Genomic DNA, 113,013 nt, shown 5'->3' with positions numbered 1-113,013 from the left:
CACCTCGGCCGACCGCCTGCACACGCTGGCGCCGGTGCTGGCCGAATGTCCGGACCTGGACGTGGTGGTGGTCACCGGCGACGCATCGGGTGAGCTGCCGGAGCTGCCCGCTGGCGTGGCAGTGCTGGCGTGGGCCGCGCTGATGGCCGCGCCGCAGTCGCCCCCGATGCCGCACCGGGTGATCGACACCGACATGGCGGCGATCCTGTACACCTCGGGCAGCACCGGCCGCCCGAAGGGCGTGGTGCTGTCGCACCGTAACATGGTGGCCGGCGCCAACAGCGTGTCGACCTACCTGGAGAACGTCCCGCAGGACCGCATCCTGGCCGTGCTGCCGCTCAGCTTCGACTATGGCCTCAGCCAGCTGACCACCTCCTTCAAGGCCGGCGCCACCGCGGTGCTGATCAACCACCTGCTGGCGCGCGACGTCGTGCGCGCGGTGGAAGCCGAGCGCATCACCGGCCTGGCGGCGGTGCCGCCGCTGTGGATCCAGCTGGCCGGCCTGGCCTGGCCGGAAAACTGCACGCTGCGCTACCTGACCAATTCCGGCGGCGCCATGCAGCGTCCGACGCTCGACGCCCTGCGCCGCGCGCTGCCGGGCGCGCGCCCGTTCCTGATGTACGGACTGACCGAGGCCTTCCGCTCGACCTACCTGCCGCCGGATGAACTCGACCGCCGCCCCGATTCGATGGGCAAGGCGATCCCGAACGCCGAAGTCATGGTGCTGCGCCCCGACGGCACCGAGTGCGACGCCAACGAGCCGGGCGAACTGGTGCATCGCGGCGCGCTGGTATCGCTGGGCTACTGGAACGACCCGGCCAAGACTGCCGAGCGCTTCAAGCCGTTCACCTCGAAGCAGCACGGCCTGGTGCTGACCGAAATGGCGGTGTGGTCGGGCGACACCGTGCGCCGCGACGAGGAAGGCTTCCTGTACTTCCTGAGCCGCGCCGACGAAATGATCAAGACCTCCGGCTACCGGGTCAGCCCGAGTGAAGTCGAGGAAGTCGTGTACGCGCGCGAACACGTGGGCGAGGCCGCCGCGATCGGCGTGTCGCACCCGAGCCTGGGCCAGGCCATCATCGTGATCGCGTGGCCGCGCGAAGGCAGCGGCATGACCGCTGCCTCGCTGCTCAGCGCCTGCAAGCCGCACCTGCCGGCCTACATGTGGCCGGCCAAGATCGTGATCGCCCAGGAACGCCTGCCGCGCAACCCGAACGGCAAGATCGACCGCAAGCTCCTGAGCCAGCAATACGAACACACTTTTATGGGTAACACAGAATGAACCCGACACGCCCACAGCATGCGCCAATGATCCAGTTCGCCGTCGACAACGGGTCACTGGTGGTCGGCGGCGTGCCGCTTCCCCGGCTGGCCGAACGCATCGGGGCGACGCCGTTTTACGCGTATGACCGCAGCAAGCTGACCGCACGCGTGGGCGAACTGCGCCGCCACCTGCCGCCGGAAATCCACCTGCACTACGCGATGAAGGCGAACCCGATGCCGGCCGTGGTGCAGCACATGGCCGGCCTGGTCGACGGCCTCGACATCGCCTCCGGCGGCGAGATGCAGGTCGCGCTGGACACGCCCTTCGCGCCGGGCGAGATCAGCTTTGCCGGCCCGGGCAAGAGCGACACCGACCTGACCACCGCGATCGCCGCCGGCGTCGTGCTGAACATGGAGTCGGCCTTCGAGATGGAACGCATCGCCGTGTTCGGCCGCCGCCTTGGCATCGTGCCGAAAGTCGCGATCCGCGTGAACCCGGACTTCGAACTGAAATCGTCGGGCATGAAGATGGGCGGGGGGCCGAAGCAGTTCGGCGTCGACGCCGAAATGGTGCCGGAGATGCTGGCGCGCCTGGCCGAACTGGGCCTCGCGTTCCAGGGCTTCCACATTTACAGCGGCTCGCAGAACCTGAAGGCGGAATCGCTGCAGGACGCGCACGAAAAGACCTTCGCGCTGGCGATCCGGCTGGCCGCGCATGCGCGCACGCCGGTGCTGTCGCTGAACATCGGTGGCGGTTTCGGCATTCCCTACTTCCCCGGCGAAGGACGGCTCGACCTGGAAGCGGTGGGCGCCAACCTGAAGCGCCTGGTGCCGGACGTGAAGCGCGCCCTGCCGGAAGCGAAGATCGTGATCGAGCTGGGGCGCTACCTGGTGGCCGAGGCCGGCGTGTATGTGTGCCGCGTGATCGAGCGCAAGGTCTCGCGCGGGCAGGTGTTCCTCGTCACCGATGGCGGCCTGCACCATCACCTGGCGGCCTCGGGCAACTTCGGCCAGGTGATCCGCAAGAATTACCCGGTCGCGGTCGGCAACAAGATGAATGCCGCGCGGCGCGAGACGGTCTCGGTGGTCGGCCCGCTGTGCACGCCGCTCGACCTGCTGGCCGATCAGATGGAACTGGCGGCCGCCGAACCGGGCGACCTGGTGGTGGTGTTCCAGTCCGGCGCCTATGGCATGACCGCCAGTCCGGCGGCCTTCCTCAGCCATCCGGGCGCGCGCGAAGCCCTGGTCTGAGTTGCCCCTATTGAATACAGCTGGCGGCCTACCCTGCAAGAGGACAAGACATGATTGATGCGACCGGAGCGGGACGATGAGTGGTATATGCGGTTGGATGGGCTATGGCGGCGGCGCCGCGGAAAACCGCCGGTTGGCCGAAGAGATGGGCGCACCACTGGCGCGTTTCGACCGGGCGCCGCTGGCGTCGATCCAGCGCGGCCGCAGCGCGGTGGCGGTGGCGGCTGCCGCCGACCAGGCGCTGCTGTACCAGCAGGACAAGCTGCTGCTCGCGGTCTGGGGCGAAGTCAAGCTGCGCGACCCGGAACTGGCCGAACAGGCGCGCATCCACGGCGCCGGCCAGGTGCTGGCGGCGCGCTGGCGCGAAGGCGCGCAGCAGGTCTGCGCCGCGCTGTCGGGCGGGTTCGCGCTGTGCATCATCGACGAGGACGCGGGCGAAACGCTGCTGGCGTGCGACCGCATGGGCACCGTTCCCGTGCTCTACCAGGTGGCGGGGGAGGCGCTGGTGTTCGGTTCGTCGGCCGACGTGATCCTGCGCCATCCGCTGACCCCGGCCCGGCTCGACCACCAGGGCCTGTACAACTACACCTTCTTCCATATGGTGCCGGGTCCGGACACCGTGTACCAGAACCAGCAGCGCCTGCTGCCGGGAGAATACCTGCACTTCAAGCGCGGCAAGGCGGCCACCGCCGCTTACTGGCGCGCCCAGTTCGATGAAGACGGCAAGCGCTCGATGGCCGACCTGCGCCAGGAATTCCGCGCGGTCCTGCGCAGCAGCGTCAAGGACAGCATGGGCGGGCGCAAGGTCGGCGCCTTCCTCAGCGGCGGCACCGACAGCTCCACCATCGCCGGCGTCATGTGCGAAGTGGCGGGCAAGGGCGCCGACACCTATTCGATCGGGTTCGAAGCCCAGGGCTACGACGAAATGGCGTTCGCGCGCATCGCATCGCGCCATTTCGGTACCACCCACCATGAATACTATGTGACGCCGGACGACGTGGTCGCCGCGATCCCGCAGATCGCCAGCGTGTTCGACCAGCCGTTCGGCAATGCCTCCGCGGTCCCGGCGTTCTATTGCGCGCGCATGGCCAAGGCGGACGGCATCGGCCGCATCTTCGGAGGCGACGGCGGCGATGAACTGTTCGGCGGTAATGAACGCTACTCGAAGCAGCATATCTTCGCGCTGTACGGACGGGTACCGAGCCTGGTGCGCAAGGCCCTGCTCGAACCGGCAGTGTTCAACATGCCGGGCGGGCACCTGATCAATGTGGTGCGCAAGGCGCGCAGCTACATCCAGCAGGCCTCTGTGCCAATGCCGGCGCGCCTGGAGACCTACAACCTGCTCGAGCGCTATGGCGCGAAGGAAGTGTTCACTGCCGACTTCCTGGCGACCACCAACAGCGCCGCGCCGCTGGCCGGTCTGGTGGAAACCTACGGCCGCAGCGAGGCGAAGAGCCTGATCAACCGCATGCTGGAGCTCGACCTGAAGGTGACGCTGGCCGATAACGACCTGCCGAAGGTATCGAAGGCGTGCGAGCTGGCCGGCATCGAAGTCGCTTTCCCGTTCCTCAATGACGAGATGGTGGCCTTCGCTTCGCGGCTGACTCCGCAGCAGAAGCTCAACGGCACCAAGCTGCGCTACTTCTTCAAGGAGTCGCTGCGCGGCTTCCTGCCGGACGAAATCATCAACAAGCAAAAGCATGGCTTCGGCCTGCCGTTCGGGGTCTGGCTGCAGCACCACAAGCCGCTCCAGCAACTGGCGATCGACAGCCTGACCGACCTGAAAGCGCGTAACATCGTGCGTCCCGAGTTCATCGACCAGCTGGTCGGTCACCACCTGAAGGAGCACGCGGGCTATCACGGCACCATGGTGTGGGTGTTGATGATGATGGAACAGTGGTTCCAGCAGCGGCGCGCGGCAGCATAAGCTAGCCCATGCCCATGCTTCGCTATATTTTTCGACGGAATAGTTTTTGGGGGCTTGCATGCTTCCACTGCGGGCAGCGCGCGGACTGGCGGATCTTGCATGCGCGCTTGCGCCTGAATTCCTGCGCCGCCGTGGCCCATTGCCGCGCGTGCGGCGGGGTCCAGTTCCTGAAGCGCTACTATCGTTCGGGCGCGGCCTCGCAGCGCACCTGCGTGAATGAATTCGCCACGCTGGAACGGATATTCCTGACAACCGACAAGCCGCCCGCATTGCGGATGCCGCGGCCGTACCTGTATTGCGCCGGCAAGCGCGCGTTCTCGATGCAGTACCTGGCAGGCGACACGCTCGACGCGAAAATGCAGCAGTGCGGCGACGCGGCGCTGGTCGAACAATGTATCGCCGAGTCGGCAAAGTGGCTGCGCGCACTGCACGACTTGCCGGTAACAGGGCTGTCGGCCGGCCGCGACTACCCCGCCATGTTCGCGCGGATCGAGGCCGACTGCAGCGCATGGCGCAGTGAAAGCGCGCTGGTGGCGCAGGCCCTCGACGCCATGCGCGCCGCGCTGCCGCTGGTTTCCGAGTCGGGTATCCAGCCTGCGCCGCTGCACGGCGACTTCAAGCCGGCCAACCTGATCTGGACCGAGGCAGGCGTGTACGGCATCGACGCCAGCATCCGCAACGTCAATCCTGGCGCGATGGACATTGCCCAGTACCTGTCCGACCTGCTGCTGACATTGCGCCGCTATCCGGCCCATGCGACAAGCCTCGACCGCCTGCTGGATGTGTTCCTGGCCGCTTACGGAGACACCAGCGAAGCGCAGCGCCGCGCAGTCATGTGGTGGATGTCGTATTCGGTACTGGCCGCCGTTGCCGGCAAGCGGCGCCGCTTCGGGCGCGGCGCCGCGCTCGACCCGAAATTCGGCTGCGCGCTGGGCGCACTGGCTGATCCGGCTCGGGATGCCACATGGTGAATGTGTTCATCACGGTGGACGTCGAGCTGTGGTGCGACGGCTGGACCGATATCGACCGCAGGTTCGCGCAGGCGATGCGCAAGTACATCTACGGCGACACGGCGCAGGGCGGCTTCGGCATCCCCTACCAGCTGAACGTGCTCAACGAGCATGGGCTCGACGCGGTGTTCTTTGTCGAGCCCTTGTTCTCGGCGCGTTTCGGCCCCCAGCCGCTGGCCGATATCGTCGGCTTGATCCAGTCCGCCGGCCAGGAAGTCCAGCTGCACCTGCACACCGAATGGGTGGACGAGGCGCGCACACCGCTGCTGCCGGACGTGACATCGAAGCGCCAGCACCTGCGCTATTACACCCTGGCCGAACAAACCAGCCTGATAGCGCAGGGAGCCGGCATGCTGGAGCGCGCCGGGGCGAGGCGCCCTGACGCTTTCCGCGCCGGCAGCTTCGGTTTCAACCGCGACACCATCGGCGCGCTGGCGGCCAACGGCATTCCGTTCGACAGCAGCTACAACGCCACCCTGTTCGGCCCGGACAGCGGCGTGCTGCCGGGCGAACTCGCCACCGCGCCTTTCGCCTGCGGCGGCGTGCATGAATACCCGATGACGGTGTTCATGGACGGTACCCGCAAGCTGCGCCACGTCCAGCTGACGGCCTGCTCGCATGGTGAAATCGAAGGCCTGCTGCTGCAGGCGGCGGAGCGTGGCGATACCGATTTCGTGATCCTGTCGCACGGCTTCGAACTGCTGAACAAGCGCAAGGACCGCGCCGACAAGGTCGTGCTGAAGCGCTTCCATCAACTGTGCAAGTTCCTCGACCGGCGGCGCGACGCCTTCACCACGCGCGGCTTCACTGGCCTCGCTGCCGCTGCCGCGCAACCGCAACCGCCGCTGCTGTCGTCGTCGCTGTGGCAGACCGGCACGCGCATCGCCGAACAAGCCCTGCGCAGGAGGTACCGATGACCGTTTGGGAGCGCCGCGATGTACCGTTCAAGTTCCAGCTCAGCGACATGACGCTGTTCAGCGTGCGGATCCCGCTGCAGGTGCGGTCGGAACGGCTGGTGGCGGACACGCCGCCGACGCACGAGCTGCGCGTGCCGGCCGACGCGCTGCTGGCGGGCAGCCAGGGCTACGTCGTGCGCGGCCTGCCCGTGGAGGGTGAACCCAGGGTGCTGAGCAAGGTGGGCGATTTCATCTGTTACGTGCCGCAGCAGTACCACCATTGCTACATCGACCTGTCGCAGACCTTCGAGCAGTACCAGAAGAAGTTCTCGTCCAAGACCCGCTCGACCATCAGCCGCAAGATCAAGAAATTCGCCGACCATTGCGGCGGCCAGGTCAAGTGGAAGCTGTACCGCGAGCCGGGCGAGATGAAGGAATACTTCGCGCTGGCGCGCGCCGTGTCGAAACTGACTTACCAGGAACGCCTGCTCGACGCCGGCCTGCCGGAGTCGGACGAGTTCCAGCGCGAGGCGGAGCAGCTGGCGGCCGCAGGAAGGATCCGCGCCTGGATCCTGTTCGACGGCGAGCGCCCGGTCTCCTACCTGTATTGTCCCGTGGCCGACGGCGTGCTGAGTTATTCCTACGTCGGCTACGATCCGGCGTACATGGACAAGTCGGTCGGCCTGGTTCTGCAATGGATCGCGGTGGAACAGCTGTTCAGCGAGGGCATCTTCAAGTATTTCGATTTCACGGAAGGCCAGTCGGATCACAAGCGCCTGTTTTCGACGCACCAGCGCCGGTGCGCCAATGTCTTCTTCATCCGCGACAGCCTGCGCAGCAGGGCCATTGTGTTCGCACACCGCAAGGTCGACAGCCTGTCGGTGTGGGCGGGCGAGATGCTCGAGCGCCACGGCCTGAAGGCGAAACTGAAACGGCTGCTGCGTGGTGCGGGATAAGGACGGCGCGATGAAATCGATCGTCAAGAAAATACTGCGCCTGTTGCTCGGCGATTACTCCGCGTACCACGTATACCGGAACGGTGCGATTGCGCCGGCGCCGGGCAACGGCTTGGTGGTGCGCCAGCTTGACGCGGACGACCTGCGGCGATCGCCTGACGCGGAAATTGGCGAGCAGGCCTTCTACCTGGGCGAAGGCGCGCACGGTTTTGGCTGTTTCGACGGCGATGTGCTGGCGGGGGTGTGCTTCTACTGGCACGGCCAGCGCTACCTGAAGCGTAATTTCTGGCCGCTGGCGCGAGGCGAAGCGAAGCTGGTGCAGATCCTCACGCTGCCGCGCATGCGCGGGCGCTCGGTGGCTCCCACGCTGATCCAGGAATCGGCCCGGGCGATGCAGGCGCTGGGATTCGCCCATACCTATGCGCGCATCTGGCATTCGAACACGCCGTCACTGCGCGCATTCGCGCGCGCAGGCTGGACGAGGGTGGCCACGGTGATTGAAGTGCATCCGTTCTCGATGGCGCGTGCGTTCAGGCTGCGGTTGCGGCGCTAGCCGGGCTTGCGCATCCGTTTCAGCAGGCTGTCGACGCTTTCGGTGACCGGGACGCCGTCGCGGCGAAGGCGCTGGACATTGAGCACCAGGTTTTCAAGCACCAGCTTGGCCGACACTGCGAGTAGCGTCATCAGCTTGTCGTCGGTGCTGAAGTTTTCCATGGCGCCAGCGAGTTCGCACAGGTGCAGCGCGACCAGCTTGCGCAGCTCTTCTTCCTCGAAGGGCAGGTCGCCGAAATCGATCGGATCTTCTGCTTCAACCTCGCGCATCAGCGCTGCGAGTTGGTCGGGTTTGATCGGCATGCCTGGTCTCCGTGGATGGTCCCGGCTTCATTGTAGACCCGCCCGGAGAATGGCGACAACGGGATCGGTTGCAGCTACAATCGGATGACATCCCTGTCGTCTTTTAAATTGCATCGAACGAATCATGGCGCGACTTGTTTTCACCCAGCAACTGGCACGCTTTGTCGCGGCACCACAGTTTGACACCGGCGCGGTCCAGCTGCGTACCGCGCTCGAGGAAGCGTTCGACAACAATCCCTTGCTGCGAGGCTATGTGCTGGACGACCAGGGCGGCCTGCGCGAGAATGTGGTGATCTTTATCGACGGCCGCCGCTGCACCGACCGGCGGCGGCTGGACGACCCCTTACAACCGGCCAGCATGGTCTACGTCCTGCAGGCACTTTCCGGAGGCTGACAATGAACCAGCGCGCGCTGCTTTCGACCCGCAAGGGCCTGTTCGAACTGCACCGCAACGGCGCTGGATGGGACATCGGGCCGGTGCATTTCCTGGGCGAGCCGGTGTCGATCGCGCTGGCCGATCCGCGCGATGGCAGCGTGTATGCGGCGCTCAACCTTGGCCACTTCGGCGTCAAGCTGCACCGTAAGGATGCGCGCAGCGATGCCTGGACCGAGATCGCCGCGCCGGCCTATCCGCCCAAGCCGGACGGCAGCACCGACAGCGTCGAGTGGAACAACAAAATGATCTGGGCGCTGGAGACCGGTGGCGCCGACGAGCCGGGCGTGCTGTGGGCCGGCACGCTGCCGGGGGGGCTGTTCAAGTCGGCCGACCGCGGCGACTCGTGGCAGCTGGTGCGTTCGCTGTGGGACGTGCCGGAGCGCGCCAGCTGGTTCGGCGGCGGTTACGACGTGCCGGGCATTCACAGCATCTGCGTCGATCCGCGCGACAGCAAAACTATCCTGGTTGGCGTGTCCTGCGGCGGCGCATGGCGCAGCCTTGACGGCGGCGCGACCTGGACGGTGTCATCGACCGGCATGCGCGCCGATTACATGCCGCCCGAGATGAACGAGAACGAGGCCGTGCAGGACCCGCACAGGCTGGCGCGCTGCGAGGGCAGCCCGGACGTGGTGTGGTGCCAGCACCATAACGGCATGTGGCGCTCGGAGAACGGCGGCCGCAACTGGCGCGAGCTTACCGGTGTGCCGGTGTCGAATTTCGGCTTCGCGGTCGCGGCCCATCCGCATGACCGCGATACCGCGTGGTATGCGCCGGCCGAGGCCGACCAGCGCCGCGTGCCGGTCGGCGCCGCGATGTCGGTGACGCGTACCCGTGATGGCGGCAAGACCTTCGAGGTGCTGCGCAACGGCCTCCCGCAGCAGCACTGCTACGACCTGGTGTACCGCCATGGGCTGGCGGTGCATGAAAATGGCAGCAGCCTGCTGATGGCGTCCACCAGCGGCAACGTGTGGAGTTCGAACGATGCGGGCGACAGCTGGCAGGCCCTGGCAGGGAACCTGCCGCCGGCCTGCGCGGTGCGGTTCGGATAAGCGCGCCTTACATATTGCGCCGGTACTGGCCGCCAACCTCGAACAGCGCGGTGGTGATCTGTCCCAGCGAGCAGACGCGAACCGCATCCATCAGCTTCTCGAACACGTTGGCGTTGTCGATCGCCGCCTGCTGCAGCGCCGCCAGTGCCGTCGGGGCTTCCGCCGCGTGACGCTGGTGGAACTCCTCCAGGCGGGTCAGCTGCGACTGCTTTTCGTCGTCGGTTGAACGCGCCAGCTCGATGGTCGCCGGCGTTTCCGCCTGCTTCGGATTGCGGAAGGTGTTCACGCCGATGATCGGCAGCGAGCCGTCGTGCTTCTTGTGCTCGTACAGCATCGACTCTTCCTGGATCTTGCCGCGCTGGTAGCCGGTTTCCATCGCGCCCAGCACGCCGCCACGTTCGGCGATGCGCTCGAATTCCTGCAGCACCGCTTCTTCGACCATGTCGGTCAGTTCGTCGATGATGAACGAGCCCTGGTTAGGGTTCTCGTTCTTGGCCAGGCCCCATTCGCGGTTGATGATCAATTGAATTGCCAATGCCCTGCGCACCGATTCGTCGGTCGGCGTGGTGATCGCCTCGTCGTACGCATTGGTGTGCAGGCTGTTGCAGTTGTCGTAGATCGCGATCAGCGCCTGCAGCGTGGTGCGGATGTCGTTGAAGTCGATTTCCTGCGCGTGCAGCGAGCGGCCCGAGGTCTGGATGTGGTACTTCAGCTTCTGGCTGCGGTCGTTCGCGCCGTACTTGTCGCGCATCGTGATCGCCCAGATGCGGCGCGCCACGCGGCCCAGCACCGTGTATTCAGGGTCCATGCCGTTACTGAAGAAGAACGACAGGTTCGGTGCGAAGTCGTCGATGTGCATGCCGCGCGCGAGGTAGGCTTCGACGAACGTGAAGCCGTTCGACAGCGTGAACGCCAGCTGCGAGATCGGGTTCGCGCCCGCTTCGGCGATGTGGTATCCGGAGATCGACACCGAGTAGAAATTGCGCACCTGGTGATGTACGAAGTACTCCTGGATGTCGCCCATGACTTTCAGCGAGAACTCGGTCGAGAAGATGCAGGTGTTCTGGCCCTGGTCTTCCTTCAGGATGTCGGCCTGCACGGTGCCGCGCACGTTCGCCAGCACCCACTCTTTGATCTTGGCCGCTTCGTCGTCGGTCGGGTGGCGCTTGTTCTCGGCGAAGAACTTGTCCATCTGCTGGTCGATCGCGGTGTTCATGAACATCGCGAGGATCGTCGGGGCAGGGCCGTTGATGGTCATTGACACGCTGGTCGACGGGCTGCACAGGTTGAAGCCGTCGTACAGCACCTTCATGTCGTCCAGGGTCGCGATCGACACGCCCGAGTTACCGACTTTGCCGTAGATGTCAGGACGGATCGCAGGGTCGGCGCCGTACAGCGTGACCGAGTCGAACGCGGTCGACAGGCGCTTGGCGTCCATGCCGGTCGAGACAAGTTTGAACCTGCGGTTGGTGCGGAAAGCGTCGCCTTCTCCTGCGAACATGCGGGTCGGGTCTTCGCCTTCGCGCTTGAACGCAAACACGCCCGCGGTGTACGGGAACGAGCCCGGCACGTTTTCCAGCATCAGGAAGCGCAGCACTTCGCCGTGGTCTTCGAACTTCGGCAGCGCGACCTTGCGGATTACGGTGCCCGAGAGCGTGTGCTGGACCAGCTGGGTGCGGATTTCCTTGTCGCGGATCTTCACCACGTAGTCGTCGCCCGAGTACGCGGCCTGCATGTCAGGCCACATCGCCAGCAGTTTCTTGGCCGGCGCATCGAGTGCGTGGTCACGCTCGGTGATCAGGTCGTCGAAGTCGGCGCCCTTGCCGGCGGCAGCCAGCATGCGCTTGGTCTCGGTGAGCTGCTGGCGTTCGCGCGCCAGCTTGACTTGCTTTGCGGTGTTCTTGTGGTAGCCGCGGACGGTGTCCGAGATTTCAGCGAGGTAGCGTGCGCGGGCTGGCGGCACGATCACGTGCTTGCTGCTCGAGTGGCGCAGCGCGACCTGCGGCAGCTTGCCCGGCTTGACCGGCAGGCCGAACTCGCCCAGCTTCGGCAGCAGGCCCTGGAACAGCGCGGTGACGCCATCGTCGTTGAAACGCGACGCCTGGGTGCCGTAGACCGGCATCTCGTCCGGGCTCTTGCTCCACATTTCGCGGTTGCGCTGGTACTGCTTGGCGACGTCGCGCAGCGCGTCGAGCGCACCTTTGCGGTCGAATTTGTTGATGGCGATGATGTCGGCAAAATCGAGCATGTCGATTTTTTCGAGCTGCGAGGCGGCCCCGAATTCCGGCGTCATCACGTACATCGATGCGTCGACGTGCGGCACGATGGCGGCGTCGCCCTGGCCGATGCCGGAGGTCTCGACGATCACCAGGTCGAAGCCGGCGACTTTGCACGCTGCGATCACGTCAGGCAGCGCGTGCGAGATTTCGGAACCTGCTTCGCGGGTCGCCAGCGAACGCATGAACACGCGCGCCTGGCCGTTCCACGGGTTGATCGCGTTCATGCGGATGCGGTCGCCCAGCAGCGCGCCGCCGGATTTGCGGCGCGACGGGTCGATCGAGATCACGGCGATGTTGAGCGAATCGCCCTGGTCCATGCGGATGCGGCGGATCAGTTCATCGGTCAGCGAGGACTTGCCGGCGCCGCCGGTGCCGGTGATGCCGAGGGTCGGCACGCGCAGGTTTTCGGCTGCGTTGTGCAGTTCCTTGCGCAGCGTGTCGGCGGCCTTGCCGTTTTCCAGCGCGGTGATCAGCTGGGCCAGCGGGCGGTGGCGCTCGGCCATCGCGCCGGTTTGCAGCGGCGCCAGCGAGGTAGGGGAGTACGTGGACAGGTCGATGTCGCAGGCCTGCACCATCGACTGGATCATGCCGACGAGGCCCATGCGCTGGCCGTCTTCCGGGCTGAAGATGCGGGTGACGCCATAGGCGTGCAGCTCGGCGATCTCGGACGGGACGATCACGCCGCCACCGCCGCCGAACACCTTGATGTGGGCGCCGCCGCGCTGCTTGAGCAGGTCGATCATGTACTTGAAGTATTCGACGTGGCCACCCTGGTAGCTGGAGATGGCGATGCCCTGCACGTCTTCGGCCAGCGCTGCGGTGACGACGTCGTCGACCGAGCGGTTGTGGCCCAGGTGGACCACCTCGACGCCGTTCGACTGGAGGATGCGGCGCATGATGTTGATCGATGCGTCGTGGCCGTCGAACAGCGAAGCCGCCGTGACGAAGCGCACTTTGTTGGCTAGTTTCGGATGCTCCGGATTGTGGAGCTTGGCGGCAGGGGTCGAGTCGTTCATGATGTTCCTTGCGATATCGTTCTGGTACGGTATATGACGTTTACGTTAACGTCAAGCGCGGGGCGCGGTGGTGCTCGCCCGCAACCTAAAAACCGTCGTTCCCGCTTTCGCGGGAACGACGGCAGTGGTGGCTTATGCTGCTTTTGCGGTCGAGTTGCCAGCCAGCAAACGCGCCTTTTCGGTACGGAAGGTAGCAACATTTGCCTCCTTCACATGCCCGAAGCCGCGAATCTGTTCCGGCAGGTTCGCCAGGGCAACTGCAGTCGTGTGGTTGTCGGCGTTCAGGCTGGCGACCAGACCCTCAATCATCTCACGGTATTCCACAATCAGCGCGCGTTCCATCTTGCGTTCTTCAGTGTAGCCAAAGATGTCGAACGCGCCACCGCGCAGGCACTTGAACCTGGCCAGCAGCTTGAACGCACTCCACATCCACGAGCCGAACTGCGCCTTGACCAGGTGGCCCTTACCGTCCTTCTTCGCCAGCAGCGGCGGCGCCAGGTGGAACTTGAGCGAGAAGTCGCCTTCGAACTGGGTCTTGAGCTGCTCGACGAAGCGGCCGTCGGTGTACAGGCGCGCGACTTCGTATTCGTCCTTGTACGCCATCAGTTTGAAGTAGTACTTGGCGACGGCGGTCGACAGCTTGTTGCCGAGGCCCGCCGCCGTTTCGGCCGCACGCACCTTCGCTACCAGCTGCTCGTACTGGCCGGCGTAGCCACTGTCCTGGTAACCGGTCAGGAAGTCGATGCGCTTCTTGATCACGTTCTCGAGGCTTTGCGGCATCTGCACGACGATCGATTGCGCAGGCGTGGCGATGCGTTCTACCTTCTTCAGGTCGACGGCGGCGCGGCGGCCCCACAGGAAGCTGCGCTTGTTCGATTCGGCGGCGACGCCGTTCAGTTCAATCGCGCGCAGCAGCGACGCTTCGGTCAGCGGGATGCGGCCTTTCTGCCATGCGTAGCCGAGCATGAACAGGTTGGCGGCGATCGAGTCGCCCATCAGCGCGGTGGCCAGCTTGGTGGCGTCGATGAAGTCGGCCGCGTCGATATCAGGCGCGCCTACCGATTCGTTGATCAGCGCGCGGACCTGGTCGGTCGGGTACTGCCAGTCGGCGTTTTGCGCGAAGGTGCCAGGCGGCTGTTCGTGCAGGTTGATGACGGCCATCGTGCGGCCAGGACGCATCTTCGAGATCGCGTCCTGCGCGCCGGCGGTCAGCATGTCGCAGCCGAGGATCAGGTCCGCTTCGCCGGTAGCGATACGCTGCGCACGCAGGTGGGCAGGGGACTTGGCGATCTTGACGTGCGAGGTGACCGAGCCGTTTTTCTGCGACATGCCGGTCATGTCCAGCACCGATGCGCCCTTGCTTTCCAGGTGCGCGGCCATGCCCATCAGCGCGCCGACGGTGATCACGCCGGTGCCGCCGATGCCGTTGATCAGGATGTTGTACGGCTGCTCGACCGATGGCAGGACCGGCAGCGGCAGCGCGCCGAAGCCGTCGTCTTCGTTCTTTTTCGCGACGCCGGTCTTCGACTTCTTCAGCGTGCCGCCTTCGACCGTGACGAAGCTCGGGCAGAAGCCCTTGGTGCACGAGAAGTCCTTGTTGCAGGACGACTGGTCGATCGCGCGCTTGCGTCCGAATTCGGTTTCCTTCGGCAGGATCGACACGCAGTTCGACTGCACGCCGCAGTCGCCGCAGCCTTCGCATACCGCTTCGTTGATGACGACGCGCTGCTTAGGGTCGGGGAATTCGCCCTTCTTGCGGCGGCGGCGCTTCTCGGCGGCGCAGGTCTGGTCGTAGATGATGACCGAAACGCCCGATACGTCGCGCAGCTCGCGCTGGATCGCGTCCATCTCCTTGCGGTCGTGAAGGGTGACGAGGGCAGGCAGGTTGGAACGGTCGGCGTAGCGCGACAGGTCTTCGGTGACCAGCGCGATGCGCTTGATGCCTTCAGCGGCCATCTGCTGGGCGATCAGCGGCACCGAGGTGGTGCCGTCGACCGGCTGGCCGCCGGTCATCGCGACCGCGTCGTTGTACAGGATCTTGTAGGTGATGTTGACGTTGGCCGCAACAGCTGCGCGGATCGCCAGGTAACCCGAGTGGAAGTAAGTGCCGTCGCCGAGGTTCTGGAACACGTGCGGGATCGTCGAGAACGCGGCCTGGCCGATCCACGGCGCGCCTTCGCCGCCCATGTGGGTGGTCAGCTTGTTCATCTCAGGGTAGATCGAGGTCGCCATCACGTGGCAGCCGATGCCGGCCAGCGCCAGGCTGCCTTCCGGGACCTTGGTCGAGGTGTTGTGCGGGCAGCCCGAGCAGTAGAACGCCGGGCGGAACGGGGTGTTGTTGGCCTTTTTCAGGACCGCGTCCTTGGCGTCGAGGAAGGCGAGGCGGTCGCGGATCTGGTCGCAGGTTTTCTCGTCCGAGATCAGGCGCGAGACGCGCGAAGCGATCACGCGCGCCACTTGAGAGACCGAGAAGTCGGCCTTGGAAGTGAGCAGCCATTCGCCGCGCGGCGCAACCCATTCGCCTTTTTCGTCGAACTTGCCGATCACGCGCGGACGCACGTCGTCGCGCCAGTTGTACAGCTGTTCCTTGAGCTGGTATTCGACGATCTGGCGCTTTTCTTCGACCACCAAAATCTCGTCGAGACCCTGCGCGAATTCGCGCACGCTGTCCGGCTCGAGCGGCCATGGCATGGCGACCTTGAACAGGCGCAGGCCGACTTCCTGGGCCATCTTCTCGTCGATGCCCAGGTCTTCGAGCGCTTCGAGCACGTCGAGGTAGGACTTGCCGGAGGCAATGATGCCGAGCTTGGCGTTCGGGCTGTCGATGGTGGTGTGATTAAGCTTGTTCTCGCGCGCATAGGCCAGCGCGGCGTAGATTTTGTAGTCCTGCATCAGCGCTTCCTGGTTGCGCGCCTGCTGGCCCAGCGGGATGCTGGACAGGCGTGCATTCAGGCCGCCTTCCGGCATCTGGAAGTCTTGCGGGATCTTGACGGTGACGCGGAACGGGTCGGCGTCGATCGAGGCCGACGATTCAACCGTGTCCGCCAGCGCCTTGAAGGCGACGGTGCAGCCGGAGAAGCGCGACATCGCCCAGCCGTGGATGCCGAGGTCGAGGTATTCCTGCACGTTGCATGGATACAGGACCGGGATCATCGAGGCCGAGAACAGGTGGTCGGACTGGTGCGGCAGGGTCGAGGAGTAGGCGCCGTGGTCGTCGCCGGCCACCAGCAGCACGCCGCCGTGCTTCGAGGTGCCCGCGTGGTTCATGTGCTTGAAGACGTCGCCGCAGCGGTCGACACCCGGGCCCTTGCCGTACCACATGGCGAACACGCCGTCGTACCTGGCCGGGCCGATCAGGTCGACCTGCTGCGAGCCCCACACCGCGGTCGCGGCCAGGTCTTCGTTGACGCCGGGGACGAACTGCACGTGGTGGGCTTCGAGGTGCTTCTTGGCCTTCCACAGGTTTTCATCGAGGCCGCCGAGCGGGGAGCCACGGTAGCCGGAGACGAAACCAGCGGTGTTCAGGCCTTCGGCGGCGTCGCGCACGCGCTGCATCATCGGCAGGCGCACCAGCGCCTGGATGCCGGACAGGAAGATGTTGCCGGTGGTTGCAGTGTACTTGTCGTCGAGGGTGACCGTGGTCAGGCGCGAGGGAGCGTCCTGCGGGCCGGCAGGCATGATCGTATCAGGCATGTGAAGCTCCAAAATGGTAATTCGGTGGCGCCCGGCAGCGGGTGGCGCCGGGTGGGCGCCGGTCACGGCCGGGGTGGGCGTCGCTGTAAGCGACTAGTCTGGGCGCGAGTGTATGGCCTTACCCGCAATAGGGGAAATAGGCTTTTGGGATGGGGGTATAAGAATTTGTGATGGCAGGCGGGAGCTGCCTGTTATTTGTGCAGATTGACGCGGGCGCCGCGCCAGCCGCCGCTGTCGCACAAGTCGCGCGCGACCTGGTGGACCAGCTTGCCGACGGCGGCGGCGGCGTTGGTCAGCGGGATGTTTTTAGAGGCGCACAGCGTCACGCTGCGGGTCAGCGCCGGGTCATGCAGCGCGCGCGCCACCAGCGCGCCGCTGTCGACCTGGTCCTGCAGCGGCGCGGCCGGCAGCAAGGTCGCGCCCATGTCGGCCAGCAGGGCCGACTTGAGGATGGCGATGGAATTGATTTCGATGACGTTGGCCAGCGCGAGACCGGCGCCATGGGCGGCGTTTTCGATGCGCGGGCGCACGCCTTGCTGCTGGGCGGGCAGGATCAGGGGCTGCTTGAGCGCGTCGGCGAACGCCACGCTGGCGCCGCCCGGGTCGAAGGCCGAGCCGGCGCGGCAGATGAACATCAGGTCCTCCTCGATCAGCGGGGTGCTGGTGAAGGCGCCCAACTGGCCGTCGTCGAACAGCACGGCCAGGTTGATGCGGCCGGACTTGAGCTGCTCCAGCAGGCTGCCGGACAGCTCTTCCGTGAGCTGGAGGGTGATTTCGGGGTAGCTGGCGCGGGTCGCCATCAGCAGCGGCAGGGCGAGCGCGCCCGAAATGCTGTGCGGCAGGCCGAGGGTGACGCTGCCGGAGGGGCGGGTGGTCGACTGGATCACCGCCGAGCGGGCGTCGGCCACCTGTTTCAGGATCGCCTGGGCGTGCTCGTAGAACACCTTGCCGGCGTCGGTGCACAGCACGCCCTGCGCGGAGCGGTGCAGCAGCTGGGCGCCGAGCTCGTCCTCAAGCTGGCGCAGCTGCTGGGTCAGGGCGGGCTGGGCGACGTGCAGCACCAGCGCCGCGCGCGACAGCGAGCCGTGGTCGACAATCGCAACGTAATAACGAAGCTGGCGTAATTCCATGTTGCTTATTGGCTTAAAAATTGCATTATTGCAAAAAACAGTAACGAAAAGAAATGCTTTAGGGTAATGGAGCAGGTATACTCGGTGCGTGACCGGTCCCGATCGCGCGACGATTAAAACACAGCACCACATCCTATGCTAAAAAATATCGATGCATCCCAGCTGAAGGTTGGCATGTATATCCACAATCTCAGCTGCGACTGGATGAGCCATCCGTTCGTGCGCAACCGCCTGTTGCTCAAGACAGAAGGCGAGATTCGCAAGATCATCGATGCCGGCATTCACGATGTGGTGATCGACTGTTCGCGCGGCCTGGATGCGGACCATGCGCCGACCGTCGAGGAAGTGCGCGTGCAGAACGAAGCGGCGATCATCCAGATCGCCGAAACGCCGGTGGTGGCCGCGCGCGCGTCGATGGCTGAGGAGCTCAAGCGCGCCACGCAGATCCGCCACCAGGCCGTCGGGCTGGTGCGCACCGTGATGCAGGATGCGCGGCTGGGCAAGGTCATCGAGCTCGACCGCGTGGGGCCGGTGGTGGAAGACATCACCGCCTCGATCCTGCGCAATCCGGGCGCGCTGCTCGGCCTGTTGCGCATCAAGACCAAGGATGACTACACCTTCCTCCATTCCGTCAGCGTGTGCACCTTGCTGGTGGCGTTCTGCAACGCGCGCCGGATCGACTCGAGTACCACCTACCAGGCCGGCCTCGGCGGACTGGTGCACGACACCGGCAAGGCGCTGGTGCCGGACGAAATCCTGAACAAACCGGGCCGCCTGACCGAGGAAGAGTTCGCCATCATCCGCAAGCACCCGCAGGACGGCTACGACATCCTGAAGCAGTCGCCCGGCATTGGCGCGATTCCGCTCGACATCACCTTGCACCACCATGAGCGCTTCGACGGCAGCGGCTATCCCGGCAAGCAGGCCGCCAGCGGCATCAGCGAGCTGGCCCAGATGGCGGCGATCGTCGACGTCTACGACGCGATCACCGCCGACCGCTGCTACCACAAGGGCATGGCCGCGGCCGACGCGCTGCGCAAGCTGTACGAGTGGAGCAAGTTCCATTTCAACCCGCAGTTCGTGCAGGAATTCATGCGCTGCGTCGGCATCTACCCGGTCGGCACGATGGTGCTGCTGGAGTCGGGACGGCTGGGCGTGGTGGTCGAGGCGCATGCGACCAAGCTGCTGGCGCCGAAGGTGAACGTGTTCTTCCACACCAAGCGCGACACCTACATCAAGCCGGAGACGGTCGACCTGTCGCGCGCGCTCGGTTTCGGCGGCGGCGACAAGATCGTGCGCCACGAGTCGCCCGAGAAGTGGAAAGTCGACCCGATGCGCTTCATGGCGCTGGCGGCGTAAGCGGCCTAGAAGAATTCGGCGGTGTCGTTGGTCGGCACCGCGTGCAGCTGGCCGCCCGAGACCAGCTGGTCGTAGTGGCAGGCCTGGTTGCGGCCATGGCTCTTGGCGTAGTACAGCGCCTGGTCGGCGCGGCCGAGGATGATTACCGGCGATTCGTACGCGCTGATGCTGACAAACCCCACACTCACCGTCACCCGGCCCACCTGCGGGAACTCGTGCGATTCGACATTGGTGCGGAAGCGGTCGATGATCTTCCGGGCGTTTTCCAGCGAGGTCGAACGCAGCAGCACGACAAATTCCTCGCCGCCGAAGCGGAACACGCGGTCCTGCGCACGGAACGATGACTGCAGCAGGTTGGCGATCAGGATCAGCACTTCGTCGCCGTACAGGTGGCCGAACTTGTCGTTGACCAGCTTGAAATGGTCGACGTCGACCACCGCCAGCCACTGTTTTTCGGCGTCCGAATGGTGGCGCCGCTCCGGCTGGCCCGGCAGCGGCGGCAGCGTTTCCAGCTCGTTCGAGGTGAGCAGCATCTTGGCGAGCTGGTCGTCGAAGGTTTTGCGGTTGAGCAGGCCGGTGAGCGAATCGCGTTCGCTGTAGTCGAGCAGGTTCTGGAAGTTGCGGTACACGCTGACGATGCCGCTGATGACGTGGATCGTATCGGTGCTGTACGGCTCGGGGTGGACGATCTCGAGGCAGGTGTCGGCCTGGTCGCCCATCCAGATCGGCAGCCACAGGGTGCGCATGCCGTCGGCGGAAATGACTTCGCGGCTGGCTTCATGGCCCGCGAGGCAGGCGGCCAGTTCGGGAAACTGCGCGAGCGGCTCGCCCGGGCTGCTGCCGTCGACCGGCTCGACCATGCAGGCCGGCGAACCGCGCCCGATCAAGGCGCGCGGGCGGACGAACTCCTGGCCCCGGACGGCGGTGATGGTGAGCACGCGCGTTTGCAGCGCGCCGGCCAGTTCCTGCACTGCCGAGATCACGGAGATGTCGAGCATCGTGTGATCGCGGTGGCCGGTCATGTCCACCATGTGTCTCAGAAGGGAATCCATGTCGTTCTCAGAAGTGTAATCAAGCATCCACGCATAGCCCAGGAACCACGCCCGTCAACGATTTTGCTAAGGCGCACCGAGAAGCCAAGCACAGGGCAATTCCAAAGAACAGTCATGCAGCATAATGGGTTTTTGCATATTTGGCAACTGCAGAGTTGCTTGCCAGTAAGGCCGATTCTACCGTCCTGCATGGCGTTGCGGTTAGCTGGGGAGAAACTTCTCCCAGATCAAGCCACATGCGCGCAAACGGCCTCGGCCGACCACGAAAACCGCAAACAAAAACAGCGAATAAAAATGCCGCATGGAAAACTTGCGCACAGTCAACTTGCCCTGTGGAATCGAAATGTATAGTGAACTCAATGGCGCAGGAATTGAAATCCAGCAAGTTAAGGAAAGCATTTACCGCGATCCGCTGCGCCAGGGCATGTGTTTTTTATTCACTCACAAGGAGTCTGTCATGCACACCCTTTCCACTGCACTGAAACAGTTCGTGAATGACGAAGGTGGCGTTACCGCCATCGAGTACGGCATGATCGCGGCGCTGATTGCCAGTGCGCTGGTGGTTGGCGTCACCGCGGTATCGGGCGGATTGACGAGCGCTTTTAACTACATTGCCGGCAAGATGAATGTTGGTGCTCCGCCCGCCTAAGCGGTAACTTCGCTTTCCGGGCAGGGCCCGGCCCGGAAAGCATTCTTCTACCCCGCCAGTGAGTTTGCCATGATCAACGCACTGTATCTTGATGGGTTCCTGATTGCGCTGGTACTGAGCGCTTGCCTGCACGACCTCGCGGCGCGCAAGATTCCCAACCGGCTGGTCCTGTGCGGACTGTTCAGCGCCGGTGTCCTCCACCTGGTTTCCGCTACCCCTTTGCAGTTTATTTCCGTTGGCCTGGCTGGTTGCGCCGTGGGCCTGCTCATCTTTCTTCCGCTCTACCTGCTGCGCGGCATGGCCGCCGGCGACGTCAAGCTGATGGCGATGGTCGGCGCCTTCACCGGTCCGATGCTGGCGCTGGACATCGCGCTTGCCACGTTTTGCGCCGGCGGCGTGATGGCGCTGGTGATGGTGGCCAGGCAGGGGCGCTGGCGCGCTTTCGTCGCCAACATGTGGATCCTGCTGCGTCCGCTCTGCATGCGCGCGGTCGGCATGCCGTCGGTGCGCGAACCGCTCCCGGCCGGCAGCGTGGGCGGCATGCCGTATGGCCTGGCGATCGCCGCGGCAACTTGCCTGATGCTGTCGATTCGCCACGGCTGATTTCGTCGTATGGCTTTGCTTGCTCTTCGTCAAGCGACCGCTTTCCGTGCTGGATAGAATTAATTGTGACTTACGGAAATGCGCTGGCGCTGAGAAGGGAACATCCATGATCGAAGCCGAACTGACCGCAGCGAGAACCGCCGACGCCAAGCGCGGCCAGGCCGGCCCGGCCGCCGAGCCGGTCGCGACACTGCCGCCGCAGCCCAAGACGGTGCGCGAAACCGGACTCGAGCTTTCGATGCTGCTTGAGCTCGCCGCGAAAGCCATGTATTCGGGGACCAGGACCCCGTTGCCGGTGCTGGCCGGGAAGCTGCGCCTGTCGATCGGCGTCATGCGCGAAGTGCTCGACGCGATGGTGGCCGGGCAGATGGCCGAAGCCGGATGGGGCGGCGACACCGACCTCGACCTGCAATACCATTTGACCGCGGCCGGCAAGCAGTGTGCCGCCGAATACCTGGCGCGCTGCCGCTACGCCGGTCCGGCGCCCGTCACCTTGCCAGCCTACCGCGAAGTCTGCCTGCGCCAGTCGACCCGCCAGGCCGGCGCGCCGCGCATCGGCGCCGCCGAGATGGCCGCCGCCTTTGCCGACGACCACCTGGATGCGGCGGTGTGCGAACAGCTTGGCGCGTCGCTGCAGTCGAGCCGCTCGCTGCTGCTGTACGGCCCTTCCGGCAGCGGCAAGAGCACGCTGGCGCGCAAGCTCGGCCAGCTCCAGCAAGGCCTGGTCGCGGTGCCGTACGCGATCCTGGTCGACCAGGACATCATCCAGTTTTACGATCCGCTGGTGCACCTGCCGCCCACCCTGGCCGCGCGCCAGGGCGAAAACCAGCGCAGCGTCGATGCGCGCTGGTCGCTGTGCCAGCGCCCGGTGGTCCAGGTCGGCGCCGAACTGAGCCAGGAAATGCTGGACCTGCGCTTCGACAGCGCCAATGGCGTCTACCAGGCGCCGCCGCATTTGATGGCCAACGGCGGCATGCTGGTGGTCGACGACCTCGGCCGCCAGCGCGTCGCCCCCGCCGACCTGCTGAACCGCTGGACTACGCCGCTCGAGGCTGGCAACGACCAGCTGACCGTCGATGGCGGCCACAAGATCGGCGTGCCGTTCGACGCCACCCTGGTGTTGGTCACCAATTACGCACCGCCGCGCCTGCTTGACGACGCCTCGATGCGCCGGGTCGGCTACAAGATCCAGGTCGGCGCGCTGACCGAGCAGAATTACCGCGCGCTGTTCCGCCACCAGTGCCGGCTGCTGCGCATCAGCCATGACGACGCGGTCGCCGAGCACTTGCTGACGCGCCTGCACGATCCTGCCGGGCGCCCCTTGCTGGCCAGCTATCCGCGCGAACTGCTGGGACGGATCTGCGACTTCGCCAGCTTTTCCGGCATCGCGCCGCGGCTTACCATCGCCACGCTGGAACAGGCCTGGGTCAGCATGTTTGCCGGCTGCGCCCATGGCCACGCTTCACCTTCCTTGCCACCCGCCCCGTATAACGCCTACGGCTCCGATCCCTTGCTCGAGAGAATCTGATGAAAAACAAGCGCGCGATCATAATGATGGCGGTTGCGATCCTGTTCGGTATCGCCGCCGTGGTGCTGGCCTCGCTCTGGCTGGCCCGGCAATCGGCCAACAGTGCCCAGCGGGTGGTGGTGGCGGTCGCCGATGTCGGCCGCGGACAGAAACTGCTGCCCGAGATGCTGAAGCTGGAAGAAATCAGCCTCAAGAGCCTGCCGAAGAATGCCTTCACCGACTTTTCCAGGCTGGCCGACCGCGTCCTCAAAAGTAACGTGATGCGCGGCGAGGTGCTCAGCGAGGACAAGCTGGCGCCGCCCGGCACGGTGGGCGGGCTGTCGGCCATGATCACCGAGGGCAAGCGTGCGATCACGGTGCGCGTCAACGACGTGATCGGCGTGGCCGGGTTTGCGCTGCCGGGCAATTACGTCGACGTCATCGTGCACCTCGAACGCGAACCAACCGAGGCCGAGCGCAACGCACGCGGCGCGCTGCAAGTGTCGAAAATCGTGCTCGAACGCATCCTGGTGCTGGCGGTCGCCCAGGAAGTCAGCCGCGACGACACCAAGCCGCGCGTGGTCAACGCCGTCACGCTCGAAGTCACGCCGCAGCAAGCCGAACACCTCGACCTGGCGCGCAGCGTCGGCACCCTGTCGCTGGCGCTGCGCAACCAGATCGATCCGAAATCGCCGGCCACCCCCGGCGCCACCAAACGCACCTTGCTCGATGATCTGGCCGCGCCGCCGGCGCTGGCGCAGGCCAAACCGGTCGCGCCGGCCAGGCGTGCCGCGCCCAGGCCGCGCGTGATGACAGTGGCGGCGCCCGTCAAACGCGACTGCGTGGCGGTGATCATCGGCGGACGCAGCGCGCAGGAATGCTTCTGAAGCCGGGACGACGGATTTTTCCTTACGCAAGACTTTTTCAGGATGAGCGATATGGACAAAGGCATCGGGCAGCACACCACGTGCGCAGTGCGGGCAGGCGCAATGGCCGTCATGCTGGCACTGGCGCACGGCGCAGCCGCGGCGCAGGCCCAGTCTGCCGCAGCGGCGAAAGGACAAGCGCCGCGCGCCGAGACCAGCCCGCGTTGCAGCGGCGAAGCCGCGCGTCCGGGCAGCATGGCGCTGCAGGTCGGTAAATCGAACCTGATGCGCTTGCCGGAACCGGTACTGCACCGCAGTGTCGGCAACCCGGGCATCGTGCAGTCGATGCTGGTCGCGCCCGATACCTTGTACCTGGTCGGGGTCGACATCGGCACCACCAACATGATCATCCAGGGCAAGGGCGGCTCGTGCAGCGTGATCGACATCACGGTGTCGATGGACCCGACGGCGCTGCAGGCGACCCTGGCCAGCGTCATGCCCGAGGAAAAGAACATCCGCGTGCAGGCCGCCGCCGATTCGCTGATCCTGACCGGCGACGTGTCCGATGGCGCTGCCGTGGCGCGCGCCAACGACCTCGCGCAGGCCTTCGTGCGGCGTGCCCAGCGCCCCCTGGCACAGAAGAGCGACGACAAGGATGCGGCGCCCGCGCCCGGCGCCGCTGCGGGCTCCGGCGCGCGCATCGTCAACATGCTGTCGGTCAGCGCCCCGCAGCAAGTGATGCTGGAGGTGAAGATCGCCGAGGTGTCGAAGACCTTGCTCGAACGGCTGGAAGCGGGCACCACCCTCAAGTTCAATCATGGCAGCTGGGCGACCACCTTGCTGTCGAATTTCCTGACCGGCACCGCGCGCGGCCTGCTCGACGCCCGCAAGACCAACGGCAACCAGCTGACCCTGGAAGCGCACAAGCAGGATGGCCTGGTGCGCATCCTGGCCGAGCCGACCGTGATGGCAATCAGCGGCCAGGAAGGAAGTTTCCTCGCCGGCGGCAAGATATTCATCCCCGTCGCCCAGGAGAACAACCGGATCACGCTGGAAGAAAAGGAGTTCGGCGTGGGCCTGCGTTTCACGCCGACCGTGTTGTCGGGTGGCCGCATCAACCTGCGGGTGGCGCCGGAGGTATCGGAAATATCCCGCGAAGGCATCGGCATCAGCGCGGCCGGCTTCACCGGCGGCTCGATTCTTCCGCTGATCACGACGCGCCGGGCCAGCACCACCGTCCAGCTGTATGACGGCCAGAGCTTCGCCATCGGCGGCCTGATCAAGAACAACCGGGTGAACAACCTGAAGGGCTTGCCCGCGCTGGGCGAAGTGCCGGTGCTCGGCGCCCTGTTCCGCAGTACCGACTATCAGCAGGACCGCACCGAGCTGGTCTTCGTGGTGACGGCCCACCTGGTCAAGCCGCTGCCGCCTGATTTCACGCTGCCGACCGACAAGCTGATGCCCGCCGGACGCGCCGAGTTCCTTCTCGGCGGGAAGATGGAAGGCCGCGCGCCGGCAACCGACGCCATGCCTGCGGTGCCGGCATCGGCGCCGTCGGCCGAGGCCGCGCGCGGGTTCGAACTTAAATAGGAGGCGCCATGGATACCCGACTTTGCAGCATCTCGCGCAGCTTGCCGCTGCTGGCGCTGGCCGCCACCCTGGCCGCGTGCGCCGAAACCACCCCGCGCTGGGACAGCAGCTTCGGCAACTCGGTGCGCAGCGCTTTCGCGGCCCAGGTGATCAACCCGGCGGCCGCGCGCAACACCAAGCCGGTCGGCGGCATGGATGGCCGCGCCGCGATGACGGCGCACAAGAAGTACGAGAGCGGGGAAGCGTCGCAGGAGCCATCGGCCGCGCCAGCGACCTTGATGATCGGCAGCACGACAAAATGAAAACCGCTCGCCACATGCATCCATCTGTTCGCCGCCGGCGCGGGTCGGTGGCCGTGATGTATGCGGTTTTGCTGATTCCGATCATCGGCTTCACGGGGCTGGCGCTCGACCTGTCGTTCGCCTACACGCGCCGTACCGAGATGCAGAGTGTCGCCGATGCTGCCGCGCTGGCCGCGGCGCGCGCGCTGGATGGCACGATGGCCGGCATCGAGGCGGCCAAAACGCAAGCGCGCACGGTCGCCCAGCGCCACAAATACAGCCTTGGCAGGGCGATCGTATGGACCGACACCGCGCTGCGCTTCAGCGACGATCCAGCTAAGCCGGACGGCGACTGGCTGGCGGCTGGTTCCGTCAACGCCGCCATTGCGGCCAATATGTACTACGCAAAGGTCGATACGCGCGAGCTGGGTGAACAGGGCCAGGTCGATGTTATTTTCGCGCGCGTGCTTGGCAGCGCGATGGAGCAGATGACGATTGCGGCACGCGCGATCGCCGGACGAACCGGGGTCCAGGTGACGCCGCTGGCCGTCTGCGCGGTTAACAATACCCAGGTGTCCACGCGCGATGTTGTAAAGGGCGCAGTGGTTGAAAAGGAGCTGCTGCACTACGGATTCCGGCGTGGCGTCAGCTACAACCTGCTGAACCTGAACCCGCATGGCAGCAACCCTGTCAGCTACCTGGTCAATCCGCTGGATTTTCCGAACCGGCCCGAGGATGCGAATAACCGCTCGCTTGCCGTGGCAAGGCCGTTCGTCTGCAGCGGTTCGATCGCGACAAGTAACCTGCGCAGCGGAGCCATGGTGTATGTCGCCAATCCGTTCCCTCCGGCGCTCGCCACTGAACTCAATTCCCGCTTCTCCGATTACACGGGTTCGAGTTGCAACAGGGTGCCGGCCCCTCCCGACCGCAACATCAAGGAATACCGCGCATGGTATTTCGGATGGTGGATGAATTCCACGGGCGCCATCAACAGCAGCGCGGAGCCGCATGACATCGGGGGGGCGAAGCTGACGATTGCCGACCAGTCCAGTGCGGTCGTCGGGATTACCAAGGCGAGTTACGGGCCGTTGTGGGCGTTTTCCAAGGCCGTCAAGTATGACAGCGGCGCACCTGATGGCGTGGGCGCGCCGTTCCTCATGGCGGACTGGAAGTTCCTGTACCCGGTCGGATCGGGTACGGAAGTGATAAGCACACATGCTGATACGCTGGCCAGTCCATACGCGAGCAACAACGCACCCCACCGTGCAGCACCGCCTGTCGTGTTTCTTCCGCTGCGGCGCGTGCTCAATATCCCTGTGCTGGAATGCCCCGTGGCCGGCAGCTCGGCAAAGGTGCTGGCAATCGGCCGCTTTTTCATGAGCTCGCGGGCCGACGCCAGCGCCTCCGCCGTGTACGGCGAGTTCGGGGGGCTGGCACCCGATGCCGAGCTGGCGGCGACAGTGGGGCTATTCCAATGAACGCATATTTCCAAGGCTTCCAACGCCGCCGGCAGCGCGGAGCGGCTGCGGTCGAACTGGCGCTCATCCTGGTCTTTTCAGGTTTCCTGCTGCCGGTGGTGTTCTTGTTTTCCCGCGTCTTCTACCACTACAGCGTGATCAAGCAAGCCACGCAGGATGCGGCCAATTACATGGCCACAGTGCCGCGCGTCGAGATGATTACGCCGGCAGGAATGGCGCTGGCCCAGGTGCGCGCCAGGGACATCGTCGAAAATGCCATCGCCGAGGCAGGAATCAAACCGCCGGAAGATCTGGTTATTGGCGTTCGTTGCAATAACGGCGGTAATTGCAACGCCGCGATCGCCGTGGAGGACGTGCGCGTTGACGCTGATTTCACGCTGATAGACGCATTCTGGCAAGACACCGGCCCCTGGCTGCCAGACACGTATGCCTCCAGCTGGACCTTCTCCGCAAGCTCGGACGCAATCTACCAGAACTAGGACTGCCGTCATGCCCCGTCCCCGTCCCCGTCCCCGTCCTCGTTTTGTCATGCACGGCGCCCAGCGCGGCTTTGCGGCCGTCGAGTTCGCCATGTTCGTGTTGGTCTTCTTCACGTACATCGTCGCGATCATGGAGCTGTCGCGCGCGCTGTTCCTGTGGAATACGATGACGGAGGTGACACGGCGCGCCGCCCGGGCCGCCGCGGTGAGCGCATTCGATGCCGCATCCATCAATGCCATTCGCAGCCATGCGATGTTCGACTCCACCAGGCTGCCGCTGGCCGGCGACGTCACCGATGCGCACCTGGCGATCGACTACCTCCGCTCCGACGCCGAAACGCCTGTTGCCGCGATGCCGGGAAGCGCAGCCGAGAACCTGGTCAACTGCACCGCCAACCCGAACGGTACGAGCTGCGTTCGCTTCGTCCGGGTCCGCTTGTGCGTTGGCGGAGCGGAAAGCTGCTCGCTGATTCCTTACACCACCATGACCGGCCTGGACAGCTTCGTGCCGGGCTCGATCACGTTCCCCAGATTTACCACCATTTCGCCGATCGGGTCGCTGGGCCGCATGCCAAGCGTCGCCATTTCATCCCCATAAACGGCGTGCGATTTTGAGCAGAGGAATGCCATGAAAGCGTTGATCATCACCCGCGACAGCGATCTGCACGCGGAAATCGCGTCCCAGGGGACGGCGCGCGTGCCGCCTATCAGCCTGGCGGCCAGCCGCGCCAGCCTGCGCGAGGCGCTCGACCGACTGATGCCCGACAATCCCGGCGTGGTCATCATCGACGCCACTGACCCGGACATCCAGGACAGCGACCTGCTCGAGCGCCTGGCCAAGCATTATCAATCCTCCTGCTTCATGCTGCTCACGCGCGACCATCACCAGGACCTGCTGATCCGCGCGATGCGCGCCGGCGTGCGCGAAGTGCTGCAGCTGCCGCTGGTGCACCGCGCCTTCCATGAAGCGATGGACCGGGTCGCGCAAGCGGTCGGCGTCACCGACATGCGCGACGGGAAGGTACTCGCCTTCATCTCGTGCAAAGGCGGCAGCGGCGCGACCTTCATCTCGACCAATTTCGGCTACGCGCTCGCCACGCTGGCGGAAAAAAAAGTGCTGCTGATCGACCTGCACGGCCAGTTCGGCGACGCCACGCTGTACGTCTCGGACCAGAAGCCGGCGATGACGCTGTCGGACGTGTGCAGCCAGATCGCGCGCATCGACGGCCCCTTCCTCGACTCGTGCCTGGTGCACGTCACGCCGGGCTTCGGCATCCTCGCGGCGGCCGACGACCCAACCCACGCGGTCGACCTGAAGCCGGAACATATGGACACCATCCTGCGCGTGGCGCGCCAGCATTACGATTACATCGTGCTCGACGTCGGCCGCCAGATCGACGCCATCTCGCTGCGCGCGCTCGACAACGCGGACACCATCCACCCGGTGCTGCAGCTGGCGCTGCCCGACATCCGCGATGCGCGCCGCCTGCTCGACATCTTCCGCTCGCTCGGCTACCCGGTCGACCAGACCCGCCTGATCGTCAACCGCTACGAGAAGGGCGGCAAGCTGCGCCTGCAGGACCTGCAGAACGCCCTCGGCGCGGACGTCATGCATACCATCCCCAACGACTACGTCGCCGCGACCGACTCGGTGAACCAGGGCGTGCCGGTGCTCGAGCTGTCGCGCTCCAGCGCGGTCGCGCGCAGCCTGGCCGACCTGGTCGAACTGGTCACGGCGCGGCGCGCCCCGGAAGCCAACAAAGGCCTGTTCGACCGCCTGTTCGGCCGCGCCGACACCGACGCCTGAGATTACGGAGACTGTCATGACCCTGCGCGAACGCCTGTCAACAACCGACGAAGCCAAGACACTGGCCGCGCCCCTGGTCGCCGAGCCGGCCAACCACGCATACCAGGACCTGAAGAAGTCGATGCACCAGATGATCCTCGACCGGATCGACCTGGAGCGCCTGAAGCGCCTGACCACCGAGCAGTTCAAACACGAACTGGCGCTGCTTATCCAGCGCATCATCGAGGAAGAGCGGATCGTCCTGAACCAGAACGAGCGCCACAACCTGGTGCTCGACATCCAGCACGAAATGCTCGGCTTCGGCCCGCTCGAACCGCTGCTGAACGACGCGACCATCTCGGACATCCTGGTCAACACGCACGCCAAGGTCTACATCGAACGGCGCGGCAAGCTCGAGCTGACCGAGGTGACCTTCCACGACAACGCCCACCTGATGAAGATCATCGAGAAGATCGTTTCGCGCGTCGGCCGGCGCGTCGACGAGTCGAGTCCGATGGTCGATGCGCGCCTGCCGGACGGCTCGCGCGTCAACGCCATCATTCCTCCCCTGGCTGTGGACGGGCCGATCCTGTCGATCCGGCGCTTTTCGTCGACGCCGCTGTCGGTGCAGAACTTGCTCGACTACAAAAGCCTGACGCCGCCGATGGTGCAGGTGCTCGAGTCGCTCGGCCAGGCCAAGATCAACATCCTGATCTCGGGCGGCACCGGCAGCGGCAAGACCACGCTGCTGAACCTGATCTCCGGCTTCATCCCTGCCAACGAGCGGATCGTGACGATTGAAGACGCCGCCGAACTGCAGCTGCGCCAGCCGCACGTCGTCCGCCTCGAAACGCGTCCGTCGAATATCGAAGGCAAAGGCGAAGTGACGCAGCGCGCGCTGGTGCGCAACGCACTGCGCATGCGTCCGGACCGCATCATCCTGGGCGAGGTGCGCGGCGCCGAAGCGCTCGACATGCTGCAGGCGATGAACACCGGCCACGAAGGTTCGCTCGCCACCATCCACTCGAACACGCCGCGCGACGCGCTGTCGCGGCTGGAGAACATGGTCGGCATGGCTGGCGTCACGCTGACCCCGCGCGCGGTGCGCCAGCAGATTTGTTCGGCGGTGACGGTGGTGCTTCAGGTGACGCGCCTGACCGACGGCGCGCGCAAACTGGTCAGCATGCAGGAGATCACCGGCATGGAAGGAGAGATCCTCGCGATGCAGGAGATCTTCCGCTTCGAGCAGACCGGCGTCGCGGCCGACGGCAAGGTGCTCGGACAGTTCTGCGCCACCGGCGTGCGGCCGCGTTTCGCCGAACGGCTGCGCATGTTCGGCGCGCCGGTGCCCGATTCCGCGTTCGATCCATCGCGCGTCTACGAATAACCGGCGGGAGCCAGCATGGACTCAATCTATTACGGTTTCGCGGTACTGCTGTTCGCCGCAGTGATCCTCCTGGTGGAAGGCGCCTACCTGTGGTGGAACAGCACCCATGGCAGCGAGGCGCAGCGCATCTCGCGCCGGCTGCGCCTGATGTCAGGCGGCGTCGAAGGCGGGCACGGCGACGTGTCGATCCTCAAGCAGCGCCGCTACAGCAAGAACGACGGCGTCGACAAGATGCTGCACAAGATGCGGCTCGCGAATGCGATCGACCGGCTGATCCTGCAGGCCGGCGTGCGCTGGTCGGTTTCGCAGTTCCTGGCCGCGTCGGTCGCCATGACGCTGTCCGGGCTTGTCATGGTGCAGATGTGGGAGGTGCCGCTGTTGGCGAAGCTTGTCATTATTGCGCTCCTGACCAGCATTCCGTACGCGATGCTGCGCCGCGCGCGTCGGCAAAGGCTGATCAAGATCGAGCAGCAGCTTCCGGAAGCCGCTGACTTCATCGCGCGCGCGCTGCGGTCCGGCCACTCGTTCACCAACGTGCTGCAGATGGTCGGCTCGGAGCTTCCGGAGCCGCTGTGCGGCGAGTTCCGCGCGGCGCACGAAGAGATCAACTACGGCGTGCCGCTTAACGAAGCGCTGCACAACCTGGCCGACCGCATTCCGCTGACCGACCTTCGCTATCTCGTCATCGCGGTGCTGATCCAGCGCGAGTCGGGCGGCAACCTGGCCGAAATCCTCCATAACATCAGCCACATCATCCGCGAGCGGCTCAAGCTGATCGCGCAGGTGCGCGTGCTGTCATCCGAAGGCAGGATGTCGGCCTGGATCCTCGGCCTGCTGCCGTTCATCGTCATCATCCTGATGTCGATGACCAGCCCGCACTATGTCAGCCTGCTGTGGACCGACCCGACGGGCATCAAGCTGCTCTGGTACGGCGCTGGAATGATCCTGATCGGGGTCCTGTGGCTGCGCCGCGTGATCCACATCCGCATTTAAGGGGAAGCACATGACCGGCCCGCAAATCATATTCCTGACCATCGTCTTCGGCATCGTCTGCGGCCTGGCGCTGCTGGCCATGGTCATTTTCTCGCCGGGGTATTTGCGCATCCGGCTCGACACCTTCATGGGCAAGACGGAGCCGAGCGCGCTCGAAACCGGCGGCTGGGTCGAGAAGGCGGCCAAGGTGGCGCAGCCATTTTCGAGGCTGTCGCTGCCCGAGGATGGCTGGGAGAAATCGAGCCTGCGCACACGCTTCATGAATGCCGGCTGGCGCAACCCGGCCGCGGCGACCCTGTACTTCGCATCGAAATCGGTGCTGGCGCTGTTGTTCCCCAGTGCGGTTGCGCTGATGCTCGCGATCTCGGGAAGGGCGATGCCGGGGCAGCGCCTGCTGCTCCTGCTTCTCCTGGTGGCGGCGATCGGCTACTACCTGCCCAACGTCATCCTGCGCCAGATCGCATCGCGCCGCCAGCGCGAGATTTTCGAAACGATTCCCGATGCGCTCGACCTGCTGACGGTTTGCGTCGAGGCGGGCCTGAGCCTCGAACGCGCCCTGATCAAGGTCGCCGGCGAGATCCACATTAAAAGCGTCACACTGGCCCAGGAGCTGCAGCTGGTACTGATGGAGATGCGGGCCGGCTTCACCAAGGAGAAAGCGCTGCGCAATTTCGCGCTGCGCAGTGGCGTGGAAGACGTCGATACGCTGGTCGCGATGCTGATCCAGTCGGAGCGCTTCGGCACCAGCATGGGCGACTCGTTGCGCGTCCACTCGGACAACCTGCGCACCAAGCGGCGCATGGTCGCCGAGGAGACGGCCGCCAAGATCGGCCTCAAGCTGCTGTTCCCGCTGATCTTCTTTATCTTTCCCACCTTGCTGATGGTCCTGATCGGGCCCGCCGGAATCCAGATTGCCCGCGCCCTGCCTGCGATGACTGGCGCAGGCCAATGAAGTCGAGAAGGAGAATGCGATGAAAACGAAACTGAAGCGTTTGACGACGGTATGCGCCGGCGCATCCCTGTTTGCCGCGTGCGCCGATCTCGGACATCGTCCGATTCCCAACGAGCAGCGGCCGGCGTCGGCATCGGCTTCGGCCAGCGAGGCCTACGTGCTGGGGCGAAGCCTGCACATGGCGCGCCGCTTCGAGGCAGCGACCGCATCGTACATGACGGCGTTGAAGGCCGATCCGGGCCAAGTCAACGCGCGCAACGGGCTGGCGACGCTGTATGCGGAACAGGGCGAGTTCGCCAAGGCGATCCCGATCTGGCAACGGCTGACGCAAGAAGTGGATGGCAAGGCAGGGCCGGAAACCGCCTTCCTGTTCAGTAACCTCGGCTATGCGTACTTCCTCAACGGCGAATACGACAACGCCCTGTCGGCGCTGGAGAAAGCCTGCGTGCTCGACCCGCTCAATTACCGCGCCTGGAATCACCTCGGCAGCGCGCTGGACAAGCTGGGCCAGCCCGAGCGCGCGCAGCTGATGTACCAGCAGGCGGCCGCGCTGCGCGAGCATGACTTCAAGGCCGACTACGCGCTGGCGCAGCGCGCCGTCGCACCCGCCATCGAAAAGGCTGTCAACGCCAGCCCGCGCGCCGAGGACGCATGGGCGGCGACCGAAGTGCGCCAGCTTGCCAATGGCATGTTCGAGCTGCGCCGGATTCCGGCCGCCACGCTTGCGCGCCCGGAGGACACGCCGGCGCCGCTGCCGGCAAGCGCGGCGCCGGAAAAGGCGCTGCTCGAAATTCGCAACGGCAATGGCGTCAGGGGCATGGCCAAGGCCCTGTCGGCGATGATGGATCCGGACACGCTGCGCGTCGTGCGCCTGTCGAACCAGCGTCCGTTCGACGTGCGCCAGACGCGGGTCGAATACCAGCCACCGTTCCGCGAGGCGGCCGGACGCCTTGCCGAGAGCTTCGGCAACGCGGTTGCTGTCGAGGCGGGCAGCGTCAAACCGGCCAACATGCGGCTGGTGATCGGACGCGACATTGTCAACCGCAACTTCGCGCCCAAGCCGGTTGCCAAAGAGCTGCCTGCCACGTTTGTCCAGCATCAAACGGGCCCTGTCGGCGCGCGCCACAATGAGGAAGACCCCACCCTCGAACCTGGAGCATAGCCATGACACTCGCACGCCGCTTTAGCGCTTTCTTGTCCGCCCTGATGATACTCACACTGCTTGGCTGCGCACCGACCGAAAAACGGGTGGGCACTGGCCAATATATCGATGACACCGTCATTACGGCCAAGGTCAAGGGCGCGCTGGTCGCCGACCCGGAGCTCAAGGCCACCGAGATCCAGGTCGATACCTACAAGGGAACGGTGCAGCTCAGCGGTTTCGTCGCGGTGCCTGAGCATGTGCAGAAAGCGGAACGGCTGGTGCGCGACATTGAGGGTGTGAAGTCAGTCAAGAACGCCATCGCCATCAAAAAGTAAGCCGTCACGAACAACAAAGCCGCCTTCATTGAAGGCGGCTTTTGCGCTTGGGCCTACTGGTTTATTTCCAGGACACATTCCCCAGTCCGCGTGCGGTGGCGTTGCGGCTCGCCGGGTTGCCGTACACGGTCGCCGAGCCCAGTCCGCTCAGGCGCAGGCTTGCCGCGTTCCTGGCGTAGACCGTCGCGCCGCCGAGGCCGGTCATGTCGAGGTCGACGGTGTCCGACTGCAAGCCCTTCGCGTCCAGGCTGCCTACGCCGCCCAGCTTCGCACGCAGCATGCGGCTATTGCCGTTGATGGTGATACTGCCGGCGCCGCGCATGTTCAGGTCGACCAAGTCGCTTGATCCAGCGTTCAGGGTCATGCTGCCAACGCCGCCCAGGCGCGAGCTGATGTTCTTGTAGTTGCTGTTGACTTTGACCGAGCCGGCACCGTCGAGTGCGAGGGAAATCTTCTCGCCGGTAAATCCGGTGACTTCTGTCGTGCCGACACCTTCCGACGTGAATTCGTTCAGGTTCGGCAAGGTTAGTTCGACGCGCACTTCGTGCTTCTCGTTGGTGAATTTCCACCCACCTTCATCGCTGTCGATGCGCAGGGTGTCGCCACTCAAATCGGTTTTCACTTTCGCCAGGTGGCGCTTCTCGCCGTACAAGGTCAGCGATGGCGTGGCGCCTTGCTTCACACGCAGGTTGATAACGCCATCCAGCTTGACCTTCACGATGCGTGCATCGATCGCGCGCGTCTCGCTGACCAGTTCGTCGGCAACAGCAGAGGCGGCTGGAAGGGAAAGGGCTGCAGCGGTGAGCGCCATGCCGAGGAATTTGTTCATATTCGTTATCTCCTTGCGAGTGGTGGTGCTGGCTTAGCCGGCCAGTGCTGCTTTTTCGGCCGCGGTCAGGCGCTTGCCGGTGATGGTGACGACGGTCATGCTGGCGTCGGCAGCAGCCTGGGTCAAGGCTGGCGGATCGATGCGCTGCACCGGCGTCGAAGCCGTTGCGAACGAGGTGGCCGATGCGAGGGCGACTGCGGCGAGGAAGATGGCTTCCATGTTTTTTGCGATGTTCATTTGAGGCTCCTGTGTGTTTAGTTCGTTGCGTTGAGTGAACTATAGACAGGGGGCCTTCCGTCAACCACCGGATTGCGATGAACTGCATTTTTGACGGAATGAAGTGCGCAATTGGGCGCTTTTAGCGGTGGACTCTGCCGCGCATTGTTCACGCGATGAGATCGAATCCATCCCTCGTGTTCCCGCTAACGTTAAGATGCTGGACACTCAGCCAAACGCGCAAAGTCCACCGATGCCAAATATCCCGAAGTACCCGAAAGGCCCCACCAGTATCCGTGCCCACGTTCTCGCGGTGCTGCTTTCATCGGAGGACATGACCGGCTTCGAAAGCATCTTCGCTTATCGCAAGGCGTCCCTGGCCACAGTCATCAGGGCGCTGATAAGAAAATACAACTGGCCGATCGAACGCGAGGATTTCCCGACCAACACAGCAGACGGCCGTGCGGCGTGGGCGACCGTCTACTCGCTACCGCAAGACGACATCGACGCGGCTTTCAGGCGAGGGGCGCAGGACTGGCTCGATGGCGTCAAGGCAGCCCGCAAGGCGAGGAAGTAGTTGTGGAGCAAGTCATTACTTAGGACTAAAAACAAAAAGCCCAGCCGGTGAGGGCTGGGCTAAGTGCTTGATTATACTGGTGCCGACTGCCGGTTTCGAACTGGCCACCTGATGATTACAAATCAACTGCTCTACCAAATGAGCTAAGCCGGCGAAACTTTTACTCGGCGCAGATTATAGCTTATTTGATCCGCGTGAGGGTCGGGCGGCCGCCTTTTTTGGGTGGCTCGTTGTTGTCGTCGGGATTTTGCGACAGCGCGGCGGCCGCAATTTCCGGCACCGCACTCGGCACCGCAGACAATCCCGGACTTGCCTGCGCCGACGATGGCACTGGTCCGGCATCCGGCGCACTGGCGGCTGGCGAATGCGTTTCAGCGCCCGCCGCGGCGACTTCAAACGCCATGCCCTGGCCATTTTCATTGGCGTAAATGGCCAGCACGTTGTGCACAGGCACGTAGATCTCGCGTGACACGCCGCCGAAACGCGCGCGGAACTGGATCGCCTCGTTGTCCATCTTCAGGCTGGAGGTCGCGCCGTAGCTGATGTTGAGGACGATTTCGCCCTTCTTGACGTATTCCATCGGTACCGTGGTGGCCGCGTCGACCTTGACCGCGAGGTAGGGCGTGAAGCCGCTATCGGTGCACCACTCGTAGATGGCGCGCAGCATGTAGGGCTTGGTTGAGATTTCAGGCATGTGATGTGGGAAAGGATACTGGAAGCTACACGCCAGTGTACTGCGATTCGCGGCGAGACGTCGCGAGCTGGCGCGTAGCGGGGTGCTGCAATTAACGGCGCATGACCTTTTCGGACGGCGTCAGCGCTTCAATGTACGCAGGACGCGAGAAGATGCGCTCGGCATATTTCATCAGCGGCGCTGCGGTCTTCGACAGTTCGATGCCGTAGTGATCCAGGCGCCACAGCAGCGGCGCGATCGCCACGTCGAGCATCGAGAACTCGTCGCCCAGCATGTACTTGTTCTTCAGGAACAGCGGCGCGAGCGTGGTCAAGCGGTCGCGGATTTCCGCGCGTGCCTTGTCGTGGCTCTTGTCGTTGGCCTTGGCGCGTTCGCTTTCCAGCACGTGCACGTGGACGAACAGCTCTTTCTCGAAGTTGAACAGCATCAGGCGCGCGCGTGCGCGCATCAGCGGGTCAGCCGGCATCAGCTGCGGATGCGGGAAGCGCTCGTCGATGTATTCGTTGATGATGTTCGATTCGTACAGGATCAGTTCACGTTCGACCAGGATCGGCACCTGGCCGTACGGGTTCATCGTCGAAATATCTTCCGGCTTGTTGAACAGGTCGACATCGCGCACTTCAAAGTCCATGCCTTTTTCGAACAGGACCAGGCGGCAGCGTTGCGAGAATGGGCAGGTAGTGCCCGAGTAGAGAACCATCATGTTTATAGTTCCTTAGAAACAAAGGGGTGAAACGACAAGCGGATCACCCCGGAAAATGATTGCCCGCAAAACTGCGGGCAATGAACGACTTACTTAACTTCTTTCCAGTACGACTTGGACAGCAGCCATGCCAGCAGGGCGAAGGTCGACATGAACAGCAGCACCCAGACGCCGAGGCGCTTGCGGGTGTTCTGTGCAGGTTCGGCCATCCAGCCCAGGTAAGCCACCAGGTCGGCGGTCGCGGTGTCGAACTCGGTCGCGCTCATCGAACCAGGGGTGACCTGCTCAAAACCGGCAAACTTGTGCACAGTCTTGCTTGGATCATGCGGATCTTTCTCATCAACCATCTTGACCGTACGCACGCCTTGCATCTGCCACATTACGTGCGGCATCGCGACGTTCGGCACCACCATGTTATTCCAGCCGGTCGGACGGGTGTCATCCTTGTAGAAGGTGCGCAGGTAAGTGTACAGGTAGTCGCTGCCGGTGCCGGCTGGCGACGCTTTTGCACGGGCGATCACCGACAGGTCAGGCGGTACCACGCCGAACCATGCTTTCGCATCTTCCGGACGCAGCGCCGTCGTCATCAGGGCGCCGACCTTGTCCTGCGAAAACAGCAGGTTGGCCTTGATCTGCTCTTCCGACAGGCCGAGGTCGCGCAGGCGGTTGTAGCGCATCGACGATGCCGAGTGACAGTTCAGGCAGTAGTTGACGAACAGCTTGGCGCCATTCTGCAGCGACGTCAGGCTGGCGCGTTCCGGCGCCTTGTCGAGCGGGTGGCCGCCCGAGGCTGCCAGTGCCAGGCCCGGCAGCAATGCCAGGATAGCGATCAGTTTCTTAGAAAAAATCATGTAATGTCCTTTGCGCTTTCTGTGATGTCGTCAATTAATGCGGATGGAACGTCACACGATTTGGCACGGTCTTGAACGTGCCCATCGAGCTCCACCATGGCATCAGCAGGAAGAAGCTGAAGTACAGTAGCGTGCACACTTGCGAGATCAAGGTGAAGATGTCGGTCGGCAGCTGGGTGCCGAGGTAGCCCAGGGTGACGAACGAGATACCGAACACGATGTACACATACTTGTGCCAGTCAGGACGATAGCGGATCGACTTGACCGGGGAATGATCCAGCCAAGGCAGCGCCGCGATAATCATCACGGACGAACCGAACAGGACAACGCCCCAGAACTTCGCATCCAGCACCGCTGGCAGCATGCCGATGATCGCGACCAGGGCGACCACGGCGATGATGGCCTTGGTCTTGAACGACAGGCGCGATTTCAGCCAGATGAACACGACGTAGGCGGCGACCGCAGCCATCAGCACGTACATGAAGTCGGCGGTGGTGGCGCGCAGTACCGAATAGAACGGCGTGAAGTACCAGGTCGGGGCGATGTGCGCCGGGGTCTTCAGCGAGTCGGCCGGGATGAAGTTGTTGTACTCGAGGAAGTAGCCGCCCATCTCGGGCGCGAAGAACACCACCGCGCTGAAGATCGTCAGGAACACCGATACGCCGAACAGGTCGTGCACCGTGTAGTACGGGTGCGACGGGATGCCGTCGACCGGATGGCCGTCCGGGCCCAGGTTTTCCTTGATTTCGATGCCGTCAGGATTGTTCGAGCCGACTTCGTGCAGCGCGATCAGGTGGGCGGCAACCAGGCCCAGCAGGACCAGCGGGATCGCGATCACGTGGAAGGCGAAGAAGCGGTTCAGGGTAGCGTCGCCGACAACGTAGTCGCCGCGGATCCACAGCGACAGGTCAGGGCCGATCAGCGGAATCGCGCCGAACAGGTTGACGATCACTTGTGCGCCCCAGTACGACATCTGGCCCCATGGCAGCAGGTAGCCGAAGAACGCTTCCGCCATCAGCATCAGGAAGATCGCGAAGCCGAACAGCCAGACCAGCTCGCGTGGCTTGCGGTACGAGCCGTACAGCAGGCCGCGGGTCATGTGCAGGTAGACGATGATGAAGAACGCCGACGCGCCGGTCGAGTGCATGTAGCGCACCAGCCAGCCCCACGGCACTTCGCGCATGATGTACTCGACCGAGCCGAACGCCAGGTTGGCGTCAGGCTTGTAGTGCATGGTCAGGAAGATGCCGGTGACGATCTGCAGCACCAGCACCAGCATCGCCAGCGAGCCGAAGATGTACCAGAAGTTGAAGTTTTTCGGAGCGTAGTACTTGCCCCACTGGTCGTTCCACAGCTTGGTCAGCGGGAAGCGGTCGTCCACCCAGCCCAGCGCTTTTTCAGCGGCCGGTGCGTCGGCAGGGAATTTCGTTTCTTTAAAAGCCATGATTATGCGTCGCCTTTCGCGTCTTTACCGATGATCAGCTTGTCGCCGACAAACATGTGACGTGGCACTTCGAGGTTGTCCGGTGCAGGCTTGTTCTTGAAGACACGGCCGGCCAGGTCGAAGGTCGAACCGTGGCATGGGCACAGGAAACCGCCCGCCCAGTTGTCCGGCAGGTTAGGCTGTGCGCCTTCCGCGAACTTCGAGGTTGGCGAGCAGCCCAGATGCGAGCAGATGCCGACAGCAACCAGGAATTCAGGCTCGATCGAGCGGTGCGGGTTACGTGCATATTCAGGGGTCAGGGCGTCCGGGGTGCGTTCCGAGTTCGGGTCCGCCAGCTCGCCTTCGGTCTTCTTCAGCGATTCCACCATTTCTGGCGAACGCTTCAGGATCCAGACCGGCTTGCCGCGCCATTCCACGGTTTGCATCTGGCCAGGCTGCATGCCGGCCACGTCTACCTCTACCGGCGCGCCGGCGGCTTTCGCACGCTCCGACGGCTGGAATGTGCTTACCAAGGCTCCCGCCGTGGCTAAACCGACAACACCGCCCGCCGCGCACGTAGCGACGAGCACGCCGCGTCGGCCCGGATCGACCTGCTTTTCGTTACTCATACCAACCCCAATCAGTCAAAATTCGAATCTTATAAAAAGCTATTTGGAACTTCTAGCAACCTTAAATTATAAGGGAAGCGGCAAGCGAATTGAAGAAAAAAGCGCGCTGGGCCGGCATAGCGGCCCGTTTAGCGTCGTTTTGGCGGCAAATATGGATAGAAATCCCGTATTTTCGCGTACGCCTGTTGGCCTCGCTGACGGCCGTATCCCTGCTCAGGCATGAGATGTATTATTGATATGTGGATTGCCACGCTAACCAGGGAGCTGAAATGTCGATGATGAGCGAGTTCAAGCTGTTCGCGATGAAGGGCAACGTGGTCGACCTGGCGGTCGGCGTGATTATTGGCGCCGCGTTTGCCAAGATCGTCGATTCGCTGGTGCAGGACATCATCATGCCGCCGATCGGGCGCCTGTTCGGCGGTCTCGACTTCGCCAATTACTATTTGCCGCTGAACAGCCAGAGCATGGACCTGACCCTGGTCGAAGCCAAGAAACTCGGCGCCGTCATCGCCTACGGCAATTTCCTGACCGTGCTGCTGAACTTTGTCATCCTGGCGTTCATCATCTTCCAGATGATCCGCATGATGAACCGCCTGCGCGCGCCGGAACTGGTGGCTGCCGCTGTTGACGTCGAAGAAGTGCTGCTGCTGCGCGAGATTCGCGATTCCTTGAAACCATCGGGCCGCACCATTATCTAAGCGGCAAAGAGGCGGTATCTGATGCGTCGATTCTGGTTGTTGTTTGCGCAGGCTGTCACGATAGCGCTCGCCGTCTATTTCGTGGTGGTCACCATGCGGCCGGGCTGGCTTGGCCGCAGCGGAATCGGCACGCGCGTGCAAACGGTCGCCGATACCGCCTCGGTGCTGCAGGCGCCGGCGCTGCCGGCCTCAGGCAGTTACCGCAGGGCCGCCGAGCGCGCGATGCCGGCGGTGGTCAACATCCTCACCACCAAGGCCCTGCGCCAGAACCATCCGCTGATGCGCGACCCGTTCTTCCGGCGCTTCTTCGGCGACCGCCTGCCGGAGGACGAGCCCCTGAGCAGCCTCGGCTCTGGCGTCATCGTCAGTCCTGACGGCTACATCCTTACCAACAACCACGTCATCGAGGCGGCCGACGAAATCCAGGTGGTGCTGGCGGACGGCCGCAAGGCTGCCGCGCGGGTCATCGGCACCGATCCGGAAACCGACCTGGCCGTCATCCGCATCGAAGCGGAAGACCTGCCGGTGATGGTGCTCGGGCACGCGGAACAGGCCAAGGTTGGCGACGTGGTATTGGCGATCGGCAATCCGTTCGGAGTAGGACAGACCGTCACCATGGGTATCGTTTCGGCGCTCGGCCGCAACAACCTGAACATCAACCAGTTCGAGAATTTCATCCAGACCGACGCCGCCATCAACTTCGGCAACTCGGGCGGCGCGCTGGTCGACACCAACGGCAACCTGCTCGGCATCAACACGGCGATCTACTCGCAGACCGGCGGCTCGGTCGGCATCGGCTTCGCCATTCCGGTCACCACCGCCAAGGACGTGATGGAGTCGATCATCAAGACCGGCCAGGTGGTGCGCGGCTGGATCGGCATCGAATCGCAGGACATCACGCCCGAACTGGCCGCCAGCTTCGGCCTGGCGCGCGACAGCGGCGCCATCATCGCTGGTGTCGTGCGCGGCGGGCCGGCCGACCAGGCTGGCATCAAGCCGGGCGACATCCTGCTGGTGGTCGAAGGACAGAAGGTGGCCACCACCGCCGACATGCTGAACATGATTGCCCGGCTCGCCCCGGGACAGAAGGCTAAAATGACGGTGATGCGCAAGGACCGCGAAGCGACGGTGAACGTAACCGTCGGCAAGCGTCCGCGTGCGCAATAATCCCATTTCACCTTCTACCGGACTGACCGATGCACCTGCGCGACCTGACGCAATTCCTTACCGAACTGAGCGAAAACAACAACCGACCCTGGTTCATCATGAACAAGCCGCGCTACGACATCCTGCGCGCGGAATTCCTCGACGTCGTCACCGAACTGATTCGCGAGCTGGCCAGGTTCGACCCGCTGGTCGCCGACTGCAACCCGAAAAAAGCGATGTTCCGGATCAACCGCGACATCCGCTTCTCGAACGACCGGAGCCCGTACAAGACGCGCTTCTCGGCCGGCATCACGCCCAACGACAAGCGCCGGCCCAGCGCCGGCGGCGGGTCGACCTACTATTTCCACATTGAAGGCGACGGCACCCTGGGGATTGGCGCGGGCGAATACCTGCCCCCGGCCGACCGGCTGCGCGCGATCCGCGAAAACGTGGTCAACGATGCGACAGGTTTTGCCAAATTGCTGAAGAATAAACAACTGCGCGCCACTTACGGCGACCTGCCGGATGAAGACAAGCTGAAACGGCCGCCGAAAGGCTTTGACCCCGGGCACCCGCACATCGAATACCTGAAGCTGAAGAGCTTCTTCGTGTGGACCGAGGTCAAGCTGGAGCTGAATGCACCCGACAAACTGGTGCCCCAGCTGGCGCGCGCATTCAAGGATGCCTCGGCGCTCGTCAACTGGCTGCGCAGCGTGGAGGTCGCGACGGCAACGGACTGACAGGAGCAGACATGGCTTTACAACACGCAGCCTCGGGCGAGTGCATTCCACTGCAGCGGGGCGATGACGATATCGCCCACTTCACCTCGGTGGCGCTGGCCAAGACCGACAACATGGAATTGATCAGGCTGGTGCTGCCGAAAGAGCGAGCGATGCCTGAGCACATGGTCGAGGGTGAAATGACGCTGCAATGCCTGGAAGGCGAGATCGTCTGCAATGCTCACGGAGGCAGTACCGTGCTCCTGCCGGGTGAGATGCTGTTCCTGCTGGGTGGCGTGCCGCACTCGGTGCAGGCGAAAGTGGATTCGGTGGCGTTGCTGACGATTTTGCTGAAGAACGGTTCGACCGAGTCGAAGGTGATCAAACAGTAGCCGACTTTGGGCTGCGCTACGCTACCTCGCCGCGCGGATCGCGCGCCAGCAATTGCGCCAGCGTATCGAGCGGCGTATCGCCATCAAACAGCACGCCCGCCACCGCATTGGTGATCGGCATATCCACGCCCAGCTTGCTCGCCAGTTCGCGCACTGCCTTGGCGCACGGCACGCCTTCCGCCACATGGCCCAGCTCCGCCACGATGGTATCGAGCGCCTTGCCCTGCGCCAGCGCCAGGCCGACCCGACGGTTGCGCGACAGGTCGCCGGTACAGGTGAGGATCAGGTCGCCCATCCCCGTCAGCCCCATGAAGGTCGACGCGTGTCCACCCAAGGCGACGCCAAGACGGGTAATCTCCGCCAGTCCGCGCGTAATCAATGCCGCGCGGGCATTCAGGCCGAGCCCCAGCCCGTCCGCAACGCCAGTAGCAATCGCCAGCACATTCTTGACCGCACCGCCGACTTCCACGCCGACCAGGTCGTCGCAGGAATACACGCGGATACTGCCGCCGTGAACGATCGACACCACGCGCTCGCGCAACTCGCGCGATTCGGACGCCACGGTCAGCGCGCACGGCAAACCGCGCGCCACTTCCTGGGCAAACGATGGGCCCGATAATGCAGCGCCCGCAACACGGTCGCCCAGCACTTCCTGCATCACCTGGTGCGGCAGCAAGCCGGTGCCGCCTTCAAAGCCCTTGCACAGCCAGACGATATTTGGAATCGGATACGGCTTGAGCTGCTCCAGCAGCGGACGCAGGCCCGCCACCGGGCAGGCCGCGATCAGCAGCGGCGCTTCGCCGGCGTCCGGCCCGCCGACGTGGGCCAGCGCGGCATTCAGGTCGGAACTGACATTCAAGCCCGCAGGCAGCGGAAAGCCGGGCAGGTATTCGGTATTTTCACCCGCGGCGCGGGTCGCTTCGGCCATCGCGGGATTGCGCGCCCACAGCAGCACGTCGTGGCGCGCGGCGAGCGCGATGGCAACGGCGGTTCCCCAGGCGCCGGCGCCAAGGATGGTGATTCTGCGGGCAGGTGGAGTTGGATTTTGCATGAGGCCGATTCGGTAGGCGGGGCTCAGATGCCCCAGGCGTCGACCATTTTGATGTAGCCGGTAATGCCGTCGCGGTGACGCACGCGGATCCAGCTTGCGGGCTGCGGGTCGAGCAGTTCGAGGACGACGCCCTTGTCGGCGGTCATCAGGAGGGGCGCGGCGTCATCGGCCGCGGCACGTACTTTGGCGTTCGGGGTGCGGACCACCACGTTGCGCCTGGCGCTGAGCGAACGCTGCTCCAGCCATGCCAAGTCGCCGGTGGCGTCGCGCACCTTGACCCAGTCGCCATAGGTAAGGACAACCTGGACCGGCATGCCGCGCGGCGCCACGAACAGCTTGCCGCCCTTGGTGGAGGGCGCGTCGTACAGGATGGCCACATTCGGGGCAACCGTTTTGAACTCGAACGCGTGCAGCTGTGCCGATGACAGCAACAGCACTGCGCTTGCGATGAAACGGGAGATCGTCATGCTGGCCTTCGCCGGAGGTTGGGAGAGGGCGGCAGCCTGCGCCTTGCCGCGCATCGCGCGGGCACAGGCCGCCTTTCCCGGACTTGCTTGTTGCTTAGTTAGCTGCGCTGGCCGCTGGTGCGGCAGCTGCTGCTTCAGCCAGTGCCTGGCGGCGCTGCTGGTAGAACACTTCGAAGTTGATTTCCGCGAGGTGTACTGGTGGGAAGCCGGCACGGGTGATGATGTCGGCGATGTTGCCACGCAGGTAAGGGTAGACGATGTTCGGGCAACCGATTCCCAGCAGTGGATCCATCTGGTCTTCTGGAATGTTACGCGCTTCGAAGATACCGGCTTGCTTGCCTTCAACCAGGAAAGCGACCTTGTCCTTGACCTTGGCGGTCACGGTGATGGTCACGGTCGATTCGTAGATGCCGTCGGCGATGGCTTCAGCGCCCACGTCCAGCGACACTTCGATCGATGGCGCTTCCTGTTCGAGGAAGATGGCTGGGGAATTCGGCTGTTCCAGCGACATGTCTTTCAGGTAGACGCGTTGGATTTGGAATACAGGTTGCAGGTTTTCGTCAGACATGGAACGCTTTCGTGAGATGAAAAAAGAACGGCAAGCGCCGTTCCGGTTGTGCTGATAGTAAACGCGACGGCAATTGTATCAAAACCGATTAGGTTGTAATAGTTTTACCGCCGCGCGTTTGACGCAGGACTGCGAATGGACGAATCAGGCGCCGGCGAGCAGCGGATCGAGGCGTCCAGCCTGGTCAAGCGCGTACAGGTCGTCGAAGCCGCCGACGTGGGTGTCGCCCACATAGATTTGCGGCACCGAACGGCGGCCGGTTTTTTCCATCATGATGGTGCGCTGGTCCGGGTCGAGGTCGACGCGGATCTTTTCGATGTTGGTCACGCCTTTGGATTCGAGCAGGCGCTCGGCGCGCACGCAGTACGGGCACATTGCGGTATGGTAGAGCACGACACGGGCTGTCATAGGGTTTCCCTCCTTGTTCAGAGATGGCTGTTTATTTGACGGTCGGCAGGCCGGCTGCCGTCCATGCGGTGAGGCCGCCATCGAGGCTGACCACGTCGTCGAATCCGGCTTTCTGCAGCATCTTGACCGCCTTGTCGGCGCGCGCGCCTTGCTGGCACACAACAACGACGGCTTTGGTCTTCTGCTTGTCCAGTTCGCCGATTCGGGATCCCAAGTCTGCCAGCGGGATGTTTTTCGCGTCGCGCAAATGACCGGCGGCGAACTCGTCGGCCGAACGCACGTCCAGGATCGTGGTCTTGGCGCGGTTGATCATCTGGGTCGCCTCGAGGATCGAGGCACGCTTGCCGCGCGGCTGCAGGGCTGGCAACAGCAGTGCGAGGCCCGATGCGGCGGCGATGGAAACGAGAAAAATATGGTCAAGAATGAATTTCACAGGTGTTCCAATGGTTTAAGTCAATCCGAGCATTATAAAATAGAAGCTGGAACTGATTGAATATGCGCCCCATTTCTCACTCTTTAAAGAATCTCTATGTATAAAATCGTCTTCATGCGCCATGGCGAGTCCACCTGGAACCTCGATAACCGTTTCACCGGCTGGACCGACGTCGACCTGACCGAGAAGGGCATGCGCGAAGCGCGCAGCGCCGGCACCGTGCTGAAGGAAGCAGGCTTCACCTTCGACCTCGCCTACACCTCGGTGCTCAAGCGCGCGATCCGCACGCTGTGGCTGACGCTCGACGAAATGGACATGATGTGGCTGCCGGTGAAGAACGACTGGCGCCTGAACGAACGCCACTACGGCGCACTGCAGGGCCTCGACAAGGCCGAGACCGCCGCCAAGTACGGCGACGCCCAGGTGCTGGTATGGCGCCGCAGCTACGACACGCCGCCGCCGCCGCTGGAAGCGAATGACCCGCGCAATTCCTTCGACGATCCGCGCTACGCCGACGTCGCCAGGGAAAGCATTCCGCTGACCGAATGCCTGAAGGACACTGTTGCCCGCGTGATGCCGGCCTGGGATGAAGAAATTGCCCCAGCCATCCGCGCCGGCAAGAAGATCCTGATCTCGGCGCACGGCAACAGCCTGCGCGCGCTGATCAAGATGCTCGACGGTATCAGCGACGAAGCCATCGTCGGCCTCAATATTCCTAACGGCCAGCCGCTGGTGTACGAACTGGACGCCGACCTGAAGCCGATCCGCCACTACTACCTGGGTGACCAGGAGGCGATCGCCGCCGCCGTGGCCGCCGTGGCCAATCAAGGGAAGGCCAGGTAAGTCTTGTTATTTGCTCAGATGTTTTACCGCAGGGCGGTCGCCACGGCCGCCCTGCTGGCCGTGGCCGCAAGCCTGCACGCGGCGCCCAAGCAGCCCACCAACCGCAGCAAGCAAAAGGCTGCGGCGGAGGCGACCCGCGCCGGCATCCAGAAGAAACTGGCCACGCTCAAGCGCGACGTCGTGCGCACCGAGAGCGAGCGCGAGCACGCTGCCGACGAACTGGCGGAGTCCGAGGAAGCCATTTCCGACGCCAACCGCTCGTTGCGCGAACTGGGCGAGGAACAGCAACAGACCAACCAAAAGCTGCAAGAACTCGACGGCAAGCAGGAACGCCTGGCGGCCACCATCGCCAAGCAGAAAACCCAGCTGTCCCGGCTGCTGCGCGAACAGTACGTGGCCGGCAATGAAGACCGGACCAAGCTGCTGCTGTCCGGCGACAACCCGAACCGCATCAGCCGCGACCTGCAACTGATGGCCTACGTGTCGCAGTCGCAAGCGCGCCTGCTCGCCGCGCTGCGCAGCAACCTCGCGACGGTCGAACAGAACCAGCTCGAAGTGCAGAACGCCAAGGATGAACTGGAAGAAATCGCGGACGAAGAAAACCAGCAGAAATCAAAGCTGGAAAAGGAAAAATTGCACCGCAAGGCGCTGCTCGGCAACCTGTCGACGCGGCTGGCCGACCAGCGCAAGCAGATCGGCAACCTGGAACGCGACGAGCAGCGCATGAGCGGGCTGGTCGACCGCCTGTCGGCGCTGATCCAGCAGCAGGCGGAAGCGGCCGCCGCCGAAAAGCGCCGCCGCGAAGCGCTCGCTGCCGCACGGGCGAAAGCCAAGGCCGAGGCCCGCACCGCCGCGCTGGCCAAGGCGCAGGCAGAACGCGAACGGCTGGCGCGCGAAGCGGCCAGGCCGGGCGTCAAGCCCGTCCCGGTCAAGCCGGAACCCGACGAACCCAAGGTCGCCCAGGCGCCGGTCGAGGACAAGCCTGACCCGGACGAAGAAAAGCCCGAGAACATCGCACTGGCCCCGGCCGCGCCGGAAGGCGCATTCGCCAGCATGAAGGGCAAGCTGCGCACGCCAGTCAGCGGTGAACTCACCGCCAGCTTCGGCGCCAAGCGCGGCAGCGGACCGAGCTGGAAGGGCGTGTTCATCAAGGCGCCGGAAGGCAGCGACGTGCGCGCCGTGGCCGCTGGCCGGGTGGTGTTCGCCAGCTGGCTGCGCGGCTTCGGCAACCTGATCATCGTCGACCACGGCAGCCAGTACCTGTCGATCTACGGCAATAACCAGTCGCTGCTCAAACGGGTCGGCGACGCCGTGCGCGGGGGCGACCAGATCGCCGCTGCGGGCAACACCGGTGGCATCGAGGAATCGGGGCTATACTTTGAACTCCGGCACCGGGGCAAGGCATTCAACCCTGCGGGCTGGGTCAATTTCTAGCGGCCACAAGCCGCGCAGGCGGGGAACGCAATGAAAGCAAGGAACATCGGTCTGATCGGTTTCGGCATGGTTGCCGGCTTCGCGGCGTCGCTGCAGGTGACTGCGCTGGCGCAGCGCGGCGGCGACTTGCAGCCGCTGCCGCTTGACGAACTGCGCCAGCTCGCCGACGTCTACGGCCTGATCAAGACCGACTACGTCGAGCCGGTCGAAGACAAGAAGCTGCTGTCGCAAGCCATCACCGGCATGGTCGCCTCGCTCGACCCGCACTCCGCCTACCTCGACAAGAAATCGTACCGCGAAATGCAGGACAGCATGCAGGGCCGCTTCGTCGGCCTCGGCATCGAAGTCGCGATGGAAGACGGCTACGTCAAGATCATCACGCCGATGGAAGACTCGCCGGCGTTTCGCGCCGGCATCAAGGCAGGCGACGTGATCACCCGCATCGACAATGTGCCGGTCAAGGGCATGTCGCTCGACGAAGCCATCAAGCGCATGCGCGGCGACCCGAAAAGCAACGTGGTGTTGACGATCGCCCGCAAAGGCGACGACCAGCCGTGGGTGCTGCCTTTGACACGCGAAGAAATCCGCGTGCACAGCGTCAAGGCCAAGATGGTCGCGCCTGGTTACGCATGGCTGCGCATCAGCCAGTTCCAGGACAATACGCTCACCGACATGGTGAAGCAGGTCAACGCGCTGTACGCGCAGGACCCGAAGCTGAAGGGCCTGGTGCTCGACTTGCGCAACGACCCGGGCGGGCTGCTGCCGGGCGCGATCGGCGTGTCGGCCGCCTTCCTCTCCGGCGAAAAGAAAATCGTGTCGACCTCGGGGCAGCTGCCCGATTCGAATACTGTGTTTTATGGGCGGCGCGAATTCTATGCGGCGCGCGCCTCGGGCGACCCGCTCGCCCAGCTGCCTGCCGCGCTCAAGACGGTGCCGGTGATCGTGCTGGTCAATGGCGGCTCGGCATCGGCGTCCGAGATCGTCGCGGGCGCGCTGCAAGACTACAAGCGCGCCACCATCCTCGGCACCCAGACCTTCGGCAAAGGCTCGGTGCAGACGCTGCGGCCGCTGACTGCCGACACGGCCGTCAAGCTGACCACGGCGCGCTACTTCACGCCGAACGGGCGCGCGATCCAGGCCAAGGGCATCGTTCCCGACGTGATGGTGGACGAAACGGCCGAAGGCGACGGCCTGAACAGCCTGCGGATTCGCGAGTCCGACCTGGTCAAGCACCTTGCCAATGGCAGCGACAAGGAAGCCGCGCCGGCCGCGAAGACGCCTGACGCCGTCGATGCCGAGCATGCGGCCCGTGCAGTTGCCGCGCGCAACCGCAAGCCGCTGGACTTCGGCAGCAAGGACGACTTCCAGCTGCAGCAGGCGTTGAACCGTTTCAAGGGCCTGCCGGTGAAGCTGTCGGCGGCCGAACCGCGTACCGAGAAGCCCGAACCCAAGGCACTGGCCAAGCCGGACACCAAGCCGGCGGAAATCAACAAGGACCTACGCAAGTGACGGCCGCATGAACGACGACCAGCTGTTGCGCTACTCGCGCCACATCCTGCTCGACGACATCGGCATTGAAGGGCAGGAGCGGATTCTCGAGGCCGGCGTCCTCGTGATCGGCGCTGGCGGGCTGGGATCGCCTGCTGCGATGTATCTTGCCTCGGCGGGTGTCGGCCACATCATGCTGGTCGATGATGACGAAGTCGACCTTACCAACCTGCAGCGCCAGGTAATGCACACGACGGCGCGCGTCGGCCGGAAAAAGGCCGAGTCCGGACGCGACGCGCTGCTTCAGATCAATCCCGGCATCGAAGTCACCGCCATCTGCGAGCGCGTCGGCGACGACCGGCTGGCCGAGCTGGTGCGCGGGGCAACGGTGGTTCTCGACTGCACGGACAATTTCAAGACACGCCACGCGGTCAACCGCGCCTGCTTCGCCGCCAAGGTGCCGTTGGTGTCGGGCGCGGTGATCCGGTTTGACGGCCAGATCAGCGTGTACGATCCGCGCAGTGAAACCTCACCGTGCTATTCCTGCCTCTTTCCCCAAGATCAAAATTTCGAAGACGTCGCCTGCAACACGATGGGCGTATTTGCCCCGCTGGCCGGCGTGGTCGGCGCGATGCAGGCCGCGGAAGCGCTGAAGCTCGTCACGGGCATCGGCACCTCGCTGGCCGGACGGCTGCTGCTGCTCGATGGCCGCGCGATGGAGTGGACCAGCATCCGGGTCGACAAGAATCCGGACTGCCAAGTCTGCAATTAGGGCACAATTAACAGCAATAAACATTAACAATCCTGAAGGAGACTTTCTGTATGAACCGCATCCTCGCACTTGCCGTTGCCGCAGCGTTCGGCGTCTCGGCCCACGCGGCCACCACCACCACGCGTTACGACATCCACGTTGAAAACGGCAAGCGCGCCGGCGAGCAGGTCGTCGAACGCGACGACGATGGCACGACCCGGGTGCGCTTCATCTTCAAGGACAATGGCCGCGGCCCCGAACTGACCGAGCAGTTCCGCGTTGGGCAGGACGGCACCATTTCCAATTATTCCGTCAAAGGCAATTCGACCTTTGGCGCGGTTGTCGATGAGCAGTTCGAACGCACCGGCGACCAGGCAAGCTGGCGCTCGACTTCCGAGAAGGGCAACAAAGCGGTGAGTGGAGCGGCGCTCTACGTTCCACTTAACAGCTCGTTCGAAGTGGCGTCCGTGGCAATCACCGCGTTGGCCGCTCGTCCGGGTGCCAGTCTGCCGTTGCTGCCGTCCGGGACGCTGTCGCATCGCAAGCTCGACGAAGTCGATGTCACCGCCGGTGGCAAGACGCAAAAAGTACAGCTGCTGGCGCAAACCGGTATCGGCATGTCGCCGCAGTTCTACTGGGCTACCACCGGCGACAAGCCGCGCCTGTTCGCGGTCGTGATCCCTGGCTATATGACGATGACCGAACAGGGCTGGAGCGAGGTTGGCAAGACGCTGGCCGCGCGCCAGAAACTGTCCGAAAGCAAAATGCTGATCGACCTGGCAAGCCGCCTCCAGCACCCGCTCAAGGGCCTGACCGTCGTTCGCAACGCGCGCGTGTTCGACAGCGCCAAGGCAACGGTGGGCGCACCGTCTGATGTGTACGTGCTGCGCGGACGCATCACCGCGGTGCTGCCCGCTGGTTCGCCTGTGCGCGGCGCGGTCAACGATATCGATGCCGGCGGGCGCATCATGCTGCCGGGCCTGTTCGACATGCACGGCCATGTGGGCCGCTGGGAAGGCGGGCTGAACCTGGCCGCCGGCGTCACCACCGTGCGCGACATGGGCAATGACAACGCCCAGGTCCAGCAGATCATCGACGAGACCGCCAACGGCATGCTGCTCGGTCCACAGATCGTGCCGGCCGGCTTCCTCGAAGGCGAGAGCCCGTTCTCCTCCAACGGCGGCTTCGTCGTGAAAGACCTCCCGGCCGCGAAGAACGCGATCGACTGGTACGCCGAACACGGCTATCCGCAACTGAAGATCTACAACTCCTTCCCGAAGGCGATCCTGAAGGACACCGTCGCATACGCGCACCGCCGCGGCATGCGCGTCGGCGGCCACATCCCGGCCGGCTTGCGCGCGCATGAGGCGCTGGATGCGGGCTACGACGAGATCCAGCACATCAACCAGGTGATGCTGAACTTCCTCGCCACGCCACAGACCGAAACGCGCACCCTCGAGCGTTTCATCCTGCCGTCCGAAAAAGTGGCCGGCCTCAACTTCAATTCGCCAGTCGTCAAGAAATTCGTTGCAACCCTGAAGGCAAAGCAGATCGTGGTCGACCCGACCCTGGCGACCTTCGCCTTCCTTAAGCAGCGCGACGGCGATCTGAACGAGCCGTTCGTCGCCATCGCCGACCACATGCCGCCCGACGTCAAGCGCGGTTTCCATGTCGGTACGATGAAGATCGCCGACGATGCGACCCTGAAGCGCTATGAAAAGTCGTACGCGAAGATGGTCGACTTCGTTGGCATCCTGTATCGCGCCGGCGTGCCGATCGTCGCCGGCACCGACGAGATGGCCGGCTTCACCTTGCAGTCGGAACTGGCGATGCTGGTCAAGGCCGGCCTGACCCCGGCGCAGGCGATCCAGGTGGCAACACGGAACGGCGCGAAGTACACCCGCACCAGCCACGATCGCGGTTCGATCGAGCCGGGCAAGCTGGCCGACCTGGTGCTGGTGGACGGCGACCCGACTACCAACATCGACGATATCCGCAAGGTCGCGGCCGTGATTACGCGCGGCCACGTCATCTACCCGCAGGAAGTCGACAAGGAACTGGGGATCATGCCGTTCGTGAAAGATACCCCTGCGTTGCGCGCACTTCCGCCGGTTTCGTCTAATATCGCGGCGGGTGGCAACGAGGGCGCCTTGCACCAGATCACCGGGACGGCGCGCCATCGCCATTGACCAAACGCGTGGGCGTGGTTTGCCCACCGTGCATACAATGTGGCCCCGCCATGTGGTGGCGCGAGCAAAACCGTCTTATACTCATCCTACGTTGCAATTACTCTGAGACCTGAATCAAATGCATAAAGCTCCATTTCGTCCGCGCCGCCGCGGCCTCGCGCGCGGCTTCACCCTGGTGGAAATCATGGTGGTTGTGGTTATCATCGGCATCCTCGGCGCGCTGGTCGTGCCGAAGCTGATGGGCCGTACCGGCGAGTCGCGCGTGACCGCGGCCAAGGTCGACATCGCGACCCTGATGCAGGCGCTCAAGCTGTACAAGCTCGACAACCAACGCTACCCGTCGACCGAACAGGGCCTGAAATCCCTGATCGAAAAGCCGACCAGCGGCCCGTCGGCCAACGGCTGGAAAGCCGGCGGCTACGTCGAGAAGTTGCCTAAAGACCCTTGGGGCAACCCTTACCAGTACCTGTCGCCCGGCGTCAAAGGCGAAATCGACCTGTTCTCGTATGGCGCCGATGGCCAGCCTGGCGGAACCGGTGAAGACACCGACGTCGGTTCGTGGGATAACTAAACAGGTTGATGCTCATGCAGCGCGCCCGGGGCGCACGCGGCTTTACGCTGGTCGAGATAATGGTCGTCATGGTCATCATCGGGATCACGCTCGGCCTCGTTTCCCTGAACGCGATCCCCAGTCCACGCCAGGACCTGCAAAAGGAAGCGCAGCGCATCGCGCTGCTGCTCCAGTTGGCGCGCGATGAAGCGATCGTGCGCAACCGCCTGATCGCCTTCGAAGCCAACAGCGAGCGTTACCGCTTCCTGGTGCGCAATGAGACCGGCTGGGATCCCGTCACCAAGGATGACCTGCTGCGCGAACGCGCGTTCAAGAGCGCCCCGGTCACCTTGCTGCTCGACCCGCCCGCACAGACTGGCGGCACCACTAACGCCAACCTGCGCATCACGTTCGGCCGCGAACCGGTCGACCGGCCATTCGTGCTGACCCTCGGCAGCGGCGAAGACCGCATCGCGATCCGCGCCGATGGGGTTGGCCATTTCGTGGTTGAGTAATCATGAATAGCCTGCGCCTTCCACGCCGCTCGCGCGGCTTTACCTTGCTCGAAGTGCTGGTGGCGCTGGTCATCGTCGGCACCGCGCTGGGCGCTTCGCTGCGCGCGGTGGGCAGCCTTGCCGCCAACAGTTCGGGCTTGCGCGCCGCCATGATGGCGACCTGGTCGGCCGAGAACCGGCTGGTGCAGGTGCGCCTGTCGAACACCTTCCCCGAAATCGGCAAGGAAACCTTCGAATGTCCCCAGGGCGACCTGCGTCTGATGTGCCAGGAGGAAGTGCTGGCAAGTCCGAATCCGCGGCTGCGCCGCGTCGAGGTCAGCGTCTACGACTCAGCCAATCCCGAGCGCCGCATCATCAAGCTGGTTCAACTGGTGTTGAGGCCATGATGCATCGCACGCGGGGTTTCACGCTCATCGAGTTGCTGGTGGCAATCAGTATCCTGGCCATCGTCGCCGTGCTGGGGTGGCGCGGGCTCGACGGCATCGTCCGCGCGCGGGTCGCGCTGACCGAAAATATGGAAACGACGCGTGGCATGCAGCTTGCCTTTGCACAAATGCAGAGCGATTGCGAACACATGGTCACAACGGTGGAGATACAGGGGCGGCCGAACCTCGCGTCGGATGCGGCTGGCATGACGCTGGTACGTAACTCGCATAATGAAAACGCGCCATCCCAGCTGCAGGTGATTTCCTATCGCATCGTCGACGGCGTCCTGATGCGGCGCGAGTCGCCCGGAACGCGCGACCTGGTGCAACTCGACATGTTCTGGCAAGCGGCCAACAGCAATGCGGACACGACTCCCCCGGTGCTCCTTCAGTCCGGCGTGCTGTCGATGCAGGTGGAAACCTGGGAAAACAACGCGTGGCGCATGGCAGGCGCGCCGCAGCCGCAGGGGACTGCGCTTCCGGCCTCCGGTCTGCGGGTGGCGTTGCAGGTGCAGGGACAGCAGATCCCGATGAGCAAAGCTTTCCTGTTGGGAGGCATGTGATGAGGCTCGACAAGCAGCGCGGGGTGGCGGTGATCACCGCCTTGCTCTTGTGTACGCTCGCGGTTAGCATTGTGGCAAGCCTGTTCTGGCAGCAGCAGGTACAAGTGCGTTCGATGGAAAACCAGCGCCTTCAGCTGCAAACAAAATGGATTCTGCGCGGAGCGCTCGACTGGGCGCGCCTGGTGCTCCAGACAGCTGGTCAACAGAGCAACGGCATCACGACGCTGAACGATGTCTGGAACACGCCGCTGGCGGAAACGCGACTCGACCAATACATCGAGCGTGAGCGGGTTGAAGGGGAAGTGTTTGATGCGACACTGTCCGGACGTGTAATTGATGCAAGCTCACGTTACAATCTGAGGCATCTGTCGGAGGGACGCGGCCCTAATACCAAGCACGAAGAGATTTACGCGAATTTGCTGCGCATCTTGCAGTTAGACCCGGCACTGGCCAAGCGCACTGCGGACTACATCCGGAGCACCGAAGCTGTGGGTCCCGCGCCGCTGGGCCAGAACCAACCGCCAGCGCCGAAGTCGCTTCCGGTGGCGATCAAGCGGGTCGAGGACCTGCTGGCCATTCCGGGCTACACGCCGGAAATCGTGGCCAAGCTGCGCGAGTTCGTTATTGTGCTGCCTAACACGGCTGCGGGGAATAAAACTGGTGTCAATGTGAATACCGCACCGCCGGAAGTGCTGGCAGCAGTTATCGAGAACTTCACGCTGGCGGAGGCGCAGGCGTTGGCGGCCTCCCGGAAACAGGCGTATTTCCGCACGATGGAGGAATTTACAGCACGGCTGAATGGCAAAACGCTGATCGATGCGCCAACGCTGACCGTGGGCAGTGAGTTTTTTTTAGTGCAGAGCAGGATCCGCCTCGATCGCGCGAACCTCGATTCGGAAGCGTTGGTCGAACGCCAGCCCGCCGGGCAAACGACGGTGTTAACCATTCGCCAAAACTAGAACGAAAGCGAGACGGTTTGAGTACTTTATATATCAGGCATCCCGCCCGGGGAGAAGGCGAGTTTGCGCTGGCCCAGTATGCGCTGGTCGCCGATAGCGGCAGCGTGGCGCAGCAGGGCGAGGGCGCGTTGCGCAACATGGCCGACGTGGTGGCGTCCAGCCGCAAGGTGGTCGTCATGCTGGCCGCCTCGGACGTCACCCTGCTCCAGGTAAAAGTTCCACCGCTGTCGACGGCGCGCCTCAAGGCTGCGCTGCCAGGCCTGGTGGAGGAACACGTGCTGGGCGATCCCGCCGACCTCGTGCTGGTCCCAGCCCCGGTATCGGCGCCGGACGGCACCCGCACGGTCGCCGTCGTCCAGCGTTCCTGGCTCGAACCGATCGTCAAACTGCTGCTGGCCCAGGGCGCGCACGGCGTTTCCGCCTTGCCGGCGCAGCTGTGCCTGCCGCTGGAGCCAGGAACGGTATCCGGCGCCATCCGGGGCGGTGAAATCACCCTGCGCTTTGCCCAGTTCCAGGGCCTCGGCCTCGACATGACGGGCGCCGAACCGTTGGTCGCGCTCCAGACCGCGCGTTCGATGGCCGGCGAAGCGCCGCTCACCCTGTACCTGCCTGCTGCGCAACTGGGCGAGTACCAGGCCATCGCCGCCGAGGCCGGTCCCGGTGTCACGCTGGAAACCAACGACTGGGCGCGCTGGATCGACGGCTCCCACACCACCAGCCTCGACCTGGTTCCCGGCCTCGGTTCGGCCGGTTCCCGCGCCGCCGACTGGAAGCGCTGGCGCTGGCCGATTGCGCTGGCGCTACTGGCCTTCGTGGTCAATATCGCCGGCATGAACATCGAATGGCTGCGCATGAAGCGCGAAGCCGAGGCGCTGCGCCAGTCGATGACGCAGACCTTCCGCGCCGCCTACCCGAATGAAACGGTGATCCTCGACCCGGCCGCGCAGATGCGCAAGAATATATCGATGGCGAAAACGGCCCAGGGCGAAGTCAGCGCGGACGAGTTCGTCTATCTGGCCGCCGCCTTCGGCGAGGCCATGCGCAGCGCCGGACGCGAGGCCGCCATCGGCTCGCTCGAGTTCCGTGAACGCGCCTTGAATGTCCGCCTCAAGCCGGAAGCAAACGATCCGGCCCTGGCCAACCAGGTGAAAAGCGCGCTGGCCGCGCGCGGCCTGTCCCTGACCGAAACATCTGCCGGCGTCTGGCAGATCCGCAGCACTGGAGCACAATCATGAAGGCCACGCAATCGATCGGCCGCTGCAAGGAACGCCTTGCCGTCTATTGGCTCGCGCGCACCGAGCAGGAACGCACGTACCTGACCGTGGGCGGCGCCGTGGTGCTGGCCACGCTGATATACATGATCTTCATCGATCCGGCGCTCACCGGCCGTACCGAACTGCGCCAGAAACTGCCCGAGCTGCGCCAGGAGGCGGCGGAGCTGCAGGCATTGGCGCTGGAAGCGAGCCAGCTGGCCGCGCGCCCGGTACCGCAGCCGGCGCCGATGACGCGCGAGTCGCTCAGCGCCGGCCTGGCCGCGCGCAGCATCACGCCGCAGTCGCTGACGATGACCGGCGAATATGCCAAATTGCAGCTGTCCAACGTATCGTTCGCGAACCTCGTCATGTGGCTTGACGCGCAGCGCCGCGAGAACCGGATCTCGGTGCAGGACATGACCGCGACCGCGCAAGGCGCGCCGGGCCAGGTCGATGCGAGCCTGACATTGCACCAGGGTAGCGGGACTGCGGCCCGATGAAGCGGGCCGTGTTATGGCTGCTCGCGATCGCCGTTGCGGTCGGCTTGACCGTGCTGCTGTTTTTCCCCGCCGCCTGGCTGGGACCGATGGTGGAAAAGCAGACCGGTGCACGTTTGACTCTGGGGGATGCCCAAGGTACTCTTTGGCGCGGTTCGGCGTTCATCGGCGGCGCCCCGGGCCAGGGCGGTTCGGTGACGCCGCTGTTGCCAGGGCGTTTCTCGTGGCGCCTGTCGAAGCTGGTGCTGTTCGGACGGGTGGACCTGGAACTGGAGAATCCGCAGGCGCTGACGCAGCCGGTGCAGGTCACCGGAAGCTGGTCGGAGTGGCAGGTGAGTCCGGCGGCAATCCGGGTGCCGGCCGCGGGGCTGGCCGGGCTGGGCGCGCCGCTGAACACGCTGGCGCCAAGCGGCTTGATGCAGTTGTCATGGACCACGCTGTCGCTGGCGCGCGCAGGGAATGCCGTGTCCGTCAATGGTCGCACATTGCTCTCGATGCAGGATATGGGTTCGCGCATGTCGCCCATTAAACCGCTGGGAAGTTATGAACTTGCGTTTGACTGGCGTGGCCAGCAGGCGCAATTGAATTTGAGAACGGTGCGCGGTGCGCTGTTGTTGTCCGGAACGGGAGTCCTGAACAATGGGCGCCTGCAGTTTTCCGGCCAGGCAGAAGCCGGCCCCGGGTATGAAGACACGCTGGGCAACCTCCTGAACTTGCTGGGCCAACGACGTATGGTGGGCGGCAAGAAAATAATCGCGTTAGAGTTCAAATGATGAAAACAATGTCAGGCAGCACCAACCACACCCCGGCACTGCGCCGCATCGTCGCCGGCGCCATGCTGTGCTGCGCGGTCGTCACCAGCGCCGGCCCCGCGTGGGCGCAAACAGAGGACCAGGCCGCGCTCAACTTCGTCGGCGCCGACATCGAGTCGGTGATCAAGGCGGTGGGCCATTACACCGGCATGACCTTCATCATCGATCCGCGCGTCAAGGGCACCTTGACGCTGGTGTCGGAAAAGTCGATCACGAAGTCGCAGGCGTTCGCGCTGCTCACCTCCGCGCTGCGCCTGCAAGGCTACGCGGTCGTTACCGGCGACGGCTACGCCAAGGTGGTGCCGGAAGCGGAAGCCAAGCTGCAGGCGTCGCCGACCCAGGTCGGGGTGCGCGGCGTGCGTGCGCGCGGCGACCAGATCGCCACCCAGATCTACTACCTCAGCTACGAATCGGCGGCCAACCTGACCGCCGTGCTGCGCCCGCTGATCTCGCCGAACAATTCGATCATGGCCAACCCGGGCAACAACAGCCTGGTGATTACCGATTACGCCGACAACCTGCGCCGCTTGTCCAAGATCATCGCCGCGCTCGACGCGCCGGTGGCCGCCGGCGTCGACGTGATCCCGATCCGCAACGGCATCGCCAGCGACATGGCGGCGATGGTCAACAAACTGATGGAACCGGGCCCCGGCGGCGACTCCGGCCGCGTGTCGGTGGTGGCCGACCCGCGCACCAATTCGCTGATCCTGCGCGCGCCGTCCGAGGCGCGTGCGCGCCTGGCGCGTTCGCTGATTTCCAAGCTCGATGCGCCGACCTCGCAGGCCGGCAACGTCCATGTGGTCTACCTGAAGAACGCCGACGCCACCAAGCTGGCGCAGACCCTGCGCGCGGTGGTGTCGGGCGACGTCTCGGCGGCATCGCAGCCAGGACAGGGCACGGCCGGCGGCAGCATACCGAGCGGCGGCGGCGTCGCCGGCGGCGGCTTCGGCGGACAGGGCCAGGGCGGCGGCATGATGGGCAACCAGGTCAGTTCGCTGGGCGCGCAGTCGCCCGGCCAGCAGGTCGGCGAAGCGACCGGCGGCGGCGGGGCCGGCTTCATCCAGGCCGACGCATCGACCAACACCCTGATCATCACCGCGCCGGACGCGGTCTACCGCAACCTGCGCGCCGTGATCGACATGCTCGACGTGCGCCGCGCCCAGGTCTACATCGAATCGCTGATCGTCGAAGTCAACTCGGCCAAGGCCGCGGAATTCGGCGTGCAGTGGCTCGGCCTGTCGGGCAATGAGAACAGCAGCTACCGCGTGGGCGGCCTGCAGGGCTTCACCAGCGGCGCCAACAACATCACGTCGATCGCCGCCGGCGCGCTGGCCAATCCGCCCACGCTGCCGACCGCCAAGGGCCTGACCATCGGCCTGTTCAAGCAGATCAACGGCCAGCTGGGCCTGGGCGCACTGGCGCACGCGCTTGAAACCGACGGCAACGCCAATATCCTGTCGACGCCGAACATGCTCACGCTCGACAACGAACTGTCGACCATCAAGGTCGGCCAGAACGTCCCAATCATCAGCGGCCAGTTCACCACGCCGGCCAGCGGCACCGCCAGCAACCCGTTCCAGACCATCGACCGCCGCGACGTCGGCATCACGCTCAAGGTGCGCCCGCAGATTTCCGAAGGCGGCACCATCAAGATGGCGATCTACAGCGAGAACTCGAACGTCGACCCGACCAGCCTGGCCGCCACCTCGGGCGTGACGACCAACATCCGCATCATCGAGAACAACGTGATCGCCGACGACGGCCAGATCATCGTGCTCGGCGGCCTGATCAAGGACGACACCAGCGACAGCGAAGAAAAAGTGCGCGGCCTGGGCGACATCCCGGTGCTGGGCAACCTGTTCAAGTACCGCAGCCGCCAGCGCACCAAGACCAACCTGATGATTTTCCTGCGCCCGGTCATCGTGCGCAGCAAGGAAGACAGCAACAGCATTGCGACCGATCGCTACGACTTCATGCGTTCGGCAGGCGTGAACTCGCAGCCGGAAACCGGCTCGCTGGTGCTGCCTGACTACGGCACGCCGGTGCTGCCGCCGCTGGTCAAGGGCCAGCCGCCGCTGGGCGGCGCGATGGCGCCAGTGCCGGTGCGTCCGCCTGCGGCGCTGGTCCCGGTCGAGCCGCGCAGCACGCTGGCGCCTGCCACGCCTGGCGCGCCGGATGCGTCCAAATACCGCCCAGTCACCCCGGTACAGAAATAGAGAATTGAGATGAACAATCTTTTGCCTTACGCTTTTGCCCGCGACTTCGGCGTGCTCGCGCGTACGGATGGCGATAACGGCAACCCGGTGGAAGTCTGGATCTCCGGCGCGACCGCGCCGGCGGCCATCGCCGAGGTGTCGCGCCGCTTCGGCCGCATCGCGCTGCGTTCGATGCCGCGCGCCGAACTGGAAGCGGCGATTGCCGGCGCCTACGCCAGCGCGGGCGGCGACGCCTCGCAGGTGGCCGACGAATTCGACGCCGACCTCGACCTGACCAAGCTGCTGCAGGACGTGCCGGCCATCGAAGACCTGCTGGAGTCGTCCGACGATGCGCCGGTCATCCGCATGATCAACGCGCTGCTGACGCAGTCGCTGCGCGAAGGCGCATCCGATATCCACATCGAGCCGTTCGAACAGACCTCGGTGGTGCGCTTCCGCATCGACGGCGCGCTGCGCGACATCGTCCGTCCGCGCAAGGGCATCCACGCCTCGCTGATCTCGCGTATCAAGATCATGGCGCAGCTCGACATCGCCGAAAAACGCCTGCCGCAGGATGGCCGCATCACCCTGCGCGTCGGCGGCAAGCCGGTCGACGTGCGCGTCTCGACGCTGCCGACCGGCCACGGCGAACGCGCGGTGCTGCGCCTGCTGGACAAGGAAGCGGGCCGCCTCGACCTGTCGCACCTGGGCATGAGCGCGGATCTGCTGCCGCAGTTCGACACCCTGATCAAGCAGCCGCACGGCATCGTGCTGGTGACCGGCCCGACCGGTTCCGGCAAAACCACCACGCTGTACGCGGCGCTGTCGCGCCTGAACGCGAGCACCACCAACATCCTGACCGTCGAAGACCCGATCGAGTACGACCTGATCGGCGTCGGCCAGACCCAGGTCAACGCCCGCATCGACATGAGCTTCGCCAAGGCCCTGCGCGCGATTTTGCGCCAGGACCCGGACGTCATCATGATCGGCGAGATCCGCGACCTCGAGACCGCGCAGATCGCAGTGCAGGCCTCGCTGACCGGCCACCTTGTGCTGGCAACCCTGCACACCAACGATTCCGCCGCCGCCGTCACGCGTCTGCTGGACATGGGCATCGAGCCGTTCCTGCTGTCGTCGTCGCTGCTTGGCGTGATGGCGCAGCGCCTGGTGCGCAAGCTGTGCGTGCACTGCAAGGTCCCGGACGGCCAGTTCTACAAGGCGGTCGGCTGCGACAAGTGCGGCCAGACCGGCTACCAGGGCCGGGTCGGCGTGTACGAGCTGCTCGAAACGAACGATGAAATCCGCGCGCAGGTCCACAACCGCGCATCCGAGGCGGACATTCGCACCGCCGCGCAGCGCGCGGGCATGAAGACCATGCGCGAGGATGGCGAACGCTGGCTGCGCGACGGCACCACCACCCAGGCGGAACTCCTGCGCGTGACCAAGGACTAGGCCGACAACGATGCCAGCATTCCGTTACGAAGCCGTCGACGACGCCGGCGCCACCAGGAAGGGCGTGGTCAACGCCGACAGCCCGCGCTCGGCGCGCGCCGACCTGCGGCTGCAGGGACTGACGCCGCTGAACGTCGAAGCCATCACCGCCCAGCTGGACGCCAGCGGGGTGGCGAAAAGCCGCGGCTTCGGCGAGAAGCTGTCGCAGGTCGAACTGGCGCTGTTCACGCGCCAGCTGGCCAGCCTGCTCGAAGCGGGGCTGCCGCTGGAGCAGGCCTTCACTGCCTTGCTTGAGCAGGCCGAACGCCCTTACGTGCGCGACCTGATCGCCTCGATCCGTTCCGAAGTGATGGGCGGCGCGCCGTTTTCCGACGCGCTGTCGCGCCACCCGCGCGACTTCGCCGAGATCTACCGCGCGCTGGTCGCGTCCGGCGAGCAGATCGGCCACCTGGCGCGCGTGCTGTCGCGCCTTGCCGACTACATCGAGCGCCGCAACGCACTGGTGCAGAAGGTGCGGCTGGCCTTCCTGTATCCGGCCATCGTCACCGTGCTGGCGTTCGCGATCGTCATCTTCCTGCTGACCTACGTGGTGCCGCAGATCGTGTCGGTGTTCGCCAACACCAAGCAGAAGCTGCCGCTGCTGACAGTCATGATGCTGGGCGTGTCGAACTTCGTGCGCGGCTACGGCATCTACGTCGCACTGGCGCTGATCGGCGCGTTCTTCATGTGGCGGCGCGCACTGCAGAACCCGGACCTGAAGCGGCGCTGGCATACCTGGCTGCTGACCGCGCCGATTTACGGCAAGTTCGAGCGCAGCCTGAACACGGCGCGCTTCGCCAGCACGCTGGCCATCACCACCGGATCGGGCGTGCCGATCCTGCATGCGCTCGATACCAGCCGCGACACGCTGTCGAACGTGGCGATGAAGGAGCTGGTCGAACAGGCCAGTGCCAGTGTCCGCGAAGGCGTCAGCCTGGCGCGCGCGCTGTCGGCGCAGAAGCACTTCCCGCCGATGCTGATCCACATGATCCGCGCCGGCGAGATCACCGGCGAGCTGCCGGCCATGCTGGACCGCGCCGCCCTTTCACAGCAGGCCGACGTCGAGCGGCGCACCCTGACCATCGCCGGCCTGCTGGAGCCGCTGCTGATCGTCGCGATGGGTATTGTGGTGCTGCTGATCGTGCTCGCGGTGCTGATGCCGATTATTGAAATCAACCAGCTGGTGCAGTAACGAGGAACCTGATGAAGCGCATGCCCTTACTTTTAACCCTGCTGGCCCTCGTGGCGCTGTCGGCCGCGATCGCGTACTGGGTCCTGCAGCTGTACAAGCCGGAACAGCGGCCGCTGGCCGCCGCGCCGCTTGCCGCCGTGCCGGAGCCGGCCGTGGACGCCGCCGCGACACTGTTCGGCGGCCAGGCGATGGCCGCGGTGGCGACCAACTACCAGCTGACCGGCGTAGTCGCCGCGGGCCGCAACAGCGTGGCCATCCTGGTGGCGGACGGGCAGCCGGCCAAGGCCTTCCCGGTTGGGAAAGAGCTGTCGGCGGGCGTGATCGTGAAGGAAGTGCATCCGCGTTACGTGATGCTGTCGGAAGGCGGCATCCTGAAGCGGATCGAACTGGCGGTCGATGCCAAGCCGCCGGCCGCTATGGCTGCGCCGCTGCCGATGGACGCTCCGGCGCCGCCGGCCTATCCGCAGCAGGGGCAGCCAACGCCGCAGCCACGCCCGATGCCGCAGCAGGGCCCGACGCCGGAACAGCAGGAGCAGCAGGAGCAGCAGGAGCAGCAGGCGCCGCCGCAAGGACCTGCGGACGAACCGCCATCGCCAGTTCCGATGGCGCGGCCGGGTGAGGGCGCCACGCCGCCGCCTGCACCGCCGCTGCAGATGCCGCCGGCGACGCGCAGTGTCGGCGTGCCGGGACCGGCGCCGGTATCGCAATAAACCGGCGGCCGGACTTACTCGTCGTCCGGTTTCAGCTTCGCTTTTTCGAGTGCGCGCTTTTCAGCCTGGCGGTGCGCGGATTTACTCTTGGCGTGGGCGCCGGCTGCGCGCTGCTTTGCCAGCGCCGCGAGCGGGTTGCGGGGCTTGCCGAACGTCTGCGACGGTTCGATACGCACGCGCATCTTCTGACGTGTCGCCAGCGCCTTGTTCGCCATGCCTCGCCTCCCTCCGGTTAAAGAACGTAGCGCGACAGGTCTTCGTTGTCGGCCAGCTTGTCGAGCCGCTGGTTGACGTAGGCCGCGTCGATGGTCAGCATTTGCCCGTGGTTGTCGCTGGCGGTGAACGAAATCTCTTCCAGCAGCTTTTCCATCACGGTGTACAGGCGGCGCGCGCCGATGTTTTCGGTACGCTCGTTGACCGAGTACGCGATCTCCGCCAGCCGCGTGATGCCCTCCGGCGAGAAATCGATCGTCACGCCTTCGGTGGCCAGCAGCGCTTCGTACTGTGTGGTCAGGCAGGCGTCGGTGCTGGTCAGGATGCACTCGAAATCGGCGATCGACAGCGACTCGAGTTCGACGCGGATCGGGAAGCGGCCCTGCAGCTCGGGGATCAGGTCCGACGGCTTGGCCAGGTGGAAGGCGCCCGATGCGATGAACAGGATATGGTCGGTGCGGATCATGCCGTACTTGGTGTTCACCGTGGTGCCCTCGACCAGCGGCAGCAGGTCGCGCTGCACGCCGGCGCGCGAGACATCGGCGCCGCCGGTTTCCGAACGCGAGGCGATCTTGTCGATCTCGTCGAGGAACACGATGCCGTTCTGCTCCACGTTGGCGATCGCCTTCTGCTTCATCTCGTCGTCGTTGACCAGCTTGGCCGCTTCTTCCTCGGCCAGCAGTTTCATCGCCTCGGCGATCTTGACCTTGCGCGGCTTCTTGCGCGCCGAACCCATGCCGGAGAACATCGACTTGATCTGCTCGGTCATTTCCTCCATGCCCGGCGGCGCCATGATTTCCATCTGCGGCGCGGCCTCGGCCAGCTCCAGCTCGATCTCGCGGTCGTCCAGCGAGCCTTCGCGCAGGCGCTTGCGGAAGGTCTGGCGCGTGTTGTCGCCTTCCTTCGGCGCGGTGCTTGCTGCGCCGGCATTGAAACCGAAGTCGCGCGGCGGCGGCACCAGGATGTCGAGGATGCGGTCTTCGGCCGCCTCCTCGGCGCGCTGGCGCACCTTCTTCATTTCGCTGGCGCGGGTCTGCTTGACGCCGATGTCGATCAGGTCGCGGATGATGGTGTCGACGTCGCGGCCGACGTAGCCCACCTCGGTGAACTTGGTCGCCTCGATCTTGATGAAAGGCGCATCGGCAAGGCGCGCCAGGCGGCGTGCGATCTCGGTCTTGCCGACGCCGGTAGGGCCGATCATCAGGATGTTCTTCGGCGTGATCTCGTGGCGCAGCGGCTCTGCGACCTGCTGGCGGCGCCAGCGGTTGCGCAGCGCGATCGCGACCGCGCGCTTGGCCTTGCCCTGGCCGACCACGTGCTTGTCCAGTTCCGAGACGATTTCGGGGGGAGTCATGTTCATGATTGAGTTCGGCACGATGTTTAGTCCAGGGTTTCAACGATGTGGTTCAGGTTGGTGTAGATGCACAGCTGGCCGGCGATGGTCAGCGACTTGTGCACGATCTCGGCCGGCGACAGATCGGTGTTTTCCTGCAGCGCCTTGGCGGCCGACTGGGCGTAGCTGCCGCCCGAGCCGATCGCGCCTACGCCGTCCTCGGGTTCGAGCACGTCACCGTTACCGGTGATGACCAGGGTCGATTCGGCGTCGGCCACCAGCAGCATCGCCTCGAGGCGGCGCAGGATGCGGTCGGTGCGCCAGTCCTTGGCCAGTTCAACCGAAGCGCGCAGCAGATTTCCCTGGTGCTTTTCCAGCTTGCCTTCGAAACGGTCGAGCAGGGTGAACGCGTCGGCGGTGCCGCCGGCGAAGCCGCACAGGACTTTGCCCTGGTACAGCTTGCGCACCTTGCGGGCGGTACCCTTCATGATGATGTTGCCGAGAGTCACCTGGCCATCGCCGCCGAGCGCTACTTGCCTGCCGCGCCGTACGCACAGGATGGTGGTGCCGTGATATTGTTCCATGTCAGCCTCTGAGTTATCTAGCCCACAAGAAGTGGGGATGCTCGGGCGAATTGCAAGTTGGTTTAATACTTGTGCGGGAACAGCCGCACGACGCCGGCGTAGCCCAGCAGTTTGAACAAGGCCGCCACCAAATGGTTCATATCGCGCATCTCGATCTTCTTGCCGCTGCCCGCCAGCCCACGCAGGCGCGCCTGCAGCGCCACCGCCGCGCTGTATTCAACCCTTGCCAGCCGTGAACAATCCAGCAGCACGCTGTCGCCTTCCTGTGCGTACGCCTCGATCGCGCCGAACAGTTTCGCGTTATCGCCTTCAATAATCGGTGGCAACATGAACCGTTCCACGCTCGCCGGAGCACTCGTTGCCGTGGCCACCTTGCCGGGCGCTTCGAAGGAGGGCGGCGAGACCTCGAAGGTGACGCAGTAATCCATCGCGGTCTCTTCAAAATCCTTCTCGCGGTTCAGCAGCTGGAGCAGGGCCAGCAGCAACAGCCACGGCGCCGGGCTGCTCTCGCGCTGGCCGATGATCGTGCTTTGCCGCGCCAGCGCCGCCAGTTCCGCCGCGCCGGCGACGACCAGCTCGCTGCCGCGTGCATGCAGGTCGGCCAGCGCGCGCGCCAGCAGGTCGCAGCCGTCGGGCGCGAGCTGCGTGATGCGTCCGAGTTCAAGCCGCAGCGGCTTGCCAGGCGCGGCGAGTTGCGCGAGGCGCTCCAGCTGCGGCGCGATGTGGGTATCGAGGGTGCCTTCCAGCACTTCAGTCGGCGTAACACCGGCATAGGGCTGGCTGCTTGCCGATGCGGCCGGCAGCAGCGGATTCCACGCCGGCGGCGAGGTTTCGAAACTGCTGGCGTAATCGATCGCCAGGTTGTCGAAGTCGTGCGGGCGGTTGCCGGCCTGGTACAGGTCGAACAGCATCCACCAGACGGTGCGGTCAAGCTGGCCGACCTCGCCGAGGCTGTCGCGCAGCATGTGCTCGGCCGCCGCGGCCTGGCCGTTGGCGTACAGGATCGCGCTTTCCTCGACCACCGGCGCGGCCTGGGCCTCGACCGGGGCGTCGGGCAGCACGTCGTCGCCAAGCAGTTCGGTGGTGGGAATTTCGACCATCGGCAAGGTGCCCGGCCCGCCTTGTTCCTGCTGGAAGCTGGTCAGCGGGCGGCGCGGGCCGCTGCCCCAGGCCGGTTCCGGCGTGTTGAAGATGTCGTTGGCCATCGCCGATTCGATGGCGTCGATCTTGGCGGCGGTGGCGCGCGCGATCTCGCGCAGGCGTGCGCGCTCGGCCTCGCTGTCTTGCGGCAGGCGCGACGGTTCGCCAGCCCGCAGCCGTGTATCCGGTGCCGGCGCAATCTCGCCGGCGTCTTCGTTCTTGCGTTTGAACCTGGAGAAAATACCCACGTCATTCCCTGTTACGTCGTTTCACGCTGCGTCAACTACGGTAGCACGGACAGCAGCGCCTTGCTCTGAAAGCAAAAAAGCATGCGACGTGAGGCGCATGCTTTTTTGAGGGAAACGGCTCGATCAGTCGCCGTACAGCTTCTGCTTCAGCTCGCGGCGCTGCTGCGCTTCGAGCGACAGCGTGGCGGTCGGGCGCGCGATCAGGCGCGGGATGCCGATCGGCTCGCCGGTCTCTTCGCACCAGCCGTATTCGCCGGCGTCGATCGACGCGATCGATTGCTGCACTTTCTTCAGCAGCTTGCGCTCGCGGTCGCGGGTGCGCAGTTCGAGCGCGTGTTCTTCTTCGATGGTGGCGCGGTCGGCCGGATCAGGCACCAGAACGGTTTCGCGCAGGTGTTCGGTGGTTTCGCCGGCATTCTTCAACAAGTCTTTTTCAAGCTGCTGCAAGCGTGCCTTGAAAAACGCCAACTGTGCCGCGTTCATGTAGTCCTTCTCGCCCATTGCCCGGATTTCGTCTTCGGACAGGACGCGGCCTTCTGTGTTCACGGCTGGGGTCGATTTAGTTGTTTTAGTCATGACTTCACTTACCTTCGATACGACAGAGGTTTTCATTTTATCAGCTAACCCGGCAGCATCTTCTATTGCTGGGCCGCTTGCCTTGACGGTCGGCTGTCCGCCCGTCACTTTACTGCCTGCCTTCGCAGTTGCTGCACTTTTGATCTTGCTTCCCGCTACAGTGGCGCGCGAGGCCGGCTTGGCCGTGGCCGCCGGTTTCAATTTTCCGCGTGCCGGTGCTGGGGCGGCTATCGCCGCTTCGGTGGCCTTGAGGGCCGGTTTCGTATCGCTACTTTTCATGATGCCACCCCTTCAGTCGTCAGCCGCAGGAACCATCCAATGCATATCGGAAACCGGGTTAGTTTATACCAAACATTGTTCCAAGCCGCGGATAAAGACGTCTTTCGGTAAATTTTTGCCAATAAAGACCATTTTGCTGCCGCGCTCCTCGTCGTCGCCCCATTTCCCGCCGATATCGCTGCCCATGATCTGGTGCACGCCCTGGAATACTACCTTGCGGTCGGCGCCCTCCATCAGCAGCACGCCCTTGTAGCGCAGCATGCGCGGGCCGAACACATTGACCAGGCTGCCAAGGAATTCGTCGAGGCGGGCCGGGTCGAACGCGCGGGTGCTCTTGAAGACGAAGGCGGCGATGTCGTCGCTGTGGTGGCTGTGGTGGTGGTCGTTGCTGTGGTCGCAGTTTTCCGTATGTACATGCTCGTGCCCACCATCATGGTCGTGCGAATGATGGTGGGCGTGGTCGCTGGCTTCGTCCGCGGTCAGGAAGTCGGGGTCGAGTTCCAGCTTGTCGTTCAGGTTGAAGCCGCGGATGTCGAGCACCTCCGCCAGCGGGGCGCGCCCGAAGTCGGACTGCTTGATCGGCGCGCGCGGGTTGATGCGCTTGAGGCGGGCCTTCAGTTCGGCCAGCTGGCTTGCGTCGACCAGGTCGGTCTTGGAAATCAGGATCTTGTCGGCAAAGCCCACCTGGCGCTGGGCTTCCTCATGCTCGTCCAGCTGGGTCATCGCGTGGCGCGCGTCGACCACCGTGACCACCGCGTCGAGCAGGTAGTGGGCGCCGACTTCCTCATCGACGAAGAAGGTCTGGGCGACCGGGCCCGGATTGGCGAGGCCGGTCGTTTCAATGACCACGCGGTCGAACTGGATTTCGCCGGCCTCGCGCTTTTGCGCCAGCTTCGTCAGCGCCACGATCAGGTCGCCGCGCACGGTGCAGCAGATGCAGCCGTTGTTCATCTCGACAATCTGTTCGCTGCTGTCCTGCACCAGGATCTCGTTGTCGATGTTTTCCTGGCCGAACTCGTTCTCGATGACGGCAATGCGCAGGCCGTGATCCTCATGCAGGATACGGTTCAGCAGCGTGGTTTTGCCTGCGCCGAGAAAGCCGGTCAGGATGGTGCTAGGAATTAATGCCATGTCTTTATCGTCCGTCGTGTCAATGCGCCGCCCGGGCGGCAGGTAAGCGAGGGATTATGCCGGATTTCCCAATTTGCTTCCAAAAACCGTGTGGGCGCTTGATGCGAATCATGCCACGGCCGTTGAATCACTTGGACTTGGCGCGCGGATGGGCCTTGTCGTAGGCGGCGGCAAGGTGCTGGAAATCGAGTGCCGTGTACACCTGTGTCGAGGCGATGCTGGCGTGGCCGAGCATGTCCTGCACCGCGCGCAAGTCGCCGGACGATTGCAGCACGTGCGAGGCGAACGAGTGGCGCAACACGTGCGGGTGGACGTTGACTGAGGTGCCCACGCGTAGCGCGTGCTGCTTGAGGCGGGTCTGGATCACGCGCGGCGAGACGCGCGCGCCGCGCGCCGACACGAACAGGGCGGCGCTGCCGTCGGAAGGGGCAGGGCGCACGGCCAGCCATGCCTGCAGCGCTTCGATGGCGTGGGCGCCGGCCGGCACCTTGCGCATCTTGCCGCCCTTGCCGGTGACCACCACCTCACGCGCATCGAGGTCGATCCAGCCCAGCGACGCGGCGGCGCCGGCCGCCGTATCGGCCTTGCGGTAAGCGACATCCAGCCCGGCCAGTTCGGACACCCGCAGCCCGCTCGAATACATCAGCTCGAACATGGCGCGGTTGCACAGGTCGGCAGGATCGGGGTTGGCGTGCGCGTGGGCCGGCGTGGAAACGAGGTGCACTGCATCGTCCACCGACAGCGCTTTCGGCAGCCCGCGCGCGCGCTTGGGCGCGCGCACGCCGTCGACCGGATTGGCCGCCAGCTTGCTGCTGCGCGCCAGCCAGCCGAAGAAGCCGCGCCAGCACGACAGGCGGCGCGCGATCGAACGCGGGCTCAGGTCCTGCGAATGCAGCTTGGAGGCAAGACGGCGGATGTCGGCGTGGACCAGCGTGTCCCAGCCGGACTCGCCGGTCAGGGCGGCAAGTTCGCTCAGGTCGCGCCGGTAGGCGAGGATGGTATGCGGGGAAAGCTGGCGCTGGGTGGCAAGTTCGAGCAGGTAGTGTTCCACCGCCCCGAGCTTGCCGGCCGCGTCCATCGTGATCAGGCGCGCAGCGCTTCCAGCGCGGCGCTGGCGGTTTCGCCGATGTGCGTGAGGAAATCGGTCGCCATCGCCGAGGTGAAGCGTTCAGGATCGGCCGAACCCATGATCAGCAGGCCGAAGGCGCCCGCGCTGGTGCGCAGCGGCAGGATCACGGCCGATTGCACGGCGGCGGCGTCGTCCAGCCAGCGCACCGCTTCGAAGTCGTGGTTGCTGCCGCAATAAGGCGCCTGCAGGCTGTTGGCGAAGATGCGGGCGTCGTCCGACACGCCTTCGGCGAACCAGCTGGCCTCATGCTGCGGGTCGAGGTTCCACAGACGCAAGGTGGCTTGCGGCACGCCGAAATGTTCTTTCAGGCCGTCGACCAGCACGCGCGGCAGCTCGCTGCCGTTGCGCGCACACAGCAGCGACGCGGTCCAGCCGTGGAAGCGGTTGGCGATCGCGGCATTTTCCTCGGCGGTACGGACCAGCTCGGACATGCGCAGCTCAAGCATCTTGTACTTGTCGCGCATCACTTCCATCTGGCGTTCCTGCAGCGACACCGTCTTGCCGGTCAGGTGGCTCGACAGTTTTACCTTGGCCAGCAGGCCGGCATGTTCTTCGAAGAAGTGTGGGTTGTCGGCCAGGAAGCTGGCGACGTCTGCGGAGTCCAGTGAAGCGGTCATTGAGGTCATGTGGTCGGGGGGAGACGCAATTCTAACCGACAGCCGCGCCTTGGCAGTGAAAACATTCAGGCAATAAAAAAAAGACGTCCGAAGACGTCTTTTCGTGGCGCTGCCGGCAGATCAGAAGCGGTGACGGATGCCGACCTGGAAGGTGCGGCTGTCGTCGCCTGGCACCTTGGTGAAGCCGCCTGGCGAACCGGAAACGCCTGGCGTGTACTGGCCGTCGTTCTGGTTCTTGATGTTGGCGACGACGGTGTAGACGTCGGTGCGCTTCGACAGGTTGTAGTCGTAGCCCAGTGCGATCAGGGTCGCATCGCTGTTCGACGCGGTGTGGTCGTTCTGGCGTGCTGCCGATGCCATGATGCGGCCTGCGCCCATCCTGTAGTGCGCGCCCAGCTGGTAGCTGGTCGCATCAACCTGGCTGTTGCGGGTGATGTTGGTCACGAACACGTTGCGCAGCGCGGTGGCGGTTGGCGCACCCAGTGGCGCCAGGGTTGGCGCGATGCTGGTGTCCCATGCGCCGATGTAGTCGCGCAGCAGGGCCGAGTTCATGTTCTTCTGGTCGTGCCAGCCGGCGAAGAACTTGAACGCGCCGGTGGTGAACGAGCCGCCCACGGTGGTGCTCACCAGGCTGGTGCGGTCCATCCAGTCGTAGCCGCGGTTGTGGCCGATGCCGACGTCGAAGCCGTTCGCCTTGTAGGTGACCGCGCCACCGTAGAACTTGTTGTAGCGGCCCAGGTAACCGGACTGCTTGCCGCCGTACATCAGCGAGCCGCCGAAGCCGGCTGGGGTCGCGATGCGGTACTGGACCGACTTCTGCGAGCGGATGTCCGCGCCCAGCGCGGTGAAGCCGGCCGAACCGCCGGTGATGCCGCCCCAGGTGCCTGCGGTGCCGGTTTCGAATGCGTCGGCAGCGGCGAATACTTCGTAGCCAGGGGTGTACATGCGGCCCAGCAGGATCGCGCCGACCGGGGTGATCAGGCCAACCATCGCGGTACGGTCGAACAGTGCCTTTTCAGGGTTCACTGCGGCGCCGCCTTTTGGCTGGATTGCATTACGGATGCCTGCCAGCAGGGTCGGCGGCAGTGCGCCCATGCCCTTGGTCAGGTACAGGCCTGGATTGTCGGTGATCAGGGTCGGGGTCTGGGTGCCGGTGTCGAGTTCGACGCGCGCTTCCAGGTTGAAGATCGCCTTGTATCCACCGCCGATGTCTTCGGTACCTTTGAAGCCGATGCGCGAGCCGTCAGCACCGCCACTGAAGATGCGGGCCGACTCGCCCTTGGTCTTCGTGATGCCAGCGTCGGCAATACCATAGATCTGGACGCTGGACTGTGCCATGACGGGGGCTGCGAAACAGGTAGCGATAACACCAGCGATTAATTTTGTTTTCATTGCGTCTCCAAGAGGATAATTGTGTAAAACGAACGCGCGTACTAAATTCGTTTAGTCCAATATGCCATCGTTCAACATTCTTGTACAGAAAGTGAGCTCGGCCGGATTATACGGGTTGCGAAAATGACACAGTTGAGATTGTGGCGCATCCGCAACGCGGATGTGCCGAGGGCGAAGCAGGGTTACCCCTTGCTTCGCCCCCGGATCCGGCTGGCAGGGCTTGCGCCCCGCCGGCTGGTGTCATCAGAATGCGTGGTTCACGCCAACTGCGTAGTGCTTGATGCTCGAAGGAACGGTCGGGCCCTTCTTGTTCGATGCATCGAAGTACAGGTAGGTGCGCTTCGACAGGCTGTACTCGTAGCCGATCGAGAACTGCTTGGTCTTGGCGACGCCGTCAGGCGTCTTCCGGCCATAACCGATCAGGACTTTGCCTGCGCCCATGGTGTAGTTCGCGCCAACGACCCACGAATCGGTCTCCGGGTTCACCAGGCGGGTGTGCTCCTGGTCTTGCGCGGTGTACGACGCCATCAGTTTCAGTGCCGGGGTAGCCATCACCGAACCTGCGATCGACCACAGTTCCGATTCAACCGCGTTGCGCTCGGCTGCCAGCATCATTGCCACCGGGCCGTTCTTGTAGGTTGCCGATACCGAGTATGGGTTGGCCGATGCGTTGGCGCCGGCGGCGTACTGCGGTGCGGTGTCGGTGCCGCGGCCGATGATCTTTGCACTCTGGTTGCCTTCTTTGGTGGCGACGGTGGTGTTGATCTGGAAACCGCCGATGTCAGGCGAGTTGTAGAACAGCGCGTTCGAGAAGCGGTTGGTCGAGTTGCCGACCAGGCCGAGCGGGTCGGAGGTGTAGCCAGCGACGGTCAGGTCGGTCTGGAAGCCAGCTGGGCTAGGAACGCCGTGGAATGGCTCGAACTGGGTGCTGGTTTCCTGGAACGCGGTCAGGCCACGGCCGATGCGGACCATACCGAAGCCGCCCTGCAGGCCGACGCGGCTCTGACCCTGGAACAGCGGACGCTGGATACCGCCGGCGCCCTGCTCGATCGTGCCGGTGTCCGGCTCGTAGCGAATTTCAAGTTGGAACAGCGCCTTCAGACCGTTGCCCAAGTCTTCCGTACCTTTGAATCCCAGCGTGTTGTTTGCGCGCTTGCCAATCGCCATCGACTGGTCGGTGCGCTTGATGAAGCCTGCGTCGACCGTACCGTAGATTTGAACTGCTGATTGCGCTTGTGCAACACCGGCGAACGAGCCTAAAAGTGCCAGGGCCAAAAGTGATTTTTTCATGTAGCTGTCCTCAGAAAAGTAATGCGCTTGGATAATGGGCAGGTGTCCGGAAAATCGCCTTTGACAAGCCGGCACTGCTTCATAATGTTGTTGTTCCAGTTAATTATGCGGTCTAGTTTTATTTTGACGGCAATAAATTAGTGTCTCTGTTGTATTTTTGAAACGCGGAAACTATGACAGGCCGGCAATGAGGTTCCGCCTGTAAGTATCGCGTAAGTTTCAATCTTATTAGGGTTTGCGCAACATCAAAAGAGACGCTGTTTCGGCCATTTTTCGCGGGATGCTGTCATAGACTTGCCTGCTTGCGCCGACTGTGATGCAAATGGCGCCCGATCAATTCAACGACACCGGCACCGATGGCAAATCGCGAAGAACTGGCAATCATCCGGGGCGCGCGCGGCGGCAATGCTGCGGCCCAGCTCGAGCTCGGCAAGCGCTACCTGTTCGGCAGCACCGGCCTGCCCAGGAGCCTGCCGACCGCGTTGCACTGGCTCGAGCGCGCAGCCCAGCAGGAGTGCCGCGAGGCGTGCGAACTGATCGGCGCCCACATCCCGATCGAGCTGGCCAGCCTCAGCCTGCGCCCGCTGGCCCCCTGGTATGAGCGTGCCCATGACGCCGGCGGCTTGCGCGCCGGCATCGTGTACGCCCAGCTGGTCCTGGCCGACGCAGGCGTCGAGCAGGCCGTACGCGTCAAGGCGCTGCGCGCGCTGGAAGCGGCGGCCGATGGCGGTTTTGGGGAAGCCGCCCAGTTGCTGTCGCACCATCGGCGCGCCCGGACGGGCGCTGCGGCCCCGCCTTCGCCGGCCCCGGCCGCGCCGAAGCCGCTTGCCATTCCTGCCGCCGCATCCAGCATTCCGCTGATCGACGCCGCATGGCAGGCGCGCGACTGGCACGCCTGGCTCGCCGTGGCGTTGCCGCTGGCCCGGGCGCTGGTGGCCGCCAGTGCCGAACCCGGCCGGCTGCGCGCGCGCCTGGACCCGGGCGATGTGCTGCTGCTGTCGCGCTGCGCGCAGCTGCTGGACGCCGGCGCGCTGGAGCATGCGGCCGGCGCCGACGAGTTGCGGCGTTTCTGGGAGCTGGCCGCCGCCGAAAACGACCGCGAGGCCCAGCTTGCGATGGGATTGGGGTGGGCGCGCATGCGGCTCGACGGCCAGCGCACCACGCCGGGGTCCGGCTCGGCCAATTTCCGCGAGGCGATCCGCTGGCTGGCGCTGGCAGGCGAGCAGGGCCTGGCCGAAGCCTGGTACGCGCTGTCGCGCATCTACATCAAGCCCGAGTTCTCACAGCGCAACGTCAGCGTGGCCCAGCGCTACCTGGAACGGGCCGCGGGCATGGGTTACCGCGAGGCCCAGCTTGAATGCGGCAACAATGCCTGGCGCGCGCGCCGCGAGAACGAAAGCAACGACGTGCGCGCCGTGTACTGGCTGCAGAAAGCGGCGGCGCAAGGCTGCACCGAAGCGCGCGCGGCGCTGGACAGGATCGCGCCACGCGAACCGGGGCGGCTGCCCGGACGGCAGGCATTGTCGGGCAGTCACCCGCTGCTGGCGGCAAGGCTGGAGCTGGCCGGCTTGTTCGGCCTGAGCCGCGCGGAGGCGCTGCTGCTCGACGTCGCCAGGGCTGATTGCGGGCACTGCATGGTGATCGACATCCGCAGCAGCTACCGGCGCAGCAAGCGCCGGCTGGTGATGGTGGAGACGGCGCGCGAGCGCGAGGCGCTCGACCGGATCGTCAAGGTGTTCGACGGAATCGATGGCGGCCCGGGCGGGCCGGAGGGAAATTACCGGCAGCGGCTGTACCGCCTGAAGACGGCGGCGCCGGATGCCTGCCTCGATAGCGAGGTGGCGCGGTTCGAGATGGCGGCGTAATCCGCTCCGTTACAGCTCGACCTCGCCCTCGAACACGGTGACAGCCGGTCCGGACAGGAACACCGATTGCCCCAGCCCTTCCCACGCAACAGACAGGTCGCCACCGCGAGCGCTGACGCGCACCGGCGAATCGAGCAGCCCGCGCCGGATTCCCGCAACCACGGCCGCGCAGGCGCCGGTTCCGCATGCCAGCGTTTCGCCAGCGCCGCGTTCATGCACGCGCAGGCGGATGTGGTGGCGGTCGAGCACCTGCATGAAACCCGCGTTCACACGCGCCGGGAAGCGCGCGTGATGCTCGATCAGCGGGCCGATTTCCCCCACCGGCGCGGTGTCGACGTTGTCGACCACCTGCACCGCGTGCGGGTTGCCCATCGAAACCACGGAAACGAAGACCGTCTTGCCTGCCACCTCCAGCGGCCAGGCCGGGTCGTCGCCCTCCGCCCAGCCGGACAGGTGGGCAGCGTCGAACGGCACTTCGGACGGATCGAGGCGCGGCGCGCCCATGTCCACCGTGATGCTGCCGTCCGCTTCAAGGCGCGGCGCGATGACGCCCTTCATGGTCTCGACCCGGATGCTGGTCTTGTCCGTCAGGCCCTTGTCGGTGACGAACTTGACGAAGGCGCGCGCCCCATTGCCGCATTGTTCGACTTCGCTGCCGTCATTGTTGAAGATGCGGTACTTGAAATCGCAGCCTTCAGCCGACGGTTTTTGCACGACCAGGATCTGGTCGGCGCCGATGCCGAAACGGCGGTCGGCCAGGCGCTGCCATTGTGCAGGGCTCAGTTCGATCGGCGCGGCGGTCGCATCGATGACGATGAAGTCGTTGCCCGCGCCATGCATTTTGGTGAATTTGAGTTTCATGGGAATCAGTATAAACCGATGGCGCTTAAGCGACGGGGGCGGCGTACGGCGATGCTTCGCCTTCAGGGCGCGTCTTGTAGCGCTTGTGGGTCCAGAAATACTCGGCCGGCGCCTCGCGCACGCGCTCTTCGATAAACGCGTTCATGCGGCGCGCCGCGCTCACCATGTCGTCGCCGGGATAGTTTTCCCACGCCGGATAGAAGGTGACCTTCCAGCCCGAGTAGTCGGGCAGGAAGGTGGCCACCACCGGGACGACCGAGGCGCCGGTGCTTGCCGCGATCCGTCCCGGCGCCGTCAGGGTGGCGGCGGGGGTGCCGAAGAAATCGACAAACGCCGAATCCTTCTCGCCGAAATCCATGTCCGGCAGCATGAAGTAGGGCAGGTGGTCGCGCATCGCGCGGATGATCGGCTTGACGCCTTCCTTGCGCGAGAACAGTTTCACCGGGCGAAAGCGCGAGCGGCCCGCGCGCAGCACATCGTCGAAGGCCTTGTTCTTTTGCTGCACATAAATCGAGCACAGGCTGGTTTCAAGCATCACGGCCACGCCGGCCACGTCGAGGCAGACGAAGTGCGGGCATAGCAGGATGGTGGGGCCGGCCTGGATCTGTTCGAGCGGCACGCGCGGCTCGACCTTGATCAGGCGGCGCAGGCGCGCTTCCGGCGCCCACCACAGGATCGCGCGCTCCCAGATGCTGCGGGAATAGGCCTGGAAGTGCTGGCGCGCCAGCGACACGCGCTGCGGTTCCGACAGCTCAGGCATCGCCAGGCGTAGATTGGTCAAGGTGATATGACGGCGCTTGCCCAGCACCATGAACAGCAGCGAACCCACGAGCTTGCCGATGCGCCCCAGAATTGGCAGTGGCAGCCAGTGAAGCAGCCACATCAAACCCAGCATCAACCTCATGCAGCCACCTGCGCATCCGGCCCGGGTACGCCTTCGGGCTGCTTGTAGCGGTTGTAGCTCCAGAAATACTGTGACGGGCAACGCGCGATCAGCTGCTCCATTGCCTGGTTGACGGCGTGCGCCTGGTCGGCCACGCTGCCTTCGAGCGAGCCGGTGAACGGCACGAAACGCACAATGTAACCGCGGCCGCCCGGCCGGCGCTCGGCGTACGTCAGGATCACTTCCGGGGCGCCGATCCTGGCCAGCTTGGCAGGCAGGGTCATCGTGTACGCGGTGCGGCCGAAGAAGGGCGCCCAGACGCCTTCGCCTTCCTGCGGCACCTGGTCGGGCAAGATGCCGATCGGCTCGCCCCGTTTCAGGCACTTGGCGAGGATGCGCACGCCCGACATGTTGGCTGGCGCAAGATGCAGGTTGTGGCGCGCGCGGGCGCCTTCGATCAGCGGTTTCAGCGCCGCATTTTTGGGTGGCCGGTACATCACGGTGAGTTTGGTGCGCAGCGCGATTTGCTGCGCGGTGATTTCGAAGCAGCCCAGGTGTGGCGTCAGGAACACAATGCCGCGGCCGCTGGCCAGCACCGAAGCGACGTATTCATAGTTCTCTTCAGTGGCGTGCGCGGCGACGCGCTCCGGTTTCGCGCACCACACGAACGGCAACTCGACGATGGCTTTGCCCGACTCGGCAATGGCCTGTTTCAGGTGGCTGCCGAAGCCGGCGGCCTCGAGGTTGCCGCGCAGGCGGCGGCGGTACGACGGCGCCAACAAATAGACGAGCCAACCCAGCGCTGCGCCGAGGAAATGCAGGACAGGCAGGGGGAGGGCGGACAACAGGCGGAATAGGAAAACAAGCATGAAATATTGATCGAAGTTCAAGAAAAGCTGGTTGCTCAAGCCAAAAAATCGCAAGCAGCGTAAAATACCACTTTAAGCTGGATCCGCCGAGTTAATAGACAACTTGCGAAGCGGAATATAAATGTCGCTAAAGCGTCGCAGGAACAATTGGTACTGCGACATGTTCAACAGTATCAGGAGCTTCCTTCATGTCTTACGACTATCTCTTCACCTCCGAATCCGTTTCGGAAGGGCATCCCGACAAAGTCGCGGACCAAATTTCCGACGCCATCCTTGACGCCATCCTCGAGCAGGATCCGAAAGCGCGCGTGGCCGCCGAAACCCTCTGCAACACCGGTCTCGTCGTGCTGGCAGGCGAAATCACCACCCACGCAAACGTGGATTATATTCAAGTTGCGCGCGAGACCATCAAGCGCATCGGTTACGACAACACCGAATACGGCATCGACTACAAGGGTTGCGCCGTATTGGTGGCCTACGACAAGCAGTCGCCCGACATCGCCCAGGGCGTCGACGAAGGCGCCGGCATCGACCTCGACCAGGGCGCGGGCGACCAGGGCCTGATGTTCGGCTACGCTTGCGACGAAACCGCGGAACTGATGCCAGCGGCGATCCACTACGCGCACCGCCTCGTCGAGCGCCAGTCGCAACTGCGCAAGGACGGCCGCCTGCCATGGCTGCGTCCGGATGCGAAGTCGCAGGTCACGCTGCGTTACGTCAACGGCCGCCCGGTTGGCGTCGACACCGTCGTGCTGTCGACCCAGCACGCGCCGGAAGTTTCGCACTCGCAGATCGAAGAAGCGGTGATCGAAGAGATCATCAAGAAGGTACTGCCGGCTGAATGGCTGAACGGCACCCGCTACCTGGTCAACCCGACCGGCCGCTTCGTCATCGGCGGCCCGCAGGGCGACTGCGGCCTGACCGGCCGCAAGATCATCGTCGACACCTACGGCGGCGCAGCGCCGCACGGCGGCGGCGCGTTCTCGGGCAAGGACCCGTCGAAGGTCGACCGTTCGGCAGCGTACGCGGCGCGTTATGTCGCCAAGAACGTCGTCGCAGCCGGCCTGGCGCGCCAGTGCCAGGTACAGGTCAGCTACGCGATCGGCGTGGCGCGTCCGATCAACATCACCGTGTACACCGAAGGCACCGGCGTGATCTCCGACGAGAAGATCGCCGCGCTGGTGATGGAACATTTCGACCTGCGTCCGAAAGGCATCGTCCAGATGCTCGACCTGCTGCGCCCGATCTACCAGAAGAGCGCTGCTTACGGCCACTTCGGCCGCGAAGAGCCGGAATTCACCTGGGAGCGCACCGACAAGGCCGCGCTGCTGCGGGCTGAAGCGGGTCTGTAACCACTAACCGCAAGACTGTCGTTTCCGGCATTGCCGGAAACGACTTCCCGCGAAAGCGGGAATCCATGCTGAGTATCCGTATGCGGCTCAGTATGGGTTCCCGCACTGCGCGGGAACGACGCTTGTCAGCATAGATGGTGTCTCCCGCATCGCACAATTCGCTGGCGATAAACCATCAAAACCGCTACACTGTTTCGTTCCGAGGAGCGTTGCGACGAATTTATTTCGCCAGGCTCGGAGTCTTCAAACTGCGCTCACGTTACTTTTTTCTAACTGAAAGGAGGGCGTGATGAACGCCGTACTCAAAGATTTGCAGGACTACCACATCGCCGACATCTCCCTGGCCGCCTGGGGCGACAAGGAAATCAAGATCGCTGAAACCGAAATGCCTGGCCTGATGGCAATCCGTGAGGAATTCGCCGCCGCCCAGCCGCTCAAGGGCGCACGCATCACCGGTTCGCTGCACATGACCATCCAGACCGCCGTACTGATCCAGACGCTGGAAGCGCTGGGCGCACAAGTACGTTGGGCTTCGTGCAACATCTACTCGACCCAGGACCACGCCGCCGCCGCCATCGCCGCCGCCGGAACCCCGGTGTTTGCCGTCAAGGGCGAGACCCTGGACGAATACTGGGATTACACCCACCGCATCTTCGCATGGCCAGCCGACGCATCGGGCCCGGTCTACTCGAACATGATCCTCGACGACGGCGGCGACGCCACCCTGCTGCTGCACCTCGGCGCGCGCGCCGAAGCGGACATCTCGGTGCTGAACAATCCAGGCTCGGAAGAGGAAATCTGCCTGTTCAACTCGATCAAGCAGCACCTCGCCGTCGACGCCCACTGGTACTCGAAGCGCCTGCCGCACATCCTCGGCGTGACCGAAGAGACCACCACCGGCGTGCACCGCCTGTACCAGATGCACAAGGACGGCAAGCTGGCGTTCCCTGCAATTAACGTCAACGACTCCGTCACCAAGTCGAAGTTCGACAACCTGTACGGCTGCCGCGAGTCGCTGGTCGACGGTATCAAGCGCGCAACCGACGTGATGATCGCCGGTAAAGTCGCGGTCATCGCCGGTTACGGCGACGTCGGCAAGGGCTCGGCCCAGGCCATGCGCGCGCTGTCGGCCCAGGTGTGGGTCACCGAAATCGATCCGATCTGCGCACTGCAGGCGGCGATGGAAGGCTACCGCGTCGTCACGATGGATTACGCAGCCGAGCACGGCGACATCTTCGTCACCTGCACCGGCAACTATCACATCCTGACCGAGAAGCACATGCTGGCCATGAAGGACCAGGCCATCGTCTGCAACATCGGCCACTTCGACAACGAGATCGATGTCGCCGCACTGAAGAAGTATCAGTGGGACAACATCAAGCCGCAGGTCGACCACGTGATTTTCCCGTCGGGCAAGCGCATCATCCTGCTGGCCGAAGGCCGCCTGGTGAACCTCGGCTGCGGTACCGGCCACCCGTCGTACGTGATGAGCTCGTCGTTCGCGAACCAGACGATCGCCCAGATCGAGCTGTACGCCAACACCGCCAACTACCCGGTCGGCGTGTACGTGCTGCCGAAGCACCTCGATGAGAAGGTTGCGCGCCTGCAGCTCAAAAAGCTCAACGCCCAGCTGACCGAGCTGACCGAAGAGCAGGCCGCTTACATCAACGTCAGCAAGCAAGGCCCTTACAAGCCTGAACACTACCGCTACTAAGCTTGTCGCCGCCCGGCCTCGCCATCGCGGGGCCGGCTTGTTGTACAGTTGACGTTCCTTAATCCTTCGATGAGCGGGGCTTGCCCCGTACCTTCCCATGCGCCTATTGTTGACCTGGTTGATCAATGCGGCAGCCCTGTTTGCGCTGCCTTTCCTGATGAGCTCCGTAACCGTAACCAACATTGGCGCGGCGCTGGTCGCCGCGCTCGTGCTGGGACTGGTGAATACCCTCGTGCGTCCGGTCTTGGTGCTGCTGACCTTGCCCGTGACCCTGGTGTCGCTCGGGTTGTTCCTGCTCGTCATTAATGCATTGTTGTTCTGGGGCGTGGCGCACCTGATCGACGGTTTCCATGTCGAAGGGTTCTGGTCGGCTTTCCTGGCTGCGATCCTGTACAGCGTCATCTCATGGGCGCTGTCTACCTTACTCCTCAAAAACAATGGAAACGCATAATTTCAGTATCGAATTCTTCCCGCCGAAGACGGCGGAAGGCGCTGAGAAGCTGCGCGTCGTGCGCGAGAAACTCGCGCTGCTGAATCCGAAGTATTTTTCGGTGACCTTCGGCGCCGGCGGCAGCACCCAGCAGGGCACGCTCGATACCGTGCTCGAAATCAAGCAGGCCGGCTACGTGGCCGCGCCCCACCTGTCCTGTGTCGGCGGCACCCGCGAATCGATCCGCGCGATCCTCCAGCAGTTCAAGGAAAACGGCATCGACCGCCTGGTCGCGCTGCGCGGCGACCTGCCGAGCGGCTACGGCGGCGGCGGCGAATTCCGCTACGCCAATGAGCTGGTCGAGTTCATCCGCGCCGAAACGGGCGACTGGTTTCACATCGAAGTGGCGGCCTATCCGGAAGTGCATCCTCAGGCGCGTTCGCCGCAGGACGACATGCAGAACTTCGCGCGCAAGGTCAAGGCCGGCGCGAACGCGGCGATCACCCAGTATTTCTACAATGCCGACGCCTACTTCGCCTTCATGGACGAGGCGCGCAAGCTGGGCGTGGATGTGCCGGTGGTGGCGGGCATCATGCCGATCACCAACTACACGCAGCTGATGCGCTTTTCCGACATGTGCGGCGCCGAGATCCCGCGCTGGGTGCGCCTGAAGCTGGCCAGCTACGGCGACGACAGCGCGTCGATCAAAGCCTTCGGCCTCGACGTGGTCAGCCAGATGTGCGAGCGCCTGCTGAAGGGGGGCGCACCTGGCCTGCACTTCTACAGCATGAACCAGGCGGTGGCCACCACCGCGCTGTGGGAGCGCATCGCCGGCCGCTAAACCTGTTCGGTGATGATCAGGTCGAGCGCGACATCGTGCGGGTCGTCGGCGAAGCACGCCGCGGCCAGCGCGTAGGCGATGCCGAGGGTGAGGGGGCGCGGATGCGGCGCCAATGTGCGGTCGTAGTAGCCGCCCCCGTAGCCCAGGCGGTAGCCGTGCCGGTTGAATCCCAGGCACGGAATCATCAAGGTGCGAGGGCGTTCGACGTGGCGCAGCCGTAGCGGCACCGCGACCCCCATGCGGTCGCGCAGCATTTCTTCTCCCGGCTCCCAGTGCGCAAATCCCAGCGGTGCATCTTTTTCGTGCACCACCGGCAGCGCCAGCCGCACGCCGGCCCGCGCCAGTTCGATGTACGCCGGACGCAGGTCCGGCTCCCCGGCCAGCGGCCAGTACACCCCGATTTCTCCAGGCCTTTCCGTGTCCCACCACGCCAGTACATTGGCGCAGATCTGCGCGTCCCAATGCTGTTTTTGCGCCGGGTCGAGCGCGCGCCGCGCCGCCAACAGCTGCTTGCGCAAGGCCGCCTTTTCGCCAGGCGAAATGACTGTTGTTTCGCCGGTCGTGCAGGCTGGTAAGGCTTTGCTATCGCGTGGTACTCTTGATTCGCCGGTCATGTGTTCACTGAAGTTTCGTTGAGAGTTGAGTTTGACATACCTGTCGAAATTGTTCGCCGGCGCCCTGCTTGCCGCTTCCTGCCTGACTTCAGCTGTCGCCCAGGCGAGCGAGGGAGCCGCGGTTGCGCGCGCCGACGAGGACACCTTCATGCTGCTGCGCGAGGCCTCGCGCCAGGGTGACGCCGCCAAGGCCACGGCCTACGCGTCGCGCCTGCCGAACCACGAGTTCGCCCCCTACGTTGAATATTATCGTCTGAAACCGCAGCTGCGCACCGCTTCCTCGACGGAAGTGCTGGGTTTCCTCACGCGCCACAACGGCAGCGCCATCGCCGAGCGCATGCGCATCGACTGGCTGCTTGAACTTGGCCGCGCGCGCGACTGGAACAATTTCGACCAGCAGCTGCCCCTGCTGCTCTCCAACGACGACCTCCAGCTCAAATGCTATGCCCTGATGTCGCGCATGGCCAAAGGCGAAAACGTCGCCGCCGATGCGCGCGAGCTGCTGATCCAGCCGCCAGCCTACGGCGACGCCTGCGCCGCGCTGATCGCCGGGCTGGCGCAGTCGGGCCAGTTCAGCGCCGATGACCTGCTGCTCCAGCTGCGGCTGGCCGGTGAGATGGACGCCACCGGGCCGTCGCGCCGCACCGCGCTGCTGCTGGGCGCGTCCGACACCCGCGCCGCGCGGGCGGTCGACGTGCCGGCGCTGGCGATGGCGCGCGGCGTCGGCGACACGCGCGCGGACAAGGCGATCTATCTGGTCGCGTTGTCGCGCATGGCGCGCACCAGCCACAAACTGGCGATCGTCGCGCTCGAAAGGAACGCGCCAAAACTGGACAGCACCGAGCTGGCGATCGGCTGGGCCGGCATCGCGCACGCAGCTTCGCTCGCGCTCGACCCGGACGCCTACACATACTGGCAGAAGGCGGCGGCCGCGCCGCTGACCAACGAGCAGTTCCAGTGGAAGACCCGCATCGCGCTGCGCCGGCTCGATTGGAAAACCGTCGCCGACACTATCAACGCGATGCCGCCGCACCTGCGCAGCGACCCCGCCTGGGCCTACTGGCTGGCGCGTGCGATGCAGGCCGCCGGCAACGGCGCCAGGAATCCTGAAGCGCTGGCGCTGTACCAGCGCATCGCCGACCGCAACCACTTCTACGGCCAGCTCGCGCTCGAAGAGCTGGGCAAGCAAATCTCGATTCCGCCGGCGCCGCCGCCCCTGGCTGCGGCCGAACTCGCTGCCATCGAAGGCAACCAGGGACTGCAGCGCGCACTGCGCTTCTTCAGCCTGCGCCTGCGCGCGGAAGGCGCGCGCGAGTGGAATTGGGAGCTGCGCAAGTTCAGCGAGCGCGAGCTGCTGGCCGCCGCCGAATTCGCGCGCCGCCATGACATCCTCGACCGCATGGTGCAGACGTCCGAGCGCACCCGCACGATGTTCGACTACACCCAGCGCTTCCCGGCGCCGCACTACGACATCCTGCACCCGACCACGCAGGACCTCGGCCTCGACAAGGCCTGGGTGTATGGCCTGATCCGCCAGGAGTCGCGCTTCATCCTCGATGCGCGTTCCAGCGTGGGCGCCTCCGGCCTGATGCAGGTAATGCCGGGCACCGGCGACTACGTGGCGCGCAAGATCGGCCTGGGCGACTACGTCAAGGGCAAGCTGACCGACCTGCGCACCAACATCGTGCTGGGCGCGAATTACATGAACATGGTGCTGCAAGGGGCGGGCGGTTCGCAGCCGGTGGCCACCGCGGCCTACAACGCCGGCCCGGGACGCCCGCGCCGCTGGCGCGCCAACCTGTCGGAGCCGATGGAAGGCGCGATCTTCGCCGAGTCGATCCCGTTCACCGAAACCCGCATCTACGTCAAGAACGTGATGGCCAACGCCACCAACTACGCGGCGCTGTTCGACAACAAGCCGCAGTCGCTGAAGGCGCGCCTCGGCAACGTGATGCCGCCAGGGAAAGCAGGCGACACGCTGCCGTGATTTTGCCAAAGTGGTATTCTTGACCATAGTTCAAGCACCGAAGCATAACCAAAAGGGCGGACTCATGGCAGGCATGGAAGACATGGCAGTAGTAGTGTTTGGCGGCTCCGGCTTTATCGGCAGTCATCTGATAGCGCGCCTGTCGGAAGAAGGCGTCCGCATCATCGTCCCCACCCGGCGTGCCGAGCGCGCCCGGCACCTGACCTTCCTGCCGCGCGTCGAAGTGGTCGAAGCCGACATCGGCGATGACGCCACCTTGCGCCGCCTGCTGGCAGGGCGCGACGCCGCGATCAACCTGGTCGGGGTGCTTCATTCAAGCCGCGGCAGTCCTTACGGCCGCGAATTCGCCCACGCCCATGTCGAACTGCCGCGCCGCATCGTGGCCGCTTGCGCCGAGACGGGCGTCAATCGCTACCTGCACATGAGCGCACTTGGCGCCGACGCCGACGGCCCGTCGATGTACCAGCGCTCGAAAGCGGCCGGCGAAATCGCCGCGCGCGCCGAGCCGCAAGTCGCCGCCACCATCTTCCGCCCGTCGGTCGTGTTCGGGCCGGGCGACAACTTCCTCAACATGTTCGCGCGCCTGCAGAAGTTCCTGCCGGTGCTGCCCCTGGCCTGCGCCGACACCGACTTCCAGCCGGTGTTCGTGGGCGACGTCGCCGCCGCCTACACGCACGCGCTGGCGGACCCGAAATCGCGCCACCTCGTGTATGAGCTGGGCGGGCCCACCATCTACCCGCTGATCGAGCTGGTACGCATGGCCGGCCGCTACTCGCACCACCCGCGCCCGATCATCCGCTTGCCGCGCTCCCTGGCCTACCTGCAGGCGATGATCTTCGAAATGCTGCCCGGGACACCGCTGATCACCCGCGACAACCTCGACTCGATGAAGGTCGATAACGTGGTCGACCCGGCGATCCAGTCCTTGACAGCGTCGAACCTCGGCATCAAGCTCACGGCCATTGAAGCGGTGGCGCCGCACTACCTGTCGCCCTCGGAACCGTACGACCAGTACCGCGCCCGCGCCGGACGCTAAGCACACTTATCAACCACTCCACCCACATCGCCCATGCAAACCACCGAACTCGACCCGACCCTCTCGCAAACCCTTGACGACGCCCGCAAGGCCGGCCTCACCCTCGTCATCGGCAACAAGAACTACTCGTCGTGGTCGATGCGTCCGTGGGTCGCGATGACCGCGTTCGGCATCCCGTTCACCGAAGTACGGGTCCTGCTCGACAAGCCGGACACCGCCACCCGCATCGCCGAATACTCGGCGGCCGGCCGGGTTCCGGTGCTGGTGGCCGGCGAGATCACGATCTGGGACAGCCTGGCGATCTGCGAATACCTCGCCGAGCAGTTTCAGGAAAAGCACATGTGGCCGCAGGACGTGGCAGCGCGCGCGATGGCGCGTTCGGTGACCGCCGAAATGCACTCGGGCTTCTCCGACCTGCGCAACGCGATGACGATGAACATCCGCGCGCACCTGCCGGGCAAGGGCCGGACGCCGGGCACGCAGGGCGATATCGGCCGCATTTGCGAGATCTGGGAAGCGTGCCTGTCGCGCTTCGGCCACCACCAGTTCCTGTTCGGCGAGTTCTCGATTGCGGATGCATTCTACGCACCAGTCGTGATGCGCTTCCGTACCTACGGCGTGTCGCTCGCGCCGGCGCTGCAGGCCTACTGCGACCGCGTCGCCGCCCATCCTGCGGTAGCGCGCTGGGTCAGCGAAGCGCTTGCCGAAACCGAGACCGCCGACAAGCACGACCAGGAACTACCGAAGTAAGCGCGATGAAAACCTATATCGTCGGCGGCGCCGTGCGCGACGAGCTGCTGGGGCTCCCGGTGAAAGACCACGACTGGGTCGTGGTCGGCGCCACGCCTGAGGAGATGGTGGCCAACGGCTTCCGTCCCGTCGGCAAGGACTTCCCGGTGTTCCTGCATCCGCAAACCCAGGAAGAGTACGCACTCGCGCGCACCGAGCGCAAGACCGCGCCGGGCTACCGGGGCTTCGTGTTCCACACCTCGCCCGACGTCACGCTGGAAGACGACCTGGTGCGCCGCGACCTGACCGTCAACGCGATCGCGCGCGCCGAAGATGGGACGCTGACCGACCCGTTCGGCGGCCAGGACGACATCCGCCGCAAGGTGTTCCGCCACGTGTCCGGCGCGTTTGGCGAAGACCCGGTGCGCATCCTGCGCGTGGCGCGCTTTGCCGCGCGCTTCCCCGAATTTCGCGTCGCGCCCGAAACCAATGACCTGATGCGCAAGATGGTCGACGAGGGCGAGGCCGATGCGCTGGTACCTGAACGGGTGTGGCAGGAAGTCGCGCGCGGCCTGATGGAGCAAAGGCCGTCGCGCATGCTGGACGTGCTGCGCGAATGCGGCGCGCTGGCGCGCATCATGCCCGAGCTGGACAAGTTGTGGGGCGTGCCGCAGCCGCCGCTGCACCATCCGGAAATCGACACCGGGGTGCACATGATGATGGTGATCGACTATGCCGCCGACGCCGGCTACGAGCTCGAGGTGCGCTTCGCCGCGCTGATGCACGACCTTGGCAAAGGCATCACGCCGCTCGAAGCATGGCCCAGCCACCACGGCCACGAAGGACTGGGACTCAAGCTGATCGACCAATTGTGCCGCCGCCTGAAGGTGCCGAACGACTGCCGCGAACTCGCGATAATGACCGCGCGCGAACACGGCAACGTGTCGCGCGCTGAAATCCTGCGGCCGAACACCCTGGTGACGCTGTTCGAACGCTGCGATGCATTCCGCAAGCCGCAGCGCTTCGAGCAGATGCTGCGCGCTTCCGAATGCGACTTCCGCGGGCGCGGCAACGACCAGGTCAGCTTCCGCGACAAGCCCTTCCCGCAGGCGGCGCATTTGCTGCGCGCGCTGGGCGCCGCGCGCGCCGTCGATGCGGGCGCGGTCGCGCTGCGCTATGCCGAGCAGAAGCAGCGGATACCGCAGGCGGTGCATGCCGCCCGCGTCCTTGCGGTGCGTTCCGTATTGCGCTTGCCACACGGAAACTAATACTTACAAAGTCGCGTGTAGGGCGGCCATCAATCCTGATACTCTCTGAACTCGAGTTACCGCAACAGGGACGGAGGAACCATGCTGAGAACTTCGCGGCTTCGTCTTGCGGCCGCGGCGCTGCTGATCGCGCTGACTGCAATCCTCGGCTACCTGTACAACCGCACCCAGGCTGCCGACATCGACGCGCAAAACCGCGTGATGCTGAACCTGCGCGAGCTGGAAAAGCTTGACGCCGAGTGGACGGTCAACATCCTTCGCTCGCACATCGGGCTCGACACCGACTACGTGTCGCTGGCCGCGCCGCTGCCGCGCATGCGCGAGCTGCTGGCGCAGCTGTCCTCCGCACTGCCGATGGCGCGCGGACCGCGGGCCGAACGCGCCTACGGCGAAGTGGCCCGAGCGCTGCACGAGAAAACCGCGCTGGTCGAGCAGTTCAAGGCCCAGAACGCGGAACTGCGCAAATCGCTGATCTACTTCCCGCCCGCGGTCACTGAGCTCAAGAGCGACGTCACCGGCATTGGCGGCGCCACTGTCGCGGCGCCAAGGGTGCTGGCGCTGGATGCCGCGCTCAATGGGCTGCTCACCGATGTCCTGCGTTTCAACCTCGCGCCCGACGACGCGCTGGCGCGCCGCATCGAAACGGACATCGCGCTGACGATGCAGCACAAGAACGCCTTCTCGCCGGCGGTGCGCGAATCGGCCGAGGCCATCGTCGCCCACGCGCGCGTCATCCTGCGCAACCGGCTGCTCGAGAACCAGCTGGAAGCCCGCATCGCCGCGCTCGGCACCACCGAAGCGCTGGACCGGCTCGGGCGCCTGTTCGACAAAGCCTTCGACCAGGGCCAGATCGAAAAGCAGCGCTTCCGCACCTTCCTGTTCATTTACTCGGGCATCCTGCTGCTCCTGCTGATTTATGCCGCGCGGCGGCTGCGGCGCAGCTACACCATCATCGGTGTCGTCAACCGCAGCCTGCAAGCCGCGAACGAAACGCTGGAGCAGCGCGTCGCCCAGCGCACCGCCGAACTGGAAGCGCAATCGGCGCAGCTACAGCAGCTGGCGCTGCACGACAGCCTGACTGGCCTGATCAACTACGGCCAGCTCACGCGGCTGCTCGATCATGCGCTGGTGCGCGCCACCCGCCGCGGCACCATCGTGGTGGTGATGTTCATCGACCTTGACGGGTTCAAGGCGGTCAACGACACCTGGGGCCATGCGACCGGCGATTTGGTGCTCAAGGCGGTGGCGGAACGGGTGCAGGCCAGGCTGCGCAAGGAAGACGTGCTGGCACGCCTGGGCGGTGACGAATTCGTCATCCTGCTGGAAGAAGTGAGCGGGCGCGAAGGCGCCGAGAAAGTCGCGCAGCTGGCGTTGGCGGCGATCCGCGGCATCAAGGAAGCGGGCGGGCACCCGGTTGAAATCGCGGCCAGCATCGGCATCAGCGCCACCTGCGGCGACTGGGGCGTGGAAGGCGCCGCCGACGCGCTCCTCGCCGAAGCCGACCAGGCCATGTACCTCGCCAAGCAAGCCGGCAAATCGCGCTGGTCGCTCAGTCCCAAAGCACAGTGGGACTCCTGCCCCGACCCGCGCAGCATCGCGCGTTCTGGTGACGGACGCGCCCCGGCAGGGTAGAGTACGAGCTCGGAACAATAATTTGTCGAGCCGGGGGGGTGCGATGTTCAAGAATCCATTAAACCGTGAAGGCGATTCCGCTGGCGAGGCTGCGGGCGAAGAGCGCAAGGAGCGCAAGCGCACGGTGATGGTCAAGGAACTGCGCGAGCGCGACCGCCGCCGCATGCTCAAGCACTTCCTCGCGCTCGACGACAGCGACCGCCTGCTGCGCTTCGGCACCGTGCTGCCGGACGAACTGCTGGAATCGTATGTCGCTAAAATCGACTTCGAGCGCGACATGGTTTATGGCGTCTACAACCGCGTGTTCAGGCTGGTGGCGGTCGGCCACCTCGCGTTCGCCCCGAAAGAAAAATCTCCCGGCAAGGTCGTCACGACGAAGGAGCAGGTAGCGGAGTTTGGCGTATCGGTTTCGCGCTCGGCGCGTGGGCTGGGCATTGGCTCCAAGCTGTTCGAGCGCGCCGCCATCCACTGCCGTAACCGGGACGTCGACACGCTGTACATGCACTGCCTGTCATCGAACCAGGTCATGATGCGCATCGCACGCAAGGCCGGCATGGAAATCCAGCGCGAATACGGCGAAGCGGACGCCTACCTGCGGCTGCTGCCGGCGAACCCGGCCAGCATGCTGCAAGAAGCCTTGGAAGAACAGTTCGCGACGATCGATTACACCTGGAAAGCCAATGCCCGTGCCGCCGCGAAGTGGTTCAGCCCTAAGAAATAATCAACGTCAAACCGTAGGGCGGGTAAGCAAAGCGCACCCGCCGTTTTCGAGCCGCCGCCGCCGGACTACTCCCCGGCCTGCGGTTCCGCGAGCTGTTCGACGGCCTGCTTATACTGCCGCGAGTTCAGGATGCGCTCCATATAGCGAATCGGCCGACGCAACTTCATCGGCACCGAAATATCCGACAAACTTGCGTTCACCCCGCAATGATTCCAGCAAGTGGATCCGCTCGTCGTACTGACCCGGTCATTCAACGTGATTTCATCGGCTGACGGCGTGATGGTAAGTGTGCACCGCTCGCGCCCCTCGAAGCCCTCTTCCGGGTCACGGAAAACAAAGCTTGCGCCTTCATGCCTTGCCATGCCGTACAGCGAACATATGGGGCCGTTGTAGTAGTGGCGTCGTACGCGGAAGTAAATATGTTCATCGTTATAGCGGACGATCTCCAGGATGTTCTCCGCCGGGATGAACGTATCCTTCTTGCCGGTCTGATCCCCCGGCCCGATATGACCGTTCATGAAGCGTTCCTTGTAGACCCCTTGGATGTTCTTCATCGCTGGCGCAGGTGATGTGTCAGCAGCGGCGGCATGAACTGCAAATGCCATCAGAACCAGGAATGCTTTCATGCGGAACCTCCTTGGGTGGATCAGTTAAAAAGAACAATGTTGTCAGACAATAGGCAGCGCTGTCGTGTCCTTGATCCGCTGCAGCGCGAAGCTCGACTTGACGTCCGCCACCGCCGGGTGCGACAACAGCGTCTTCATCATGAAGCGCGAGAAGTGGTCCATGTCTTCCACGTGCACCCGCAGCAGGTAGTCCATCTCACCCGTCATCGCGTAACAGGCCACCACTTCCGGCCAATGCTCGACCGATTGGGCGAAGTCGGCGTGCGGCGATCCGGTCGGCCGCCGCGCACCGGCCGCGTTGGCCGCGACCTCGCTGTGCTTCTCGAGCCGTACGTTGACGTAGGCGAGCAGCCCCAGCCCGATCTTGGCCGGGTCGAGCAGCGCCACATATTGCCGGATCACCCCGGTTTCCTCCAGCCGCTTGATCCTCCGCAGGCACGGCGAGGGCGACAGGCTGACCTGGTCGGCCACGTCCTGGTTCGATAAGCGCCCGTCAGCTTGCAAGATGGCAAGAATTTTGCGATCTGTTTTATCGAGCTCGATTTTTGACATAAATCCTCCATTTAGTGCTTCTGTACGCAATATTATTGCGCAAAACAGCCTGAGCGGGATAGTGATTGAAATTTTATGCCGGGGGTGCCGGACTATACTTGTCGCCTAAATCGCCAGGAGACAAACATGCAATTTACGCCTTGGGAAAACCCAATGGGGACCGATGGTTTCGAGTTCGTCGAGTACGCAGCTCCGGACCCGAAAGCACTCGGTGCGCTGTTCGAGCAGATGGGCTTTACCGCCATCGCGCGCCACCGCCACAAGGACGTCACCCTGTACCGCCAGGGCGACATCAACTTCATCATCAACGCCGAGAAGGATTCGTTCGCGCAGCGTTTCGCGCGCAAGCACGGTCCTTCGGTGTGCGCGATCGCGATCCGCGTCAAGGACGCCGCTTTCGCCTACCGCCGCGCGCTCGAACTGGGCGCCTGGGGCTTCGATAACAAGACCGGCCCGATGGAGCTGAATATCCCCGCCATCAAGGGCGTGGGCGATTCGCTGATCTACTTCGTCGACCGCTGGCGCGGCAAGGGCGCAGCCGACGGCGTGCCGGCCAACGCCATCGGCGACATCAGCATCTATGACGTCGATTTCGTCGCCATTCCTGGCGCGGTCGCCAACCCGGTCGGCCATGGCCTGACCTACATCGATCACCTGACCCACAACGTGCACCGCGGCCGCATGAAGGAATGGGCCGAGTTCTACGAGCAGCTGTTCAACTTCCGCGAGGTGCGCTACTTCGACATCGAGGGCAAGCTGACCGGCCTGAAGTCGAAGGCGATGACTTCCCCGTGCGGCAAAATCCGCATCCCGATCAACGAGTCGTCGGACGACAAATCGCAGATCGCGGAATACCTCGCCGAGTACCACGGCGAAGGCATCCAGCACATCGCGCTGGGCACCGACGACGTCTACCACTCGGTGGAGGGCATGCGCGATACCGGCATCGTGTTCCAGGACACGATCGAGACCTATTACGAGCTGATCAACCGCCGCCTGCCGAACCACGGCGAGAACCTCGAAGAGCTGCGCCGCCTGCGCATCCTGATCGATGGCCACAGCAACGAGACCGAGCGCGAACTGCTGCTGCAGATCTTCACCCAGACGGTGATCGGTCCGATCTTCTTCGAGATCATCCAGCGCAAGGGCGACCAGGGCTTCGGCGAGGGTAACTTCCGCGCGCTGTTCGAGTCGATCGAACTGGATCAGATCAAGCGTGGCGTCCTGGTCGACACCACCAACAAGACGGCCGCCTAAGGCCGCAGCCGCACCAAATTTACGGAGACACCCAATGAATGCACCACTAGATCGTTCGGCCCTGGAACCCCAGCCGCCGCACGAGATTTCACTCGACGACAAATGGACGCTTGAGCGCGGCCGCGCCTTCATGACCGGCACCCAGGCGCTGATCCGCCTGCCGATGATGCAGCGCGAGCGCGACCTGAAGGCTGGCCTGAACACTGCCGGCTACATCACCGGCTACCGCGGTTCGCCGGTGACCAGCGTCGACATGACCGCCGTGAAGGCGAAGAAGCACCTCGACGCGCACCACGTCAAGTTCCATCCCGGGATGAACGAAGACCTGGCCGCGACGGCTGTGTGGGGCACGCAGCAGACCAACCTGTTCAAGGATGCGAAGTACGACGGCGTGTTCTCGATGTGGTACGGCAAAGGCCCAGGCGTCGACCGCTGCGGCGACGTGTTCAAGCACGCCAACAACGCCGGCTCGGCGCAGCACGGCGGCGTGCTGGTGCTGGCCGGCGACGACCACGCTGCAAAGTCGTCGTCGACCGCGCACCAGTCCGACCACATCCTGAATGCCTGCGGCATTCCGGTGCTGTACCCGGCGTCGGTGCAGGAGTACATCGACTACGGCCTGCACGCATGGGCGATGAGCCGCTACACCGGCCTGTGGGTGTCGATGAAGTGCGTGACCGACATCATCGAGTCTGGCGCCGTGGTGGACTTCGATCCGGACCGCGTCCAGATCGTCATGCCTACCGACTTCGCCATGCCGGAAGGCGGCCTGAATATCCGCTGGCCGGACACCGTGCTCGATATGGAAGTACGGATGAACACCTACAAGTGGTACGCCGCACTTGCGTACGCACGCGCCAACAAGCTTAACAAGATCATCTGGGACAGCCCGAAGCCGCGCATCGGCATCATCACCGCCGGTAAGTCCTACCTCGACACGCGCCAGGCGCTGGCCGACCTGGGCATCGACGAGCAGGCCGCGGCCGACATCGGCATCCGCCTCTACAAGATCGGCATGACCTGGCCGCTCGAAGCGGAAGGCGTGCATGAATTCGCGGCCGGCCTCGACGAAATCCTGGTGATCGAAGAGAAGCGCCAGATCCTCGAGTACGCGCTGAAGGAAGAGCTGTACAACCTGCCGGACGGCGAGCGTCCGCGCGTGGTCGGCAAGTTCGACGACACCGGCGAATGGTCGAACAAGAACGGCACCGGCCACGGCGACTGGCTGCTGCCGGCGACGTATGAGCTGAATCCTGCGCTGATCGCACGCGCGATCGCCAGCCGAATTTCGCACTACTGCGCCGGCCACCCGGTCGAGCAGCGCGTGCGCGAGCGTATCGCCTTCCTCGAAGCGAAAGAGCTGGTGCTGAAGAACTTCTCGGCCAAGCCGAATCCGGACACCGACCGCACGCCTTACTTCTGCTCGGGCTGTCCGCACAACTCGTCGACCAAGGTGCCGGAAGGTTCGCGCGCACTGGCCGGCATCGGCTGCCACTACATGGTGCTGTGGATGGACCGCGAGACCTCGACCTTCACCCACATGGGCGCCGAAGGCGTCACCTGGGTCGGCCAGGCGCCGTTCACCAACGAGAAGCACGTGTTCACCAACCTCGGCGACGGCACTTACTTCCACTCGGGGATCCTGGCGATCCGCGCGGCGGTGTCGGCCAAGGTCAACATCACCTACAAGATCCTGTTCAACGACGCGGTCGCGATGACCGGCGGCCAGGAATTCGACGGCCCGCTCGACCCTGGCATGATCTCGCGCCAGATCGCGGCCGAAGGCGTGGGTCCGATCATCGTCGTCACCGACGAACCGGAGAAGTACCCGTCCGACTACAAGTGGGCGGAAGGCGTCACCGTGCGCCACCGCTCCGAGTTGATGGACGTGCAGCGCGAACTGCGCGACAAGCCGGGCGTGTCGGCCATGATCTACGACCAGACCTGCGCGTCCGAGAAGCGCCGCCGCCGGAAGCGTAACGAGTACCCGGATCCGGCCAAGCGCGCCGTGATCAACGAAGCCGTCTGCGAAGGCTGCGGCGACTGCTCCGTGCAGTCGAACTGCCTGTCGGTGGAGCCGCTGGAAACTGAACTGGGCCGCAAGCGCCAGATCAACCAGTCCTCCTGCAACAAGGACTTCTCCTGCGTGACCGGTTTCTGCCCGAGCTTCGTGACGGTGGAAGGCGGTTCGCTGAAGAAGCCGAAGAAGGCTGCTGCGGGCGAAGCCGCTCCGCCAGTCCTGCCGACGCCTGCACTGCCGTCGATCGCGGAGCCGTATGGCATCCTGATCACCGGTATCGGCGGCACCGGCGTGGTTACCGTTGGCCAGATCCTGGCGATGGCTGCCCACGTTGAAGGCAAGGGCGCGATCGTGCTGGACATGAGCGGACTGGCCCAGAAGGGCGGCCCTGTGATGTCGCACGTACGGCTCGCCGACAACCAGGCCGACCTGCACTCGACCCGTGTCGGTACCGGCAGCGCCAACCTGGTCATCGGTTGCGACTTGATCGTCACCGCCAGCCGCGATGCAGTTTCGCGCATGGGCGAAGGCCGCACCTACGCTGCGATCAATTCGACCGGTTCGTCGACCGCGGCATTCGTCAAGAACCCGGACTGGCAGTTCCCGGCCGAGTCGTCGAAGAACCAGATCATCCAGGCTTGCGGCGCAGAGAAAGTGGACTTCGTCGACGCCGGCCAGATGGCCACCGCGCTGATGGGCGACTCGATTGCGACCAACATGTTCATGCTCGGCTACGCGTGGCAAAAAGGCCAGGTGCCCCTGACCGAAGCGTCGATCATCAAAGCGATTGAACTGAACGGCGTGGCGGTTGGCTTCAACAAGGCCGCCTTCACCTGGGGCCGCACCGCGGCGCATGACGTCGCATCGGTGGTTCGCATGACGACGCCGGCCAAGGTCATCGAGTTCAAGCGCACGCAAACGCTGGACGACGTCATCAAGCGCCGCGTCGAGCTGCTGACCGCCTACCAGGACGTGGCGTACGCGCAGCAGTACAAGTCGTTCGTCGACCAGGTGCGCGCGGACGAAGAAAAGCTGGGCAAGGGCACGCGTCTCACCGAAGCCGTCGCGCGCTACTACTACAAGCTGATGGCGTACAAGGACGAGTATGAAGTCGCCCGCCTGTACACCGACGGCGCGTTCAAGGAAAAGATCGCGGGCATGTTCGAGGGCGACTACCAGCTCAAGTTCCACCTGGCGCCGCCGCTGCTGGCAAAGCACGACAGCAAAGGGCAGCTGGTCAAGCAGGAGTTCGGGCCCTGGATGATGAAGGCGTTCGGCATGCTGGCCAAGCTGAAGGGCCTGCGCGGCGGGATGTTCGACGTGTTCGGCTACACGGCCGAGCGCAAGATGGAACGCGCGCTGATCGCCGAGTATCGCAATACGGTTGGCGGTCTGCTGCCGAAGCTGAACGCGACGAACCTGTCGCAGGCGGTGGCGATTGCCAGCATTCCTGAAGATATCCGCGGCTATGGTCACGTGAAGGAACGTCACCTGAAGGCGGCGAAAGAGAAGGAAGCGTCGCTGCTGGCGAACTTCGGGAAAGCGATTGAAATCACCCGTGTAGCGTAAGCACTGTTACACGTAGGGCGGAGGTGCTTCGCTGTCCGCCCTACAATACGCTACTGCCAACAATCATGAGGAGACGAATCATGCAAGCCAAAGGCGCCTTCGAAGTCCAGCTCAAACCCGCTCCGCCGGAACCGGGCCGCACCCGCGTCGGCCGCATGATGATGGACAAACAATACTTCGGTGACCTGGTCGCGACCGCACAAGGCGAAATGCTCTCCGCCGGCAATCCTGCCACAGGCTCAGCCTCCTACGTCGCCATCGAACACGTCTCCGGCGCCCTCAACGGCAAACAAGGCGACTTCGCCCTCGCGCACACCGGCACCATGCACAACAGCGCCAACGACCTGACGATCTCCATCGTCCCGGGTTCGGGCACAGGCGAGCTTACCGGCATCGACGGCAAGCTCACGCTCAGCATCAATGGCGACCAGCACTTCTACGAAATCAACTACACGCTGCCTTAATGCCGCGCAGTCGCGGCCACGGCGAGGTCAATCCCGATCCACTAGACACTCGCAAACGCGACTATAATTTCCGGCTTGCATTCCCCAACCCTGCCGGAGCCTTGTCGATGATTCGTTCTGCGTTACTGCTTGCCCTTCTGTCCGCCGTTCCCCTTTCCCATGCCGCGCCCGACCTGACCACGGTCTCCGAGCGTTCGGGCTTCCAGCGCACTGGCCGCTACGACGAAGTGATCAAGCTGTGCGCCGACTTCCAGCGCGCGTATCCGAAGCAGGTGAAGTGCGTCGATTTTGGCGTCACGCCGGAAGGCCGCCCGATGAAGGCGCTGATCGTCACGCGCGCCGGAGCCTTCACGCCGCAGGCGGCCAGGCAGCGCGGCCTGCCTGTGGTGCTGGTCCAGGGCGGCATCCACGCCGGGGAAATCGACGGCAAGGATGCCGGCTTCCTGGCGCTGCGCGAAGTGCTCGAGAACCGCGCCGCTCCCGGTGCGCTCGACAAGCAGGTGCTGCTGTTCGTCCCGGTCTTCAACATCGACGGGCATGAGCGCTTCAAGGAGTGGAACCGCCCGAACCAGCGCGGCCCGGTTGAAATGGGCTGGCGCACCACGGCGCAGAACTTCAACCTGAACCGCGACTACGTCAAGGCCGACGCGCCCGAGATGCGGGCCATGCTGGCGCTGGTGAACGCGTGGGATCCGCTGGCCTACGTCGACCTGCACGTCACCAACGGCGCCAAGTTCGAGCACGACGTGTCGATCCAGGTCGAGCCGGTGCATTCGGCCGACGTCGAGTTCCGCAAGGCCGGGCTGGCGCTGCGCACCAAGGTGCTGGCCGATATCGAAAAGCAGGGCTCGATGCCGCACGCCTTCTACATGTCGTTCGCCGAAACCGACGATCCGCAATCGGGCTTCGTCGATGGCGTGCCCGACCCGCGCTTCTCGACCGGCTACTTCCCGCTGCGCAACCGCCTCGCGATGCTGGTCGAAACGCACTCGTGGAAGGATTATCCGACCCGCGTGCGCGTTACGCGAAACACCGTGGTCTCGGTGCTGGCGCAGGTGGCGCAGCATGGCAAGGCGTGGCAGAAGGCCGCTTACGAGGCGGACGCGCGCGCATCGAACCTCGGCGGCAGCATCGTCCCGATGACCTACAAGGCGACCGGCAAGGTCCGCATGATCGACTTCCGCGGCTATGCGTACACGCGCACGCCGTCGGATGTCTCGGGCATCCTGATGACGCGCTACGACGAAACCAGGCCGCAAATCTGGACCGTACCGCTGCGCGACGAGATCGTTCCGGACATGTCCGCTACCGCGCCAAAGGCCGGCTACATCGTACCGGCCGCGCATGCGGCGATGGTGTCGGCCAAGCTGAAACAGCACGGCATCAGCTTCCGTACGCTGGACAAGGAAGCCTCGGCGGACGTTGAGAGCTTCCGCGCCGATAAGGTGACCTTTGGCGCCGGCTCGCTCGAATCGCACCAGCGCCTGACGCTCGAAGGCGGATGGACGCCTGAAGCGCGCACGCTGGCGAAGGGCATGCTGTTCGTGCCGATCGCGCAGCCGAAGGCGCGCCTGGTGATGGCGCTGTTCGAGCCGAATGCGCCGGACTCGATCCTGGCCTGGGGCGGGTTCAATAACGCGTTCGAGCGCAAGGAGTACATGGAAGAGTATGTGGCCGAGGACGTGGCGCGCGAGCAGATGGCGGCCGATCCGGCAGTAGCTGCGGAATTCAAGAAGCGCATCGAGACCGACGCGGCGTTTGCAAAAAACCCGAGCGCGCGCCTTGAGTTCTTCGCAAAACGCCATGCGTCGTGGGACGAGCGTTACAACAGTTATCCGGTACTGCGCGGGATCGTCGCGCCGTAACGCGCCGGGCCCGACCTACTGCCTGCAGCCTGCCAGCGCTTCGAACGCACCGTAGGCCGGAAGCGAGGGGCGCCGCCCGCCGCACAGGTCGGGCGCGGGCTTTGCCGGCGGGGCCTCGCGCCGTGCCGGCTCGCCGGCCCAGTCCAGCGTCGCCACCGACGATCCGGTAAACAGCTGGCGTACCGCATGGCTGCCTGCGTAAAGGGCCATGATGCTGGTGTCGAAGTTGTCGTGCGCGCGTACCACGCCGCCATCGCGGCTGCGGATTGCGCCATCGACCAGGTTGCCCTCGACCTCAGCGCTGCTCTCGGCGAAGCGCACGACGATGCCTCCCGTATCGAGCACTGTGTTGTGGCTCACGACACTGCGCGCTGCGCTGTTGAGGTAGACGCCGTCATCGGAGCATGACGCGATCAGGTTGGCGCGGATCACGCTGTCGTCCTGTTCGGTGATGCAGCGCCTGTCGCGGCAATACCGCTTGGCGGTGCCGCCGCCGCCGAGCGACATGCCGACGCGCTGCCCGGGGCCGCGCAGCAGGTGCTCGCAGACGACGATGTTCTGCTCGAGGATATTGCGGGCGCCGGCGCCCTTGGCAAAGACGCCGTAGCTGATCCGGTCGCCGCCGCCTTTGATAAAGTCAGTAATCACGTTGCCGCGGATGACCCAGTCGCTGCCCGACACCAGGTCGACCAGGGTCACCGCCGTGCCGGTGTCGCGGATCGTCGTATTGGTGATGGTGTTGCCGATGATGGCGCCATGATCCGGGAAATCGCCGCGGCGCCCGTTGATCTTGAAGTGCGAGTTGAAGTCGACGATGGTGTTGTTGCGGGCCGTGAAATGGTCGGCGTTCCCGACTACGTGGAACGCGTGCTCGCAGTACAGCTGATATTTGCAGGTGCCGCGAATCGTCAGGTTCTCGAACGTCCAGTGCGGGGCCGTCACCTTGAAACCTTCGGTAATGCCCATCTCGATGACGGCGGTGCCGGGCCGTTCCGCACGCACGACGATCGGGCTGCCCTCGGCTCCCGGACGCCGGGCGCCCAGTTCGCCGCGCATGATGGCGTACTCGCCGGGCGCCAGTGTGATGACATCTCCGGGCATGGCGCCAGCCATTGCCTCGCGCAGTTGCGCCACACTGGACACAGCCAGCGCGCGCACGGCAAGTGGCGGCGCTGCCCGCGCCTGTGCGCCTGGACGCATCTGGAGCAGGCCGTCGTCACCTGCGTACAGGCTGCCGCGGTCGAGCGAAATGAGCGTCCGCTGCATCCACTTGCCGGATTGTTCGATGGCCTGGTTGTGGCCAGAGCTGCGCTTGGCGACGTACGGCGCGAGCGCGCGCGGCGTAACGCCGCGGCTGTCGAGGAACCATGCGGTTCCAACGGCGGCAGCGGCCAGCACCGCAGCGGCCAGCACCGACAGCATCAGCAGGGTCCTGGCCGGGGAAGGTGCGCGGGCCGGATTTTTCGTTCTTTTAGCGCGTACCAAGATATCTCCCGAATGAGGCGCTTGACGCTGGAATTATGACGTAGTGTGCATCAAGGCACCCGCTGCAGGCTTATCGTGCCCAGTCCTGTAGCCGGCGTCGAGCACGGCTCCTCATCAAACGCAATATCGCCCAGCGGGTTGGGCATCCCATCCGTCTTCAAATCGGTGAACCCAAACATCCCGCGGTCCATCAGGTGCGACGGCACCACGGTCGACAGCGCCGAGAAGATATTCTCGCAGCGGCCCGGTGTCTTCTTGTCCCACTCGCGCATCATGTTCTTGATCTGCTTGCGCTGCAGGTTCTCCTGCGAGCCGCACAGGTCGCACGGGATGATCGGGAATCCCTTCACTTCCGCATAGCGCGTGGTGTCGGCTTCCTTCACATACGCCATCGGGCGGATCACCATGTGCTTGCCGTCGTCCGACACCAGCTTGGCCGGCATGCCCTTCAGCTTCCCGCCGAAGAACATGTTCAGGAAGAAGGTCTCGAGGATGTCGTCGCGGTGGTGGCCCAGCGCGATCTTGTTGCAGCCCAGTTCATCAGCTACGCGGTACAAAATGCCGCGGCGCAGGCGCGAGCACAGCGAACAGGTGGTCTTCCCTTCCGGGATCAGGCGCTTGACGATGCTGTAGGTGTCCTGGTTCTCGATGTGGAAGGGGATGCCCAGCTTTTCCAGGTAGGCCGGCAGGATCTCCGCCGGGAAGTTCGGCTGCTTCTGGTCGAGGTTGACCGCCACCAGTTCAAACTTGATCGGCGCGCGTTCGCGCAGCGTCATCAGGATGTCGAGCAGCGCGTAGCTGTCCTTGCCGCCGGACAGGCAGACCATTATCTTGTCGCCGTCTTCGATCATGTTGAAGTCGCCGATGGCCTGGCCGACCAGGCGGCACAGGCGCTTGTGCAGCTTGTTGTTCTCGTAGCCGGCCTTGTCGGCTACCGCTTCCATCACCGCCGCGTTCATACGTCCTCCTTGATGCGGAAGACTTCGACGCCGACGCCTTCGCAGTCCGGGTACACGTCCGGCTTCATCGTCGACACGCGCACCGCGCGCACCTTCGGGTGCGCCAGCATCGAACGCACCACGTCGTCGCACAGCGATTCCTGCAGGTGCACGTGGCCTTGCGCCATGCGGCGCGCGATGGTTTCGCGCATGAAGTCGTAGTCGACCACTTCTTCGAGATGGTCTGCGGTCGGCGTCGACAGCGCCAGCGGGATGTACAGGTCGACGTTGATCAGGACGCGCTGCTCGCCCTTCTTCTCGAAATCGTGCACCCCGATGTTGATCATCACTTCGTAATTGCGCAGGAACAGCCGGCGGCAGTCGCTCAGCTTGGGGTGGTTAAGGGCGGACAGCATGGGTTACCTCTATTTTTGTAAGAACATGACGTCGCGCGGCAGCTGCAGCAAATGCTGGCCGCCGTCGACGAGTAAAGTGGTGCCGGTGACGGCGCGCGCCGACGCTGCGTAGCAGACCGCGTCGACGATGTCCTGCGGAGTGCTGGAGCGGCCCAGCGGCGTGGCCTGGTGCGCCCTGGCGAAGCCGGATTCGGTCTGGTCGCCCGAGACCATCGTCAGGCCGGGCGCGACGCCGACCACGCGAACCGTCGGCGCCAGCGCTTGCGCCAGCATCGTGGTGGCGGTGTGCAGCGCCGATTTCGACAGCGTGTACGACAAAAAATCCGGGTTCAGATTGTACAGTTTCTGGTCCAGCAGGTTGATCACGACCGCTTCGCCATCAGGCGGCGTGGCCGCGTGCAGCGCCTGCGCCAGCAGCAGCGGGGCGGTCAGGTTGGCCTGCATGTGCGCGGCCAGCAGCGCCGGCGAGAAGCTGGTCGGATTGTCGTATTCGAACAGCGAGGCGTTGTTGACCACGCAGCTGACCGGACCCAGTTCCGCGAACGCGCGCGCCAGCAGGGCGCGCACCTGCGCTTCGTCGGCCAGCTCGCATTGCAGCAGCGCGGCGCGGCGGCCGAGCGCGCGCACGCCGCCGGCAGTTTCCAGCGCTTCGGCTTCCGAGCCGCGGTAGTGGACGGCCACGTCCCAGCCGGCCTGCGCGAGACCGAGCGCGATGGCACGCCCGATGCGCTTGCCGGCGCCGGTAACCAGCGCGACCTTGCGCGCTGACGTGGTACTTCCAGAAGTTTGCATAAATTGTTGATCCAAGCTGTTATGGCTACAATGCCGGGATGACCTTACCCGCTCCCGACAGCGACGCGCTGGCCGCGTCCCACGCCTTGCAGAACCAGATCGCCGCCGAAATCGCCGCCAGCGGCGGGGCGATCTCGTTCGCGCGCTTCATGGAGCTGGCCCTGTACGCGCCCAACCTCGGCTACTACAGCGGCGGTGCGGCCAAGCTGGGCGAGGCGGGCGACTTTACCACCGCGCCCGAGATCACATCGCTGTTCGGCGCCACGCTGGCGCAGGCGGCAGCCGCTATTATCGCCCAAAGCGCACCCGATATCCTCGAATTCGGGGCCGGCACCGGCAAACTGGCGCGCGACGTGCTCACCGCGCTACACGCAACCGGCGTCACGCTGGACCACTACTATATTGTCGAATTGTCGGGCGAACTGCGCGCGCGCCAGCAGGAAGCGCTGCGCGACTTCCCGCAGGTGCGCTGGCTGGACGGCTTCCCGGACTCCTTCAGCGGCGTGGTGCTGGCCAATGAGGTGCTCGATGCGATGCCGGTGGAGCTGGTCAAAAAGACCGCCGCAGGCTGGGTTGAGGTGATGGTCACCATCGACAACGGCGCCTTCGCGTACACCGAGCGCGCGCCGTCCGAATCGCTGGCCGCCCACATCGCGGCGCAGGTGCCGGACGCGGAGTTCCTGCCGGCGGGTTACCTGACCGAGGTGCACCCGGTCGCCGGCGGCTTCATGGCCTCGCTGGCGCGCATGCTCGGCAAGGGCAGCGGCGCGGCCTTCCTGTTCGATTACGGTTTCCCGGCGCACGAGTATTACGTCGGCCAGCGCGAGACCGGCACCGTGATGTGCCACTACCGCCACCATTCGCATCCCGACCCGTTCTACCTGCCCGGCCTGCAGGACATCACCGCCCACGTCGACTTCACCGCGATGGCGCTGGCGGCCCAGGACAATGGCGTGGACGTGCTCGGCTACATGAACCAGGCCTCGTTCCTGCTGGGCGCGGGCCTCGGCGAACTGCTGCTGCGCACCAGCCCGGACGATCCGATGCGCTACCTGCCGCAGGCGAACGCGGTGCAGAAATTGGTGTCGCCGGCCGAGATGGGCGAGCTGTTCAAGGTGCTGATCGTCGGCACCGGCGTCACCTTGCCCGAGGCGATCGCACGCGCCGACCGCAGCCACCGCCTGTAGATGGCGGCTTTCTACCATCTTGCGCACAGGATACAATCACGGCTATGCTCTCAGGCCGGGCAGGGCGCCGCATCGGCTATTATGAAGTGAACAGCATTGCCTGAACATTAAGCCATGGCCAAGATCCACACACACTACGACAACCTGAAGGTGGCGCGCATGGCGCCGCAGGAAGTCATACGTGCGGCGTACAAGGCCCTGAGCCAGAAATACCATCCCGACAAGAATCCCGGCGACGAGAAGGCCGCCCGCATCATGGCGATCGTCAACAGCGCCTACAACACCCTGGCCGACCCGGTGCGCCGGCGCGAGCACGACGAGTGGATCGCGGCCGAGGAGTGGGAAATCGAATGGCTGGAGAGCACGCGCTCTGACGAAGGGCGCGAGCGCCACCGCAGTGACGGGCCCGACAGTGCGTGGGAGCCGGTGCAAGCGCCGCGGCCCTACCGCATCGCGCGCGACCTGCGCTGGTGGGGCGGGCTGACCTTGTTTTTCGTGGCCGGCTGTGCGGTTGGCGTGCTGCTGGCCACTCAGCCTGAGCTGATGCCGGTGGCGCTGGCCTCGAAGCTGGCGCCGACGCCGGAGATCCGGGTCGAGACCAAACCTGACACCGGCGCCGCGCTGGCCGAAGCAAAACCCGAAACCTCGCTCGACAGCTGGGCATCCGCGCCGCCGCCGTCGCCCGAAGCGCCAACCCGGGTGCCGGACGTCAAGGCGCTGGCCGTCACCCAGCTGGTGGTGCCGGCGCGCATGCCCGACTGCCAGTCCGACCTGTACACGCTGATGGCACCCAACGGCGAGCCGTGGCCGAACGCATCGGGCTATGTGGAAGGCTATCCGGTGGACAACAGTGGCGCGGAGATGCAGGTATTGGTCGACAACAGCGGCAACAGTTCGCCGGTGTTCGTCAAAGTCCATGACCTCGACCGCCGCTCGAACGTGCGCCACGTCTACGTGCTGGCGCACGAGACGATGACTGTCGAGAAACTAGCGGCAGGCAGGTATGAAGTGCGCTACCAGAACATCGAGGCGGGCGGCAGCCAGGCTGAGTGCCTGGGCCGCAAGCGCGCGCTGCGCCAGGCCGCCTCCGACCTCGAACTCTAGTTAGCTGGCCAGCTTTTCGATCAGGCCCATTTCGCCCGACGACATCAGCTTGTCGATGTCCATCAAAATCAGCATGCGCTCGTCGATCGTGCCGAGGCCCGTGATGTAGTCGGAATTGAACGCGGTGCCCATTTCCGGCGCCGGCTTGACCTGTTCCGGGGTCAAGGTCGTCACGTCCGACACGCTGTCGACCACCATGCCGACAATCCGCCCGCCGATGTTCAGGATGATCACGACCGTGAACTGGTCATACACCGGCTCGCCGAGCTTGAACTTGATGCGCATGTCCACCACCGGAATGATGATGCCGCGCAGGTTGATCACGCCCTTGATGAATTCGGGCGCGTTGGCGATGCGGGTCACCGCCTCGTAGCCGCGGATTTCCTGAACTTTCAGGATGTCGATGCCGTATTCCTCGTCGCCGAGCTTGAACGCCAGGAACTCGCGCACGGGCGCTTCCTTGGATGACGTCGAATTTTCTTGCATTTTTGTATTTCCTTGTAGAGATTGCTGCCGCCACCTGTGGCTTGCAGCCGTCAGCCGGCGGGCTTTTCGCGCGATTGCGGGAATGTAACTACAGAATTCTCTTCCCCTGCCGTAATATACTCCGAAGCCGGGCTGTCCCCCTACTGCCAGTCGCTGCAGAGTTGCTTGATGGATACAAAATGAATGAACTTGCCGGACTCTCCGCCCTGATTATCGAACCGCATGCCGGCATGCGGGCGAGTATCCACAACATGCTGAACCAGTGCGGCGTGACCCGCATCGACCATGCGGGCAGCTCGAATAACGCCGTCAAGCACCTCGGGCTGAAAAGTTTCGACATGGTGCTGTGCGAGTACGACCTCGAAGGCGGCCAGGACGGCCAGCAACTGCTGGAAGACCTGCGCCACCATAAGCTGATTACGCTGTCGACGATGTTCTTCATGGTCACCGCCGAGGGCAATTACGGCAAGGTGGTCAGCGCCGCCGAGCTGGCGCCGACCGACTACATCCTCAAGCCGTTCACCGCCGACCGCCTGCTCGACCGCATCCTGCGCGCGCTGGCCAAGCGCAATGTGTTCATGCCGGTGTACCAGCTGATGGACGAGGGCGCCCAGCGCGAAGCGATCGAGGCCTGCATCGTCGGCGCGAAGGAGCACCCGCGCCACGCGATCGACTTCCTGCGCCTGCGCGCCGAGCTGCACATGTTCCTCGGCGAGCCGGCCGAGGCCGAGCCGATCTACCAGCAGCTGATCGACGCCAAGGCGATCGCCTGGGCCAGGCTGGGACTGGCCAAGACCTTGTTCATGCGCGAGCAGTTCACCGAAGCGCGCGCCATCCTCGAGAACCTGGTCGATACCAACAAGAGCTTTGTCGACGCCTACGACTGGCTGGCCAAGACCCATGCCGCGGTCGGGGCGCTGGAGCAGTCGCAGGCGGTGCTGGCCGACGCGGTGGCGGTGTCGCCGCACGCGGTGCGGCGCCTGCGCACGCTGGGCGAGATGGCGATGGAAACGGGCGACAGCGAGACCGCCGAGAAGGTGCTCAAGCAGGTGGTGGCGAAGGCCAAGCACTCCGAATTCCGCGACCCGGAAGACCATGTGAAGCTGGTGCAGGTGCTGGTCAGGCGCGGCGACCCGGAGCAGGCGTCTTCCGTCATCCGCGACCTTGACCGTTCGATGGGCGGCCGCAAGACGACGGCCGCCTGCAGCGCGGTGGCATCAAGCATGGTCCACGAGCACACCGGCGACGCCAGGCGCCTGGCCGAGTCGCTCGACGCCGCGCTGGCCGCCAGCAAGGACGCCCCTAGCCTGTCAGCGCACGTGAAGATGGAACTGGCGCGCAAATGCCTTCTGCACGACAAGGTCGATGGCGCGGCCGATCTGATGCGCGACGTGATGCGCCACTCCCCCGGCAACGCCGAAATGGCGCGCGCGATGGGCGTGTTCGAACAGGCCGGGCGCGGCGAACTGGCGCTGGCGCTGGCGCAGGAAGCGCGCCAGGAAGTCGTCGACCTGGTGGCGCAGGGCGCGGTGCGCGCGCAGCAGCGCGACTTCCTCGGCGCCGTCGAGCTGATGACCGAAGCGGTCGGGAAGCTGCCGGACAATCCGCAGGTGGTGTTCAACGCCGCCGTCGCGGTACTCAAGTGCCTCGACAACGATGGCTGGGATGACCGCCTCGGCAAGTCCGCGCTTAAGCTGATCGGCGCGATGCGCCGGCTCGACCCGGTCAACCCGAAACTGCCGGCACTGGCCGGCCTGCATCAGCAGATCCTGAAGAAATACGACAAGGGCGCGCGCAACAAGGCGTGACCCGGTCCACTCGATATTGGCATTCATGGCAAGCGCAACTCCCCCTAACGACACGCGGCGCGTGCGCGCAGCCTTGATGAACAAGGTGTGCGGCGACGAGAACATGTTCGCGCTCGGCACCTCGATCGCGCGCGTGGTGCAGATGGCGTCGTCCGACGACCATGGCGCCCACGACCTGGCGTACTACGTGCTGTCGGACGTGGCCCTGACCCAGCGCGTGCTGCGCCTGTCGAACACGATCACCTACCGCACCGCGTCCGGCACCCCGGTGACGACGATTTCGCGCGCCATTTCGCTGCTCGGTTTCGACAGCGTGAAGACCGCGGCGCTCGGCATGCTGCTGGTCGACGCGCTATCGAACAGCGCGCACGCGCAGAGCGTGCGGGTGGAGCTGGAAGCGTCGCTGTGCGCCAGCCTGGTCGGGCGCGAGATGGCGCGCCACAGCGCCTACCAGGGCGCCGAGGAAGCCTCGATCGGGGCGCTGTTCAAGAACCTGGGGCCGTTGCTGGTCGCCTCGCACGAACACGCGCGCTACCGCGAGATCAACGCGCTGGTCGCGGACGGCAAGCACACCATCGGGCAGGCCTCGCAAGAGGTGCTGGGCTGCAGCTACGACGCGCTGTCGGAGTCGGTGCTGTCCGAATGGAAGATCCCGGACGTGATCGTGCGCTCGCTGGCGCCGCCGCCGTCCGGCGTGCTGAAAACCGCGTCGAGCCGCGGCGAGTGGATGCGCCAGGTGGCGACGTTCAGCATGGACGTGGCGCGCGTGATGGCGCGTTCCGCCGAGCCGGCCGGCACCGCCGCGGCGCGCGCGATGCTGCTGCGTTTCGGCGCGGCGCTGAACCTCGACGCCGGCCGGCTGGAAGGGCTGTTCGCGACGGTCGACCGCGAGATGACCAGTATGCTCGAGAGCATGAACATGGAACCGCAGCCGAAACCCGAACCGGATGCGGGCGCGGGCCTGCCGAGCGTGCTGGCGCTGGCCAGCATGGATGCCGGCGAGGACGAGCCGCCCGGGCGCTACCCGAGCGGCAAGCCGTACAACGCGCGCGAACTGCTGCTGGCGGGGGTGCAGGACGTGACCCAGATGCGCGCGTCCGGCCAGGCCCGCCTCAACGAGATGATCCTGGCGGTGCTGGAAACCTTGTACCGCAGCCTGGGCTTCCGCTTCGCCACGGTGTGCCTGAAGGATGCCCGCAGCAGCCAGTACCGCGCGCGGGTGGCGTTCGGCGAGGACGACGAGGCGCGCAAGGCCGGCTTCGTGTTCCCGGCCGCATCAAGCCGCGACGTGTTCCACCTGGCGATGGAGAACGGCGCCGACCTGGTGATCTCGGATGCGGCCGCGCCGAAGATCCGCGAACTGCTGCCGGCCTGGCACCGCAAGCTGCTGCCCGATGCGCGCAGCTTCATCGTGCTGCCGCTGGTGGTCGGCAAGGCGCAGCTCGGCCTGTTCTATGCCGACCGCGCCGAGCCCGCGCCGGAGGGCGTCGCGCCCGACGAGACCGCGCTGATCAAGGCGCTCAAGGGACAACTGCTGGCCGCGCTTTCCCCTCCAGCATAAAACGCCGGAACTGCTCGGCCGGCATCGGCCGCGCGAACAGGTAGCCCTGCGCTTCGTCGCAGCCGCGCGAGCGCAGGAAGTTACTCTGGTACGCCGTCTCGACGCCTTCCGCCACCACCGTCAGGCCGAGCGAATGGGCCAGGTTGATGGTCGCCGTGACGATGGCGGCGTCGTTGGCGTCGGTCTCGATGTCGGTGACGAAGCCGCGGTCGATCTTGATGCGGTCGATCGCGAACAGCTTCAGGTAGCTGAGCGACGAATAGCCGGTGCCGAAGTCGTCGATCGCCACGTGGATGCCGCGCTCGCGCAGCTGGCGCAGCAGGCCGCGCGTCGATTCCGGGTCGCGCATCGCGGTCGATTCGGTGATTTCGAGTTCAAGCCGCGACGGATCGACGCCGGCGCCGGCGATCAGCTGGTCGAGGCGCGGCAGCAGCTCGTGGCCCTGGCACTGGCGCGCCGACAGGTTGACGGCCAGGCGTAGCGTGTCCATGCCTTCGCGGCGCCACTCTGCCAGCACCTCGATCGCGCGCACCAGCACCCAGTCGCCGACCGCGAAGATCAGGTTCGATTCCTCGGCGATCGGGATCACCCGGCCAGGGGCCACCATGCCCAGTTCCGGATGGTGCCAGCGCAGCAGCGCTTCGGCGCCGACCACCTCGCCGCTGGCCAGCGACACCTGCGGCTGCAGGTACAGTTCGAACTGCTTTTCGCCGAGCGCCAGCCACAGGCGGGTTTCCATCATCACCCGTTCGTGGGTGGCCGCGTTCATCGCCTGCGAGAAGAACTGGAAGTTGCCGCGCCCTTCGCTCTTGGCCGCGTACATGGCGGTGTCGGCGTGCCGCATCAGGGTCTCGGCGCTGTCGGCGTCGCCCGGGAACATCGCGCAGCCGACGCTGGCGCCGCTATGGACGATCTTGCCGCCGATGTCGTAGGGCGTGGCCAGCGACTGCACGATGCGCACCGCCACCGCGCCGACCAGCTCGGGCGTCAGCGCGCCTTCCATCACGACGATGAATTCGTCGCCGCCGAGGCGCGCGATGACGTCGACGTCGCGCAGCAGTTCGCGCAGCCGCTGCGCCACCGCGATCAACAGCATGTCGCCGGCCTGGTGGCCCATCGAGTCGTTGATCTTCTTGAAGTGGTCGAGGTCGAGGAACAGCAGCGCGACCGAATCGTCGTTGCGGCGCGCCTGCGCCAGCAGCTGTTCGAGGTGCTGGGTCAGCGACAGCCGGTTCTCCAGCCCGGTCAGGGTGTCGTGGTGCGCCAGCCGGTGGATGTGCTCCTGCGCGCGGCGCTGCTCGGTCAGGTCGTGGATCACGCAGACGAACATGTCCTCGCCCGCCAGCGGCACTCCGCTGACCGAAATCGACAGCGGGAAGCGGGCGCCGTTGCGCGCCACGCCGGCCAGTTCGCGCTCGCTGGCGTCGCTGCGCGCCAGCCGCAGCAGCACGCTGTGGAGTTCGCCCTCGGGCAGGTCGAGCAGCTTGTCGAGCTGCATGCCGGGCAGCTGTTCGGGTGAATGGCCGAACAGCACCCCGGCGGCGGCGTTACCTGACAACAGCATGCCGGCGTGGTCGACCGTGATGATGGCGTCGGCCGCGTTGTCGAGGATCGCCTCGAGCCGCGCTTCGCGTTCGCGCAGGCGCGCCGTGCTGTCGCGCACCTGGGCCTTGATCTGGGCGCGTTCGCCGCTGACCACCAGCAGCAGCGCGCCCAGCAGCCCGGTCAGCAGCAGGCCGCCGGTCAGCACGAACCAGCTGTGCCAGGCGGTGTTGGCCCGCAGGTAGGCCGGCGTGGGGGCCAGCCGCAGCTGGTAACTGCGCCCGCCGAACGACAGGTCGCGGCGGTAGTCGACGTCGCGCCACGAACGCCCGATGCTGTCGAGCATGGGCGTCGGCGCGGCGCCCGGCGTGGTGTCGCTGAAGGCGACCAGGAAGCTGGAGAACGCCGCCTGCTGCAGCGCCTGGGCGAGGTGGCGGTCGATCTCCACGGTCAGCACCAGCAGGCCGGCCGGCTTCCCGCGCTCGCCTGCGGCAGCCTGCAGCAGGTGGATCGCCAGGGCACTGCCTTCGCGCACCCGCAGCGGGGCCGTGGCGACCGGCCGCCCGGTCGCCAGCGCGCGCCCAAGCGCTTCGGCGCGCCTTGGCTCGGACATGAAATCGCGGCCGAGCAGCAGCGTGCGGCTGTCCGGCTCGACCAGCAGGGCAGGGTAGTAGACCGGACGGCGCCCGGCCGGACGCGGAACGTTGTCGGCGTTGACGTCGACGATCTCGAAGGGCTTGCGGTAATAGCTGCTGGCCCAGCTCTCGACCGCATCGCGTTCGCGGTGGGGCACGCGCGGCAGCCAGCCCATCGCCAGCAGTTCCGGGCGCTGCACCAGGTAGCTGCGGGCCGCGCCCGAGAAGCCGCGCGGCGCCATGCTGGCGCCGGAGGTGTCGAGCGCGCGCGCCATGGCGCTGACGAAGCGCTCGTGCTCGGACAGCGCCGACTGCATCAGCTGGCCGACTTCCTGCGCCTTCATGCGGAATGCCTGCAGCTGCTGCGCCTGCTCCCATTCGAGCGACTGGCGGTAGATGCCGATGAAGGCGCCGGCGGCCAGCACCAGCGGCACCGCCACCAGCGCGCGCCGGCGCCGCCACAGCGCGCGCGGCTCGCCCGCCACCACCCAGGCCAGCGGCGCGGCCACCAGCACGCCGGCGGTGTCGCCTACCCACCAGGTCAGCCAGGCGGCGCCGATGGCCTCGGCCGGGATCACGCCCAGCCAGGCCAGCGCCGACAGGCCGAGGCTGGCGCGCAGGCAGCACACCAGCGGCGCCATCAGCAGGAAGCGCATCACGTCGCGCCCCGAAGCGATGGCCGGATCGATGTGGCGCCGCACGACGGCCGCGCCGACGCCGGTCTGGATGACCGCGGCCGCGCCCAGCAGCACGGCCGGCAGCAGGCCGGGCGGACCGACCGGCGGCGCACCCGGGTAGGCCAGCGGCAGCCCGAGCAGGACCGCGGCGATGGCCAGCCCCGGCAGCAGGCGCCAGCCCAAACTGGCCACCACGGCGATGCCGATCCCGGCGGCGGGCGACAGCGGCGAGGCGTAGCCCGGGGGAATCGCCATCAGCAGGCCCAGCCATCCGGCGGCCAGGTAGGCGGCGGCGAACCACATGTTTGCGGCCAACAGCTTGCGCCAAGGCACGGCGGGTGCTTTCACAGTCAGACTCCTGCGATGTCGCCCTGTGGCCATTGCGCCACGCCGGGCGGGCAATATTTTTCGCCGGCGAAAACGCCGCCGGCACGAAAAAAACATGCCACAACAAACTGCTCTTGCGCTCTGCCAGCCGGTGCGGGTACAATCACGCCCCGAAGCAAGACGACAACGAAAGCGCGGAAAACATTCCGCAAATTTTGTTGACAAGGTTTTGACCTTGCTTCATACTCTGCGGTTCCTCGCGGAGGGGTGGCCGAGTGGTTAAAGGCGACAGACTGTAAATCTGTTCTCTATGAGTACGCTGGTTCGAATCCAGCCCCCTCCACCAAGATATTGTAGGAAAATTGTTAGCGGTGTGAAGTTCCTCGCGGGTGTAGCTCAATGGTAGAGCAGAAGCCTTCCAAGCTTACGACGAGGGTTCGATTCCCTTCACCCGCTCCAGTTCTTCTGCAATGCACGAGTTACATCGCAATAAAATAGCCCTTTTAGCTCAGTGGTAGAGCACTCCCTTGGTAAGGGAGAGGCCACGTGTTCAATCCACGTAAAGGGCACCAGAATTCAGTATTCGGGTAAGTCGGCAGTAAATTCAAATCGGTCAGTCAGGCTGGGCGTCACACGACGTGCCTGGATAATCTTAAAAATCGTTAGGAGTCTAAAATGGCAAAAGGTAAATTCGAACGGACCAAGCCGCACGTCAACGTCGGTACCATCGGACACGTTGATCACGGCAAGACCACCCTGACGGCTGCAATCGCTACCGTTCTGTCGAAGAAATTCGGCGGCGAAGCAAAAGCTTACGACCAGATCGATGCAGCACCAGAAGAAAAAGCGCGCGGCATTACCATCAACACCGCACACGTCGAGTACGAGACCGCAAACCGTCACTACGCTCACGTTGACTGCCCAGGCCACGCCGACTATATCAAGAATATGATTACCGGTGCGGCGCAGATGGACGGCGCGATCCTGGTTTGCTCGGCAGCTGACGGCCCAATGCCACAGACCCGCGAGCACATCCTGCTGGCACGCCAGGTTGGCGTTCCATACATCATCGTGT

106 protein-coding genes, 4 tRNA genes and 1 riboswitch (1 of these 111 only partly in view) are annotated in these 113,013 nt (G+C 64.7%); of the genes, 70 read left to right on the top strand and 40 right to left on the bottom strand.

Features of this window, described 5'->3' with window-relative positions:
• The 7 genes from HHL21_RS04320 to HHL21_RS04290 form a co-directional block, all read left to right on the top strand.
• Positions 1–1,282: the 3' portion of an acyl-CoA ligase (AMP-forming), exosortase A system-associated gene (locus tag HHL21_RS04320; RefSeq protein ID WP_169464040.1), read on the top strand. It extends 314 nt beyond the left edge of the window; the window shows 1,282 of its 1,596 coding nt (coding positions 315–1,596); its start codon lies off the left edge, out of view; the stop codon is at positions 1,280–1,282.
• Complete coding sequence (locus HHL21_RS04315; RefSeq protein WP_169464039.1) at positions 1,279–2,514, top strand: pyridoxal-dependent decarboxylase, exosortase A system-associated; 1,236 nt, start codon at positions 1,279–1,281, stop codon at positions 2,512–2,514. The genes HHL21_RS04320 and HHL21_RS04315 overlap by 4 nt, the downstream gene beginning before the upstream one ends.
• Before the next feature lie 76 nt (positions 2,515–2,590).
• Positions 2,591–4,441 carry an asparagine synthetase B family protein gene (locus HHL21_RS04310; protein ID WP_169464038.1) on the top strand — a complete coding sequence of 617 codons (1,851 nt, stop codon included), beginning with the start codon at positions 2,591–2,593 and terminating at the stop codon, positions 4,439–4,441.
• A 107-nt stretch (positions 4,442–4,548) separates the two neighbouring features.
• Positions 4,549–5,412, top strand: coding sequence for a phosphotransferase family protein (locus HHL21_RS04305; RefSeq protein WP_169464037.1), 864 nt, complete (start codon positions 4,549–4,551; stop codon positions 5,410–5,412).
• Positions 5,406–6,368 (top strand): polysaccharide deacetylase family protein, encoded by a 963-nt coding sequence (locus HHL21_RS04300; protein ID WP_169464036.1) that lies wholly within the window; start codon positions 5,406–5,408, stop codon positions 6,366–6,368. The genes HHL21_RS04305 and HHL21_RS04300 overlap by 7 nt, the downstream gene beginning before the upstream one ends.
• On the top strand, positions 6,365–7,303 hold the full coding sequence (locus HHL21_RS04295) for a GNAT family N-acetyltransferase (RefSeq protein ID WP_169464035.1): 939 nt from the start codon (positions 6,365–6,367) through the stop codon (positions 7,301–7,303). The genes HHL21_RS04300 and HHL21_RS04295 overlap by 4 nt, the downstream gene beginning before the upstream one ends.
• A 10-nt stretch (positions 7,304–7,313) precedes the next feature.
• The gene (locus tag HHL21_RS04290) at positions 7,314–7,856 is read left to right on the top strand and encodes a GNAT family N-acetyltransferase (protein WP_169464034.1); all 543 of its coding nucleotides are present in this window, start codon (positions 7,314–7,316) and stop codon (positions 7,854–7,856) included.
• On the opposite strand, the gene HHL21_RS04285 is transcribed toward HHL21_RS04290, so the two are convergent.
• Entirely contained in the window at positions 7,853–8,158 is a 306-nt protein-coding gene (locus HHL21_RS04285) for a hypothetical protein (RefSeq protein ID WP_169464033.1), read from the bottom strand. The genes HHL21_RS04290 and HHL21_RS04285 overlap by 4 nt on opposite strands.
• Positions 8,159–8,282: 124 nt before the next feature.
• Here HHL21_RS04285 and HHL21_RS04280 point away from each other — a divergent pair, with 124 nt between their 5' ends.
• Together HHL21_RS04280 and HHL21_RS04275 are read left to right on the top strand one after the other, a co-directional pair.
• Entirely contained in the window at positions 8,283–8,552 is a 270-nt protein-coding gene (locus HHL21_RS04280) for a ubiquitin family protein (protein ID WP_169464032.1), read from the top strand.
• 2 nt (positions 8,553–8,554) lie between these two features.
• Positions 8,555–9,643, top strand: a complete 1,089-nt coding sequence (locus tag HHL21_RS04275; RefSeq protein WP_169464031.1) for a WD40/YVTN/BNR-like repeat-containing protein — start codon at positions 8,555–8,557, stop codon at positions 9,641–9,643.
• A 7-nt stretch (positions 9,644–9,650) separates the two neighbouring features.
• On the opposite strand, the gene icmF is transcribed toward HHL21_RS04275, so the two are convergent.
• The 3 genes from icmF to HHL21_RS04260 all read right to left on the bottom strand — a co-directional run bounded on the left by icmF (position 9,651) and on the right by HHL21_RS04260 (position 17,761).
• Positions 9,651–12,938, bottom strand: a complete 3,288-nt coding sequence (gene icmF / locus HHL21_RS04270; RefSeq protein ID WP_169464030.1) for a fused isobutyryl-CoA mutase/GTPase IcmF — start codon at positions 12,936–12,938, stop codon at positions 9,651–9,653.
• A gap of 132 nt (positions 12,939–13,070) precedes the next feature.
• A complete protein-coding gene (locus HHL21_RS04265; RefSeq protein ID WP_169464029.1) occupies positions 13,071–16,631 on the bottom strand; it encodes an indolepyruvate ferredoxin oxidoreductase family protein in 3,561 nt (1,186 codons plus the stop codon).
• A gap of 191 nt (positions 16,632–16,822) precedes the next feature.
• Positions 16,823–17,761, bottom strand: a complete 939-nt coding sequence (locus HHL21_RS04260; RefSeq protein WP_169464028.1) for a LysR substrate-binding domain-containing protein — start codon at positions 17,759–17,761, stop codon at positions 16,823–16,825.
• Between the two features lie 135 nt (positions 17,762–17,896).
• On the opposite strand from HHL21_RS04260, the gene HHL21_RS04255 reads away from it, so the two are divergent.
• The gene (locus HHL21_RS04255; protein ID WP_169464027.1) at positions 17,897–19,120 is read left to right on the top strand and encodes an HD-GYP domain-containing protein; all 1,224 of its coding nucleotides are present in this window, start codon (positions 17,897–17,899) and stop codon (positions 19,118–19,120) included.
• A 5-nt stretch (positions 19,121–19,125) separates the two neighbouring features.
• Here HHL21_RS04255 and HHL21_RS04250 read toward each other — a convergent pair whose 3' ends face one another.
• Entirely contained in the window at positions 19,126–20,172 is a 1,047-nt protein-coding gene (locus tag HHL21_RS04250) for a GGDEF domain-containing protein (protein ID WP_169464026.1), read from the bottom strand.
• Positions 20,173–20,515: 343 nt separating this feature from the next.
• On the opposite strand from HHL21_RS04250, the gene HHL21_RS21570 reads away from it, so the two are divergent.
• From HHL21_RS21570 to HHL21_RS04175, 15 genes are all read left to right on the top strand, one after another.
• Positions 20,516–20,821, top strand: a complete 306-nt coding sequence (locus tag HHL21_RS21570) for a Flp family type IVb pilin (RefSeq protein WP_229496019.1) — start codon at positions 20,516–20,518, stop codon at positions 20,819–20,821.
• A gap of 69 nt (positions 20,822–20,890) precedes the next feature.
• Positions 20,891–21,424: an A24 family peptidase gene (locus HHL21_RS04240; RefSeq protein ID WP_169464025.1), complete on the top strand. Its 534-nt coding sequence runs from the start codon at positions 20,891–20,893 to the stop codon at positions 21,422–21,424.
• A gap of 106 nt (positions 21,425–21,530) precedes the next feature.
• On the top strand, positions 21,531–22,952 hold the full coding sequence (locus HHL21_RS04235) for a DUF8689 domain-containing protein (RefSeq protein ID WP_229496017.1): 1,422 nt from the start codon (positions 21,531–21,533) through the stop codon (positions 22,950–22,952).
• Positions 22,952–23,818 carry a Flp pilus assembly protein CpaB gene (gene cpaB, locus HHL21_RS04230; protein ID WP_169464024.1) on the top strand — a complete coding sequence of 289 codons (867 nt, stop codon included), beginning with the start codon at positions 22,952–22,954 and terminating at the stop codon, positions 23,816–23,818. Before HHL21_RS04235 ends, cpaB begins: the two co-directional genes overlap by 1 nt.
• Positions 23,819–23,869: 51 nt before the next feature.
• The gene (locus tag HHL21_RS04225; RefSeq protein ID WP_229496015.1) at positions 23,870–25,387 is read left to right on the top strand and encodes a type II and III secretion system protein family protein; all 1,518 of its coding nucleotides are present in this window, start codon (positions 23,870–23,872) and stop codon (positions 25,385–25,387) included.
• A gap of 8 nt (positions 25,388–25,395) precedes the next feature.
• Positions 25,396–25,689: a hypothetical protein gene (locus HHL21_RS04220; RefSeq protein WP_206085586.1), complete on the top strand. Its 294-nt coding sequence runs from the start codon at positions 25,396–25,398 to the stop codon at positions 25,687–25,689.
• Positions 25,690–25,703: 14 nt separating this feature from the next.
• A complete protein-coding gene (locus tag HHL21_RS04215) occupies positions 25,704–27,146 on the top strand; it encodes a pilus assembly protein TadG-related protein (RefSeq protein ID WP_169464022.1) in 1,443 nt (480 codons plus the stop codon).
• Positions 27,143–27,625 (top strand): TadE/TadG family type IV pilus assembly protein, encoded by a 483-nt coding sequence (locus tag HHL21_RS04210; protein ID WP_169464021.1) that lies wholly within the window; start codon positions 27,143–27,145, stop codon positions 27,623–27,625. Before HHL21_RS04215 ends, HHL21_RS04210 begins: the two co-directional genes overlap by 4 nt.
• 10 nt (positions 27,626–27,635) lie before the next feature.
• Positions 27,636–28,223: a TadE family protein gene (locus tag HHL21_RS04205; RefSeq protein ID WP_169464020.1), complete on the top strand. Its 588-nt coding sequence runs from the start codon at positions 27,636–27,638 to the stop codon at positions 28,221–28,223.
• A 30-nt stretch (positions 28,224–28,253) separates the two neighbouring features.
• Positions 28,254–29,432, top strand: a complete 1,179-nt coding sequence (locus HHL21_RS04200; protein WP_169464019.1) for a CpaE/TadZ family protein — start codon at positions 28,254–28,256, stop codon at positions 29,430–29,432.
• A 16-nt stretch (positions 29,433–29,448) separates the two neighbouring features.
• Complete coding sequence (locus HHL21_RS04195; protein ID WP_169464018.1) at positions 29,449–30,798, top strand: TadA family conjugal transfer-associated ATPase; 1,350 nt, start codon at positions 29,449–29,451, stop codon at positions 30,796–30,798.
• Positions 30,799–30,813: 15 nt separating this feature from the next.
• Entirely contained in the window at positions 30,814–31,791 is a 978-nt protein-coding gene (locus HHL21_RS04190; protein ID WP_169464017.1) for a type II secretion system F family protein, read from the top strand.
• A gap of 10 nt (positions 31,792–31,801) precedes the next feature.
• On the top strand, positions 31,802–32,743 hold the full coding sequence (locus tag HHL21_RS04185) for a type II secretion system F family protein (protein WP_169464016.1): 942 nt from the start codon (positions 31,802–31,804) through the stop codon (positions 32,741–32,743).
• Positions 32,744–32,762: 19 nt separating this feature from the next.
• Positions 32,763–33,905, top strand: coding sequence for a LytR C-terminal domain-containing protein (locus HHL21_RS04180; RefSeq protein ID WP_169464015.1), 1,143 nt, complete (start codon positions 32,763–32,765; stop codon positions 33,903–33,905).
• Between the two features lie 2 nt (positions 33,906–33,907).
• The gene (locus tag HHL21_RS04175; RefSeq protein ID WP_169464014.1) at positions 33,908–34,222 is read left to right on the top strand and encodes a BON domain-containing protein; all 315 of its coding nucleotides are present in this window, start codon (positions 33,908–33,910) and stop codon (positions 34,220–34,222) included.
• 61 nt (positions 34,223–34,283) lie between these two features.
• Here HHL21_RS04175 and HHL21_RS04170 read toward each other — a convergent pair whose 3' ends face one another.
• Positions 34,284–35,051, bottom strand: coding sequence for a GIN domain-containing protein (locus HHL21_RS04170; RefSeq protein ID WP_169464013.1), 768 nt, complete (start codon positions 35,049–35,051; stop codon positions 34,284–34,286).
• 33 nt (positions 35,052–35,084) lie between these two features.
• Positions 35,085–35,288, bottom strand: coding sequence for a hypothetical protein (locus HHL21_RS04165; RefSeq protein WP_169464012.1), 204 nt, complete (start codon positions 35,286–35,288; stop codon positions 35,085–35,087).
• 232 nt (positions 35,289–35,520) lie between these two features.
• Between HHL21_RS04165 and HHL21_RS04160 the strand changes: the two genes are divergently transcribed.
• Positions 35,521–35,844, top strand: a complete 324-nt coding sequence (locus tag HHL21_RS04160) for a hypothetical protein (protein ID WP_169464011.1) — start codon at positions 35,521–35,523, stop codon at positions 35,842–35,844.
• 77 nt (positions 35,845–35,921) lie between these two features.
• On the opposite strand, the gene HHL21_RS04155 is transcribed toward HHL21_RS04160, so the two are convergent.
• From HHL21_RS04155 to petA, 6 genes are all read right to left on the bottom strand, one after another.
• A tRNA-Thr gene (locus HHL21_RS04155) sits at positions 35,922–35,997 on the bottom strand.
• Positions 35,998–36,025: 28 nt separating this feature from the next.
• Positions 36,026–36,538, bottom strand: coding sequence for a ClpXP protease specificity-enhancing factor (locus HHL21_RS04150; protein WP_169464010.1), 513 nt, complete (start codon positions 36,536–36,538; stop codon positions 36,026–36,028).
• A 91-nt stretch (positions 36,539–36,629) separates the two neighbouring features.
• Entirely contained in the window at positions 36,630–37,241 is a 612-nt protein-coding gene (locus HHL21_RS04145; protein ID WP_131424820.1) for a glutathione S-transferase N-terminal domain-containing protein, read from the bottom strand.
• An 89-nt stretch (positions 37,242–37,330) separates the two neighbouring features.
• Entirely contained in the window at positions 37,331–38,092 is a 762-nt protein-coding gene (locus tag HHL21_RS04140; protein ID WP_169464009.1) for a cytochrome c1, read from the bottom strand.
• Positions 38,093–38,126: 34 nt separating this feature from the next.
• Positions 38,127–39,539 carry a cytochrome b gene (locus HHL21_RS04135; RefSeq protein WP_169464384.1) on the bottom strand — a complete coding sequence of 471 codons (1,413 nt, stop codon included), beginning with the start codon at positions 39,537–39,539 and terminating at the stop codon, positions 38,127–38,129.
• A complete protein-coding gene (gene petA / locus HHL21_RS04130; RefSeq protein ID WP_169464008.1) occupies positions 39,539–40,144 on the bottom strand; it encodes a ubiquinol-cytochrome c reductase iron-sulfur subunit in 606 nt (201 codons plus the stop codon). The genes HHL21_RS04135 and petA overlap by 1 nt, the downstream gene beginning before the upstream one ends.
• Before the next feature lie 269 nt (positions 40,145–40,413).
• Between petA and mscL the strand changes: the two genes are divergently transcribed.
• From mscL to HHL21_RS04110, 4 genes are read left to right on the top strand one after another with little or no spacing between them, the layout of a single operon-like run.
• The gene (mscL, locus tag HHL21_RS04125; RefSeq protein ID WP_169464007.1) at positions 40,414–40,842 is read left to right on the top strand and encodes a large conductance mechanosensitive channel protein MscL; all 429 of its coding nucleotides are present in this window, start codon (positions 40,414–40,416) and stop codon (positions 40,840–40,842) included.
• A gap of 21 nt (positions 40,843–40,863) precedes the next feature.
• On the top strand, positions 40,864–42,009 hold the full coding sequence (locus HHL21_RS04120) for a Do family serine endopeptidase (RefSeq protein ID WP_169464006.1): 1,146 nt from the start codon (positions 40,864–40,866) through the stop codon (positions 42,007–42,009).
• Between the two features lie 29 nt (positions 42,010–42,038).
• A complete protein-coding gene (locus HHL21_RS04115) occupies positions 42,039–42,728 on the top strand; it encodes a DUF2461 domain-containing protein (protein WP_169464005.1) in 690 nt (229 codons plus the stop codon).
• Positions 42,729–42,739: 11 nt separating this feature from the next.
• The gene (locus HHL21_RS04110) at positions 42,740–43,099 is read left to right on the top strand and encodes a cupin domain-containing protein (protein ID WP_169464004.1); all 360 of its coding nucleotides are present in this window, start codon (positions 42,740–42,742) and stop codon (positions 43,097–43,099) included.
• Positions 43,100–43,115: 16 nt separating this feature from the next.
• Here HHL21_RS04110 and HHL21_RS04105 read toward each other — a convergent pair whose 3' ends face one another.
• The 5 genes from HHL21_RS04105 to HHL21_RS04085 form a co-directional block, all read right to left on the bottom strand.
• Entirely contained in the window at positions 43,116–44,150 is a 1,035-nt protein-coding gene (locus HHL21_RS04105) for an NAD(P)H-dependent glycerol-3-phosphate dehydrogenase (RefSeq protein WP_169464003.1), read from the bottom strand.
• A 23-nt stretch (positions 44,151–44,173) separates the two neighbouring features.
• Positions 44,174–44,617, bottom strand: coding sequence for an SH3 domain-containing protein (locus tag HHL21_RS04100; protein ID WP_169464002.1), 444 nt, complete (start codon positions 44,615–44,617; stop codon positions 44,174–44,176).
• A 94-nt stretch (positions 44,618–44,711) separates the two neighbouring features.
• Positions 44,712–45,185 (bottom strand): protein-export chaperone SecB, encoded by a 474-nt coding sequence (secB, locus tag HHL21_RS04095; protein ID WP_169464001.1) that lies wholly within the window; start codon positions 45,183–45,185, stop codon positions 44,712–44,714.
• 144 nt (positions 45,186–45,329) lie between these two features.
• Entirely contained in the window at positions 45,330–45,593 is a 264-nt protein-coding gene (gene grxC / locus HHL21_RS04090) for a glutaredoxin 3 (protein ID WP_169464000.1), read from the bottom strand.
• Between the two features lie 31 nt (positions 45,594–45,624).
• Positions 45,625–46,026, bottom strand: a complete 402-nt coding sequence (locus HHL21_RS04085) for a rhodanese-like domain-containing protein (protein ID WP_169463999.1) — start codon at positions 46,024–46,026, stop codon at positions 45,625–45,627.
• A 96-nt stretch (positions 46,027–46,122) separates the two neighbouring features.
• Here HHL21_RS04085 and gpmA point away from each other — a divergent pair, with 96 nt between their 5' ends.
• The 17 genes from gpmA to HHL21_RS21890 all read left to right on the top strand — a co-directional run bounded on the left by gpmA (position 46,123) and on the right by HHL21_RS21890 (position 63,893).
• Positions 46,123–46,869, top strand: a complete 747-nt coding sequence (gene gpmA / locus HHL21_RS04080) for a 2,3-diphosphoglycerate-dependent phosphoglycerate mutase (RefSeq protein WP_169463998.1) — start codon at positions 46,123–46,125, stop codon at positions 46,867–46,869.
• An 18-nt stretch (positions 46,870–46,887) separates the two neighbouring features.
• Complete coding sequence (locus HHL21_RS04075) at positions 46,888–48,303, top strand: murein hydrolase activator EnvC family protein (protein WP_169464383.1); 1,416 nt, start codon at positions 46,888–46,890, stop codon at positions 48,301–48,303.
• Positions 48,304–48,333: 30 nt separating this feature from the next.
• The gene (locus HHL21_RS04070; RefSeq protein WP_169463997.1) at positions 48,334–49,812 is read left to right on the top strand and encodes a S41 family peptidase; all 1,479 of its coding nucleotides are present in this window, start codon (positions 48,334–48,336) and stop codon (positions 49,810–49,812) included.
• 7 nt (positions 49,813–49,819) lie between these two features.
• Positions 49,820–50,563 carry a HesA/MoeB/ThiF family protein gene (locus HHL21_RS04065; protein WP_169463996.1) on the top strand — a complete coding sequence of 248 codons (744 nt, stop codon included), beginning with the start codon at positions 49,820–49,822 and terminating at the stop codon, positions 50,561–50,563.
• Positions 50,564–50,613: 50 nt separating this feature from the next.
• Positions 50,614–52,731 carry an amidohydrolase family protein gene (locus HHL21_RS04060; RefSeq protein WP_169463995.1) on the top strand — a complete coding sequence of 706 codons (2,118 nt, stop codon included), beginning with the start codon at positions 50,614–50,616 and terminating at the stop codon, positions 52,729–52,731.
• A 118-nt stretch (positions 52,732–52,849) separates the two neighbouring features.
• Positions 52,850–53,302: a type II secretion system major pseudopilin GspG gene (gene gspG, locus HHL21_RS04055; RefSeq protein ID WP_169463994.1), complete on the top strand. Its 453-nt coding sequence runs from the start codon at positions 52,850–52,852 to the stop codon at positions 53,300–53,302.
• A gap of 8 nt (positions 53,303–53,310) precedes the next feature.
• Positions 53,311–53,796 carry a GspH/FimT family pseudopilin gene (locus HHL21_RS04050; RefSeq protein WP_169463993.1) on the top strand — a complete coding sequence of 162 codons (486 nt, stop codon included), beginning with the start codon at positions 53,311–53,313 and terminating at the stop codon, positions 53,794–53,796.
• A 2-nt stretch (positions 53,797–53,798) separates the two neighbouring features.
• Positions 53,799–54,182 (top strand): type II secretion system minor pseudopilin GspI, encoded by a 384-nt coding sequence (gspI, locus tag HHL21_RS04045; RefSeq protein WP_169463992.1) that lies wholly within the window; start codon positions 53,799–53,801, stop codon positions 54,180–54,182.
• Positions 54,179–54,784 carry a prepilin-type N-terminal cleavage/methylation domain-containing protein gene (locus tag HHL21_RS04040; RefSeq protein WP_169463991.1) on the top strand — a complete coding sequence of 202 codons (606 nt, stop codon included), beginning with the start codon at positions 54,179–54,181 and terminating at the stop codon, positions 54,782–54,784. Before gspI ends, HHL21_RS04040 begins: the two co-directional genes overlap by 4 nt.
• On the top strand, positions 54,784–55,743 hold the full coding sequence (gspK, locus tag HHL21_RS04035) for a type II secretion system minor pseudopilin GspK (RefSeq protein ID WP_169463990.1): 960 nt from the start codon (positions 54,784–54,786) through the stop codon (positions 55,741–55,743). Before HHL21_RS04040 ends, gspK begins: the two co-directional genes overlap by 1 nt.
• A gap of 17 nt (positions 55,744–55,760) precedes the next feature.
• Complete coding sequence (gspL, locus tag HHL21_RS04030) at positions 55,761–56,978, top strand: type II secretion system protein GspL (RefSeq protein WP_169463989.1); 1,218 nt, start codon at positions 55,761–55,763, stop codon at positions 56,976–56,978.
• Positions 56,975–57,496 carry a type II secretion system protein M gene (locus HHL21_RS04025; RefSeq protein WP_169463988.1) on the top strand — a complete coding sequence of 174 codons (522 nt, stop codon included), beginning with the start codon at positions 56,975–56,977 and terminating at the stop codon, positions 57,494–57,496. The genes gspL and HHL21_RS04025 overlap by 4 nt, the downstream gene beginning before the upstream one ends.
• On the top strand, positions 57,493–58,266 hold the full coding sequence (gspN, locus tag HHL21_RS04020) for a type II secretion system protein N (RefSeq protein WP_169463987.1): 774 nt from the start codon (positions 57,493–57,495) through the stop codon (positions 58,264–58,266). Before HHL21_RS04025 ends, gspN begins: the two co-directional genes overlap by 4 nt.
• On the top strand, positions 58,266–60,521 hold the full coding sequence (gene gspD / locus HHL21_RS04015) for a type II secretion system secretin GspD (protein WP_169464382.1): 2,256 nt from the start codon (positions 58,266–58,268) through the stop codon (positions 60,519–60,521). The genes gspN and gspD overlap by 1 nt, the downstream gene beginning before the upstream one ends.
• Positions 60,522–60,530: 9 nt before the next feature.
• Positions 60,531–61,952, top strand: coding sequence for a type II secretion system ATPase GspE (gene gspE, locus HHL21_RS04010; RefSeq protein WP_169463986.1), 1,422 nt, complete (start codon positions 60,531–60,533; stop codon positions 61,950–61,952).
• A gap of 10 nt (positions 61,953–61,962) precedes the next feature.
• Positions 61,963–63,183 (top strand): type II secretion system inner membrane protein GspF, encoded by a 1,221-nt coding sequence (gene gspF, locus HHL21_RS04005; RefSeq protein ID WP_169463985.1) that lies wholly within the window; start codon positions 61,963–61,965, stop codon positions 63,181–63,183.
• A 20-nt stretch (positions 63,184–63,203) separates the two neighbouring features.
• Positions 63,204–63,893 carry a type II secretion system protein N gene (locus tag HHL21_RS21890; protein ID WP_267874050.1) on the top strand — a complete coding sequence of 230 codons (690 nt, stop codon included), beginning with the start codon at positions 63,204–63,206 and terminating at the stop codon, positions 63,891–63,893.
• A 14-nt stretch (positions 63,894–63,907) separates the two neighbouring features.
• On the opposite strand, the gene HHL21_RS03995 is transcribed toward HHL21_RS21890, so the two are convergent.
• From HHL21_RS03995 to HHL21_RS03950, 10 genes are all read right to left on the bottom strand, one after another.
• On the bottom strand, positions 63,908–64,108 hold the full coding sequence (locus tag HHL21_RS03995; RefSeq protein ID WP_169463983.1) for a hypothetical protein: 201 nt from the start codon (positions 64,106–64,108) through the stop codon (positions 63,908–63,910).
• A 17-nt stretch (positions 64,109–64,125) separates the two neighbouring features.
• Positions 64,126–65,466: an ATP-dependent protease ATPase subunit HslU gene (hslU, locus tag HHL21_RS03990; protein WP_169463982.1), complete on the bottom strand. Its 1,341-nt coding sequence runs from the start codon at positions 65,464–65,466 to the stop codon at positions 64,126–64,128.
• Between the two features lie 20 nt (positions 65,467–65,486).
• Positions 65,487–66,023: an ATP-dependent protease subunit HslV gene (gene hslV, locus HHL21_RS03985; RefSeq protein WP_169463981.1), complete on the bottom strand. Its 537-nt coding sequence runs from the start codon at positions 66,021–66,023 to the stop codon at positions 65,487–65,489.
• Between the two features lie 62 nt (positions 66,024–66,085).
• Positions 66,086–67,411, bottom strand: coding sequence for an STAS domain-containing protein (locus HHL21_RS03980; RefSeq protein WP_169463980.1), 1,326 nt, complete (start codon positions 67,409–67,411; stop codon positions 66,086–66,088).
• 123 nt (positions 67,412–67,534) lie between these two features.
• A complete protein-coding gene (gene dksA, locus HHL21_RS22000) occupies positions 67,535–67,987 on the bottom strand; it encodes an RNA polymerase-binding protein DksA (protein WP_169463979.1) in 453 nt (150 codons plus the stop codon).
• Between the two features lie 342 nt (positions 67,988–68,329).
• Entirely contained in the window at positions 68,330–69,397 is a 1,068-nt protein-coding gene (locus tag HHL21_RS03970) for a CobW family GTP-binding protein (protein ID WP_169463978.1), read from the bottom strand.
• A 127-nt stretch (positions 69,398–69,524) separates the two neighbouring features.
• Positions 69,525–70,475, bottom strand: a complete 951-nt coding sequence (locus HHL21_RS03965) for a tyrosine recombinase XerC (protein ID WP_169463977.1) — start codon at positions 70,473–70,475, stop codon at positions 69,525–69,527.
• Positions 70,476–70,480: 5 nt separating this feature from the next.
• On the bottom strand, positions 70,481–71,143 hold the full coding sequence (locus HHL21_RS03960; protein ID WP_169463976.1) for a DUF484 family protein: 663 nt from the start codon (positions 71,141–71,143) through the stop codon (positions 70,481–70,483).
• A 120-nt stretch (positions 71,144–71,263) separates the two neighbouring features.
• Entirely contained in the window at positions 71,264–72,535 is a 1,272-nt protein-coding gene (locus tag HHL21_RS03955) for a porin (protein WP_169463975.1), read from the bottom strand.
• 243 nt (positions 72,536–72,778) lie between these two features.
• On the bottom strand, positions 72,779–73,825 hold the full coding sequence (locus HHL21_RS03950) for a porin (RefSeq protein ID WP_169463974.1): 1,047 nt from the start codon (positions 73,823–73,825) through the stop codon (positions 72,779–72,781).
• A 356-nt stretch (positions 73,826–74,181) separates the two neighbouring features.
• Here HHL21_RS03950 and HHL21_RS03945 point away from each other — a divergent pair, with 356 nt between their 5' ends.
• Complete coding sequence (locus HHL21_RS03945) at positions 74,182–75,690, top strand: tetratricopeptide repeat protein (RefSeq protein WP_169463973.1); 1,509 nt, start codon at positions 74,182–74,184, stop codon at positions 75,688–75,690.
• A gap of 9 nt (positions 75,691–75,699) precedes the next feature.
• On the opposite strand, the gene dapF is transcribed toward HHL21_RS03945, so the two are convergent.
• From dapF to HHL21_RS03930, 3 genes are read right to left on the bottom strand one after another with little or no spacing between them, the layout of a single operon-like run.
• Positions 75,700–76,551 (bottom strand): diaminopimelate epimerase, encoded by an 852-nt coding sequence (gene dapF, locus HHL21_RS03940; protein ID WP_169463972.1) that lies wholly within the window; start codon positions 76,549–76,551, stop codon positions 75,700–75,702.
• 25 nt (positions 76,552–76,576) lie between these two features.
• The gene (locus tag HHL21_RS03935; RefSeq protein WP_169463971.1) at positions 76,577–77,455 is read right to left on the bottom strand and encodes a lysophospholipid acyltransferase family protein; all 879 of its coding nucleotides are present in this window, start codon (positions 77,453–77,455) and stop codon (positions 76,577–76,579) included.
• The gene (locus HHL21_RS03930; protein ID WP_169463970.1) at positions 77,452–78,303 is read right to left on the bottom strand and encodes a lysophospholipid acyltransferase family protein; all 852 of its coding nucleotides are present in this window, start codon (positions 78,301–78,303) and stop codon (positions 77,452–77,454) included. Before HHL21_RS03930 ends, HHL21_RS03935 begins: the two co-directional genes overlap by 4 nt.
• A gap of 188 nt (positions 78,304–78,491) precedes the next feature.
• Here HHL21_RS03930 and metK point away from each other — a divergent pair, with 188 nt between their 5' ends.
• From metK to metF, 4 genes are all read left to right on the top strand, one after another.
• The gene (metK, locus tag HHL21_RS03925; protein ID WP_169463969.1) at positions 78,492–79,655 is read left to right on the top strand and encodes a methionine adenosyltransferase; all 1,164 of its coding nucleotides are present in this window, start codon (positions 78,492–78,494) and stop codon (positions 79,653–79,655) included.
• Positions 79,656–79,850: 195 nt separating this feature from the next.
• Positions 79,851–79,918, top strand: a riboswitch (S-adenosyl-L-homocysteine riboswitch).
• 26 nt (positions 79,919–79,944) lie between these two features.
• Entirely contained in the window at positions 79,945–81,369 is a 1,425-nt protein-coding gene (gene ahcY, locus HHL21_RS03920; protein ID WP_169463968.1) for an adenosylhomocysteinase, read from the top strand.
• A gap of 97 nt (positions 81,370–81,466) precedes the next feature.
• Complete coding sequence (locus HHL21_RS03915; protein ID WP_169463967.1) at positions 81,467–81,820, top strand: phage holin family protein; 354 nt, start codon at positions 81,467–81,469, stop codon at positions 81,818–81,820.
• A complete protein-coding gene (gene metF / locus HHL21_RS03910; RefSeq protein WP_169463966.1) occupies positions 81,807–82,640 on the top strand; it encodes a methylenetetrahydrofolate reductase [NAD(P)H] in 834 nt (277 codons plus the stop codon). The genes HHL21_RS03915 and metF overlap by 14 nt, the downstream gene beginning before the upstream one ends.
• On the opposite strand, the gene HHL21_RS03905 is transcribed toward metF, so the two are convergent.
• The gene (locus HHL21_RS03905) at positions 82,637–83,158 is read right to left on the bottom strand and encodes a 5-formyltetrahydrofolate cyclo-ligase (protein WP_229496001.1); all 522 of its coding nucleotides are present in this window, start codon (positions 83,156–83,158) and stop codon (positions 82,637–82,639) included. The two genes, metF and HHL21_RS03905, sit on opposite strands and share 4 nt — an antisense overlap.
• A gap of 127 nt (positions 83,159–83,285) precedes the next feature.
• Here HHL21_RS03905 and HHL21_RS03900 point away from each other — a divergent pair, with 127 nt between their 5' ends.
• From HHL21_RS03900 to HHL21_RS03875, 6 genes are all read left to right on the top strand, one after another.
• Entirely contained in the window at positions 83,286–85,241 is a 1,956-nt protein-coding gene (locus tag HHL21_RS03900) for a lytic transglycosylase domain-containing protein (RefSeq protein WP_229496098.1), read from the top strand.
• 73 nt (positions 85,242–85,314) lie between these two features.
• Positions 85,315–86,277 carry a complex I NDUFA9 subunit family protein gene (locus tag HHL21_RS03895; protein ID WP_169464380.1) on the top strand — a complete coding sequence of 321 codons (963 nt, stop codon included), beginning with the start codon at positions 85,315–85,317 and terminating at the stop codon, positions 86,275–86,277.
• 33 nt (positions 86,278–86,310) lie between these two features.
• Positions 86,311–87,027 carry a glutathione S-transferase family protein gene (locus HHL21_RS03890; protein WP_169463964.1) on the top strand — a complete coding sequence of 239 codons (717 nt, stop codon included), beginning with the start codon at positions 86,311–86,313 and terminating at the stop codon, positions 87,025–87,027.
• A gap of 5 nt (positions 87,028–87,032) precedes the next feature.
• Positions 87,033–88,274: a multifunctional CCA addition/repair protein gene (locus tag HHL21_RS03885; RefSeq protein WP_169463963.1), complete on the top strand. Its 1,242-nt coding sequence runs from the start codon at positions 87,033–87,035 to the stop codon at positions 88,272–88,274.
• Positions 88,275–88,355: 81 nt separating this feature from the next.
• Entirely contained in the window at positions 88,356–89,906 is a 1,551-nt protein-coding gene (locus HHL21_RS03880) for a DAHL domain-containing protein (protein WP_169463962.1), read from the top strand.
• A 43-nt stretch (positions 89,907–89,949) separates the two neighbouring features.
• Complete coding sequence (locus tag HHL21_RS03875) at positions 89,950–90,627, top strand: GNAT family N-acetyltransferase (RefSeq protein ID WP_169463961.1); 678 nt, start codon at positions 89,950–89,952, stop codon at positions 90,625–90,627.
• A 65-nt stretch (positions 90,628–90,692) separates the two neighbouring features.
• Here the strand turns inward: HHL21_RS03875 and HHL21_RS03870 are convergent, their stop codons facing one another.
• Complete coding sequence (locus HHL21_RS03870) at positions 90,693–91,253, bottom strand: hypothetical protein (protein WP_169463960.1); 561 nt, start codon at positions 91,251–91,253, stop codon at positions 90,693–90,695.
• A 42-nt stretch (positions 91,254–91,295) separates the two neighbouring features.
• Complete coding sequence (locus tag HHL21_RS03865; RefSeq protein ID WP_169463959.1) at positions 91,296–91,805, bottom strand: Lrp/AsnC family transcriptional regulator; 510 nt, start codon at positions 91,803–91,805, stop codon at positions 91,296–91,298.
• A gap of 126 nt (positions 91,806–91,931) precedes the next feature.
• Between HHL21_RS03865 and hppD the strand changes: the two genes are divergently transcribed.
• The 4 genes from hppD (at position 91,932) to HHL21_RS03845 (ending at position 98,980) form a co-directional block, all read left to right on the top strand.
• Positions 91,932–93,062: a 4-hydroxyphenylpyruvate dioxygenase gene (gene hppD, locus HHL21_RS03860; protein WP_169463958.1), complete on the top strand. Its 1,131-nt coding sequence runs from the start codon at positions 91,932–91,934 to the stop codon at positions 93,060–93,062.
• Positions 93,063–93,096: 34 nt separating this feature from the next.
• On the top strand, positions 93,097–96,651 hold the full coding sequence (locus tag HHL21_RS03855) for an indolepyruvate ferredoxin oxidoreductase family protein (RefSeq protein WP_169463957.1): 3,555 nt from the start codon (positions 93,097–93,099) through the stop codon (positions 96,649–96,651).
• A gap of 80 nt (positions 96,652–96,731) precedes the next feature.
• Complete coding sequence (locus tag HHL21_RS03850) at positions 96,732–97,115, top strand: DUF3224 domain-containing protein (RefSeq protein WP_169463956.1); 384 nt, start codon at positions 96,732–96,734, stop codon at positions 97,113–97,115.
• A 107-nt stretch (positions 97,116–97,222) separates the two neighbouring features.
• Positions 97,223–98,980, top strand: a complete 1,758-nt coding sequence (locus HHL21_RS03845; RefSeq protein ID WP_169463955.1) for a M14 family metallopeptidase — start codon at positions 97,223–97,225, stop codon at positions 98,978–98,980.
• 15 nt (positions 98,981–98,995) lie between these two features.
• Here the strand turns inward: HHL21_RS03845 and HHL21_RS03840 are convergent, their stop codons facing one another.
• The 4 genes from HHL21_RS03840 to HHL21_RS03825 are packed head-to-tail and all read right to left on the bottom strand — an operon-like array spanning position 98,996 to position 102,611.
• Positions 98,996–100,465: a right-handed parallel beta-helix repeat-containing protein gene (locus HHL21_RS03840; RefSeq protein ID WP_229495999.1), complete on the bottom strand. Its 1,470-nt coding sequence runs from the start codon at positions 100,463–100,465 to the stop codon at positions 98,996–98,998.
• Between the two features lie 50 nt (positions 100,466–100,515).
• On the bottom strand, positions 100,516–101,424 hold the full coding sequence (ttcA, locus tag HHL21_RS03835; RefSeq protein WP_169463954.1) for a tRNA 2-thiocytidine(32) synthetase TtcA: 909 nt from the start codon (positions 101,422–101,424) through the stop codon (positions 100,516–100,518).
• On the bottom strand, positions 101,421–101,819 hold the full coding sequence (locus HHL21_RS03830; protein ID WP_169463953.1) for a dihydroneopterin aldolase: 399 nt from the start codon (positions 101,817–101,819) through the stop codon (positions 101,421–101,423). Before HHL21_RS03830 ends, ttcA begins: the two co-directional genes overlap by 4 nt.
• 9 nt (positions 101,820–101,828) lie before the next feature.
• Positions 101,829–102,611, bottom strand: coding sequence for an SDR family oxidoreductase (locus HHL21_RS03825; protein WP_169463952.1), 783 nt, complete (start codon positions 102,609–102,611; stop codon positions 101,829–101,831).
• A gap of 38 nt (positions 102,612–102,649) precedes the next feature.
• Between HHL21_RS03825 and HHL21_RS03820 the strand changes: the two genes are divergently transcribed.
• Together HHL21_RS03820 and HHL21_RS03815 are read left to right on the top strand one after the other, a co-directional pair.
• Positions 102,650–103,798 carry a class I SAM-dependent methyltransferase gene (locus HHL21_RS03820; RefSeq protein ID WP_169463951.1) on the top strand — a complete coding sequence of 383 codons (1,149 nt, stop codon included), beginning with the start codon at positions 102,650–102,652 and terminating at the stop codon, positions 103,796–103,798.
• Positions 103,799–103,912: 114 nt separating this feature from the next.
• Positions 103,913–104,902 carry a J domain-containing protein gene (locus tag HHL21_RS03815; RefSeq protein ID WP_169463950.1) on the top strand — a complete coding sequence of 330 codons (990 nt, stop codon included), beginning with the start codon at positions 103,913–103,915 and terminating at the stop codon, positions 104,900–104,902.
• On the opposite strand, the gene HHL21_RS03810 is transcribed toward HHL21_RS03815, so the two are convergent.
• Complete coding sequence (locus tag HHL21_RS03810; protein WP_169463949.1) at positions 104,903–105,388, bottom strand: chemotaxis protein CheW; 486 nt, start codon at positions 105,386–105,388, stop codon at positions 104,903–104,905.
• Positions 105,389–105,567: 179 nt separating this feature from the next.
• On the opposite strand from HHL21_RS03810, the gene HHL21_RS03805 reads away from it, so the two are divergent.
• Both HHL21_RS03805 and HHL21_RS03800 read left to right on the top strand, forming a co-directional pair.
• Positions 105,568–107,196 (top strand): response regulator, encoded by a 1,629-nt coding sequence (locus HHL21_RS03805; protein WP_169463948.1) that lies wholly within the window; start codon positions 105,568–105,570, stop codon positions 107,194–107,196.
• A 25-nt stretch (positions 107,197–107,221) separates the two neighbouring features.
• A complete protein-coding gene (locus tag HHL21_RS03800) occupies positions 107,222–108,757 on the top strand; it encodes an HDOD domain-containing protein (protein ID WP_169463947.1) in 1,536 nt (511 codons plus the stop codon).
• Here HHL21_RS03800 and HHL21_RS03795 read toward each other — a convergent pair.
• A complete protein-coding gene (locus HHL21_RS03795) occupies positions 108,717–111,959 on the bottom strand; it encodes an EAL domain-containing protein (protein WP_370659661.1) in 3,243 nt (1,080 codons plus the stop codon). The two genes, HHL21_RS03800 and HHL21_RS03795, sit on opposite strands and share 41 nt — an antisense overlap.
• Positions 111,960–112,199: 240 nt before the next feature.
• Here HHL21_RS03795 and HHL21_RS03790 point away from each other — a divergent pair.
• From HHL21_RS03790 to HHL21_RS03775, 4 genes are all read left to right on the top strand, one after another.
• Positions 112,200–112,284, top strand: a tRNA-Tyr gene (locus HHL21_RS03790).
• Positions 112,285–112,323: 39 nt separating this feature from the next.
• Positions 112,324–112,397, top strand: a tRNA-Gly gene (locus HHL21_RS03785).
• 38 nt (positions 112,398–112,435) lie between these two features.
• Positions 112,436–112,510, top strand: a tRNA-Thr gene (locus HHL21_RS03780).
• Positions 112,511–112,613: 103 nt separating this feature from the next.
• On the top strand, positions 112,614–113,013 hold a 400-nt coding region (locus HHL21_RS03775; RefSeq protein ID WP_169463945.1), incomplete at its 3' end, for a GTP-binding protein.

It is taken from the genome of Massilia polaris (assembly GCF_012927275.1).
Lineage (GTDB): Bacteria > Pseudomonadota > Gammaproteobacteria > Burkholderiales > Burkholderiaceae_D > Telluria_A > Telluria_A polaris.
This window is presented reverse-complemented; position numbering and strand designations above follow the sequence as displayed.

What these genes read in the sequence shown, in the direction of transcription:
- HHL21_RS04310 (WP_169464038.1), top strand. Translation starts at nt 2,591, where the DNA reads ATGAGTGGTATATGCGGTTGGATGGGCTATGGCGGCGGCGCCGCGGAA.
- gspE (WP_169463986.1), top strand. Translation starts at nt 60,531, where the DNA reads ATGAACAATCTTTTGCCTTACGCTTTTGCCCGCGACTTCGGCGTGCTC.
- gpmA (WP_169463998.1), top strand. Translation starts at nt 46,123, where the DNA reads ATGTATAAAATCGTCTTCATGCGCCATGGCGAGTCCACCTGGAACCTC.
- HHL21_RS04265 (WP_169464029.1), bottom strand. Translation starts at nt 16,631, where the DNA reads ATGCCTGATACGATCATGCCTGCCGGCCCGCAGGACGCTCCCTCGCGC.
- HHL21_RS03995 (WP_169463983.1), bottom strand. Translation starts at nt 64,108, where the DNA reads ATGGCGAACAAGGCGCTGGCGACACGTCAGAAGATGCGCGTGCGTATC.
- HHL21_RS04070 (WP_169463997.1), top strand. Translation starts at nt 48,334, where the DNA reads ATGAAAGCAAGGAACATCGGTCTGATCGGTTTCGGCATGGTTGCCGGC.
- HHL21_RS04200 (WP_169464019.1), top strand. Translation starts at nt 28,254, where the DNA reads ATGAAAGCGTTGATCATCACCCGCGACAGCGATCTGCACGCGGAAATC.
- HHL21_RS04240 (WP_169464025.1), top strand. Translation starts at nt 20,891, where the DNA reads ATGATCAACGCACTGTATCTTGATGGGTTCCTGATTGCGCTGGTACTG.
- HHL21_RS04175 (WP_169464014.1), top strand. Translation starts at nt 33,908, where the DNA reads ATGACACTCGCACGCCGCTTTAGCGCTTTCTTGTCCGCCCTGATGATA.
- HHL21_RS21570 (WP_229496019.1), top strand. Translation starts at nt 20,516, where the DNA reads ATGTATAGTGAACTCAATGGCGCAGGAATTGAAATCCAGCAAGTTAAG.
- HHL21_RS21890 (WP_267874050.1), top strand. Translation starts at nt 63,204, where the DNA reads ATGCCCTTACTTTTAACCCTGCTGGCCCTCGTGGCGCTGTCGGCCGCG.
- HHL21_RS03815 (WP_169463950.1), top strand. Translation starts at nt 103,913, where the DNA reads ATGGCCAAGATCCACACACACTACGACAACCTGAAGGTGGCGCGCATG.
- HHL21_RS03875 (WP_169463961.1), top strand. Translation starts at nt 89,950, where the DNA reads ATGTTCAAGAATCCATTAAACCGTGAAGGCGATTCCGCTGGCGAGGCT.
- HHL21_RS03960 (WP_169463976.1), bottom strand. Translation starts at nt 71,143, where the DNA reads ATGACCGCTTCACTGGACTCCGCAGACGTCGCCAGCTTCCTGGCCGAC.
- HHL21_RS04190 (WP_169464017.1), top strand. Translation starts at nt 30,814, where the DNA reads ATGGACTCAATCTATTACGGTTTCGCGGTACTGCTGTTCGCCGCAGTG.
- HHL21_RS03950 (WP_169463974.1), bottom strand. Translation starts at nt 73,825, where the DNA reads ATGAAAAAATCACTTTTGGCCCTGGCACTTTTAGGCTCGTTCGCCGGT.
- HHL21_RS04100 (WP_169464002.1), bottom strand. Translation starts at nt 44,617, where the DNA reads ATGACGATCTCCCGTTTCATCGCAAGCGCAGTGCTGTTGCTGTCATCG.
- petA (WP_169464008.1), bottom strand. Translation starts at nt 40,144, where the DNA reads ATGAGTAACGAAAAGCAGGTCGATCCGGGCCGACGCGGCGTGCTCGTC.
- icmF (WP_169464030.1), bottom strand. Translation starts at nt 12,938, where the DNA reads ATGAACGACTCGACCCCTGCCGCCAAGCTCCACAATCCGGAGCATCCG.
- secB (WP_169464001.1), bottom strand. Translation starts at nt 45,185, where the DNA reads ATGTCTGACGAAAACCTGCAACCTGTATTCCAAATCCAACGCGTCTAC.
- HHL21_RS04235 (WP_229496017.1), top strand. Translation starts at nt 21,531, where the DNA reads ATGATCGAAGCCGAACTGACCGCAGCGAGAACCGCCGACGCCAAGCGC.
- HHL21_RS04040 (WP_169463991.1), top strand. Translation starts at nt 54,179, where the DNA reads ATGATGCATCGCACGCGGGGTTTCACGCTCATCGAGTTGCTGGTGGCA.
- HHL21_RS04315 (WP_169464039.1), top strand. Translation starts at nt 1,279, where the DNA reads ATGAACCCGACACGCCCACAGCATGCGCCAATGATCCAGTTCGCCGTC.
- HHL21_RS04260 (WP_169464028.1), bottom strand. Translation starts at nt 17,761, where the DNA reads ATGGAATTACGCCAGCTTCGTTATTACGTTGCGATTGTCGACCACGGC.
- HHL21_RS04285 (WP_169464033.1), bottom strand. Translation starts at nt 8,158, where the DNA reads ATGCCGATCAAACCCGACCAACTCGCAGCGCTGATGCGCGAGGTTGAA.
- HHL21_RS04025 (WP_169463988.1), top strand. Translation starts at nt 56,975, where the DNA reads ATGAAGGCCACGCAATCGATCGGCCGCTGCAAGGAACGCCTTGCCGTC.
- HHL21_RS04185 (WP_169464016.1), top strand. Translation starts at nt 31,802, where the DNA reads ATGACCGGCCCGCAAATCATATTCCTGACCATCGTCTTCGGCATCGTC.
- HHL21_RS04275 (WP_169464031.1), top strand. Translation starts at nt 8,555, where the DNA reads ATGAACCAGCGCGCGCTGCTTTCGACCCGCAAGGGCCTGTTCGAACTG.
- HHL21_RS04120 (WP_169464006.1), top strand. Translation starts at nt 40,864, where the DNA reads ATGCGTCGATTCTGGTTGTTGTTTGCGCAGGCTGTCACGATAGCGCTC.
- hslU (WP_169463982.1), bottom strand. Translation starts at nt 65,466, where the DNA reads ATGAACATGACTCCCCCCGAAATCGTCTCGGAACTGGACAAGCACGTG.
- cpaB (WP_169464024.1), top strand. Translation starts at nt 22,952, where the DNA reads ATGAAAAACAAGCGCGCGATCATAATGATGGCGGTTGCGATCCTGTTC.
- HHL21_RS04105 (WP_169464003.1), bottom strand. Translation starts at nt 44,150, where the DNA reads ATGCAAAATCCAACTCCACCTGCCCGCAGAATCACCATCCTTGGCGCC.
- grxC (WP_169464000.1), bottom strand. Translation starts at nt 45,593, where the DNA reads ATGACAGCCCGTGTCGTGCTCTACCATACCGCAATGTGCCCGTACTGC.
- HHL21_RS03885 (WP_169463963.1), top strand. Translation starts at nt 87,033, where the DNA reads ATGAAAACCTATATCGTCGGCGGCGCCGTGCGCGACGAGCTGCTGGGG.
- HHL21_RS04060 (WP_169463995.1), top strand. Translation starts at nt 50,614, where the DNA reads ATGAACCGCATCCTCGCACTTGCCGTTGCCGCAGCGTTCGGCGTCTCG.
- dksA (WP_169463979.1), bottom strand. Translation starts at nt 67,987, where the DNA reads ATGACTAAAACAACTAAATCGACCCCAGCCGTGAACACAGAAGGCCGC.
- HHL21_RS04140 (WP_169464009.1), bottom strand. Translation starts at nt 38,092, where the DNA reads ATGATTTTTTCTAAGAAACTGATCGCTATCCTGGCATTGCTGCCGGGC.
- HHL21_RS03935 (WP_169463971.1), bottom strand. Translation starts at nt 77,455, where the DNA reads ATGAGGTTGATGCTGGGTTTGATGTGGCTGCTTCACTGGCTGCCACTG.
- HHL21_RS04290 (WP_169464034.1), top strand. Translation starts at nt 7,314, where the DNA reads ATGAAATCGATCGTCAAGAAAATACTGCGCCTGTTGCTCGGCGATTAC.
- HHL21_RS04160 (WP_169464011.1), top strand. Translation starts at nt 35,521, where the DNA reads ATGCCAAATATCCCGAAGTACCCGAAAGGCCCCACCAGTATCCGTGCC.
- HHL21_RS03855 (WP_169463957.1), top strand. Translation starts at nt 93,097, where the DNA reads ATGAATGCACCACTAGATCGTTCGGCCCTGGAACCCCAGCCGCCGCAC.
- HHL21_RS03825 (WP_169463952.1), bottom strand. Translation starts at nt 102,611, where the DNA reads ATGCAAACTTCTGGAAGTACCACGTCAGCGCGCAAGGTCGCGCTGGTT.
- HHL21_RS03895 (WP_169464380.1), top strand. Translation starts at nt 85,315, where the DNA reads ATGGAAGACATGGCAGTAGTAGTGTTTGGCGGCTCCGGCTTTATCGGC.
- HHL21_RS03945 (WP_169463973.1), top strand. Translation starts at nt 74,182, where the DNA reads ATGGCAAATCGCGAAGAACTGGCAATCATCCGGGGCGCGCGCGGCGGC.
- HHL21_RS04110 (WP_169464004.1), top strand. Translation starts at nt 42,740, where the DNA reads ATGGCTTTACAACACGCAGCCTCGGGCGAGTGCATTCCACTGCAGCGG.
- gspN (WP_169463987.1), top strand. Translation starts at nt 57,493, where the DNA reads ATGAAGCGGGCCGTGTTATGGCTGCTCGCGATCGCCGTTGCGGTCGGC.
- HHL21_RS03865 (WP_169463959.1), bottom strand. Translation starts at nt 91,805, where the DNA reads ATGTCAAAAATCGAGCTCGATAAAACAGATCGCAAAATTCTTGCCATC.
- HHL21_RS04210 (WP_169464021.1), top strand. Translation starts at nt 27,143, where the DNA reads ATGAACGCATATTTCCAAGGCTTCCAACGCCGCCGGCAGCGCGGAGCG.
- HHL21_RS04165 (WP_169464012.1), bottom strand. Translation starts at nt 35,288, where the DNA reads ATGAACATCGCAAAAAACATGGAAGCCATCTTCCTCGCCGCAGTCGCC.
- HHL21_RS03820 (WP_169463951.1), top strand. Translation starts at nt 102,650, where the DNA reads ATGACCTTACCCGCTCCCGACAGCGACGCGCTGGCCGCGTCCCACGCC.
- HHL21_RS03805 (WP_169463948.1), top strand. Translation starts at nt 105,568, where the DNA reads ATGAATGAACTTGCCGGACTCTCCGCCCTGATTATCGAACCGCATGCC.
- ahcY (WP_169463968.1), top strand. Translation starts at nt 79,945, where the DNA reads ATGAACGCCGTACTCAAAGATTTGCAGGACTACCACATCGCCGACATC.
- HHL21_RS03830 (WP_169463953.1), bottom strand. Translation starts at nt 101,819, where the DNA reads ATGCTGTCCGCCCTTAACCACCCCAAGCTGAGCGACTGCCGCCGGCTG.
- gspI (WP_169463992.1), top strand. Translation starts at nt 53,799, where the DNA reads ATGAATAGCCTGCGCCTTCCACGCCGCTCGCGCGGCTTTACCTTGCTC.
- mscL (WP_169464007.1), top strand. Translation starts at nt 40,414, where the DNA reads ATGTCGATGATGAGCGAGTTCAAGCTGTTCGCGATGAAGGGCAACGTG.
- HHL21_RS04170 (WP_169464013.1), bottom strand. Translation starts at nt 35,051, where the DNA reads ATGAACAAATTCCTCGGCATGGCGCTCACCGCTGCAGCCCTTTCCCTT.
- HHL21_RS04280 (WP_169464032.1), top strand. Translation starts at nt 8,283, where the DNA reads ATGGCGCGACTTGTTTTCACCCAGCAACTGGCACGCTTTGTCGCGGCA.
- HHL21_RS03810 (WP_169463949.1), bottom strand. Translation starts at nt 105,388, where the DNA reads ATGCAAGAAAATTCGACGTCATCCAAGGAAGCGCCCGTGCGCGAGTTC.
- HHL21_RS04195 (WP_169464018.1), top strand. Translation starts at nt 29,449, where the DNA reads ATGACCCTGCGCGAACGCCTGTCAACAACCGACGAAGCCAAGACACTG.
- HHL21_RS03970 (WP_169463978.1), bottom strand. Translation starts at nt 69,397, where the DNA reads ATGGCATTAATTCCTAGCACCATCCTGACCGGCTTTCTCGGCGCAGGC.
- HHL21_RS04180 (WP_169464015.1), top strand. Translation starts at nt 32,763, where the DNA reads ATGAAAACGAAACTGAAGCGTTTGACGACGGTATGCGCCGGCGCATCC.
- gspD (WP_169464382.1), top strand. Translation starts at nt 58,266, where the DNA reads ATGAAAACAATGTCAGGCAGCACCAACCACACCCCGGCACTGCGCCGC.
- HHL21_RS03880 (WP_169463962.1), top strand. Translation starts at nt 88,356, where the DNA reads ATGCTGAGAACTTCGCGGCTTCGTCTTGCGGCCGCGGCGCTGCTGATC.
- metK (WP_169463969.1), top strand. Translation starts at nt 78,492, where the DNA reads ATGTCTTACGACTATCTCTTCACCTCCGAATCCGTTTCGGAAGGGCAT.
- HHL21_RS03930 (WP_169463970.1), bottom strand. Translation starts at nt 78,303, where the DNA reads ATGCTTGTTTTCCTATTCCGCCTGTTGTCCGCCCTCCCCCTGCCTGTC.
- HHL21_RS03800 (WP_169463947.1), top strand. Translation starts at nt 107,222, where the DNA reads ATGGCAAGCGCAACTCCCCCTAACGACACGCGGCGCGTGCGCGCAGCC.
- gspF (WP_169463985.1), top strand. Translation starts at nt 61,963, where the DNA reads ATGCCAGCATTCCGTTACGAAGCCGTCGACGACGCCGGCGCCACCAGG.
- HHL21_RS04250 (WP_169464026.1), bottom strand. Translation starts at nt 20,172, where the DNA reads ATGGATTCCCTTCTGAGACACATGGTGGACATGACCGGCCACCGCGAT.
- hppD (WP_169463958.1), top strand. Translation starts at nt 91,932, where the DNA reads ATGCAATTTACGCCTTGGGAAAACCCAATGGGGACCGATGGTTTCGAG.
- HHL21_RS04255 (WP_169464027.1), top strand. Translation starts at nt 17,897, where the DNA reads ATGCTAAAAAATATCGATGCATCCCAGCTGAAGGTTGGCATGTATATC.
- metF (WP_169463966.1), top strand. Translation starts at nt 81,807, where the DNA reads ATGGAAACGCATAATTTCAGTATCGAATTCTTCCCGCCGAAGACGGCG.
- HHL21_RS04145 (WP_131424820.1), bottom strand. Translation starts at nt 37,241, where the DNA reads ATGATGGTTCTCTACTCGGGCACTACCTGCCCATTCTCGCAACGCTGC.
- HHL21_RS03955 (WP_169463975.1), bottom strand. Translation starts at nt 72,535, where the DNA reads ATGAAAACAAAATTAATCGCTGGTGTTATCGCTACCTGTTTCGCAGCC.
- HHL21_RS03850 (WP_169463956.1), top strand. Translation starts at nt 96,732, where the DNA reads ATGCAAGCCAAAGGCGCCTTCGAAGTCCAGCTCAAACCCGCTCCGCCG.
- ttcA (WP_169463954.1), bottom strand. Translation starts at nt 101,424, where the DNA reads ATGAACGCGGCGGTGATGGAAGCGGTAGCCGACAAGGCCGGCTACGAG.
- HHL21_RS04150 (WP_169464010.1), bottom strand. Translation starts at nt 36,538, where the DNA reads ATGCCTGAAATCTCAACCAAGCCCTACATGCTGCGCGCCATCTACGAG.
- HHL21_RS04215 (WP_169464022.1), top strand. Translation starts at nt 25,704, where the DNA reads ATGCATCCATCTGTTCGCCGCCGGCGCGGGTCGGTGGCCGTGATGTAT.
- HHL21_RS04220 (WP_206085586.1), top strand. Translation starts at nt 25,396, where the DNA reads ATGGATACCCGACTTTGCAGCATCTCGCGCAGCTTGCCGCTGCTGGCG.
- gspG (WP_169463994.1), top strand. Translation starts at nt 52,850, where the DNA reads ATGCATAAAGCTCCATTTCGTCCGCGCCGCCGCGGCCTCGCGCGCGGC.
- HHL21_RS04295 (WP_169464035.1), top strand. Translation starts at nt 6,365, where the DNA reads ATGACCGTTTGGGAGCGCCGCGATGTACCGTTCAAGTTCCAGCTCAGC.
- HHL21_RS04300 (WP_169464036.1), top strand. Translation starts at nt 5,406, where the DNA reads ATGGTGAATGTGTTCATCACGGTGGACGTCGAGCTGTGGTGCGACGGC.
- HHL21_RS04050 (WP_169463993.1), top strand. Translation starts at nt 53,311, where the DNA reads ATGCTCATGCAGCGCGCCCGGGGCGCACGCGGCTTTACGCTGGTCGAG.
- HHL21_RS03870 (WP_169463960.1), bottom strand. Translation starts at nt 91,253, where the DNA reads ATGAAAGCATTCCTGGTTCTGATGGCATTTGCAGTTCATGCCGCCGCT.
- HHL21_RS04065 (WP_169463996.1), top strand. Translation starts at nt 49,820, where the DNA reads ATGAACGACGACCAGCTGTTGCGCTACTCGCGCCACATCCTGCTCGAC.
- HHL21_RS04115 (WP_169464005.1), top strand. Translation starts at nt 42,039, where the DNA reads ATGCACCTGCGCGACCTGACGCAATTCCTTACCGAACTGAGCGAAAAC.
- HHL21_RS03845 (WP_169463955.1), top strand. Translation starts at nt 97,223, where the DNA reads ATGATTCGTTCTGCGTTACTGCTTGCCCTTCTGTCCGCCGTTCCCCTT.
- HHL21_RS03965 (WP_169463977.1), bottom strand. Translation starts at nt 70,475, where the DNA reads ATGGACGCGGCCGGCAAGCTCGGGGCGGTGGAACACTACCTGCTCGAA.
- HHL21_RS03915 (WP_169463967.1), top strand. Translation starts at nt 81,467, where the DNA reads ATGCGCCTATTGTTGACCTGGTTGATCAATGCGGCAGCCCTGTTTGCG.
- hslV (WP_169463981.1), bottom strand. Translation starts at nt 66,023, where the DNA reads ATGGAACAATATCACGGCACCACCATCCTGTGCGTACGGCGCGGCAGG.
- HHL21_RS04075 (WP_169464383.1), top strand. Translation starts at nt 46,888, where the DNA reads ATGTTTTACCGCAGGGCGGTCGCCACGGCCGCCCTGCTGGCCGTGGCC.
- HHL21_RS03890 (WP_169463964.1), top strand. Translation starts at nt 86,311, where the DNA reads ATGCAAACCACCGAACTCGACCCGACCCTCTCGCAAACCCTTGACGAC.
- dapF (WP_169463972.1), bottom strand. Translation starts at nt 76,551, where the DNA reads ATGAAACTCAAATTCACCAAAATGCATGGCGCGGGCAACGACTTCATC.
- HHL21_RS04225 (WP_229496015.1), top strand. Translation starts at nt 23,870, where the DNA reads ATGGACAAAGGCATCGGGCAGCACACCACGTGCGCAGTGCGGGCAGGC.
- HHL21_RS04205 (WP_169464020.1), top strand. Translation starts at nt 27,636, where the DNA reads ATGCCCCGTCCCCGTCCCCGTCCCCGTCCTCGTTTTGTCATGCACGGC.
- gspK (WP_169463990.1), top strand. Translation starts at nt 54,784, where the DNA reads ATGAGGCTCGACAAGCAGCGCGGGGTGGCGGTGATCACCGCCTTGCTC.